General features: G+C 36.4%; 95 protein-coding genes, 2 pseudogenes and 1 other annotated feature (1 of these 98 running past the window's edge). Of the genes and pseudogenes, 11 read left to right on the forward strand and 86 right to left on the reverse strand.

Going from position 1 to position 115,343, the window contains the following annotated elements; translation table 11 throughout:
- Window positions 1–117: 117 nt before the first annotated feature.
- Window positions 118–1,398: a serine dehydratase subunit alpha family protein gene (locus ACPLVE_RS01405; RefSeq protein ID WP_424609175.1), complete on the reverse strand. Its 1,281-nt coding sequence runs from the start codon at window positions 1,396–1,398 to the stop codon at window positions 118–120.
- A gap of 243 nt (window positions 1,399–1,641) precedes the next feature.
- On the opposite strand from ACPLVE_RS01405, the gene ACPLVE_RS01410 reads away from it, so the two are divergent.
- Both ACPLVE_RS01410 and ltaE read left to right on the forward strand, forming a co-directional pair.
- Complete coding sequence (locus ACPLVE_RS01410) at window positions 1,642–3,375, forward strand: sigma-54-dependent Fis family transcriptional regulator (RefSeq protein ID WP_424609177.1); 1,734 nt, start codon at window positions 1,642–1,644, stop codon at window positions 3,373–3,375.
- A gap of 40 nt (window positions 3,376–3,415) precedes the next feature.
- On the forward strand, window positions 3,416–4,456 hold the full coding sequence (ltaE, locus tag ACPLVE_RS01415; RefSeq protein ID WP_424609435.1) for a low-specificity L-threonine aldolase: 1,041 nt from the start codon (window positions 3,416–3,418) through the stop codon (window positions 4,454–4,456).
- Between the two features lie 25 nt (window positions 4,457–4,481).
- Here the strand turns inward: ltaE and ACPLVE_RS01420 are convergent, their stop codons facing one another.
- Genes ACPLVE_RS01420 through addB form a run of 4 tightly spaced genes read right to left on the reverse strand, consistent with a single transcriptional unit; the run spans window position 4,482 to window position 16,266 of the window.
- The gene (locus ACPLVE_RS01420) at window positions 4,482–8,015 is read right to left on the reverse strand and encodes an AAA family ATPase (RefSeq protein WP_424609179.1); all 3,534 of its coding nucleotides are present in this window, start codon (window positions 8,013–8,015) and stop codon (window positions 4,482–4,484) included.
- A complete protein-coding gene (locus ACPLVE_RS01425; protein ID WP_424609181.1) occupies window positions 8,012–9,214 on the reverse strand; it encodes a metallophosphoesterase family protein in 1,203 nt (400 codons plus the stop codon). Before ACPLVE_RS01425 ends, ACPLVE_RS01420 begins: the two co-directional genes overlap by 4 nt.
- A 10-nt stretch (window positions 9,215–9,224) precedes the next feature.
- Window positions 9,225–12,833, reverse strand: coding sequence for a helicase-exonuclease AddAB subunit AddA (gene addA / locus ACPLVE_RS01430; RefSeq protein WP_424609183.1), 3,609 nt, complete (start codon window positions 12,831–12,833; stop codon window positions 9,225–9,227).
- Window positions 12,781–16,266, reverse strand: a complete 3,486-nt coding sequence (addB, locus tag ACPLVE_RS01435; protein ID WP_424609185.1) for a helicase-exonuclease AddAB subunit AddB — start codon at window positions 16,264–16,266, stop codon at window positions 12,781–12,783. The genes addA and addB overlap by 53 nt, the downstream gene beginning before the upstream one ends.
- A 159-nt stretch (window positions 16,267–16,425) precedes the next feature.
- Here addB and ACPLVE_RS01440 point away from each other — a divergent pair, with 159 nt between their 5' ends.
- A complete protein-coding gene (locus tag ACPLVE_RS01440) occupies window positions 16,426–17,421 on the forward strand; it encodes a sodium:calcium antiporter (protein ID WP_424609187.1) in 996 nt (331 codons plus the stop codon).
- A 68-nt stretch (window positions 17,422–17,489) separates the two neighbouring features.
- Window positions 17,490–17,544, forward strand: a sequence feature (sodium ion sensor (DUF1646 type); this cis-regulatory element may regulate processes involved in with the transportation of sodium ions).
- A gap of 73 nt (window positions 17,545–17,617) precedes the next feature.
- Window positions 17,618–18,667 (forward strand): DUF1646 family protein, encoded by a 1,050-nt coding sequence (locus ACPLVE_RS01445; RefSeq protein WP_424609189.1) that lies wholly within the window; start codon window positions 17,618–17,620, stop codon window positions 18,665–18,667.
- A 2-nt stretch (window positions 18,668–18,669) separates the two neighbouring features.
- Here the strand turns inward: ACPLVE_RS01445 and ACPLVE_RS01450 are convergent, their stop codons facing one another.
- The 9 genes from ACPLVE_RS01450 to ACPLVE_RS01490 all read right to left on the reverse strand — a co-directional run bounded on the left by ACPLVE_RS01450 (window position 18,670) and on the right by ACPLVE_RS01490 (window position 27,173).
- Window positions 18,670–19,398, reverse strand: coding sequence for a fumarylacetoacetate hydrolase family protein (locus tag ACPLVE_RS01450; RefSeq protein ID WP_424609191.1), 729 nt, complete (start codon window positions 19,396–19,398; stop codon window positions 18,670–18,672).
- A gap of 76 nt (window positions 19,399–19,474) precedes the next feature.
- Entirely contained in the window at window positions 19,475–19,873 is a 399-nt protein-coding gene (locus ACPLVE_RS01455) for a bacteriohemerythrin (RefSeq protein ID WP_031313979.1), read from the reverse strand.
- 71 nt (window positions 19,874–19,944) lie between these two features.
- A complete protein-coding gene (locus ACPLVE_RS01460) occupies window positions 19,945–21,120 on the reverse strand; it encodes an ABC transporter permease (protein ID WP_170271808.1) in 1,176 nt (391 codons plus the stop codon).
- Window positions 21,117–21,815: an ABC transporter ATP-binding protein gene (locus tag ACPLVE_RS01465; protein ID WP_009609996.1), complete on the reverse strand. Its 699-nt coding sequence runs from the start codon at window positions 21,813–21,815 to the stop codon at window positions 21,117–21,119. The genes ACPLVE_RS01460 and ACPLVE_RS01465 overlap by 4 nt, the downstream gene beginning before the upstream one ends.
- Window positions 21,812–23,371, reverse strand: a complete 1,560-nt coding sequence (locus ACPLVE_RS01470; RefSeq protein ID WP_424609194.1) for an HlyD family efflux transporter periplasmic adaptor subunit — start codon at window positions 23,369–23,371, stop codon at window positions 21,812–21,814. The genes ACPLVE_RS01465 and ACPLVE_RS01470 overlap by 4 nt, the downstream gene beginning before the upstream one ends.
- A gap of 119 nt (window positions 23,372–23,490) precedes the next feature.
- The gene (locus ACPLVE_RS01475; protein WP_424609196.1) at window positions 23,491–24,861 is read right to left on the reverse strand and encodes an MATE family efflux transporter; all 1,371 of its coding nucleotides are present in this window, start codon (window positions 24,859–24,861) and stop codon (window positions 23,491–23,493) included.
- 24 nt (window positions 24,862–24,885) lie between these two features.
- Complete coding sequence (locus tag ACPLVE_RS01480) at window positions 24,886–26,037, reverse strand: DNA polymerase IV (RefSeq protein ID WP_424609198.1); 1,152 nt, start codon at window positions 26,035–26,037, stop codon at window positions 24,886–24,888.
- Between the two features lie 14 nt (window positions 26,038–26,051).
- Window positions 26,052–26,522, reverse strand: coding sequence for a tRNA (uridine(34)/cytosine(34)/5-carboxymethylaminomethyluridine(34)-2'-O)-methyltransferase TrmL (gene trmL / locus ACPLVE_RS01485; protein WP_424609200.1), 471 nt, complete (start codon window positions 26,520–26,522; stop codon window positions 26,052–26,054).
- A gap of 93 nt (window positions 26,523–26,615) precedes the next feature.
- Window positions 26,616–27,173 carry a PepSY domain-containing protein gene (locus ACPLVE_RS01490; RefSeq protein WP_424609202.1) on the reverse strand — a complete coding sequence of 186 codons (558 nt, stop codon included), beginning with the start codon at window positions 27,171–27,173 and terminating at the stop codon, window positions 26,616–26,618.
- Window positions 27,174–27,356: 183 nt separating this feature from the next.
- Here ACPLVE_RS01490 and nikR point away from each other — a divergent pair, with 183 nt between their 5' ends.
- Genes nikR through ACPLVE_RS01515 form a run of 5 tightly spaced genes read left to right on the forward strand, consistent with a single transcriptional unit; the run spans window position 27,357 to window position 30,356 of the window.
- Window positions 27,357–27,773, forward strand: coding sequence for a nickel-responsive transcriptional regulator NikR (nikR, locus tag ACPLVE_RS01495; protein ID WP_424609438.1), 417 nt, complete (start codon window positions 27,357–27,359; stop codon window positions 27,771–27,773).
- 13 nt (window positions 27,774–27,786) lie between these two features.
- Window positions 27,787–28,479: a cobalt transporter CbiM gene (gene cbiM, locus ACPLVE_RS01500; protein ID WP_424609204.1), complete on the forward strand. Its 693-nt coding sequence runs from the start codon at window positions 27,787–27,789 to the stop codon at window positions 28,477–28,479.
- Window positions 28,476–28,793 carry a PDGLE domain-containing protein gene (locus ACPLVE_RS01505; RefSeq protein WP_424609206.1) on the forward strand — a complete coding sequence of 106 codons (318 nt, stop codon included), beginning with the start codon at window positions 28,476–28,478 and terminating at the stop codon, window positions 28,791–28,793. Before cbiM ends, ACPLVE_RS01505 begins: the two co-directional genes overlap by 4 nt.
- Window positions 28,786–29,601, forward strand: a complete 816-nt coding sequence (cbiQ, locus tag ACPLVE_RS01510; protein ID WP_424609208.1) for a cobalt ECF transporter T component CbiQ — start codon at window positions 28,786–28,788, stop codon at window positions 29,599–29,601. Before ACPLVE_RS01505 ends, cbiQ begins: the two co-directional genes overlap by 8 nt.
- Before the next feature lie 26 nt (window positions 29,602–29,627).
- Window positions 29,628–30,356: an energy-coupling factor ABC transporter ATP-binding protein gene (locus tag ACPLVE_RS01515; protein ID WP_424609210.1), complete on the forward strand. Its 729-nt coding sequence runs from the start codon at window positions 29,628–29,630 to the stop codon at window positions 30,354–30,356.
- A gap of 132 nt (window positions 30,357–30,488) precedes the next feature.
- Here ACPLVE_RS01515 and feoB read toward each other — a convergent pair whose 3' ends face one another.
- From feoB to ACPLVE_RS01685, 34 genes are all read right to left on the reverse strand, one after another.
- Window positions 30,489–32,459 carry a ferrous iron transport protein B gene (gene feoB / locus ACPLVE_RS01520; RefSeq protein ID WP_424609212.1) on the reverse strand — a complete coding sequence of 657 codons (1,971 nt, stop codon included), beginning with the start codon at window positions 32,457–32,459 and terminating at the stop codon, window positions 30,489–30,491.
- 21 nt (window positions 32,460–32,480) lie between these two features.
- Window positions 32,481–32,723, reverse strand: coding sequence for a FeoA family protein (locus ACPLVE_RS01525; protein ID WP_424609439.1), 243 nt, complete (start codon window positions 32,721–32,723; stop codon window positions 32,481–32,483).
- A gap of 88 nt (window positions 32,724–32,811) precedes the next feature.
- Window positions 32,812–34,557 (reverse strand): glycoside hydrolase family 3 N-terminal domain-containing protein, encoded by a 1,746-nt coding sequence (locus tag ACPLVE_RS01530; RefSeq protein WP_424609214.1) that lies wholly within the window; start codon window positions 34,555–34,557, stop codon window positions 32,812–32,814.
- A 14-nt stretch (window positions 34,558–34,571) separates the two neighbouring features.
- Window positions 34,572–35,633, reverse strand: coding sequence for a glycosyl hydrolase family 18 protein (locus ACPLVE_RS01535; RefSeq protein ID WP_424609216.1), 1,062 nt, complete (start codon window positions 35,631–35,633; stop codon window positions 34,572–34,574).
- 1 nt (window position 35,634) lies between these two features.
- Entirely contained in the window at window positions 35,635–36,873 is a 1,239-nt protein-coding gene (locus ACPLVE_RS01540; protein ID WP_424609218.1) for a serine hydrolase, read from the reverse strand.
- A 12-nt stretch (window positions 36,874–36,885) separates the two neighbouring features.
- Window positions 36,886–38,040, reverse strand: coding sequence for an N-acetylglucosamine-6-phosphate deacetylase (gene nagA, locus ACPLVE_RS01545; RefSeq protein ID WP_424609220.1), 1,155 nt, complete (start codon window positions 38,038–38,040; stop codon window positions 36,886–36,888).
- A 114-nt stretch (window positions 38,041–38,154) separates the two neighbouring features.
- Entirely contained in the window at window positions 38,155–40,011 is a 1,857-nt protein-coding gene (locus ACPLVE_RS01550) for an ABC transporter substrate-binding protein (RefSeq protein WP_424609222.1), read from the reverse strand.
- A gap of 85 nt (window positions 40,012–40,096) precedes the next feature.
- Window positions 40,097–40,297 carry a hypothetical protein gene (locus ACPLVE_RS01555; RefSeq protein ID WP_424609224.1) on the reverse strand — a complete coding sequence of 67 codons (201 nt, stop codon included), beginning with the start codon at window positions 40,295–40,297 and terminating at the stop codon, window positions 40,097–40,099.
- 3 nt (window positions 40,298–40,300) lie between these two features.
- Window positions 40,301–41,299 (reverse strand): ABC transporter ATP-binding protein, encoded by a 999-nt coding sequence (locus ACPLVE_RS01560; RefSeq protein WP_424609226.1) that lies wholly within the window; start codon window positions 41,297–41,299, stop codon window positions 40,301–40,303.
- Window positions 41,300–41,312: 13 nt separating this feature from the next.
- Window positions 41,313–42,347 (reverse strand): ABC transporter ATP-binding protein, encoded by a 1,035-nt coding sequence (locus tag ACPLVE_RS01565; RefSeq protein ID WP_424609228.1) that lies wholly within the window; start codon window positions 42,345–42,347, stop codon window positions 41,313–41,315.
- 1 nt (window position 42,348) lies between these two features.
- Window positions 42,349–43,215: an ABC transporter permease gene (locus ACPLVE_RS01570; RefSeq protein ID WP_424609229.1), complete on the reverse strand. Its 867-nt coding sequence runs from the start codon at window positions 43,213–43,215 to the stop codon at window positions 42,349–42,351.
- Between the two features lie 48 nt (window positions 43,216–43,263).
- Window positions 43,264–44,283: an ABC transporter permease gene (locus ACPLVE_RS01575; protein WP_424609230.1), complete on the reverse strand. Its 1,020-nt coding sequence runs from the start codon at window positions 44,281–44,283 to the stop codon at window positions 43,264–43,266.
- A 168-nt stretch (window positions 44,284–44,451) separates the two neighbouring features.
- On the reverse strand, window positions 44,452–45,861 hold the full coding sequence (locus ACPLVE_RS01580; RefSeq protein ID WP_424609232.1) for an FAD-binding oxidoreductase: 1,410 nt from the start codon (window positions 45,859–45,861) through the stop codon (window positions 44,452–44,454).
- Entirely contained in the window at window positions 45,862–46,863 is a 1,002-nt protein-coding gene (locus tag ACPLVE_RS01585; RefSeq protein WP_424609233.1) for an electron transfer flavoprotein subunit alpha/FixB family protein, read from the reverse strand. It lies immediately after the preceding gene.
- 12 nt (window positions 46,864–46,875) lie between these two features.
- Entirely contained in the window at window positions 46,876–47,673 is a 798-nt protein-coding gene (locus ACPLVE_RS01590; protein ID WP_424609235.1) for an electron transfer flavoprotein subunit beta/FixA family protein, read from the reverse strand.
- Between the two features lie 25 nt (window positions 47,674–47,698).
- Window positions 47,699–48,652: a GNAT family N-acetyltransferase gene (locus ACPLVE_RS01595; RefSeq protein ID WP_424609237.1), complete on the reverse strand. Its 954-nt coding sequence runs from the start codon at window positions 48,650–48,652 to the stop codon at window positions 47,699–47,701.
- Window positions 48,653–48,665: 13 nt separating this feature from the next.
- Window positions 48,666–49,382, reverse strand: a complete 717-nt coding sequence (locus ACPLVE_RS01600) for a PIG-L deacetylase family protein (protein WP_424609238.1) — start codon at window positions 49,380–49,382, stop codon at window positions 48,666–48,668.
- A 97-nt stretch (window positions 49,383–49,479) separates the two neighbouring features.
- Complete coding sequence (locus ACPLVE_RS01605) at window positions 49,480–50,439, reverse strand: GNAT family N-acetyltransferase (protein ID WP_424609441.1); 960 nt, start codon at window positions 50,437–50,439, stop codon at window positions 49,480–49,482.
- 14 nt (window positions 50,440–50,453) lie between these two features.
- The gene (locus ACPLVE_RS01610) at window positions 50,454–51,662 is read right to left on the reverse strand and encodes an anhydro-N-acetylmuramic acid kinase (RefSeq protein ID WP_424609240.1); all 1,209 of its coding nucleotides are present in this window, start codon (window positions 51,660–51,662) and stop codon (window positions 50,454–50,456) included.
- Window positions 51,659–52,582: a BadF/BadG/BcrA/BcrD ATPase family protein gene (locus ACPLVE_RS01615; protein ID WP_424609241.1), complete on the reverse strand. Its 924-nt coding sequence runs from the start codon at window positions 52,580–52,582 to the stop codon at window positions 51,659–51,661. The genes ACPLVE_RS01610 and ACPLVE_RS01615 overlap by 4 nt, the downstream gene beginning before the upstream one ends.
- Window positions 52,583–52,600: 18 nt before the next feature.
- Window positions 52,601–54,181: a beta-N-acetylhexosaminidase gene (gene nagZ / locus ACPLVE_RS01620; protein WP_424609243.1), complete on the reverse strand. Its 1,581-nt coding sequence runs from the start codon at window positions 54,179–54,181 to the stop codon at window positions 52,601–52,603.
- A 15-nt stretch (window positions 54,182–54,196) separates the two neighbouring features.
- Window positions 54,197–55,339, reverse strand: coding sequence for an exo-beta-N-acetylmuramidase NamZ family protein (locus ACPLVE_RS01625; RefSeq protein WP_424609442.1), 1,143 nt, complete (start codon window positions 55,337–55,339; stop codon window positions 54,197–54,199).
- A 2-nt stretch (window positions 55,340–55,341) separates the two neighbouring features.
- Window positions 55,342–56,409: a serine hydrolase domain-containing protein gene (locus ACPLVE_RS01630; protein WP_424609245.1), complete on the reverse strand. Its 1,068-nt coding sequence runs from the start codon at window positions 56,407–56,409 to the stop codon at window positions 55,342–55,344.
- Between the two features lie 3 nt (window positions 56,410–56,412).
- Entirely contained in the window at window positions 56,413–57,333 is a 921-nt protein-coding gene (gene murQ / locus ACPLVE_RS01635; protein ID WP_424609247.1) for an N-acetylmuramic acid 6-phosphate etherase, read from the reverse strand.
- Between the two features lie 22 nt (window positions 57,334–57,355).
- Window positions 57,356–58,204 carry a MurR/RpiR family transcriptional regulator gene (locus ACPLVE_RS01640; RefSeq protein WP_424609249.1) on the reverse strand — a complete coding sequence of 283 codons (849 nt, stop codon included), beginning with the start codon at window positions 58,202–58,204 and terminating at the stop codon, window positions 57,356–57,358.
- A gap of 112 nt (window positions 58,205–58,316) precedes the next feature.
- Entirely contained in the window at window positions 58,317–59,660 is a 1,344-nt protein-coding gene (lysA, locus tag ACPLVE_RS01645) for a diaminopimelate decarboxylase (RefSeq protein ID WP_424609250.1), read from the reverse strand.
- Window positions 59,661–59,681: 21 nt separating this feature from the next.
- The gene (murI, locus tag ACPLVE_RS01650) at window positions 59,682–60,482 is read right to left on the reverse strand and encodes a glutamate racemase (protein WP_424609444.1); all 801 of its coding nucleotides are present in this window, start codon (window positions 60,480–60,482) and stop codon (window positions 59,682–59,684) included.
- Window positions 60,483–60,674: 192 nt separating this feature from the next.
- A complete protein-coding gene (locus ACPLVE_RS01655; RefSeq protein ID WP_424609252.1) occupies window positions 60,675–62,321 on the reverse strand; it encodes a peptide ABC transporter substrate-binding protein in 1,647 nt (548 codons plus the stop codon).
- A 266-nt stretch (window positions 62,322–62,587) separates the two neighbouring features.
- On the reverse strand, window positions 62,588–63,529 hold the full coding sequence (gene rbsB, locus ACPLVE_RS01660) for a ribose ABC transporter substrate-binding protein RbsB (RefSeq protein ID WP_424609254.1): 942 nt from the start codon (window positions 63,527–63,529) through the stop codon (window positions 62,588–62,590).
- 88 nt (window positions 63,530–63,617) lie between these two features.
- A complete protein-coding gene (locus ACPLVE_RS01665) occupies window positions 63,618–64,574 on the reverse strand; it encodes an ABC transporter permease (RefSeq protein WP_424609256.1) in 957 nt (318 codons plus the stop codon).
- Between the two features lies 1 nt (window position 64,575).
- Window positions 64,576–66,066: a sugar ABC transporter ATP-binding protein gene (locus ACPLVE_RS01670; protein WP_424609258.1), complete on the reverse strand. Its 1,491-nt coding sequence runs from the start codon at window positions 66,064–66,066 to the stop codon at window positions 64,576–64,578.
- A gap of 18 nt (window positions 66,067–66,084) precedes the next feature.
- Window positions 66,085–66,477 carry a D-ribose pyranase gene (rbsD, locus tag ACPLVE_RS01675; protein WP_424609260.1) on the reverse strand — a complete coding sequence of 131 codons (393 nt, stop codon included), beginning with the start codon at window positions 66,475–66,477 and terminating at the stop codon, window positions 66,085–66,087.
- 4 nt (window positions 66,478–66,481) lie between these two features.
- Window positions 66,482–67,402, reverse strand: coding sequence for a ribokinase (rbsK, locus tag ACPLVE_RS01680; protein ID WP_424609262.1), 921 nt, complete (start codon window positions 67,400–67,402; stop codon window positions 66,482–66,484).
- A 3-nt stretch (window positions 67,403–67,405) separates the two neighbouring features.
- Window positions 67,406–68,422, reverse strand: a complete 1,017-nt coding sequence (locus ACPLVE_RS01685) for a LacI family DNA-binding transcriptional regulator (protein ID WP_424609264.1) — start codon at window positions 68,420–68,422, stop codon at window positions 67,406–67,408.
- 179 nt (window positions 68,423–68,601) lie between these two features.
- On the opposite strand from ACPLVE_RS01685, the gene ACPLVE_RS01690 reads away from it, so the two are divergent.
- On the forward strand, window positions 68,602–69,942 hold the full coding sequence (locus ACPLVE_RS01690; RefSeq protein ID WP_424609265.1) for a PhoH family protein: 1,341 nt from the start codon (window positions 68,602–68,604) through the stop codon (window positions 69,940–69,942).
- Between the two features lie 22 nt (window positions 69,943–69,964).
- Here ACPLVE_RS01690 and ACPLVE_RS01695 read toward each other — a convergent pair whose 3' ends face one another.
- The 14 genes and pseudogenes from ACPLVE_RS01695 to ACPLVE_RS01760 form a co-directional block, all read right to left on the reverse strand.
- The gene (locus tag ACPLVE_RS01695; RefSeq protein ID WP_424609266.1) at window positions 69,965–70,888 is read right to left on the reverse strand and encodes a Gfo/Idh/MocA family protein; all 924 of its coding nucleotides are present in this window, start codon (window positions 70,886–70,888) and stop codon (window positions 69,965–69,967) included.
- Window positions 70,889–70,970: 82 nt separating this feature from the next.
- Window positions 70,971–72,134 (reverse strand): SIS domain-containing protein, encoded by a 1,164-nt coding sequence (locus tag ACPLVE_RS01700; RefSeq protein ID WP_424609268.1) that lies wholly within the window; start codon window positions 72,132–72,134, stop codon window positions 70,971–70,973.
- 21 nt (window positions 72,135–72,155) lie between these two features.
- Window positions 72,156–73,085 (reverse strand): 1-phosphofructokinase, encoded by a 930-nt coding sequence (gene pfkB, locus ACPLVE_RS01705; RefSeq protein WP_424609270.1) that lies wholly within the window; start codon window positions 73,083–73,085, stop codon window positions 72,156–72,158.
- Complete coding sequence (gene fba / locus ACPLVE_RS01710) at window positions 73,082–73,936, reverse strand: class II fructose-1,6-bisphosphate aldolase (protein WP_424609272.1); 855 nt, start codon at window positions 73,934–73,936, stop codon at window positions 73,082–73,084. The genes pfkB and fba overlap by 4 nt, the downstream gene beginning before the upstream one ends.
- Window positions 73,937–74,009: 73 nt before the next feature.
- Window positions 74,010–74,441, reverse strand: a complete 432-nt coding sequence (locus tag ACPLVE_RS01715; RefSeq protein ID WP_170270853.1) for a PTS sugar transporter subunit IIA — start codon at window positions 74,439–74,441, stop codon at window positions 74,010–74,012.
- A gap of 1 nt (window position 74,442) precedes the next feature.
- On the reverse strand, window positions 74,443–75,273 hold the full coding sequence (gene agaD, locus ACPLVE_RS01720) for a PTS galactosamine transporter subunit IID (RefSeq protein WP_009609630.1): 831 nt from the start codon (window positions 75,271–75,273) through the stop codon (window positions 74,443–74,445).
- Entirely contained in the window at window positions 75,230–76,027 is a 798-nt protein-coding gene (gene agaC, locus ACPLVE_RS01725) for a PTS galactosamine transporter subunit IIC (protein WP_009609648.1), read from the reverse strand. Before agaC ends, agaD begins: the two co-directional genes overlap by 44 nt.
- A 14-nt stretch (window positions 76,028–76,041) precedes the next feature.
- Window positions 76,042–76,515 (reverse strand): PTS galactosamine transporter subunit IIB, encoded by a 474-nt coding sequence (gene agaB / locus ACPLVE_RS01730; RefSeq protein ID WP_424609275.1) that lies wholly within the window; start codon window positions 76,513–76,515, stop codon window positions 76,042–76,044.
- A gap of 188 nt (window positions 76,516–76,703) precedes the next feature.
- Window positions 76,704–79,452 (reverse strand): annotated as a pseudogene (locus tag ACPLVE_RS01735) (sigma 54-interacting transcriptional regulator).
- A gap of 127 nt (window positions 79,453–79,579) precedes the next feature.
- Window positions 79,580–81,583, reverse strand: coding sequence for a transketolase (gene tkt, locus ACPLVE_RS01740; protein WP_424609277.1), 2,004 nt, complete (start codon window positions 81,581–81,583; stop codon window positions 79,580–79,582).
- A gap of 87 nt (window positions 81,584–81,670) precedes the next feature.
- Complete coding sequence (locus ACPLVE_RS01745; RefSeq protein WP_424609278.1) at window positions 81,671–82,300, reverse strand: MFS transporter; 630 nt, start codon at window positions 82,298–82,300, stop codon at window positions 81,671–81,673.
- 74 nt (window positions 82,301–82,374) lie between these two features.
- Window positions 82,375–82,818, reverse strand: a complete 444-nt coding sequence (locus tag ACPLVE_RS01750) for an MFS transporter (RefSeq protein WP_424609280.1) — start codon at window positions 82,816–82,818, stop codon at window positions 82,375–82,377.
- 358 nt (window positions 82,819–83,176) lie between these two features.
- The gene (locus ACPLVE_RS01755) at window positions 83,177–84,505 is read right to left on the reverse strand and encodes a phosphomannomutase/phosphoglucomutase (protein WP_424609281.1); all 1,329 of its coding nucleotides are present in this window, start codon (window positions 84,503–84,505) and stop codon (window positions 83,177–83,179) included.
- A gap of 17 nt (window positions 84,506–84,522) precedes the next feature.
- Window positions 84,523–85,971, reverse strand: a complete 1,449-nt coding sequence (locus ACPLVE_RS01760; protein ID WP_424609282.1) for an FGGY-family carbohydrate kinase — start codon at window positions 85,969–85,971, stop codon at window positions 84,523–84,525.
- Between the two features lie 17 nt (window positions 85,972–85,988).
- Here ACPLVE_RS01760 and ACPLVE_RS01765 point away from each other — a divergent pair.
- Window positions 85,989–86,189, forward strand: a pseudogene (locus ACPLVE_RS01765) (hypothetical protein); the annotation flags it as partial.
- On the opposite strand, the gene ACPLVE_RS01770 reads toward ACPLVE_RS01765, so the two are convergent.
- The 24 genes from ACPLVE_RS01770 to ACPLVE_RS01885 all read right to left on the reverse strand — a co-directional run.
- The gene (locus ACPLVE_RS01770) at window positions 86,139–86,492 is read right to left on the reverse strand and encodes a hypothetical protein (protein WP_424609283.1); all 354 of its coding nucleotides are present in this window, start codon (window positions 86,490–86,492) and stop codon (window positions 86,139–86,141) included. The pseudogene ACPLVE_RS01765 and the gene ACPLVE_RS01770 overlap by 51 nt on opposite strands.
- 42 nt (window positions 86,493–86,534) lie before the next feature.
- Window positions 86,535–86,987, reverse strand: a complete 453-nt coding sequence (locus tag ACPLVE_RS01775; protein WP_424609285.1) for a PTS sugar transporter subunit IIA — start codon at window positions 86,985–86,987, stop codon at window positions 86,535–86,537.
- The gene (locus ACPLVE_RS01780) at window positions 86,980–87,294 is read right to left on the reverse strand and encodes a PTS galactitol transporter subunit IIB (protein WP_424609287.1); all 315 of its coding nucleotides are present in this window, start codon (window positions 87,292–87,294) and stop codon (window positions 86,980–86,982) included. The genes ACPLVE_RS01775 and ACPLVE_RS01780 overlap by 8 nt, the downstream gene beginning before the upstream one ends.
- A 5-nt stretch (window positions 87,295–87,299) precedes the next feature.
- Window positions 87,300–87,941 carry a class II aldolase/adducin family protein gene (locus ACPLVE_RS01785; protein ID WP_424609288.1) on the reverse strand — a complete coding sequence of 214 codons (642 nt, stop codon included), beginning with the start codon at window positions 87,939–87,941 and terminating at the stop codon, window positions 87,300–87,302.
- Window positions 87,942–88,032: 91 nt separating this feature from the next.
- Window positions 88,033–89,433 carry a PTS galactitol transporter subunit IIC gene (locus ACPLVE_RS01790; protein WP_424609290.1) on the reverse strand — a complete coding sequence of 467 codons (1,401 nt, stop codon included), beginning with the start codon at window positions 89,431–89,433 and terminating at the stop codon, window positions 88,033–88,035.
- A 158-nt stretch (window positions 89,434–89,591) separates the two neighbouring features.
- A complete protein-coding gene (locus tag ACPLVE_RS01795) occupies window positions 89,592–92,513 on the reverse strand; it encodes a sigma 54-interacting transcriptional regulator (RefSeq protein WP_424609291.1) in 2,922 nt (973 codons plus the stop codon).
- 113 nt (window positions 92,514–92,626) lie between these two features.
- The gene (pgeF, locus tag ACPLVE_RS01800) at window positions 92,627–93,439 is read right to left on the reverse strand and encodes a peptidoglycan editing factor PgeF (protein WP_424609293.1); all 813 of its coding nucleotides are present in this window, start codon (window positions 93,437–93,439) and stop codon (window positions 92,627–92,629) included.
- Between the two features lie 15 nt (window positions 93,440–93,454).
- The gene (locus ACPLVE_RS01805; protein WP_424609295.1) at window positions 93,455–93,613 is read right to left on the reverse strand and encodes a hypothetical protein; all 159 of its coding nucleotides are present in this window, start codon (window positions 93,611–93,613) and stop codon (window positions 93,455–93,457) included.
- Window positions 93,614–93,713: 100 nt separating this feature from the next.
- Window positions 93,714–94,832: a DUF362 domain-containing protein gene (locus ACPLVE_RS01810; protein WP_011024677.1), complete on the reverse strand. Its 1,119-nt coding sequence runs from the start codon at window positions 94,830–94,832 to the stop codon at window positions 93,714–93,716.
- 11 nt (window positions 94,833–94,843) lie between these two features.
- Window positions 94,844–96,406 carry a murein biosynthesis integral membrane protein MurJ gene (gene murJ, locus ACPLVE_RS01815; protein WP_424609297.1) on the reverse strand — a complete coding sequence of 521 codons (1,563 nt, stop codon included), beginning with the start codon at window positions 96,404–96,406 and terminating at the stop codon, window positions 94,844–94,846.
- A 10-nt stretch (window positions 96,407–96,416) separates the two neighbouring features.
- Window positions 96,417–96,842: a 3-hydroxyacyl-ACP dehydratase FabZ gene (gene fabZ / locus ACPLVE_RS01820; protein ID WP_424609299.1), complete on the reverse strand. Its 426-nt coding sequence runs from the start codon at window positions 96,840–96,842 to the stop codon at window positions 96,417–96,419.
- A 90-nt stretch (window positions 96,843–96,932) separates the two neighbouring features.
- Window positions 96,933–97,268 (reverse strand): rod-binding protein, encoded by a 336-nt coding sequence (locus ACPLVE_RS01825; protein WP_424609301.1) that lies wholly within the window; start codon window positions 97,266–97,268, stop codon window positions 96,933–96,935.
- A gap of 10 nt (window positions 97,269–97,278) precedes the next feature.
- On the reverse strand, window positions 97,279–98,079 hold the full coding sequence (gene flgG / locus ACPLVE_RS01830) for a flagellar basal-body rod protein FlgG (RefSeq protein ID WP_424609303.1): 801 nt from the start codon (window positions 98,077–98,079) through the stop codon (window positions 97,279–97,281).
- Window positions 98,080–98,094: 15 nt separating this feature from the next.
- A complete protein-coding gene (gene flgF / locus ACPLVE_RS01835; RefSeq protein ID WP_424609305.1) occupies window positions 98,095–98,850 on the reverse strand; it encodes a flagellar basal-body rod protein FlgF in 756 nt (251 codons plus the stop codon).
- Between the two features lie 12 nt (window positions 98,851–98,862).
- Window positions 98,863–99,891 (reverse strand): rod shape-determining protein, encoded by a 1,029-nt coding sequence (locus ACPLVE_RS01840; RefSeq protein WP_424609306.1) that lies wholly within the window; start codon window positions 99,889–99,891, stop codon window positions 98,863–98,865.
- A 128-nt stretch (window positions 99,892–100,019) separates the two neighbouring features.
- Window positions 100,020–100,283, reverse strand: coding sequence for a sporulation transcriptional regulator SpoIIID (spoIIID, locus tag ACPLVE_RS01845; protein WP_424609308.1), 264 nt, complete (start codon window positions 100,281–100,283; stop codon window positions 100,020–100,022).
- A gap of 115 nt (window positions 100,284–100,398) precedes the next feature.
- Complete coding sequence (locus ACPLVE_RS01850) at window positions 100,399–101,217, reverse strand: peptidoglycan DD-metalloendopeptidase family protein (protein WP_424609309.1); 819 nt, start codon at window positions 101,215–101,217, stop codon at window positions 100,399–100,401.
- Between the two features lie 65 nt (window positions 101,218–101,282).
- Window positions 101,283–102,320: a stage II sporulation protein D gene (spoIID, locus tag ACPLVE_RS01855; RefSeq protein WP_424609311.1), complete on the reverse strand. Its 1,038-nt coding sequence runs from the start codon at window positions 102,318–102,320 to the stop codon at window positions 101,283–101,285.
- Between the two features lie 108 nt (window positions 102,321–102,428).
- Window positions 102,429–103,910 (reverse strand): S-layer homology domain-containing protein, encoded by a 1,482-nt coding sequence (locus ACPLVE_RS01860; protein ID WP_424609313.1) that lies wholly within the window; start codon window positions 103,908–103,910, stop codon window positions 102,429–102,431.
- 18 nt (window positions 103,911–103,928) lie between these two features.
- The gene (locus tag ACPLVE_RS01865) at window positions 103,929–106,481 is read right to left on the reverse strand and encodes an S-layer homology domain-containing protein (protein WP_424609315.1); all 2,553 of its coding nucleotides are present in this window, start codon (window positions 106,479–106,481) and stop codon (window positions 103,929–103,931) included.
- 13 nt (window positions 106,482–106,494) lie between these two features.
- Complete coding sequence (locus ACPLVE_RS01870; RefSeq protein ID WP_424609317.1) at window positions 106,495–111,774, reverse strand: IPT/TIG domain-containing protein; 5,280 nt, start codon at window positions 111,772–111,774, stop codon at window positions 106,495–106,497.
- Window positions 111,775–112,010: 236 nt separating this feature from the next.
- Window positions 112,011–113,681 carry a PEP/pyruvate-binding domain-containing protein gene (locus tag ACPLVE_RS01875; protein WP_424609319.1) on the reverse strand — a complete coding sequence of 557 codons (1,671 nt, stop codon included), beginning with the start codon at window positions 113,679–113,681 and terminating at the stop codon, window positions 112,011–112,013.
- A 379-nt stretch (window positions 113,682–114,060) separates the two neighbouring features.
- Window positions 114,061–115,185, reverse strand: a complete 1,125-nt coding sequence (gene ald, locus ACPLVE_RS01880; RefSeq protein ID WP_424609320.1) for an alanine dehydrogenase — start codon at window positions 115,183–115,185, stop codon at window positions 114,061–114,063.
- A gap of 113 nt (window positions 115,186–115,298) precedes the next feature.
- Window positions 115,299–115,343, reverse strand: the end of a protein-coding gene (locus ACPLVE_RS01885; protein WP_424609322.1) for a PqqD family protein. 303 nt of this gene lie beyond the right edge of the window; 45 of the gene's 348 nt are visible here — the last part of the coding sequence; its start codon lies beyond the right edge, outside the window; its stop codon occupies window positions 115,299–115,301.

Consider the following 115,343-nt stretch of genomic DNA (forward strand, 5'->3'; position numbering starts at 1 on the left):
GCTTCGCTCGCCCCGCCTTCGCTCCTCAAGTTCGCCAAGTTTAGTTACCGCTTTGGCAACAAGTCGCATTTACACACAAAATGCCACTTCTTTATTTTGTCAACAGTCTGGAAGATTTCAAGCCCGTTTCGCTTTGTCCAACATTATTTCAAGAATTACATCATCTGTATCTTTCATACCCTCAACAGAAATTTTCCCCAAGTTCTTTATGCTCTCTTCTGCTGTATCACCTAAAATTCCATTGTCAGAAGGAATGAATATATCATTAATAGCGAATTTTGACGCCTCTAATGCCGCTGTTACCGAAATGGAGAGCTTATACGCACATCCTACTTTGGCCCCATCGCATATCATCCCCGAAAGCCCCGCCAGCATGTTGTTTACTGATCCTTTTATCTGTTTTCTGGTAGCCCCTAGCAAATAAGTTAGACCTGCGCTCATCCCCACACCTGCTGCAACTCCACAACCACATATAGGAGACAAAACACCTATATAGGCTTTAACATAGGCAGTTAAAAGATGGCTTAACGTTATAGCTCTTATAATTTTCTCCCTGTCATAACCCCTTTCTTCACCTATGATAGCGATTGGCAGTATCGCCACAAGCCCGTGATTCCCGGAACCAGCACTGCTCATAACTGGAAGGGGATATCCAGACATTCTCGCCTCTGAAGCGGCTGCTGTTAAAGCTTTTGCCAGAGATTCTTCATCTCTTATCTGCCTTTTTAATATCTTTCCAATACCTACTCCTACCTCTTCATTCAGCCCTGCGTAAGCTATCTTTTTGTTCATTTCTATTCCTTCGCCTATAAATTCAATCTCTTTAAAATCCACCGTATCGCAGTAGTCTATAAAATCCTCTATTGTGAATTCTTTAATTTTCAGTTTAAGCCAGGACTTGTCCTCCTTTAAATTCTCCTCCTCTGCTTTTAGCACAACTCCATCTCTTTCCTCATATACAATATTGTCATGAGCATTCTTTACTATGACAGTGGCTCTGTGTTTATCTCCTACGACAGAGGCTTTTATATAAAGTCCCTCTGCATCTTTGTCAAGAACAATCTTTACAGCTTTTTTATTTACTATTTCGTGAGCTTTCTTTATATCTTCTTCTGTCGCTTCTCTTAAAGCCTCCAGTTTATATTCAGATTTTCCACAGACAAGTGCCAGTGCAGCAGCAAAAACAAGGCCCTTTTCCTTTGTGCCAGGAATAGAAACAAACATTCCATTTTTTAAAATATCCCTATCTACTGCAACAAACACTTCCTGTGGCTTCTCCCCTAAAATCTCTTTAGCTTTTGAGACAGCATAAGCCACGGCTCCAGGCTCTGTACAGCCCAGAGCAGGTGCAACATTCGCCTTTAAAATTTCTGTTAATATTAAAAGGTCTTGTCTCATAGTAACCACTCCAAAATTATTATTTACCCATATCTTTATTACGCAATTTTTGTACCACAAATTTTCCCCCGAAAATAAGCCTTCAAAAAAGTATGTTTCTCATTTATGATAACGGTAAACGTTTTTTAGCCTTTTGTTCCCCATTACAAAATTTCTTTGGTTCTCAATTATAAAAAATATTTATCACTTTTGATAAAATTGTGGTATAGTATAATAAAAGCCTGTTTACGTGGGGGAATCATTATGGACAACATTTTAGAAGAAATAAAAAATGATTTGCAGAGCATAGCAGAAACCATAAAAGCCATAACAAACGTGGATGTCACGATTGTAGATGAAAAATTAAAGAGAATTGCGGGGACAGGCCCTTTTAAAGAAAAAATCGGAAGATACGCTCCAAAAAATTCTGCTTTTGAAAAGGCCTTAAAGACAGGTCACCAATACCTGATAGTAAATCCTGGAAAACACCCGATCTGTTCTTCTTGTGAGGAACAGAAAAATTGCAAAGAAGAATTGGAACTTTGCATACCCATAAGAAATGGTGAAAAAATAATAGGAATCTTGGGAATGTCAATCTTTAACGAAGATACAAAAATAGAATTTTTAAACAAACAGGAAGACTTTAAAAATTTCGAAAAAAGATTTAGCGAACTCATCACTACCAAGATAAATGAGAAAAAATTGGGCGTCATGATAGAGTACCGTTCCTCAGAGCTCATGACTCTCGTAAACTCCATAAACGAAGGAATAATAATACTTGATAGCCAAAACAGAATGGTGACAGTAAACAAATATTTAAAGGAAAAGTTAAACGTTTCAGAGAAGACTCCTGTAAAGTCTATTTTCCCTGTAAAAATATTACAAGAATTAGAAAAGAAAAACTTTGAGGGAGAAGTAGGCCCTTTAGAGATTAAAGGAAGCAAGTTTGTAATAAATTCTTCTCCTATTTTATTGAAAGGAAAGTCCGTAGGCACCGTCCTTGTATTTTCTGACTTTTCAAAAATGCAGGAATCAGTCTACAAAGCCTCTAAAATGTCTGAAATTGTGACTTTTGACGATATAGTAGGAGAAAGTGATGCAATAAAGTATGCAAAAAGTCAGGCAATTCAAATTGCGGATTCGGAGATCCCTGTGCTTCTTTTAGGAGAAAGTGGAACAGGAAAAGAATTGTTTGCCAGAGCAATACACTTTCAAAGCAGTCGCAAAAATGAAATATTCATGCCAATAAACTGTGGTGCCATCCCCGAAACCCTTATTGAAAGCGAACTTTTCGGATATGAAAAGGGGTCCTTTACAGGAGCAAATGTGACAGGGAAAATCGGGAAATTTGAGCTCGCAAAGGACGGTACAATTTTTCTCGATGAAATAGGAGACTTGCCCCTCTCTATGCAGGTAAAACTTCTCAGAGCCTTAGAAGAAAAAGAAATTGTAAGAATAGGTGGATATACTCCAATAAAGGTAAATCCTCGAATAATCTCCGCCACTCATAAAGACCTGTATCAGATGGTTTTAGAGGGAAAATTTAGAGAAGACTTATTTTACCGCTTAAATGTAGTGCCAATTGTAATTCCGCCTCTTAGAGAAAGAGGGTACGACATAATTATACTGGCAAACTATTTTCTGGAAAAGTTTAATAAAATCTATGGAAAAAATATAAAAGGCTTTTCAAAAGAAAGTGAGAAACTGCTTTTAAGTTATCCTTTCCCCGGAAATATAAGGGAACTTAGAAATTTGATAGAGTATGCAGTCAACTTCGAAAGTAAAGATTACATATCACCCGAAACAATAAATCAGAGGCTTTACAGAAAAACACTTGAAGAAGGCAAGACACTTGCTGAAATGGTAAAAAATTATGAAAAGAATGTGATAAAAGAGTATATGTTAAGGTACGGAAGTGACGTTGAAAGCAAAAAACTGATAGCAAAAAAATTAGGCATAAGCATTGCCACTTTATATAGAAAAATGGCAGAAGAGTGATACAATGAAGATAGAAAAACAAAAAGGGGGATATGGACAAATGAAATATATTGACCTAAGAAGCGACACAGTAACCCAGCCCACTCCTGAGATGAGAGAAGCCATGTACAAAGCTGAAGTGGGCGATGACGTATACGGAGAAGACCCTACTGTGAGAAAACTTGAAGAAATGGCAGCAGAAATGCTAGGAAAAGAAGCAGCAATGCTTGTGACCAGCGGAACTCAAGGGAACCAAGTCTCAATAATGACTCACACTCATCCAGGAGAAGAAATCATACTAGAGGAAAATTCCCATATAATAACCTATGAAGTTGGAGGGATAGGCTATCTCGCTGGAGTACAGGCAAAAACTTTGAAGGGCAATAAAGGAGTTTTAAATCCGGAAGACGTAGAAAAAGCTATAAGGCCTAAAAACATACACTTTCCTGAGACAAGCCTAATCTGCCTTGAAAACACACACAATAGAGCAGGTGGCACTGTGACTCCAATTGAAGTCATGAAAAAGATATATGAAATCGCACAAAAGCATGGAATACCTGTACATCTGGACGGCGCCAGAATATTTAACGCCGCGACATATCTTAAAGTAGATGTAAAAGAAATTGCAAAGTACGCCGACAGCGTTATGTTCTGCCTTTCAAAAGGGTTATGTGCCCCTATAGGGTCTATCGTCGTCGGAACAAAGGAATTTATTGGAAGAGCGAGGAAATACCGCAAGATGCTGGGAGGAGGAATGAGGCAGGCAGGTTTCATCGCTGCTGCTGGCATCGTAGCCCTTGAAAAAATGACAAAAAGGCTTCAAGAAGACCATGACAATGCAAGGCTTCTGGCCGAAGGTCTGAAAAACATCCCCGGGATAGACCTTGACATGGAAACAGTGCAAACTAACATAGTAATGACTGATATTTCTGGCACTGGAATGACAGGAAGGAAATTTTCTCTAAAGTTAAAAGAACACGGCGTTTTAGTAAATGGAGGAGATGACTTTTCAGTAAGATTTGTGACTCACTATTACATAACTAAAGAAGATGTAAAGAAGGCCTTGAGTGCAATTGAAAAGGTGATAAGAGAAAAGCATTAAAGAGAGGGTAACCCCCCCTCTCTTTTTAGGTATACTCTATCCTCACTTTGCTTCCCTCTCCTGAAACAGTTGGAGGCGTCACTATGAGCTTGACAGGAACCCTGTCTTTGAGTTCTTCTACATGGCTTATTATGCCAACTACCATTTTATCTTTTTTCAGCCTTTCCAGTGATGTCATAACTACGTCAAGAAGTTCTGAATCAAGGCTCCCAAATCCCTCATCAAGGAAGAAAAATTCTAAAGGTGCTTTTCCTTTTAACTGTATGTGGGAAGAAAGAGCTAAAGCAAGTGATAAAGAAGTCAAAAAGGTCTCTCCACCAGATAAAGTATCAACAGAACGCCTTACACCGCCATTGAAGTCATCCCTCATTACAAAATTATTTTCAGAATCAATCTCTAGTGCGTACCTGCCTCTGCTTATTTCTTTAAGCCTTTTTGAAGCGGAAAAAGTAATGTATTTGAGCTGTTTTGATGCGATGAAATCCACAAATTTATTGCCCTGGAATAATTTGTCTAGTTCTTCCAGCATGTCTATTACGTGTTCCAACTCTTTTTTCTTTTTGGTCAACTCTTCTACCTTCTTCAGGTTTTCCTTCATATCATGAATAGCCTTTTCTGCAGCGCCAATTTCTTTTCTTTTGCCCGTCAAAATCTCCTCCAACTCTCTAATCCTTTCCTCTAATCTGTTCCAATGCTCCTCTTCAATTTGCCTTCCCTTAAGAAACCCTTCCAATCTTTCTATATTCGCAACCAGAGAAGTGTATTCATTTTCAAATCTTTTTACTTCTATTTCAATTTCACTCATCTCTTCACTGCTAATCACAAAACTTAAAGCCTCTTCCTTTGTCTTAAAGCCCTCTTTCGACAGCGAAAGTTCCAATTTTTTTATTTGCTCCTTCAACATGTTGGTCAATAAAATTTGATTTTCCAAAGTGGATATCTTTTTGCTTTCTATTTCCTGCTTTTTTCTTCTCTCCTCTTCCAGCCTATTTTTTAAAAAGCTCTCCCTCTGCAGAATTTCCGCTCTTTCCTTCTGAACTTCTTCCAAATACTTTTTTACGTCTTTCCCTTCAGAATACGAATCGAGTTCTTTTTGCATCTTCTCTAAAACGCTTCTTTTTTCCTTCCCTACTTCTACTACCTGTGTCTTCCTCACTATCAACTGGTTGAGGTCTTCTAACACTTTTTCTCTTTTAATGTTTAATTCTTCTAAATTCTTTTTTAAGGACTCTACTTCTTCTCTTAGTTTTTCAATCAATTTTTCTTTCCGATTGATTTCCTCTACTTTTTCTGAAAAGTTCGCATACCCCAACTTTTCTTTCCAATTTTCTAATTCTTTCAATAGACTCTGGTATTCCCTTTCAATCCCTTCAAAAGAGAGTCTATACTCCTCAAGAAGCTTTAAATCCTTTTGCAACCTCTCTTTTATGCGAGCTTCTTCCAATGCAAGCTGTCCTTTTTCTTCTTTCAATCTCTTAAGGACTTTCTCCTTCTCCTCCTTTTCTTTCTCCCAGTCCTCCAATTTTTCCTTTTCTTCTTTAAATTTTACCTCCATCTCTTCTATTTCTTTTCTCAAAATTTCTAAATCAATGCCCCTTAAATTTTCCTTCGCTTTTTCAAGCTCAGTCTTTGAAATCTCTTCTTTTGCTGTAAATCCTGAAAGCTGACTTTTTAGCATAATGAGCTTTTCTTGTAAAATTTCCCTTTCAGTTCTTAAATCCCTTTCTAGCTTCTTTTTCTCCTCAATCAACTTCTCGTCCACTTTCTTTGCCAGATTTATGTGGTGAAAAGATCCGCATACGGGGCAAGGCATTCCCTCTTTCAAGCCTTCTGCCAATTCTCCCGCCATGTTCTTCCTGACAATCTCTTCAATCTCTTTCTGCAAAGCATCCAGCGCTTTACCTTTTTCTACATATTCTCTCTCAGTTTTTTCTAACTCACCTACAAGCTTTTCTTTCTCCTCTAAAACTTCTTTTAAAGTCTTTTTAAGCTTTTCTTCTAATTCTTTATTCCTTTGAGCTTCTATAAGCTTTAACCTCTTTAACTCCAGTTCTTTTTGGAAATTGAAGAGCTCTTCACTTGAAAGAGGTTTCCTAACTTCAAGAAAGTTGAAACTGCTTTCCTCTTTTTGTAATTCTTCGTCTTTTTCAGTAAGTTCCACCTTTATCCTCTCGTGCTCTCTCTTCTGCTTTTCTACAAGTTTTTCTAGCTCTTCAATCTTGTGAGCCTTTTCCTCTCTTTCTCTTTTGACCCTTTCAAACTCTTTCTCAAGCTCAAACGCTTTAAATACATTCTCCTTCTCTTCTGTACTAATCCTTATGCTTACAATCTTCTCTTCCTTTTCTGCTATATTCTTCTTCAAGTTTTCTATGGAAAGAAATAATTTTTCCTTTTCTTCTTCTAACCTTTTAATATTGCTTTCTAAGTTTTTATACTCTGTCAAAAGCTTTTCTCTTTCTTCAGATAGCCTTTGTACCTCATCTCTGATCTGAATAGCTCTTTTGAGCCTTTCCTCTTTCTCAATAAGAAGAGGAATTTTCTCTTCTTTTTCCCTAAAAGTTATTTCGTAATCTTTCTCTATCTTTTGAAGCTCTGCACTCACTTCCTCCAACTCTTTAGCGTGTTTTTCTAGTTCTTTCTTGTTCAATAAAAGCTTTTTTTCTGTTTCTTCTACAGAGTCTATATATGGCTTTACAGAAAGGGATTTTTTTGCCTTCTCAATTTTTCTTCTTTTTACCTCTATTTCAGAGGCTTTTTCATCTAACAATCTCTTTTTCTCTAAAAACTGGTTTAACTCCTTTTGCCTTTCCCATATCTCTTTCAATTTTTCTCTCTCTTTTAAAAGCTCTTCTCTTTCTGCGCTCAAATTTTTTTCTTCTTCTTTAATAAGTTCTAATTTGTCTAACGCTTCTTTTAAAGCATCTTTTGTAACACCCTCATAGCGAGAAAGCTCACCATTTAACATACCGAGAAGCAAAGCCTTCTCGTTTTTTGTCCTTCTAATCTTTTCCATTAAATCATTCCCGTACTTTTCCAAACCAAAAATTCTTTCCAGCATGTCTCTTCTTTCTCGCCCACTTAATTTCAAAAATTCGCTAAATTTCCCCTGAGGGAGTACTACAGATCTGGTAAAGTCCTCTGCTGTAAGCCCTATTATTTCTATTATTTTCTGATGAACCTCTCTTTCTTTCTCTGCCAGCACTTTTTCTCCTTCTGCGGTTATCTCTCTCAGCCTTGCCAAAGTAGTCTTGTATCCGCCATTTCTTAAATCTTTTTTTATGTTTCTCTCTACTATGTACCTCCTTTTTTCAGTCCCTACTCCTATTTCAAATTCATATACCACAGAAGTGGAAATGGACTCAGTATTTATAAAGTCCTTGCTGTTTCTTGGAATCTTTCCGTACATAGAAAGGGTAATAGCATCTATTATAGTAGATTTGCCACTTCCTGTAGGTCCAAATATACCAAAAAGGCCCTTTTCAGTCAGCCTTTCAAAATCTATTACCTGTTCTTCCACAAAACTGTTAAGACCCGAAATTTTAAGCCTAATAGGCTTCATACCTCTTCATCCTCTTTCCCAATTATGCTCATAAAAAGTTCCACGATCTCTTGTGAAGGAGGAACTTTCTTTTCCTTCAGATAAAACTCTTGAAAAAGCTCTCTTATATCTTTCTCTTCCACTTCAATTTCTTCAGGGAGCTCTTCTTCTTCCGGAAGAATTGGTCTTATCTCTACTATATCGGGCATGAGCCTTTTCATTTCCCTTATCTGTGAGGAAGGAAGAGGAGATTCTGTCTTTATTTCGAAATAAGCCCAAATATTCTTGTCTTTATACTCCTCACAAATTTTTAGAGCTTCCTCAATACCATCGCATCTTATAACCTCAATGGGTTTATAATTTTTAAAATAAATCTCTTTTACATGAGCCTTTCCCCCTGCTTTTAACTCCACAAGATACGCACATTTAGATTGATTTATTTCGCTTTTGCTGTACTGAAGAGGAGAACCGGAATAGTAAACTGGCAACTCTTTTGATATTCTCTGAGGCTTGTGAAGGTGACCCAAAGCAATGTACTGTGCTTTTTCAGGAAGATGCTTCAACTCCACAGTAAAACTCCCTCCCAGCTGAATAGGCCTTTCTGAGCCTGCTTCCTCTCCTCCTGCTACATAAATGTGTGAAACAGCTATGTTTATAGTATCTTCTCTGTAATTTTTTGAAAGCTCTTTAAAAAGTTCTCCAACTCTTTCAGAATAACTTTTCTGCCTCTCTTCCTCCTCAATGCTTTCGGAAAAAATCTCATTAAGCCTCTTCTCGCTGGGATAGGGAAGGGCTATTACAACAGCCCTTTCCCCTTTTATCTCTACCTCAAAAAAGCCTTCCCCAGAATTCAAAACCTTAAAACTCCCAAAATCTCCTGTTGGCACAACAATTTTAATAGAACCCAATAGTATTACCCCTTGTTCATAAGCAAGGGGACTTGCAGCAGAAAGTCTGTCTGGATTATCATGATTCCCTGCAATTGCGATAATCACTCTTTCCCCGTTAGCAAGCCTTTTTAAGGTGTTGTAAAAAAGCATTTCTGCTTTTGCAGGGGGATTTGAGGAATCGTATATGTCTCCTGCAATTATCACCATATCCACATCATATTCTTCTGCCATTCTCACAAAGTCATCTAAAAATTTCTCTTGTTCCTCAAACCTTGAAAAATTTTCAAGCGTTTTCCCTAAATGCCAATCTGAAGTGTGCAAGATGCGCATTTTATCACCCTTAATACTTTATAATTGTGTCATTGAAAAATAGATACACATACTTTTCTTTCACTGTTTTGCCTGTTATAGTCTCCAATGCCTTTGAATACAGTTCTATTTGAACCTTGTATTTATTCTTTATCTCCTCTAGCCCTTCTTTTTCAACATAATCCGTCTTATAGTCGATTAAAACCAAACCACCCTCTTCTTCAAAGAAACAATCGATAATACCCTGAACCTGTATATATTCATCCTCATACTCTTCGGGAAGCTCTTTATAAATCTCTCTGCTTTTCACTTTCAGGTGAAAAGGAACTTCTCTTTTTACCTCCTTAGCCCCAAGAAGTCTTTTGCCAAGAGGCGTCTTGAAAAATTTCTCTATCTTACGAGCATCTACTTCTCTTGCTTGTTCCTCTGTCAGAATCTCTTCCTTTACCATATTCTCTATCTGCTCTTTTATTCCCCGGTAGGATAAATCTTTTAAAAGGTCGAGTTTCTGCATTACAAGATGCAGGGCTATTCCCCTTTCAGCAGGGGTTAATCCCTTCTTTTTTTCTAAAAAGAGAGGAGTCTTTAAGACTTTTCTCTCAAAGATAGAAGTAGTCTCTTCATCTATGACTTCATCGTTTAGAATCCTTTTTATTTCTGTAACAGAGAGTTTTGCAGGAAGTCTGCTGGACTTTTCATAAGGATATACGTAATTAAGCCTTCTCTCAACTTCTTTCTTAAATTCTGACTCAGTCTCTTCCATATTAACTGCTTTTAATTTCTCTATGACCTTTATACCTTCCTCCTTTTTTTTCTCACCTATAATTCCTTTTTTATCCCAAATCTTCACCTCCCACTTAGAAGAGTCCGGCTCCTCCTCAAGCAGAATACCAGCAAAGTCTCTCAAAGGCTTCAAATCAGGATGCCTTATTATAGCAGTCCCTATCCAATCTATATAACTTTTACTATTTAATACATCATATTCAGAGATCTTTTTGCCAATAAATCGCGCCTTACTCCATCTGTTCACTCTTTCTCTTATGTCCTTTACGCTTCCTACTAAAACAAGTTTTTCTTTAGCCCGTGTCAAAGCCACATACAAAACTCTCATTTCTTCGGAAAGATTTTCTAACTTTATCTTGTATTTTATAGCTTCTTTTACTACGCTGGGATATGAAATCCTTCTCCTGTAATCTACAAACTCAGGACCGATTCCTAAAAAATGGTGATAAAGAATCTTTTCGTTTAAATCCCTTGTGTTGAAATGTTTCCCTAAACCAGCTACTACTACAACAGGAAACTCCAGGCCTTTACTTTTGTGTATACTCATTATTCTCACAACATTTTCATTCTCTCCCACCACTTTAGCACTTCCCATATCTGCACTCGTCTTTTTCAATCGATTTATGAAGTTGACAAAATTAAAAAGTCCTTTAAAGCTTGTCTCTTCATATTCTTTAGCCCTTTCAAAAAGCACCCTTAAATTAGCCTGCCTTTCTACTCCTTGGGGCATAGCCCCTACATAGGAGTAAAAGCCGGTCTCCTCATACAAGTACCATAAAAACTCATCTACAGGCGTGTAGATTGACTTTTCTTGCCACTTTTTCAGCAAATTCAAAAAATTTCTCACCTTTTCCCCCAGTTCATCTTCCCTTAACGAAACTTTTTTTAAGGCTTCATATATAGTTCCATCAACATCTTCCAATCTTATATCGACAAGCTCTTCTTCGGTAAAAGAAAATATAGGAGACCTCAATACTGCCAAAAGAGGTATGTCCTGCATTGGATTGTCTATGACCTGCAGAAGAGAAAGAATTGTCTTTATTTCTGCAGTATCAAAGTAGCCAACGTTAGTATCTGCGAAAACAGGGATTCCCATCTTTACAAATTCCTCTTCAAAGGTATAAGCCCATTTTTCAGTGGCTCTTAAAAGCACACAAATGTCTCTATATTCAACAGGCCTGTATCTACCAATTTCTTTATCATACACCTCAAAACCTTCTTTAAAAAGCGCCTTTATCCTCTCCCCAACAACACGGGCTTCCATTTGCATATCATCCAAGATTTCCTCATCTTCTTCAAATTCCTCTTCTCTTTCTCTCTCTATCAAGTGGACTTCTACAGGCCTTTCGCTATCCAAAGGATTATTCTCATAAATTGCCCCGTAATTTAATTTTTCCTCCTCTGAATAGTCTATTTCTCCTATGCTTTTTGACATTATCTTTTCAAATATAAAATTTACAGCATCTATGACCTCTCTTCTACTCCTAAAATTTTTATAAAGAAGTATCCTCTTGTTTTCTCCTTCTGAAGAATAATTCACGTATTTTTCAAAAAATATATACGGATTAGCCTGTCTAAACCTATATATGCTCTGTTTCACATCTCCCACCATAAACCTGTTTGGCGGATCATTTCTTGCAATCAAACTCAGTATAGCTTCCTGTATCAAGCTTGAATCTTGGTATTCATCTATGAATATCTCTTCAAACTTTTCCCTGTAGTAAGAAACTACTTCTTCATTATTCAAAATTCTTAGAGCAAAATGTTCTATATCCTCAAAATCTATCAGGCCTTTTTCTCTTTTCTTTTCCGCATATTTTTTATCAAACAGCAAAATCAATTTCACCAAAGCCTCCATGACAGGATATAATTTCCTTATTTCACTTTTAATTTCTTTTTCTTCATCTATAAAAAACTTATCTCTTATTCCCTTTATCCGTTTTTTTACGTCCTCTCTTAATTTCCTGACTTCTTCCTTTACTTCTACATCGGCTTCCTTGCCAGCCCTCGGGAGCCTTTCAAAAGAGATTGCTTCTATTTTTCCCTTGAATTCATTCCAGCTTTTTGAATCAATTAACTCTTCTAGATGATGTGCCTCTGATTGAAAAAGCGAAAGATAGCCCTCTAATCCTCTTTCCCCTTTTATTCTTTCAATCGCGGCACTCATTCCATTTAAAAGTCCTAAAATTTCTACTTTTATGCTGTCTAGTATCACTTCCGCCCATTTGGAATCTTCAAAAGAGAAGTCTTGTTTCACCTCGAAAGCCTCGAGCACATCATTCAGCCACTTCTCAGGCCATGGTAAAGACCTTATAAATCCATAAAGCTTCAGAAGTACATCCTGAAGGTATTGGTCTCCTTTTGTCCCGCCATAGCTTTCTACAAGAAGGAGGAATCCCTCATCATTTTTCTCATACAGCTCCTCAAAGAGCTCTTCCACCGCCTCTATTTTCAAAAGCAAAGTCTCTGTATCATCTCCTACCCTGAAATTGGGGTCCAAGTCCAGCAAAAAGAAATGTTTTCGCACCACATCTAAGCAAAAAGAGTGAATTGTCGTGACAGTAGCTTTATTAAGAAGTGTAAGTTGGTCAGCCAATCTTTTGTCTCCTGGGTTATCGTCAAGAAGAGAAATCAACCTTTCTGCAATTCTTTCTCTCATCTCAGAAGCAGCTGCATTGGTAAAGGTGACGACCAGTAATCTATCTATGTCTACAGGTTTTTCTGGATCCGTCACAATATTTATAATCCTCTCTACTAACACTGCTGTTTTCCCTGAACCAGCTGCTGCCGCCACTAAAATATTCTTACCCCTCGTCGTTATTGCTTCCTTCTGTTCTTCCGTCCACCTGACTTCCATCTTCTTTCACTTCCTCTTCAAAAATGCTCCAAAGGTCCTCTTCTCTCCTGTTCTCTATTCTTCGGTAATCATTACCGCTAAAATTAGTTTCGAATTTGCAAATAGAAGAATAAGGGCAATACTGACAGGCAGTTTCTCTTTCTTTTTTGTAAGGAGAAATGGAAATCTCTCCTTTTAACATCTCCTCTGCCAGCTTTTTGCTTTTCTTCTTTACAAATCTTCTTAAAATATCAAATTGTTCTCCTGTCAATCCCTTTGTGTTCTTTCCAATAGCACCATCCTTGTTTATAGAAGCCGGAACCACATATGAGGTCCCTTCCATGAATTTATCCATTTCCCTTATTATGTCTACCCTCTTTAGCACAAATCCTTCTAAACGCAACCTCTTCATGATTTCCCTGTAAAGCTCATCATCAGAAATGTCCCTATCAGCCCTCACAATAGGGTCATCTATCTTGAAGTAAAACACCCCTGCAGGGTATATTTTTTCTTTCCCATCAAAGGCACTTTCTAAAATTGCATCAAGATAAACGAGAAGCTGAAGTTCTAATCCATAAAGCACATCTGAAAGTTCTAAAGTTTTATCTCCTGATTTATAATCTATTATCCTCACGTAAGCTTCTTCCTCTTTTTCAAGAACATCTACTCTGTCGATTCTACCTATAAGCTTTATCTCCTCTCCATTTGAAAGCACAATCTTTATAGGAGGATATTTTTGATTTTCACCAAAAGCCACTTCATGCCCCAGAGGCGTAAAAGAACCTCTTTTTATGTGTTCGGAAATTATCCAAACGGCTTTAGAAAGCACTCTTTTGAGTCTATTCGCAAGATAAAGATATCTGGGACTGCTTTTTAGAATATAACCTGGAATTTTATTTATCATGTCTTCCACAATTATATCGACAGCTTCTTCGCACCACTTCTCATCGATCTCCTGCCAGCTTAATTCCTCCTTTTCTAAAGCCTTAGCAACTTCATCCAACACGCTGTGCATGAAAATCCCAAGGTCAGGAGGTTCAAAACCGTAAACTTTTCTTTCTTTCGCTTTAAGACCATATTGAACAAAATAGGAAAAAGGACACGCAGCGTACTTCTCAAGCCTTGACACACTAAACTCCATTTCTTCCCCATAAAGCTTTTTTATCTTCTCAGGAGAAATCCTTTTTGTTTGATTGTCATAGGTAAAACCTTTTAAAGCTTTTTCTAATTTTTTATTCCATTCTTCTTTTTTACTGTACCACCTATAGACTTCCAGCCAGACAGGGTGAATCTTTTCTGTTATATTCCATTTTTTGAAAGATTTAATCATTTCATTGAAAGTGGGAAGAGGAACCGTTATCCGATTGAGATTTTCTTCCTCTGTATCTAGCTCTACAATGTTTGTACTAATCTTTATTTTGGGAAATATCCTTTTTAAACGAGAAATTATTATAGAGGGTCTAAGACTCCTCCCTTCATGGTCTGCAATAGGATAGCTAATTTTTAAAAACTCACTAGCAGAAGTCAAAGCCGTATATACTAAAAACTGTTCTTCAAAAGCCTTAGCTCTTGTATCCCTGTCAAGTTCGAGGTTCAAAGAAGAAAGCATGTTTCTCTCTTCGTCCGAAAATATACCTTCTTCAAAGAAGGAAGTCGGAAATATTCCGTCATTTACACCAAGAAGGTAAAGGACTTTGCTGTTATGACTCTTCATCCTGTCCACACTTGTCACTAAAACTTCATCTAATGCAGGTGGAATGCTTGCAATCTGATACTCATCAAAACCTATGGAAAGTATGCGGGCAAACTGCTCCAGGGAAATTTTTTCTTCTCCTAAAACCTCCACCATTTGGTCAAGCACATCTACCACTATATCCCAAACCTGAGCGTACTGGTTTGCCGTGCTAAATTCTCCTCTTCTTTTAAAGTCTTCTATGAGCTTCTCTATCTTCTCAGGTAACTTATTATCCACCAAAAAATCATAGAGAACTTCACAAGCTTCTTTTACATCCCTTGATTGAGAAAATCTCTTGTAAAATTTCTCTAAGGGCAAATATACATTCTCTCTTACTTCATTTACTCTCTTTATAATCTGCTTCTCTCTCTCCTCCATCAAAAGGCTGTCAGTTTTATAGTCTATCCTGTATTCCCATTTTTCCTTCCATTTAGCACCTTTTATGCCATTTGCTAATACGTAATTCTCTAAAAGGCTTATGTCCTCTTTATCTATCTCAGTAAAACCTGTTTTTAAATATCGAAAAACAGAATCATAAGACCAATTTTTCAAGTATATTTCAAAAATGGACATTACATATACTATGATGGGATTATTCGTTATATTTATCTTTAAATCGATAAAATGGGGAATACCGTAATGGGAAAATACGGCTTTTGCAAGCTTGTAATATCTTTTTAGGTCCTTTGTAGCTACCACAATATCGGAATACCTTATATGCCTATCCCTCACCAATCTAATTATATCGCGAGCTATTTCCTCTACTTCACTATACATGTTTGTTGCCTTGAAAATAGTTACCCTTTCCGTCTCTTCACCATAAACCTCGTAAGGATGCGAAAATAGATTCTTTTCTAAAAAAGCCAGTTCTTTATTTTCTCTAAATCTCATTGGCACTCCCTTGTTAAGATTTACAGGGGGTTCCACTGGAATTCCGTTCTTTTCACATATTTTAATCAACTTTTCTTCTGTCTTTTTTGTAGTATAAAAAACGTGAGTAGGGTCTATTAAAGAATCCAGTGAAGGGTCTAGAGTAAGGGTTATAGTAACTCTTGAGGCTTTTTTTAAAAGCTTTTCTATTATTTTATACTGTTTTGGAGTAAATCCTGTAAAACCATCGATCCAAAACTCCGCTCCCTCATATTGCGAAGACTTATCCAGCTTTTTAGCCAGAAGGTCTAACTCATCTTCCTCATCTATGTAGCTTTTGTAAATCATATCTTCAAAAGAAGAATATATCAAAGCTAAATCCTCAACCTTCTCTCTTAACCCCAACCTGTCTACCTTCTTGCTGGCCTCAATTAGATCGAAAGGTTTGATGTCGAACCTTTTAAATTCAGTTATAGTCTCGGAGATTTTTTTTACAAAACCCTGCTGCCTGGATGCTTTGGAATACACTTTGAGTTTTTCCTTTTTCTCTTCTAAAATCTTATATATAACCATGGATTTCCCGCAAGCCTTGATGTGTTGACGAGCAAGTCCTCCAACTTCTACAAAAACCCTGTTTGCCAGCGTTTTGAAACTTAAAACTTGTGCCCTCATTTTCTCATCTTTTTCAACTGTATTAAGAAGAGATTTTTCCGCCTCAAAGGTAAATTGTTCGGGAACAAGCAGTATGAGAAGATGGTTAGAACCATCGTTTAATTTACATTTTATTTCTTCAAGACAGAAATGGGTCTTTCCACTTCCTGCCCTGCCATAAACAAGTCTTAGGCCCATATAATCAGCTCCTAAGTTTTACATGCTAAAAAGCAAGGAAATCCCTTGCTTATCTTCTGACTATAATTATACCATTCTTTTTACCTGTTGAATTATTTTATTTTTTTGTGATACAATATCTCATTGAGAAATCAAAAAGCTTAACAAAGGAGTGTAGAAATGGCAGCGGATATCACAATGCTGATTTTAAGCCTTGTCTTTATACTAATCTCCTGCATTTTTTTCACAAATTCAGTAGAATGGATGGGGAAAAAATTAAATTTAAACCAAGGAGTAGTGGGAAGTATTTTAGCAGCTGTGGGAACTGCCCTTCCTGAAACAATCATTCCTATTATTGCCATTGTTTTTTACAGCGGAAAAGAAGCAAGTCAAATCGCCACGGGAGCAATTTTGGGAGCACCTTTCATGCTTTCAACACTGGGGTTTTTGATGACAGGAGCTGCAGTAATAATTTATTCATCTGCAAGTAAAAGAAGTCTTAAAATGAATGCAGACCCCAATGTCTTCAGACGGGATTTACAGTATTTTATACTGATATATACACTGGCAATATTTACTTCTGTGTTTAATCAGTTCAACGAGGTACGAATCATCTCAGTTGTAGTTCTGCTTTTTATGTATCTCCTTTATGTAAGAGCCACCTTTAATGGAGGAAGCAAAGTCGAAGAAAACGTAGAGGAGCTTCTATTCTCGAGGATTTTTAGTGTACCTTCCTCTTTGCCCTTGATAGTAATTCAGCTAATCATCTCACTTTTTGGCATAATCTTTAGTTCTCATCTGTTTGTAGCTTACGTAAGGGACCTTTCCTATTTAATGGGGGTATCGCCTTTAATACTTTCTATTATAATAACACCTATTGCAACAGAATTGCCTGAAAAGTTCAATTCAATAGTATGGGTAGGACAAAAAAAAGATACTCTCGCACTTGGGAATATAACGGGTGCAATGGTTTTTCAATCATCTATTCCAGTTATTATAGGGATTTTGCTTACCCCATGGAATATAACAGGAACGGCTTTTTTAAGCGCAACTTTAGCATTAACTTCTGCTACTTTAAACCTATTATGGATAAATGTGAAAAAGTCGATAAGCCCTTTTATACTAATGAGTGGCGGTATACTTTACATGGTATTTTTATTAAGTATAATTCATTAACTCTACTTATATTGACACGAGCAAGGTTTGCATGATACAATCTAACCTGTAAACTAAAAGACCTTTGCGGTTGGCAAGTCTTATGACTTGTTCAAGAACTTCGGGCTTCTTGGGTGGGAAGCTCATCTTAAAGGTGAGTTTTCCACTTTTTATTTTACAAAATAATACAAATAATAATATAAAAGGAGGATGTATTGTGGTCATTGCTGCACTCTTAGTAATATTATTGATGATTCTAATTTTGCCTCTGGTAAACAAGTATATAGAGCACAACATCGAATATTTTCTTTTTTCAATGGGGGTTGCTGCAGCATTTGTATCAGGAGCATTTTCTTATGACCTGATAGCTCACATATTTAAAAATCATCTTTTGTATTTAATAACAGTAGCTGTATTTTTATCAGGGCTTTTATTTGAAATATTTAAAGATAAATTTAAAACGCTTATAGAAATAACAATAGCTCGTATTCCCCTCAAAATATTCGTATTTTTGGTAATTGTCATCCTCGGTTTAACAGCCAGTATAATCACAGCCATAATAGCCTCAATAATATTAGTGGAAATAATTCACCTGTTGCCATTAAAACACAAAGACAAAGTGGTGATTACCGTCATCGCTTCTCTTTCAATAGGGATGGGAGCTGCACTAACACCAATTGGAGAACCTTTAGCTACAATAGCCACTTCAAAATTAAATGAAAGCTTCCTTTACCTTTTTACTACCTTAGGCATTTACATCATACCAGCTATATTGGTTCTGGGCTTTTTGGGTCTATTCTACATTAATAAATTAGAGAAAAGTAGTCTCATTATAGAAGAAAATTATATGAAAGAAGCAGAAGAAATTAGAAAAATCGAGAAATTTCAATTTATCTTTATCCAAACCTTCAAAATTTTTATCTTTATCCTGGCATTGGAACTTTTAGGTGCAGGATTTAAACCTGTTATTGACAATTATATAATTCATCTTGATAGCCGACTTTTGTACTGGATAAACATGCTATCTGCGGTGCTTGACAACGCAACACTGGCAGCAGCCGAAATTTCTCCTCACATGACAACAGAACAAATCCGAGCAATATTGATGGGGCTTTTAATAAGTGGCGGCATGTTAATCCCCGGAAACATACCCAATATCATATCTGCAGGAAAGCTTAACATAAAAAGCCGCGAATGGGCTTTGGTAGGAATTCCTCTATCTTTAATCGGGTTGATTATATATTTTATTGTCCTTTTTGTAATTTGATTTTATTTTACTCTATTTGTCAGCTTCCCTATTCCCTCTATTTCAATTGTCACAACATCTCCTGCCTTTAAGGGCCCAACACCTGAAGGAGTGCCAGTCAATATGACATCTCCCGGGTTTAGAGTCATTATATGAGATATAAAACTCACAAGCTTAAATACATCAAATATCAAATACTTTGTATTGCTCTTTTGCTTTACTTCCCCGTTTACATATGTAGTTATATTTAAAGAAGTAGGGTCTAGGTCTGTCACAATCCAAGGCCCTATAGGCAGAAAGGTATCAAAAGACTTGGCTCTTGTCCACTGGCCATCTTTTGCCTGCAGATCTCTTGCTGTCACATCATTTGCTATAGTATAGCCAAGTATGTAATTTTTTGCTTCCTCTATAGAAACATTTTTAGCTTTTCTTCCTATGACAACAGCCAATTCTCCTTCATAATCCACCCTTCGAGACATTTCAGGAAGAATTATGTAATCATCAGGCCCAATTACTGCAGTGGAAGGTTTTATAAATAAGGTGGGTTCCTCTGGAATTTTATCCCCCATCTCTTCTATGTGGTCTTTATAATTTAAACCTACGCATATAGCCTTAGAAGGAATACAGGGAGGAAGAAGTTTTATTTCATTTAATCTATATAAAAAAGTTTCCCCTTCCTTCAATAAGATGACCTTGCCGTTTTCCAGGATACCATAACTGTCAGGTTCTTTATCCACTCTCACAATCTTCATACAACGTTCCCCCTTTAAATAGATTTGAATAGTATTTTACCATAAAAAAGATAATAAAAAAATAGCCTAAAAAGGCTTATTTTCGGTTTTTTATATATTCACCTACTTTTTTATCTTCTTTGTTTATATGATTGACAAACCAGTCTACAAGGGTTTTGTTAACGGTCATTACAACCGAAAGACTAACTCCTTCTCTTTTTATTCTTTCATCTAGATCTTCTACTTTTTTAACAAGGTCTTCATGAATTTTCTTATGCTCTTCATACATAGGATACTGATATTTTTTCATAAGATTTTCTTCATCTTTAAAATGTTTTACAGTATAATCTTTGAGAAATTGCATCACTTCTACTACCTTCTCTTTCCCCTGCTGCCTATTGCAGGCTTCCAAGACATCATTTATCTTCCGTATGAGCTCTTTGTGCTGACTATCTATAGTTTCGTTGCCTATTGACAGGGACTCGGTCCACTTTATCATCTAATTTCCTCCCCTATAAAAACTGTCGATTCAATTTTAAATCTTTTTCGACAAAAAATCAATAAAAATTATTCATACCGTAAAGCCTCAATTGGATTGAGATTAGCAGCCTTATTCGCAGGATACACGCCAAAGAAAAGTCCCACCAAAACTGAAAAAGAAAAAGATATCAAAATCGTGCTCAAAGTAGGGTTTGCATCTATATTCATAGCCTTCCCTAAAGTCACTGCTAAAATATATCCTGCTATAATTCCCAATATTCCACCCAACCCACTTAAAGTTAAAGATTCAATAATGAACTGTAGAAGAATATCTCTCTTTTTTGCCCCTAATGCTTTTCTTATCCCTATCTCTCTCGTTCTTTCTGTAACCGATACAAGCATTATATTCATTATTCCAATTCCACCGACTAAAAGTGAAATCCCAGCAATTCCTCCAAGAAGTAAACTCAGCGTAGTAGTAACACTATTTACCGTTGATAAAATCTGTGACTGGTCAATTATCCTAAAAGCACTGGTATCGCCTTTAAAAACCTCCAACAGGTGATTATTTATCATATTTTTGGCTATTTCTACAGTATCAGGATTTGACGCCCCAATATATATTTGCCTTATATTTTTATTTTTTGCGAAATAAAACATCGTCTTTATTGGAATAAATATTGCGTCATCGTCTGAACCTGCAATTGAAGATCCTTTTAATGCTAAAACTCCAACTACTGTAAAAGCCTGACCGTTTAATTTTATAGTTTTCCCAACTGGATCTGTAAACCCAAACAATTCTGTCGCAACATTGTGCCCTAAAACCGCAACTTTATTTCTTCCCTCATCATCCATTGGCGAAATAAATCTTCCTTCAGCTACCTGTATGCTGCGAATTGCCTGGTAATCACTATTTACTCCATTTACCATAACAGAATCTACTGAATTGTTGCCGTACTTAGCAGTGACATTTGAAGAGATGACAGGTGAAACCGCTTTTATATAATTCCCATCTTTTAATGTCATCGCTTGCTCATAAGTGAGAGACGCTTGAGATCCGCGTCCCATAACACTCACCATTATGAGGTTTGACCCCATGCTCTGAATTTGGGAAGTTACACTCTTTGTAGAACCCTGCCCTATGCTGACCAACGCTATCACAGCTGTAACACCTATTATGATTCCCAACATTGTCAAAAACGACCTTAACTTATTGCTAAGGATACTCCTTATAGCAATTTTCAATGCCTGTACATATCTCACTGCGCCTTCACCTCATCCCCTAGAATGCGCCCATCTTTTATTCTCACTATCCTCTTTGCCTGAGCTGCTATATTTGGGTCGTGAGTGACAACCACCACTGTATTACCTCTTTCATTCAATTCAGTTATTATTTTCATTATCTCATTTCCACTTTTTGAATCTAAATTCCCTGTAGGCTCATCTGCTAAAATTATACGAGGATTATTAGCCAGTGCTCTAGCTATAGCAACCCTCTGCTGCTGACCCCCTGAAAGTTCATTGGGCCTGTGCTTCATCCTGTCTTTAAGCCCTACAAGCTCTAAAAGCATCTCTGCTCTCTCTCTTCTCTCCTTTGCAGGAACACCTTTGTATATCATAGGCAGTTCTACATTTTCTAAAGCAGTCATCCTCTGCAGCAAATTGAAGTTTTGAAATACAAACCCTATTTCACTGCATCTCAAATCTGCCAGCTGATTATCAGTAAGCTTACTTGTATCAATACCATTAAGGAAATATTCACCAGATGTCTTCGTATCAAGACAACCTATTATGTTCATCAATGTCGTCTTACCTGAGCCCGACTGTCCTACAATTGAAACAAATTCACCTTCCCGGATATCCAAATCTATTCCATCTAATGCCCTTACTTCATTCTGCCCGATTCTATAAATTTTTGTTAAATTTCTCATTTTTATCAGTACTTTATCACTATTCATCTATTATTGCCCCCTGAGGAAGAGTTGTTCTGCCATGACCTGTTAAAGCTTCCTCCTTGAAAGCTTCCACTCGGCCTTTCAGTATTTCTATTGAATCCTCCCTGTGGCCTCATCATAAAATTAAAGCCTTGGGGATTTCTATTGTTACTATTAGCCAAAGAGGAGTTCAAAGGAATTAACACCCTGTCGCCTTCCTGCAGTCCACTTACTATTTCTACAAAATTGTTGTTGTGAATTCCTGTTTCTATAAACCTTATATTATTTCTAAACAAGTTCCTCATATTATTGGCATTGGCATCAGAAAGATTTTGATCTTTCATATCATCTGTATAGAGTATCACATACTGTCTATTTCCCAGCGTCTGTACTGCCTGTATAGGGAGGAGTAAAACATCGTTTTTTTCTGCAACTGTAATAGCTACATCCATTGACATACCAAGCATTAGATCCTCACTCGGGTCTACCTGTATAGTTACATTGTACGATGCAACGCCATTCTGTATAGTTGGCAACTGTGATACTTGAGATACCGTTCCACTAAATACCTTTCCTGGTAAGTCATCAGTTGTAAGCTGGACCTTTTGACCTATTTTTATATTCTTAATATCTGTCTCATCAACGGAAAGGTTCACAATATATCCCGAATTGCCTACGATTACTGCTGTATCTGGCTGGCTCTCATAAGATGAAAGCTGTGTAATGTCCAAAACAGGCACAAAACCTGTCTGCACGTAAGAAGCATTGAGATTATTATTGCCTGCGTTACTGCTAAAATTCCCCAGAACATCTCCTTCTTTTATGTTCTGACTTAATATTTTCCCATCAATTGGAGAATAAATCTTTAAACTCTCAATCTGCTTTAAAATTTGATTATAGTTATTTTGAGCCTGCATTACTTTTATTTTGTCGCTTTGTATTTGAGCATCACTTATATTGCTTGAAGAAAGCTTAATTAAAACCTCTCCCTTTCTGACATTCTGCCCTGATGAAACATATATTTTTTCCACAGTTCCTGAAACTTGCGCTGTGACATTAGTCCCGCTATTACCAGAAGGTTGTCCTTCTTCGCTTCCATTAGATTTATTAACATTAACTACTGCAACTGGCATACCTGGAGTGACATCTTGGCCTTCTTTTACCAAAATTTCTACTACTCCGTCAACAGGAGAAGTGATGCTAAGTTTTGCAACAGCGCTATTGTAATTTTTTGTGTCCTGATTTAATTGTTGAGTCGCCAAATCAAGATTTAATTTAGCCTGTTCCAGCTGATTATTTAAATTATCGTCCTCAAGTTCATATAAAAGGTCACCTTTTTTGACTGAATCGCCTACATTAAAATACACCTTTTTTACAACTCCGTTTTTTAAAGTAATCGCTCTCACATCTCCTGTTAAATTACCTGTACCGGTAATTGTCATGGAAATGTTTCCTCGAGTAACAGTTACGTATGGAATCTGTGAAGAAGTAGAAGTTTTGGTTTTGTTTAGAAAATAAAATGTAGCAATACCTGCAATTAGAAGGATAGCGACAATTACGTATGCATACTTCCTTTTCATATTGCCACCTCTTTAATCGAAAGGTTTGTGTAAATATACTAGCAGAAAATTATGATACAAAAATTATAAATATGTGAGAAATTTGTGTGCAAAAAGGTCCGCTGACTTTTAGCGGACCCTTATACTTTTATGTACTTCCACTTTCCTGCTCTAAACCTAAAAATGTACATTATAGAACGAACTATAAAATCTGTAAAAACTCCAATCCATATACCATAAATACCCATACCAAAATTTTTAGCTAAGAAAGACCCCATCACAATTCTGAAAAGCCAAAGACCCACTACAGTAGTGATTACAACATAGGATATATCGCCTGCAGCCCTTAATACTCCCGCCATCACCACCATAATTGCAAGAAAGGGTTCTACTACTGCAAATATTTTTAAAATGCTAGCAGACACTCTTATAACTTCCGGATCGGTAGTATAAAGCGCTGCAAGCTGCTTGGAAAAAACAAACATAAACACACCTATAGCAGAAATAACACCGATAGAAATGTTTCTTGAAACTTTAGCATAAGTCTCTGCCATATCAAATTCTTCTGCCCCAAGACTTCTCCCTACTAAAGCCGTAGCCGCAATAGAAAAACCAAATATTGGCATAAACGCAAGGCTGTTCGCATTCATTCCTATTTGATAGACAGCTATAGCTGTCGTGCCCATCGTGGACACTATTATCTGAACTACTAAAAATCCTCCCTGCATCACCAGCTGCTCTAAAGAGGCAGGAATTCCTATCCTTATAATTCTCTTCATCATATCAAAATCCAATTTAAAAGGACTCCTCACAATTATCTTGGCTTGATTTTTGCCAAAATAAATTAAATAAGCTAAAATTACCCCTCCTGCTACGCGGGCGATTGTCACAGCCCAAGCAGCTCCTTTAACACCAAAAGGTGGTATTATATAGCCGCCTCCGTAAGACACTCCAAAAACTAAAAGAAAGTTTAAAATGAGGTTTATAATGTTTACAACTGCACTAACATACATGGGGGTTTTTGTGTCTCCTGCCCCTCTCAATGCTCCTCCTAATATAAGAGCAACAACCATAAAAGGAAAACCTATAAGAGCAATTCTGTAATACAAAATAGCAAAATCAAAAACATCCCTCTCAATCTTCCCAAATAGAGTCTTTATGATAGAAATGTCAAAAGCATATCCTAAAAGTGTAAATAAAAGTGTCAAAAAAATCGCCATTATAAAAGACTGCAATGTAGCAGTCTTAACTCCTTCTGTATCTTGCTCACCAACAAGCCTTGCGACAACTACTGTAACACCCGTCGAAAGCCCTGCAAAGACTGCCTGTAAGAAAAAAATAACCATGTTTATAAGCCCTACAGCGGCAAGGGCGGCAGGGCTTATGCGCCCAACAAATATGGTAGAAATCATCCCTACTGCCATCACAAGCATCTGCTCAGCTATCGAAGGCCAGGCAATTTGCATTACTTCTCTTGCTACATTTCGCATTTCCTCTTCTTTTGCTTCCAATTCAATCCCCCCTATTTACTTACCTTATTCACCTTTTAGAAGTTCACTCCCTCTTTTTATGACTTTCTTTCCCATTTTTCTATTTATCTCCTCTACTACGTTTCCAGCTTTTATAATTTTAACTACTCCTTTATCTAAAAAAGACAATTGCTCGTACTTTATAGGACTTAAATTGGATACAGATAGTCCTATCAACCTTACATATTGCTCTAGTTTCCAGTTTCCCAATATCTCCTTTGCTATTTTATATATATCTTCACTAAACTTCATATATTTATCTACAGTCTTACTTCTTGTGTGAACAGCAAAATCCGCGGTTTTAATTTTCACAGTAACTGTTCTACAATAAAGCCTTTGCTTTATAAGCTCTTCAGAAACAATCTCAGAAAATTCTTTTAAATACTGCATTAGCAGTTCTTTACTCTTTGTATCTCTTTCCAAAGTCTTTTCTTTCCCTATGGACTTGACCTCTCTCATAGTTTCGACAGGCCTCTCATCAATACCCCTAATGCGATTGTATATCTCTACCCCTGTTTTCCCAAAAAGCTTTATAAGATCTTCTTGAGAAAGTTTTAATAAATCCTCTATCGTATCTATTCCTATACTTCTTAGTTTCTCCGCAGATTTTTCTCCTATTCCATGAACTTTTGTAACAGGAAGAGGTTTTAATATTTCCGGAATCATATCCTCTGTTATAACCATTAAACCATCTGGTTTATTCCAGTCAGAGGCAAGTTTTGCAAGAAATTTGTTGTAAGAAATGCCTACAGAAACAGTGAGACCTGTCACATCCTTTACTCTCTTCTTTATTTCCAGGGCAATATCTTCAGGATTTTTGTCAACATATGTAACATCTAAATAAGCCTCGTCTATAGATACAGGCTCTACAAGGGGAGTTATGTCGTATAAGATTTTAAAAATCTGTTCTGATACTTCTTCATATCGTTTTCTCCTGACAGGCAAAAAAATGCCCTGAGGGCACAGTTTTTTTGCCATGTACATTGGCATAGCAGAGTGAATCCCGTACTTTCGAGCTTCATAAGAGCATGTGGAAACAACACCTCTTCCTGATAATCCTCCAACAATGACGGGTTTCCCTCTGTATTCAGGATTATCCTGTTGTTCAATGGACGCAAAGAAAGCGTCCATATCAACATGGATAATCTTTCTTTTCATAAATTTCCCTCATTTCATCTCATATTGGGAAAACCCAACTGCCTTAAGGCTTCATACACTATTATAGCAACGGAATTAGATAAATTAAGGGATCTCCAGAGGATTTTCTCGTGCATCGGTATGCGTATACAGTCCTCGTAATATTCATCTATGAGCCACTGAGGCAAGCCTGTCGTTTCTTTTCCAAAAATCAAAAAAGCTTCATCTTCATATTTGACTTCATGGTAGTATTTGTTTGCTCTTGTAGTAGCAAGGTAAAACTTCTTCCCTTTATGCTTTTCCAGAAACTCCTTAAGGTTTTCATATACCGTGAGGTCCAGTAAAGGCCAATAGTCAAGCCCTGCCCTTCTTACATCTTTCTCATCTATACTAAAGCCCAAAGGTTTTACAAGGTGAAGTCTGCTCCCTGTAAGTACACAGGTTCTTGCAATATTACCCGTATTCTGGGGAATCTCTGGTTCAACAAGGACTACGTTAAGTGCCATTCATTAAACCCTCCAAAACACAAGTTCCTTTTTTATTATATCACAAACCTTTTACAAAACTAAAAAGCGGAGGAGGACCCTCCGCTTTTTCATTTAGTTTTCTCCCTGTTGCTCAAGCTGTACGGTATCATTGTCAGGTGCATTTGCTTTTTCAGTTTCTCCAGCTTTTTCTTTTTCATGCTTTTCATTGTCCTGTGCTAATACAGCGCCATTTCCTGCATCGACTTTCACATCAACTACGCCGCTATTTGTCTTAATCTCTACGCTGTACACAAGGTATCCATTTTCATTGTCAAGGCTTACCTTCTCGACTGTTCCTGGTACTACCTTTAATGCTGCCGCTTTTGCTTCATCAGCAGTTATTTTTGCAAGGGAAGAAAGCTGTGCGCTCTCTTGTGCTTCATTGTCTTTTACAGCCTCACTGTCTTTCCCATTATCCTGTGGATTGGCAACTTTGATTGTCCCCTGGTAAACTGGTTGCTGCTCTTCTACGTTCTGCTGGTCATTCGAAGTAGCTACCTTTGTTGCTGTTACTGCTGGAGGATTGGAGGGAGAAGTCTGTGCCTTTGCAATCCCTTGATAAGTAGCGCCTCCTATCAACCCTAATGCCATTGCACCTGCTACCATGTAGCTTATCAACTTTTTACTCATTTTTACCACCCTTTCATTATTTTTTGTTGATGTGTATCATCAACTTTCAATTTCATTTTATAATCCCAACATTAAAACAACATTAATGAAAAATTAAAGCAAAATTAATTTTAAAATTGACTCCTTCCAAAAATAGTGCTATTATTTTCTAAGAAAATAGCACAGCATAAAGGAGGGATTTGTCTGGAAGGCATCGTGCGCTTTGGCGTTTCCATGGAGTCAAAGCTTTTAAAGCAGTTTGACGAACTGATTGAAAAGAAAAATTATAATAACAGGTCTGAAGCCATAAGAGACCTCATTAGAGACTTCATAGTAGAAAATCAGTGGGAAGCAGAGGATGTTGAGACAATAGGTACAATAACCTATGTGTTCAACCATGAGGTTAGAGAAATTAACGATAAACTCACAGATATGCAGCACAAACACTATAAAAACATCATATCCACTATGCATGTGCATCTAGATGAGCACAACTGTATAGAAGTCATGATAGTAAAAGGCAAGGCAAAAGAAATTGTAAAGATCGCCGACGAAATAATAAGCACAAGAGGAGTAAAGCATGGAAAGCTTGTAATGACTACAACCGGTAAAAATTTGTGAGAGGTGGTAATTTATGCATATACCTGACGGGTACTTGAGCCCTCAGACATGCGCTGTAATGGGGGCCGTCATGGTTCCTGTTCTCTATAAAGCCGTAAAAGAAGTAAATAAAGAACTTGATAAAAAGGACATACCGGCAATGGCAATAGGTTCAGCCTTCTCTTTTACAGTGATGATGTTTAACGTCCCAATACCTGGAGGTACAACGGCTCATGCCATTGGCTCTACTCTTCTTGCGATAGTATTGGGACCCTGGGCTGCAGTCATCTCTGTGACGGTGGCTCTCATAATACAGGCTCTTCTCTTCGGTGACGGAGGAGTACTGGCTTTAGGAGCAAATACTTTCAATATGGCTTTTCTAGCCCCCTTCGTTGGATACGGAGTTTACAAGCTTATGATGCGCCTTAAATTAAACAAAGTTTTATCCTCCGCAATAGGAGCATATGCTGGAATAAATGCAGCAGCTTTTGCAACGGCAGTAGAGCTTGGCATACAGCCAATCCTTTTCCACACAGCTACAGGAAAAGCCCTTTATTTCCCTTATGGACTTAACATATCTATTCCTGCTATGATGTTTGCTCATCTCACTGTTGCAGGTTTCGTAGAAGCTATTGTCACAGCTTTAGTTATAAACTATCTGGAAAAAGTAGGAGAAGATAATATACTCTACCAGTACTCCTACAGGCTAAGGGGTGAAAAAAGATGAAAAAGCTTTATATCATAGCTTTAATGATTATTCTCCTTACTCCTTTAGGCCTTCTAGCTTCCGGTTCTGCGTGGGGTGAGTGGAGCCTCGATGAAGTCAAAGAAATGATAGGATATGTACCTGAAGGCATGAGTAAATTTGCAGAACTAGTGAAAGGCATACTGCCTGATTACAGTATTCCTGGCTTTGACGCCAATTTCTTTCAACAGGCGATAGGCTATGTATTTTCAGCCATCATAGGCATTGCTGCGATACTCCTCATCTTTGCCATATTAGGAAAATTGATGGGAAGGGCTCAGAAGAAAAATGAATAAATTTCTGGAGAAGACTATCTTGAGTATTCATGGAGCTTTCGAAGATTTCTTTTATTCTGATGAAATAGCATCAAAAACTGGCCTCATGCAGTCATTAGATCCAAGAATAAAACTTTTATCTATTTTACTTCTCATTGTAATAGCTAACTTTGGAAAAAGCATTCTTTTTCTTTCAGTATTTGCTATTTATACGGTAGTTCTAGCTTTTCTTTCAAAAATACCTTTGAAAGCCTATATAAAAAGAGTTGCTGTTATCTCAATAATCTTTACAGGAATAATACTTCTACCTTCAACTTTCAACTTTTTTGAAAAAGGAAGTCCTCTAATTTACTTTGGCAAAAACTTGTACATCACAAAAGAAGGCGTTTTAGCTTCTCTTACACTCATGATGAGGTCATTTGTCTCTCTATCTTTTGTGTACATTTTGTCCCTGTCGACAAAGTGGACAGATATATTAAAGGCCTTCAGATCTTTTCATCTGCCGCAAGTTTTTACCACAACTCTTGAGATGGCCTTCAGGTATATCTTTTTGTTTTTAGAAGTCTCTTTAAATACATTTTTAGCACTTAAAAGCAGAAACGTAGGAAAAATAACAGGAAAAGATGGCAGGAAATTTGTCGCTTCTGTCATCGGGAATATTTTAATACGATCTAATGAACTTACAGAAGAAGTATACAAAGCGATGGTCTCAAGAGGTTATAGAGGAGAATACAAAACCTTCTCTCCTTTTAAAATTACCCCATGGGATTACATTTGGATTTTGTTTAATTTGATTTTTGTAATATCCCTATTTAATACCAAATTATAAAGTCTTACAGGAGGAGATCTTGTAAATTGGATACAGTTTTTGAACTAATAAACGTATCTTACTTTTACACAAGAACAATTCCTGCTTTAATAGACATAAGTTTTGACGTGAAACTTAAAGAAAAATTGTTTATATTAGGTGCAAATGGAAGTGGTAAATCCACTCTTTTAAAGCTAATGGATGGACTAATTTATCCTCATGAAGGTCAAATACGATTTTTTGGAAAAGTGATTGGAGATAAAAGAACCTTTGACGAATATGAATTTAGAAGAAGAGTGGGGTTTGTCTTTCAAGATTCTGACATTCAGCTTTTTAACACAACTGTGTTTGATGAAATAGCTTTTGCACCCCTACAGATGGGAATGAAAAAAGAAGAAGTAGAAAAACTAGTAAATGAAATTCTCATTTCCTTTGGAATTGAAAAACTAAAAGATAGCCCCCCTCACAGGTTAAGTGGTGGAGAGAAAAAAAAGGTAGCACTAGCTTCTATTATAGTGATAAACCCTGACGTTTTGCTCTTAGACGAACCAACTAACGGCCTTGACCCTCGCTCAAAAAAGTGGCTTTTATCAAAATTAGAAGAATTAAACCGTGAGGGTACCACTCTTGTCATCGCTACCCACGACCTTGATATGGCAAAAAAATTTTCAGACAGAATAATAATACTAAATGAAGAACATAAAATAGAAGCTATAGGATATCCTGAAGAAATTCTCAATAATGAAAAGCTCCTTCTTAAAGCCAATTTAATCTGAATAAAAATAGAGTAGGCTCTTACGCCTACTCATTTTATTCTCTTCTTTTCCCTTCTTTTGCAAAAATAGCATCATTCATGTCCCTTTTAACTTGTATAAGCCATCTTTGGGATTCACTTTTGCTTTCCCTTATCATATAAAATTAAGAATTTGATTTACTATTCCACCTACTAAAATCGCAATAATTATATTCGCAAAAACTACCCACCACGTCTTCTTCCAGCCAATTGTCTTTTTTAAAGCGGCAATTGTCGCAATGCATGGAAAATACAGCATCGTCACAATCCCAAATACAATCATCTGCTTGGGAGTTAAAATCTGTGACACCTGCGTCGTACCGGCCAGTGTGAGAAGCATTATTAAAGTGAGTTCCTTTCTTAAAATCCCAAAAATCAATACTATGCCAACTATTGAAGGAAGTCCTAACCACTTAACCACTATGGGATCCATCACATATGAAACATACTTGAATATTCCCGAATATTTTAATATCTCTAAAGCCAAACTTCCTGCTACAATTATTGGCAAAGCTACATACAAAAAGTCTTTTATTCTAAACCATATCTGCTTCAATGTGGGCTTTAAAGCAGGCATTCTGTAGCCAGGAAGTTCCATTATGAGGTCATAGGGTTTCCCAGGCGCTATTTTATTCGCAAAATATGCTGCCACATATACTACAAGCACATCAAGAGCAAATACGGCTAAAGCATATTGGGGCCCCATAAAAACTCCTATTGTCCCTAATATTATAACAATGCGAGCAGAACATGGAACAAGTGTTGACATAAAAGAAGCTATGAATATTTCCCTATCTGTCTCCAAAATTTTTGTCCCTAACACAGCTGGTACATTGCATCCAAATCCCATCAGTACAGGAATTAAAGCTTTCCCATGCAGCCCTACTTTATGCATTACTTCGTCCATTAAAAATGCAATCCTAGCAAGATATCCCGTATTCTCTAGTATAGACAAAAATACATAAAATGGAAATATATAAGGGAGCACAATAGTAACTGCAGAAATAAACCCCTCTGCTAATCCATTCCATATAAAGTCTTTGTACATCTCCGAAATATGGAGGTTATAAACCAAGGGCTTAAACTGGTCAAAAAAGTCCTCCAATATACCTGAAAAATATTCTCCGAATTTAAATATGCCGTAAAATGACAGGAATACAATTATCGCCATAGAAATGTAGCCCCATATCTTGTGAAGAGCCACATTGTCTATAAGGTCTGTCCAGGTAATTCTATGGTGAATCTCTGAAACAGTTTCACTTGCGATGTACGAGGCTATGTCATACCTGTCAGCAGTAACTAAAGTCCCAATTGGACTTTCAAATTTTGACTTCAAATCTCTAAGTATTTCTTCCATCTCTTTATAAGCTTGTTCCCCTGAAGGAGTGCTTTTAAGTTTTTCAATTATATCTTCATCTTCTTCCATTATCTTCAAAGAAATCCACAAAGGATGAAAAGATTTTACAAGAGAAACATTATACTTCACCAGAATTTTATAAATCTTCATTACATACTCTTTTATTTCTGGTCTATACTTTAACACCTTTTCACTTTCTATATCATAAGCAAAAACATCTTCTTCTTTATAAGAATCAACTACTTCAAGCACCTTATCTATTAATTCTCGAAGCCCTTTCCCTTTTGTAGCAATAGTCTCTACAACAGGAATTCCTAAAAGCTTTTCCAGTTTCTTTACATCTATATCTATTCCTTTTTTTAAAGCGTAATCTATCTGATTTAAAGCCATTACCATTGGCACATGTAGTTCCAAAAGCTGAAGAGTGAGAAATAAATTTCTCTCGAGGTTAGAAGCATCCACTACATTTATAACTACATCCGGCTTTTCAAAGGCTATAAACTCGCGGGATATAATCTCTTCCTGAGAATAAGCCGAAAGAGAATAAATCCCTGGCAAGTCTATAATTTTTATGATTCTTCCCTTGTAACTTAATGTGCCCTCTGCTCTTTCTACAGTTTTTCCAGGCCAATTGCCTATTATCTGCGTCATACCCGTCAACTGATTGAAAATGACGCTTTTCCCCACATTTGCATTACCAGCTAGTGCCACAACTATTTCTCTTTTCATAGTACAACTTCTCCTTTTTACTTATGCAGTTTTCACGAATATCTTGGAAGCAAGGCCATAACCTATAACCAAATGGGAATTCCTAACCTCCAGTTCTACAGGCCCTCTTAAAGGCCCCCTCCTTACAAGTCTAACCCTAGTGCCCGGCACAAGCCCCATATCGCTCAACCTTTGAGCAGCCATTCGTCCCGCCTCTATAAACACAATCTCTCCCTCTTCATTTTCCCTTAATTCTAGAAGGTTTATAACTTCGTTTTCTACCATCATATGCATCCTCCAAAAGTGAAAATCATTATCAATATTCCACTATAATTGTAACACTTGTTTTGGAAGCAGTCAACAGAAGTCTTTATTAATAGGTTAAACCATATCCAATTGGATACAACCCCGGAATTTCTACAGGTAATTTCCCTGTAGGATTTACAGCACCAAATATTACATCTGCCATGGCTTTAATACTACATGGATTCCAACCGTATTGAACTAAATAAACTTTCACCTGTGGATAATACATGATATCATAGGGATTTCTTACTGCTATTCCAATTACCTTATCTCCTCCATAATTTACTATCTTCTCAGCTAGACTGTTTGGAGACATAATGTTATTTGTCATAAGGATAACTATGTCAGAGCCATCTATTGCTTTTTTTACATTTGAAGTTAAATCTCCAGCACTCCTTAAAGCATTATTCTCAATCACTAAAGATTCATTATTTTCCGGGTGATATTTTTTTAGCTCATTTACAAAACCATTGACAAGCTCATTAGTACCTCCAATTATCAAGATTTTCTTGTTTAATGTCTCTTTGCCTAAAGGTAATAAATTAGCACTATTTTTTAATAAAGTTATAGACCTCTCAGCCACCTCTTTTTCTACTAACAAGTTTTTTTCATTTCCAACTACAGCTCTTGCTTGCTGAATCATATTTCCCAAGTCTATATTTTTCCTTTCCATTAATCCTAACTTATATTTAAGTTTCAGAATTCTCCTTACCGAATCGTCAATCCTCTTCTCTGATATTATGCCCTTTTTCGTCTCTAAGACTAATTCATTGAAAGCACCATTTAAATCTATAGGCATGAGAATTATATCCGCTCCAGCTTTGACAGCTCTAACTACAGCATCTACTGGGCCAAAATTATCAGAAATTGCCTTCATATTCATTGCATCTGTTATAATCACGCCTTCATAACCCCATTCCTTTCTTACAAGATCAGTTAAAATCTTGTGAGAAAGAGTGGCAGGAATAGTGATTTCTCTTTGAACACCCTCTGAAGTTTTTACTATAACTTTAGTATCATCTAATGCCGGAAAGCTTAAATGGGCTGTCATTAAAGCATCTGCTCCTGCCTGGATCGCTTCTTTAAAGGGTTTTAACTCTATTTTTTCTAAAGTTTCTCTATTTTTATTGACAGTTCCCAATCCTAAATGAGAATCTACGGCAACATCTCCGTGCCCTGGAAAATGCTTTACACAGGACGCAATTTTATTCTCCTGAAGCCCTTTCATAAAAGCAATACCCAGTTTAGCCACCACCTCTGGATTACCACCAAACGACCTTATACCTATAACGGGATTATATGGATTTATGTTAACATCCATAACAGGTGCTAAATCCCAATTAATCCCCACAGCCTTTAATTCACTTCCAATAACTTTCCCAACCTTATAAGCTAAATCTTCAGAAAAGGTAGCACCTAAAGCCATATTGCCTGGAAATTTTGTCCCTTGTGAAAGGCGATAAACTAACCCACCTTCTTGATCAGTACTTATAAATAACGGAATTTTGGGTGACAAACTCTGTATGTCACTTGATAATTTTACAATTTGCTCAATACTTTTTATATTATCAGAAAATAGTATTACACCACCTAAATGGTAATCCTTAATCATTCTCTCTAGCCCTGGCGTCATATTTGTCCCAACTATTTCAGGCATAAGCATTTGGCCTATTTTTTCTTCTATAGTCATATTTTTTATTAATTCGTCTATTGGATCTTTTTCCGGAAGATTCCCTTTGTCTGTAGCATGTAAATATAAAAAAAGAACTAATAAAACTACCAACCCTAAAGAAATAATCAATTTTTTACTCATACTACTCCTCCTGCTCACATAATATCCCATATTCTTTCATATTCATATCCCAACCGCCAAAAAGCTACTCCTAATAATTGGTATTCCTCAATTAGGGAAATTTTTCTTCTAAGACTTTCAAAATCATCATAATAAACAATTACAATTCTTCCATCCTCTAACTTCCAAATACCCCAAGGAGAGCTATCCTCAGGATTAACTCCAGATTTTATAAAATATTTGGACTTTTCTTTTATCTCTTTATAACCATAAGCTTTGCCTGATTCAAAACCGGCTTCAAAAGCTGTCTTCATAGGTTCTCTGCTCATAGGTTTTCTTGGTTCCCAATCTTCTACTTTCATTTTATCTATTGAAGTCCAGCCTCTCCCATAAAAAGGTAGCCCTAAGACTACTTTATTCCTATTTACAATTTTTAAAGTATAATCAAGAACATCTCTAATCCACCATAACGGTCCAACTGGTCCCGGTTCTGACCCCATTGCGTGATAGTCATAACCCATTAATATAAATTGGTCCACCAATTTCCCTAAGCCTTCATAATCATATGAATCTGCCCATGACAGCATTTTCTTAATTTCCTCAAAATTTCCTGACATATTTTCTTTTAAATCATCAATAGATTTTGGAGGAGCTGTTTGGCATACCACATCCACTGAAACTTCTTTCCCTAAACGATGTAATTCTTCTGAAACTTTTCCTACAAACTCTGTATATTCATACCTCCACAATCCAAAAACTCCTTCAAAATCTAGATTTATCCCATCCACCTGATACTTCTCTGCAAATTTTACTAGTTGCTCTGCTGCCTTGTCTTGCATTTTTTTATTTCCAAGAATGGAACCAGCAACCCCTTCATCGAACCTTTCATTTACCACCAAAGGCACAACTTTTACTTTCTTCTCTTTCGCTATTTCTAAAAAACGGCGTATTTCCTCTTCTGTTACTGTTAAATGTAAGTCCGCATTAGAATCAAATCTAAGCCAAGTAGGACTTACATGAGTTAACTTCTGTCCATATTCGACAAAAGAATTTATACTCTCTTTAACTTCTGGGACTACCCATCCCAATTTAAACATACTAAGTCCCCCTTTTTAACGATTCATAGACTACGTTAGAAATCTCTTTAGAAAGGTTGAAAGTACTAAAATACTCTCCTTTCTCATTGAGTCCATTATTCTGTCTATTTGTAAGCACAATAATTTCTAAATTATATTCGGGATCAAAAATTACCTGTGTACCCGTAAAACCACTGTGCCCGTACGCTCTCGATGAGGTGAAATCTCCCATGTAATCTTTCCTAGCAATTTCCCATCCATAACCATATTTATACGCATTCCAGGAGGGAGGAGCTGATTTGGACGAAGTAAATTCTTCTATTACTTCTTTACTATACAATTTAATTCCCAAATATTCTCCTCCATTTAACATTAACTGCCCCAATACAGCCAAATCACGCGCATTAGAAAATAATCCCGCATGTCCCGCAATACCTTCATTCGCATAAAAACAGTTGCCGTCATTAGCTTCACCAATCAAAGTATAATTTCTCCATTTGTTCCAGTCATCTATATTTTCTTCCACTGGGTATACATTTTTTTCCTTAATCATATTATATTCAAAAGGATTGCCCCATGAAGTAGCTGCAACTTTATCCCTAGGGTTTTCTAGATATTTATAGGGATTAAAAAGTGTATTTTTCATCCCTAACGGCAAATAAATTTCTTCTCTAAGATAATCATCCAACCTCTTCCCGGTGATAGTCTCTACTATATACCCCAAGACCATAAATCCTATATCACTGTATTTCCTATCAGTACCCGGTTTGTATTCTAAGGGGAGTGAACATATATACTTTAAAGAATCTTTAGAATTCGAAGCGTGATAGTAAATTGGTTTCCAAGCAGGTAATCCAGAAGTATGGGTCAGTAAATCAGAAATCGTTATGTCTTCTTTCCTATTCTGCCCAAACTCAGGAATAAATTCTACTACCTTATCTGTCACTTTCAGCCTATTTTCATAAACCAGTTTCATTATAGCTTGAGTAGTACCCATAACTTTAGTAACAGAAGCTAAATCAAATATCGTATCAACTTTCATTGGAAGAGGATTTGACAATTCTTTACCCATATCATATTTTTGCCGCCATCCATATGCTTTTTCTTTGACTATAACTCCATCCTTGGCAACCAAAACAACTGCCCCAGGAGTAATACCATCTTCAATAGTTTTAAGAACAATTTTATCTATCTTACCTAATATCTCCTCTGACATTCCTACTTCATAGGGAGTTCTTTTTTTAAGATAGTAGTTCCCCATCTCTTCTCTCCTTCATTCTTTTGAATATACAATTTTCCCACCTACAATTGTCATATGTACACTAAGGTCACTACCTAATACTACTATATCCGCATCCTTTCCAACCGCAATACTCCCTTTTTTGTCATAAATCCCTATCGCTTTAGAAGCATTAGTAGACACCATTTTAACAGCATCAAAAAGGGAAATACCTAAGCTTGTAATATTTTGCAAAGCTTTATCTAATGTCAAGGTACTTCCCGCCAAAGTTCCATTTTCAAGTCTCGCTTCTCCATTCTTTACGTACACTTTTTGTCCCCCAAGGCTATACTCTCCATCCCCTAGCCCACAAGCAGCCATAGCATCGGAAATTAAAATAATTTTATCCACACCCTTTATTTTCAAAAGCAATTTAACTGCTGCAGGGTGGGAGTGTATGAAATCACATATAAGCTCTCCATATATTCTGTCATCTAAAAATACTTCTCCCAGCGCTCCTGGCTCTCTGTGGTGGAACCCCCTCATGCCATTATATGTATGTACGGCTATTGTTGCGCCGTAATCCACTCCTTTTTTCATCTCTTCATAAGAAGCACTGGTATGCCCTAAAGAAACTCTAACTCCTTTTTTTGTCACATGTTTTATAAAATCCCCTGATGGATCTTTTTCCGGAGCCAAAATAATAACTTTTATATTACCTCCTGCTGCTTTATAAAATTGATCAAATACTTCTTTATCTGGATCCACTATATATTTTTCATCTTGAGCTCCTTTATGCTCTTTACTTATAAAAGGACCTTCTACATATGCTCCTAGGACCTCTGCACCTTCTACCCCCTTTTTCATTGTTTCTTTTACATTCTCTAAAGCCCTTAAAATATCAGGAATATCCATTGTCATAGTAGTTGGGCAAAAACTTGTAACTCCATGTTTAGCTAAATGCACAGAAATATTGCTTAACGCTTCATAAGTTGCATCCATGGTGTCATAACCTACACCGCCATGTATATGTATATCAATGAATCCCGGTACTATTTTTTTACCTTTTAAATCAATTACTTCTGCATTTATTTCCGAAATGTTTCTGCCTAATTTGGAAATTTTGCCCTCTTCAATTAACAAATCACCGTTATAGAGTATCTCCTCTTCTTTATATATCTCTGCATTCTTTAAAATAAGCTTTTTCACTTTTAATATCCTCCCCATATAAATTTTAAATTTCTTACAAAAATTATATCATAAAAGAAAAAGAGAAAGTTAAAGGTAGACAATTTAAACTTGCCTACCTTTAACTTTTAAATTTTATTTATTATCCACACCTCTTAATATTCCGTTCATAATAAGTGGTACAAGGAAGGAGTCTGCAGAACCATTTTTGTAAATCGGATCTCCTTCTGGCGGCCATCCTGTCACATTTACTCCGTCGAGTACAGGAGCATTAGAATATCTTTCAAATAATGGGATTATTGGTAGTAATTCATTAAAAGCTACAGCTAATTTCTTTGCAACTTGTTTCTGGTGTTCCATGTCTCCCTTTCCTACTTCTGTAATCAATTCATCAAAATCAATTTTTTCACCTTTGTATTCCTGAACAAGAGGGAAGTTCTGTCCAGGCATCTCTTTATTACCTTTAGCTCCTCCGTTATAGTTTAAAAGAGCTGCCATGTATGCAAATTGTGGATGCGGAGTACTTGAACCCCAAGGCAAAAAGCCCATCTGGAAATTACCTTTGTTCATCTCTGTTGTATACTGGCTCCACACTACTCCTCTTATAGAGGTTTTAATTCCAAAACTGTTTAATTGTTGAGCCACATTATCAGCAGCTGCACTCCAATCCAAGAAATCTGAAGGTACCATTAACTCAAATTCTAGCTTCTTCCCTTTATCATCGTACCACTGTCCATCTTTCTTCTGGAACCCTATAGATTTTAAAATTTCTTCTGCTTTTGCAGGATTGTATTCATATTGATTTAACTTATTTATTGTATCTTTATCTAGCCATACATCTAAAAGATTATCTGACATACCAGACATATATTTAACTGCGACACCCGACTTTGCTAACGCAACAGTGCCTGCTTCTTGTCTGTTTATGGCATATGCTAAAGCCTGCCTAAATTCTACCCTGTTAAAAGGATAGATATTATTATTAAAGAATATCGCAGGTCCTGTATAATATGGGAATCTAATAATACGCAATCCCATTTGAACAAATTGTTGTTCTGTTGCTGGCGGAAATGCGTGAGTTACAAAATCAAGTTTTTTATCTAAAACCAAAGGCGTTGCTTGAGCTGTTTCCCCATTATAAATAACAATCTTATCTATCTTCACTTTATCGGCAACCCAAGAATCAGCTCTTTTTACTAAAGTCAATTGGGCTTCTGTAATATTCTGTGTATCCATCTTAAATGGTCCTGAAGCTACATAATCAGTAGGACGGAAAGTATCAAATTCATCTAACAAAGCTTTAAGTTTGTCATTAAATTCTTTATATTCTGCTGTTTCTTTAAATTTATTTAATTCCTCTCCTTTTAGTTCTTTCAATTTATTTGCTGTATCTTTATAGGTTGTATATAAATCTTCAAATTTCTTAGCCCAGTCTCCATAAACTGACCTTGGTTGAGGCATTATCCTTAAAATATAATACTCTACAACTGGACTTATGGAATTCAGTTTAAATTTGATAGTATAATCGTCTACTCTCTCAAATGAATCAATATATCTCCATACCATATATCCTTTTGCACGAGCTATCCACAAATAGGTAATCAAATCGTCTACATTAAACGTAGTACCGTCTGACCACTTTACCCCTTGACGAAGTTTAACTGTGAGGGTAGAATTATCTTTGTCTAAAGTCCAATCGGTAGCAAGATATTTATCCCAGGAACCATCACTCCAGTAATAGAAAGCAAGCGGGCTGGTCATTAAAGCAGTATATGGACTTCCTGGCATTGTAAGTGCGCCTGTAACAAAGACATTAAAGTGAGACTTTGGAGGTACATCATATGCCCATGCACCATGCAGCACAACTTCTTTCTTGGGCTCTTCCTTTTGAGACGTGCTTTGCGCAGGTTGGGTAGGCTTCCCAGAACACCCGGCAAATACAACTGAAAAAATCATTAGTAATGCAATCAATATAGCCCAGTATCTCCTCATACATTCTTACCCCCATTTTTTTGATTTTTAATTTCTGAAAACTTTAAAAAATACTTGCCTTTTGCCCCTCACCCCCTTTAAAAGTTTAATCACTGTCTTCATCTTTTCTTTTGTAAATCACATAGAGTATTAATGTAGTTAGGAAAAAAATTAATCCTATAATTAAGCTAAAAAGAGTAATATAATATTCAGGTGTATCTTTCTCCTCAAAAACAATCAAAATTGCACCGACCAGCACTATCCATATACTTATTTGGAACCATCTCTTTAAAAATTCGCCAATCATTCTTTACTCACCTAGCATCTTCTCTCTGGCATCCTTTATAAAACATGCCACATAATGATTAACTCCATCTGGTTCTAATCCAGGAAGTTCTTTATCACATTTGTCTTTCACAAACACAGGACAACGAGGATGAAAATGACACCCTTCTGGCAGATTATCTAATCTCGGAATATCGTCACTTCTCAATTTTATTCTTTTTTTGGAACGAGTAACTACAGGGTCTGGTTCCGGGACAGCTGAAAGCAAAGTAATCGTGTATGGATGCTTCGGATTTTCAATAATGTCATCTGTAAACCCATATTCCACAATTCTTCCCGTGTACATAACACCCAATTTACCGTCTCCACCAAAAAGTCTTGCCAAAGCTAAATCGTGAGTAATGAAAAGAAAGCCTACTTTAAATTCTTTTCTTATCCTTTTCAAGGTATTTATTATGCTTGCTTTAATCGAAGCATCCACCATTGAAACTGGTTCATCTGCTACTATAAATTTCGGATTAACAGTTAATGCCCTTGCTATAGCAACTCTTTGCCTCTGTCCTCCTGAAAGCTGGTGTGGATACTTATAAATGAAGTCTTCAGGAGGAGTTAAATCCACAACTTCTAATAATTCCAATACTTTCTTTTTTGCATCATTTTCATCTTTCGCAAGCTTATAATAAATCAATGGAGTGGATAAGGTCTGATATACACTCCTTACAGGATTTAAAGAAGCAAACGGGTCTTGATGAATCATTTGAATAGCTCTTCTTATTTCTTTTATTTCCCTTCCTTTTAATTGGCTCAAAAGCTTATCATTATACCTTATTTCTCCTTCTGTAGGCTCTATCAACCCAGCTATAATTTTCCCTAACGTAGTTTTCCCACTTCCAGATTCTCCTACTAGGCATAAGATTTCATCATCTTTAAATTTTAAACTTACATCGTTTATGACTTTCACTACTCTGTTTCTTTTACGATAGAATTTTTTTATATTTTTAAGTTCAATTATCAATTCTTCCACTTTTAATCCCTCACTATTTTTGAATGATTGAAAGCCAATCACTTTGCCTTATCTTAGATAAAGTATCCTTGCTCGCATGATGACATGCTACAAAATGCCCTTCCTGCCCGTCTACAAAAGTCAATGTGGGGGGTGTATTTAAACATACATTACTCCTTAAAGGGCACCTTTCATAAAACGGGCATCCTTGAAATATCTCCGATAAATTAGGAGGCGATCCTGGAATAGAAGTTATTTCTGTTCTTTTACCTCTCAATTGAGGAGTCGAAGTAATCAAACCTGCAGTATAGGGATGGTACGGAGTGCCAAATATATTATACACATCTCCAACTTCTACTATTTTACCTGCATACATTACTGCGACCCTATCTGCTAATTCAGCAGCCAAACTAAGGTCATGCGTTATAAATATAAGTGTGAAATTAAAATCTTTTTTGAGTTCTTTTAATAACTCTATTATGTTTCTTTGTGTTAATATATCCAGCGCAGTCGTAGGTTCATCAAGTATCACAACCTCTGGATTTAGAAACAACCCTAATGAAAGGAGTACTCTTTGTCTCATTCCGCCAGATAATTCATGGGGAAACGAGTTTAATACCCTTTCACTATCCAAGTGAACTCTTTCTAACAAATAACGTGCTTTCTTTAAAACTTCTGCTTTATTTTTCCATCCATGAGAGTAGGCTGTATCTATAAAATGGTCCTTTATGCGCATCACTGGGTTGAAAGCATTAAGTGCCCCTTGTGCCATCATAACTATCTTTGACCAGCGAATTTTTTGTAATTCATTCTGGGATAGTTCAAGAATATTTATTTCTTTTGAACTATTTATAAATCTTATTCGCCCACTAGTTATCCTGCTGTTTACAGGAAGTAGCTTTATAAAAGCTGCACCCAATGTCGATTTTCCACAACCACTTTCTCCAACCAGCGCAATAGATTCTCCTCTGTATATTTCAAGCGAAACATGCTGGAGTGCATAAATTTTTTTGGTAGGTCCTAAATATTCAACACTCAAATCCTCTACTATAATGTGTTTTGTTGCCATATTATCCTCCTCTTCTTAACCTTGGGTTAAATAGTTCTTCCATCGATCTAGTCATAGTGATAAGAGATAATTGTAATAACACTATGATGGTTATTGGAACTAATAAGTACCATTGGGCTTTTGGATTAAACAGTGCTCCCTGGTTCCATGCCAGTGTAATCATTACACCCCAGTTATGCTGCTCCATAGGAACTACTCCCAAGAAAATCAATCCTACTTGTGCGTATATAGCTCCTGTCATACTTAAAATAAACTGTACAGAGATATAACTTAACATATTAGGAAGAATTTCCTTGAAAATTATATGGCTAATAGGTAGACCCAAAACTCTTGCCGCCTCTACATAATCCCTTTCTTTTAAGGATAAAACCTGCGCTCTTATGGCTCTCATTAATCCTCCCCAGCCAATAGCAGCCAATATTACAGCTAATCCTGTGGCAGATTTAAATTTGATAAGCGAAGCTAAAACTAATAATAATGGAAAATGAGGAATAGTTATTATTATCTCTGCTAAACCATTTAACAATGTATCAACAATTCCACCTACCACCGCCGCCAAAGCACCAAAAGTCGCCGCAATTAATACAGTTAAAAGAGCTGCCATTAAAGCTACATATATTACCTCTCTACCTCCATGAAGAACCTGCATCAGTATGTCTCTCCCTTGGTAATCTGTACCTAGTGGATGAGCCAGGGTAGGACCCGTGTAAATACTATTAAGATCTGTTTTCATATTAAGAGGCATCAAATAAGGTCCTATAAAAGCAAGCAGTATAAAAAACAAAGTACCTATAAAACCTACAAAGCCAACCTTATTCCTCATCATAATTTTTAAGGATTCTTTCAAGCTAGTTAATATATTTTCCATTACTACCTTTCCTCTCCCAATAATTTAATTTATTAATCCAGCCTTTAGTCAACTTCTAGAAGTACGTATTCTGGGATCTAGCACTCCTAACAAAATATCCGCCAAGAAATTGGCAAACACAACTGAAGCAGTAATTATTAAAAATATTGCCTGCATCACAGGATAATCCCGTGTAACTATAGCATCACTAAGTTTTAGTCCTATACCCTGATATACAAAAATACTTTCAATTAAAGGCGAACCACCTACTACAAACCCGATAGAAATCGCTAAAGATACAAACAATGGCAAAATAGCATTTCGTCCTACATAGTTTATCATTATATTAGCTTGCTTTATTCCTCTCGCTTTTGCAACTTCTACATAATCCTCTCCTAAAGTCGAAATTGTACTTGATTTCATAACCAACATCCACGAACCTATTGTTGTAAGTACATACACTATTATCGGAAGCATAGCGTGGTAAAAAGCATCTTTTAGAAAATAGAGTGAAAATTCAGGTCTTACACCTGGTGATAAAGAACCTCGTATCTCAGCTATATTAAACCATTTCAATTTTACACCAAAGTAAACTACTATCAACATAGCTATAACGTAATTCGGTACAGCTGAAATAATAGAAGCAAAGAAAGAGAGAACTTGATCTAACCAACTATTCCTGTAAATTGCCATTAAAACCCCTAGAAGTACACCGCCAACAAAACTTATAAACAGCGACACAGTAACTACAAACAACGTCCAAGGTAAGAAGCGCAATATAATTTTACTTACCGGAGTATTTGTAGAAATAATTGACACTCCAAAATCTCCTCTTGCTAAATTTTTTAAATAATCCACGTATTGTACTAACAAAGGTTTACTTAAGTCTATGTGGAATAGCGACGCTGCTCTTTCTTGCGCCTCTTGTAAAGGAACACCCTGAGATAACTGAGTTGCTATAAAAATATCTAAAGGATTTCCCGGCATAAGGCGTATCAAGAAAAACGTAAAAGTAGCTACCACAAAAATTGTAACTAATGCTCTTAAAAATCTTATGAAAAAGTAATTTGTCAGGATTTTTTTCATCATTTATCATCACCTATTCCATTATTAAAAGTTTACATAGTTTATCTTTCTAAAACGGGGCTTTTTTCAACTTAAGAGTTTATGACACCTCCCTATTTTGTATTCTTGTTATTAAATTTTATACTCCCCCTCTTATTATACCATATTTATTTGGTCTTGTCAAGGTTGGTTTTATATTATTTTCCCAGGATTAAGTATGAGATTTGGATCTAAAGCCTTTTTTATAGCTCTCATCATCTCTATATGCGCTGGTTCCAATACTAATGGAAGATATTTTTTCCTCTTATGCCCTATACCGTGTTCACCACTTATTACACCGCCCAACTCCTTTACTACAACATACATTTCTTCAAGAAGTTTCTCAAGCTTTTCATGCCACTCTTTCATAGAAAGTTCTGGCGGCTTTATGGGAGTTGCGTGGATATTCCCATCTCCCGCATGTCCGTAACACGGAATAGGTATTCTGTATTTGTTTGAAATTTCTCTTATTTTTTTGAGAAAAGTAGGAATTTCAGATATAGGAACCACAACATCTTCTAGACTTTGATGAGGACTGAACTGTTTCCATGCCTCTGCAATATTCCGCCTTATTCTCCATATTCTTTCTGAAGTTGTGGCATTATCAGCAACATACACCTCTATTGCGCCATTTTCCATACACAAGTTTCCTATAATTTCATACTGCTCTTCTAATTCTGCCTTATTGTTTCCGTCAAGTTCTATTAAAAGCATTGCTCCTGCTTCCTCAAAGGGTATCTTTTCATTGAGATATCTGCATGACACTTTAAATGAAAGGTCATCCATAAATTCTATAGACGTAGGTATTATTCTTCCAAAAGTCATGATTTTGGGCACTATTTTAATAGCAGTATCTATATCTTCAAAAAGCACCAGCAAATCTACTTTTGCTTGAGGAAGTGGCATAAGTTTAAGGTATATCTTTGTAAATATCCCAAGTGTCCCTTCAGAACCTACCATAAGGTGTATAAGGTCATATCCTGTAACGTCCTTCATCACTTTACCACCAAGATGTACAATATCTCCTGTTGGAGTCACTACTTCTAAACCTATTACATATCTTCCGGTAACCCCATACTTTACTGCTCTTCCACCACCTGCATTTTCTGCAACATTGCCTCCTATATAGCAGGTTTCTACACTCATAGGGTATCCCGCATAAAATAGACCATATTCTTTTACGGCATTATTAATTTCATTTGTAACAACCCCAGGTTCAACAACTACTACCAGATTTTCTTTATCTATTTCAAGAATCTTATTCATCTTTTCAACGGATAACACAATTCCACCATATATAGGTACTGCTCCGCCAGAAAGGCCACTACCAGCACCTCTAGGCGTAACAGGGATTTTGTATTTGTTTGCTAGCCTCACTATTTGTGCTATTTCTTCTGCCGATGAGGGTTTTACAACAGCTTCCGGCATATGGGCATAATGCTTTTCTGCCACTTCATCATGGGAATAGGCTTCTAATGCATCAGGATTACCGTATATAACGTTATTAGCGCCAACTATTTTTTTAAGCTCTTCTACAATTTCATTTGTCAGCTTATTATACACTTACCTCGCCTCTTTCTTGTATTCCTTTATCTTTTCTATAAGCAAAGGAACTATCTGATGTAAGTCTCCCACTATGCCTAGATCAGCAATTTTAAATATTGGCGCATCTGGATCTTTATTTATAGCTATAATATTTTCTGAACTTTGCATACCTGCTATATGCTGTATAGCCCCTGAAATGCCTACAGCTATATACAGTTCTGGTGAAACAGTTTTTCCACTTAAACCCACTTGATGGGGATAAGGCTTCCACCCTCTATCTACAACATCTCTAGTAGCTCCAACCGCTCCTCCTAGAATTTTTGCCAGATCTTCTACTAGTTTGAAGTTCTCAGCTCTTCCTAAACCTCTTCCTCCTGAAACTATTACTTTTGCTTCTTGTAAATTTATCTGCTCTGATTCGTTTTTTACAAATCTCAAAAATCTAGTTGAAGCAGAAAAGACTTCGTCATTAAATTTTTTATATACAACCTCTCCTTTTCTCCCTTCATCATAGAATGCTGGCTTTATCGAATGGGGTCTTATTGTAGCCATTTGAGGCTTAGTAAAAGGGGTTTTTATAGTCGCGAGAATATTTCCTCCTATTGCGGGTCTTGTTTGTAAAAGTAGTCCAGTTTCTTCTTCTATATCTAGAAAAGTGCAATCTGCCGTAAGTCCCGTTTTTCTTTTAACTGCTACATAGGGCATTAACGTCTTTCCCATAGTAGTTGCAGCTGCTATAAATATATCTGGATTGTACTCATCAAGGAGATATAGAATAATTCGAGAGTACACTTCTACAATAAAGTTCTCAAGCCTTGGGTCTTCTACTACGTATACTTTGTCTGCACCTCTTTTTATAAGTTCGTCTATATCTTTTCCCTTAATCCCATATCCCAATAAGATTGAGACAAGTGAACTACCTAATTTATCAGCAAGGATTCTTCCTCTAGCCAAAAGTTCAAATGATACACTTTTTAATTTTCCATATCTAAACTCTGCTAGTGTCCAAACATCACCCACTTTTAAGCCTCCTTAAATGAACTCTTTTTCTATCAGGTAGTTTAAAATTTCTTCCAGTGCTTTGTGCAAGGTAGCCTCATCTTTTACAACTATCTTTTTGCCCTCTCTCATTACTTTTGGGTTGAATATTTTCACTACTCGAGTTGGAGAACCCTTAAGCCCTATCTTATCCTCTTCAGCATTTATTTTTTCTGCATTCCAAATAGGAATTTTTATACTTTTCGCTTTTATTTTACCTTTTAAAGTAGGTAACCTTGGTTCACTTATTTCCTTTACCACCGTCAATACAGCTGGCAACGGCATTTCAATTTCTTCATAACCTTCTTCTACAAGTCTTTTTACTAAAATTTTTTTGCCGTCTATTTTTATAATTTCACTCGTAAAAGTCGAAAGTGGTAAGTCAAGGAAAGAGGCTATTCCAGGCCCTACTTGCCCTGTATCTCCATCTGTTGCACGCTCTCCGCATATTATAAGGTCAAAAAGACCTATTTTTTCGATAGCTTTAGCTAATACATACGAAGTCGCAAAAGTATCTGCTCCAGCAAACCTTTTATCAGAGAGCAAAATCCCGTCATCACATCCCATAGCTATTGCCTCTTTTATTGCTTCTATTGCTTTTTCAGGCCCCATGGATATAACAATTATTTCTCCATCATATTTCTCTTTTAGCCTTATCGCTGTTTCTATGGCATATAAATCGAGGGGATTTACTATACTTTCTACTCCTTCTCTCACCATTGTTCCTGTCACAGGATCCATTCTTACATTGCTCGTCTCAGGTACTTGTTTTATTGGGACTATTATTCTCATAGGTCTTTCTCCTTTTCATCTACTTTTAAAAACTAAACCTCATCACATGAAACTTCCTCGTCACTTTAAAACCCGTCTTTTTATATAAATGCCCTGCCGCGCTTTCTTCTCCGGTCCATAAAAACCACACATTGTGTAGCCCTTTACACCGCATCTCAAAAAGGCAATAGTTTAAAAGTATCTTCCCCAGACCTAACCCTTGCATTGAAGGGTCAACTCCAAATGGACCGAACCTTTCGCGAATCCCTTCATATGCCCCGTATAGACAAAATCCCACTATTTTATCATCTTTCTCTGCAACAAGTATTTGCTCCAAAGGCAATCCCTGTAAAATTCCTTCTCTTATTGCTCTCCCCCAGTCGGGATTGAAAACTACATTTGCAAATTCAATTAACTCATATAGATGTCTGTCCTCAGCATATCCAAATTTAAACCCTTCTTTTTCTCTTTGTTCTTTCAGCTTTTTCACTTCTTCAGGTATCGTAAAATCTAGTAGCGACCTATCCATTGCTACAGGAGAGTATAATTTTGTAAAACCTTGTTTTAAGAGAAATCTGTAACCTTCGTGGTATGTCTTTTCATCAATGCCTGGTAAAAAATAGTTTGGAGCATAGGAAGAGAAGAATATATATTTTCGCCCCTTCTTCTTAACAAATTCTTTCGCTTTTTCAAACATCTTTGTCCCAATTCCCTGGCCTCTATAAGCTGGATGTACAAAGAAGACTGTAATCCAGCTATTCTCTGGCTCTAAATCATCTTTGTACATAGGCAATTTTCTTACCAAAGTAAGAGTAAAACCAATTATCTGACCTTTTTCATTTTCAGCTACAATCGCTCCCTCAGGGTCAAAATTGGGATCTAACAATACTTTTGTACGAAATAGGTGTTGGTTTATTGGGTCAAATGGAAGGCTTTGCTGCCATGCTTCTACTATCCCTTTTTCATCCCCACCTCGATAAGTTCTAACTATATACCTCATTCTTTTCAACTCCCTATTCTAAATTAAATCCAGGTAAAGATGCGCCTCTTCTTTTATTAGCTCCTTCTGGCATCATAAAAGCTTGAGCGTATTTTACTCCCATCAAGCAACCTCTTACTACGGCTAAGTGAGTGTAGTAATCTAAATATCTAAAAGTAGAAACTCCTCCTCTTACAAACTCATATTGTTTTATTGCTTCCACCCAGACATCGTACGTAGAAGTAATATCTACATACACATCCGGTTCAAATCCATAAGGATCTTCCCAATTTTCCCCGTAAAATAGACCTCTAACCCCGTGAGCAGGATACTTCAGTTCAAAGGCAGGTAAAGCCGCAATTAATAATGCTCCTTCCACTATGAGATAAGTATTTGCATGATCTGGATGCATACTATTTTTCCAATGGGTGATTATAACATCGGGCTTCTTTTCTCTTATTACCTCCGCCAACTTGAATTTTACTTCATCATTTACTGGAAGTTCAGCATCTCTGTAAGGTAGAAAGATAGGCTCTGCCCCTAAGATTTCTGCAGCTTTTTTTGCCTCTTCAATCTTTTGTTTAGCATATTCCTCAGGTTTTAAATGTGGATGCCCTTTTTCTCCGGGAGTAAGATGTACAATACTTGCTTCATGTCCTGCCCGCGTGTATTTTGCAATCACTCCCCCCGCAACTAATTCCATATCTCCACAGTGAGCACCTACTGCCATAATGTGTAATTTCTTACTCATTTTTATTAACACCTCTTTCAGCTATATCTCCTCTAATTTTCCATGTTTAATTATCTTTGCTTATTTCCCTATAATTACCCTTAATTTGTCTTTTCATTTAAAATTGCTTCTTACATTTAACATATTTCTTCCAAATCTTGAAACCCAATTTCCCGTAGAAGTCTACAAGATTTGTCCAATCAATTACTATATTTCTTATTCCCCTCTGATTCAGAAAATACATACCTGCTTGAACAATGGCTAAACCATATCCTTTTCCTCTTTCTTCTGGATCTATGCCTAATGGCCCTATTCCTCCTAGCTCTTCTTCAAACAAAGGAGCCCAGTAAACATTTTGAGCAATAAAAGGAGATTTACTGTCATTTATTCTGCAAAATCCAATTATCTTCCCCTTCTTCTCCGCTACTACAAATTCTCTTCCTTCTCCCCCTTTTTCAAAATACTTTATTGCTTCATACTCCCATCTGCCGGGAAAGCATCTTTCTAAAAATTCAAGAAAACTGTTTTTTTGCCACCTACCCAAAATCTTAAATTCAACTTCCGGGAAAACAGGCAATGTAACTTGGCCTTCACCATTTAGTCGACAGTATAAGTCATACTCTTCTCCAAACTCTACATAACCTTTCTTCTTAAACCATTCTACTGTGTCTATGTATTCAAAAGGAATACCAGGAAAATAATGCCACGGATCCTGCCCTAAAACTACTGTTTTTACTCCATTTGCCTTTAAAGCTTCTTCAGCTTTTCTTAATAACTCACTTCCTATGCCTTTATTTCTATAGTCCGAATCCACTAGTATTACCTGTATATATCCTGTATCTTTTTTGTTTTTTACACATTCCAAATCCTCTTTCCATATCTTTGAAATTATAAATCCTACCAACCTCTCCTTTTCTAAAGCTATCCAAGAACCTTCTAGAAGTACATTTTCATCCTCAAGGCTATTTTGATAAAACAACTCTTTTCTGAGTGGAAATTCTTTACCCAATTCTTTATTCCATAGCCTTACAATCTCTTCTCCCTTATCTCTTGCCAACGGCAGATAGTCAATAACCATTACCACACCACCTACTATAAAGAAATTTTTCCCATTACCACCGGATGTTTTGCTCCTGTTGCTTTTGGAATATTGTTAAAATTGCCATTTATAGTCTCACTTGCAAGGATTGCAAAAGCAACAGCTTCTTTGGCATCGCTATTAAATCCTATGTCTTCTTGCGTTATTACCCTAACCTGAGGCAGCAGTTTTTTTATCATTTGTACAAGGGTTTTGTTGAAACTTCCTCCACCTCCTATTACTACTTTGTCAACTTTGTAGTAGGGAAATATAAACTTTTCGTAGCTTCTCACCACTGAATAAGCAGTTAAAGCTGTAACAGTAGCAACCAAATCGTATTTATCTATTTCCAAGTAGGAAGCCCTTTTCATCAAATTATCCACATAATTTTTCCCAAAATGCTCCCTACCAGTGGTCTTTGGTGGCTTAATTTCAAAAAACTCATCTTTTAAAAGTTCTGCTAAAAATTCTTCATTTACTTTCCCATAAGATGCTAATTCACCATCTTTGTCGAATTTCATTTCCCCATGAGTAATCCTCTTCACAACTTCATCTATCACCATGTTTCCAGGACCTGTATCAAATGCAATTACGTCTTCTATACTACCTCCTTTAGGCAAAACAGTAACATTGCCAATTCCACCTATATTTTGTAAGGCAATTGTTTCATTTGGTGACCTATACAAGATATATTCAGTGTAGGGTACTAAAGGAGCTCCTTGCCCTCCTGCAGCTACATCTCTTACCCTAAAATCAGCCACTGTTACAATTCCAGTTCTTTCAGCTATTACTGCTGGTTCCCCTATTTGAAGAGTAGAACGGACTTTATATCCCATATCTTCAATAAAGTCAGGAATATGATATATGGTCTGCCCGTGAGACCCTATTAAATCTATATCTTTCGGGGCAAAACCTACTTTTTTAATGAGTTTTAAGGCGGCTTCCGCAAACAGCTCGCCAAGTAAAAAATTCATATGGCATATCTTCTCAACAGTTCCAGTATGAGGGTCAAAAAGCTCAAATATCTTCTTTTGCACTTCCTCTTCGTACGGAAACTTTTCAAATTCTAAAAGTTCAACCTTTGTATCTAAACCTCTCCCTTTGACCTTCACAAGAGCAGCATCAATCCCGTCAGCAGAAGTACCGGACATTAACCCAACCACTAATCTTTCTTCTTTATTGTAAATACGCAACAACCTATCCATCGCACTTTCCTCTCTCATCGTTCTTTTAAAAAACTCAACGCTAGAATAGCAGCTCCATAAGAAGCATCTTTATCTAGCTTTTTTATATTCGCTTTAGGATAATACCTTTTAATTAACCCAGAAAATTCTTTAAATACAAATTCGTTATTTACAAAAACACTCCCAGTTACTACAATTGGAATTTCAACATCTTCCCATTCAAATGCTTCTATGACTGCTTTTGCAAGCTTAAAAAGCTCTTTGGCTGATTTCTCTAAAATTTCCCTAGCTTCTTTATCTCCTTCTTTATACGCTTCATCTACTACTTTTGCCAATTCTGCTATGTCAGCTTTTGTAATTCCATCCTTATAAACAAATCCTATAAATTCCTCAGGTCTTTTAACGTTGAGCCTTTTCATCATCATATCTAATAATTTCGTGTAGTTCCCTCTCCCATCGTAATACCTCAAAGCTGCCTTTATACCCTCTACAGCAATGTAATAAGCACTCCCTTCATCCCCTAAAAGATGCCCCCATCCGCCGGCTCTTTTCTCTATACCGTCTTTTCTCCCATAAGCCAATGAACCTGTTCCTGCAATCACTACTATTCCTTCTCTTTTTTCTATAGTCTCTGATAAAATTATTTCTGCATCATGCGTAACAACTATATTACCTTTAACACCTATTTCCTTTAAACAATTTGTTACTATCTCTTTTTCTTCTTCCCTTCCTGCTCCAGCTGTTCCAACACAAATTGCTCTACAGTAACCCAATTTAAGATGCATTTTTTCTACAGATTTCACAATCAAGTTTTTTAGGTTCTCACATGCTTCTTCTCTTCCCTCAGACCTTATATTTGTAGGTCCCCCTCTTCCTGTAAAAAGGACATTTCCCTGCAAATCCAGGATAGAAATCGCGCTTTTTGTGCCTCCTCCATCAATTCCAATTACATATTCCATTTCTTCACTTCCCTAAATTCATATGGTCACAGGAAGTTTTCCTAAAGCAGGATATTTCCCCATCAAGACTCCTATCACGCTTTCTACTGACAATGGGGTGTACTCGTAAGCACATACATAAGTAGGCACATTTTCAAACTTTTGAAGGTCATAGGGATTTCTCAAAGCCACAACGATTACATTTTTGTTCACTTGCAAAAGTGCGTTTACTAACTTTACTTGACCTTCGTTTAAATTAGCATTGTAAGTGCCCACGACAACTACTTCTTTATCCCTTGCCTTTTCTAAAATTACTGAAATTTCTCTATCGTTTGGATTTACAGAAATAGTTTCCTCTACACCTCCAAATGTAGAAGTAAATTGTCTTGCAAAAGAAAGCCTATCCATCAAAGCATCGTCTACAAAAGAAACCGGAACTGTTTCAGGAGAAATTGCCAGTACATTCTTCGTCTTTAAAGGGATTAATTTTTTCTCATCTTTAACAACTGTTATGCTCTTTAAACTTATGTCTTTTGCAATTTTTCTATGCTCTTCAATCCCAACTGCTATATCAAATTTGTCTTTTTCAGGATATGGATTGTCAAAAAGTCCATATTTTTCTTTCATTTTCAGTATCCTTCTTACTGATTCATCTATTCTTTTTACAGGGATATCTCCTCTTTCTACAGCTTCTTTTATATTTTCAAAAGCTTTTATCTGTAAATCTTTAGTATGAGAAACAAGTACTATATCTGCTCCAGCTTTTATAGCCATTGACGCCGCCTTTTGAGTGCCAAAATATCTGGCTATCGCATTCATTTCCATACAGTCAGTTATAATTAACCCATCAAACTTGAATTCTTCCCTTAAGATGCGGGTAAGGATATTATAAGAAAGAGTTGCCGGAACTTTATTATCTTCCAAAGCTGGAAAAAGGATATGGGCTGTCATTATCGCATCTACGCCATTTTCTACAGCTTTCTTAAACGGGTATAATTCCACTTCATATAGCCTACCCTTGCCATGACTGACTTTCGGTAAATCAAGGTGAGAATCCACAGTTGTGTCTCCATGCCCTGGAAAATGTTTAGCTGTAGCTATCACACCTTCTTTTTGAAGCCCTTTTATGTAGTTTATTCCAAAATTAGCCACATCCTCTGGGTTTTCACCGTAAGACCTGACTCCTATCACTGGATTTAAAGGGTTGTTGTTCACATCCATAACCGGAGCGAAATTTATGTTTATGCCTATAGTTCTTAATTCTCTTCCAGCTATTTCTCCCACTTTATAAGCATTTTCTGGGTCTTTTGTAGCACCAATAGCCATATTGCCGGGAAGATAAGTAGCTCCTCTGTAAATCCTTGTGACCATTCCACCTTCCTGGTCAATAGAGATAAAAGCTGGTATTCCGGTATTTTCTATTGCTTCTTTCTGTATGTCAGTGCATAAATCCATTATTTGCCTTGCATCCTGCACATTTCTTGAAAAGAGTATTACATTCCCTATTTTATAACTTGTTACTAATTCTCTTATATGGTCGTCGTAAAAAGTTGACGGAAAGCCTATCATCAGCATTTGCCCTATTTTTTCTTCCAATGTCATTTCTTCTATTTTCTTCATTTTTTTCAATCCTCTCTATTCATAGAAATGATAATTCTCTTTCAATCTTTTAAACTCTTCACTTTCTTTTTTCCATTTATCCAATAACTGATCCTCGTCATACTTCATCAGCCTTAACTCATCTGTACCTGCCAGCAAATCAATAAAATATACATTACTTTCCCCATATGGTGGCAACCATTCAAAATTTTCACCACTTTGCCTTATTATCTCGTATAATAGCTTTATCCCCACTTCAACTGAGTCAACAGCTTTTCTATCTTTTACGTGTATTTGAACCCCTTTGCACAACTGCCCTTTGTGTTTAGAAAAATTGGGTACAAAGTAAACTGGCCTAAATACAACCCCTTTTAGTCCTTTTTTGTTCATAGAATCGGCTAATTTGTAAGGGTCAATCCAAGGAGCACCTATAATCTCAAAAGGTCTTGTAGTACCTCTCCCCTCCGAAATATTAGTTCCCTCAAATAAGCAAGTACCGCTATATAGCACTGCTGCATCTAGAGAAGAAATGTTAGGTGAGGGGTTGACCCATAAAAGGCCTGTTTCATCGTAGTACATATCTCTTTTCCAGCCTTCAAGCTTTACGACGTGAAAATCACAATTGATGCCAAATTCTTTGTTAAATAGATGTGCTATCTCCCCTATAGTAAGACCATACCGCTGCGGAATTGGATACCATCCTACAAAAGACCTAAACCTGGTATCTAATATGTTCCCTTCTACTTTCAAACCTCCTATAGGATTAGGTCTATCTAAAACTACAAATTCTTTACCATTTTCTCTACACGCTTCCATTGCATAAGCCATGGTATAAAGGTAAGTATAATACCTGGAACCCACATCCTGCACATCTATTACTAAAACGTCTATTTCTTCTAACATTTCTGGTGTAGGTTTTTTTGTATCTCCGTATAAGCTATAGACTTTCACTCCCGTCCTTTCATCTACGTATCCCTTTACTTTTTCACCTGCTTGAAATTCTCCTCTCACTCCGTGCTCTGGTGAAAACAAAGCAGTTAAGTTAAAATTCTCATGGAAGATTTCTATTGTAGATTTCATATCTTGATTAACACCAGAAGGTGAAGTAATTAGCCCAATTCTTTTGCCTTTAAAAAGCTTTTTATATTTTTCCAAAAGGTCTACTCCACACTTTACCAACTCTAATTCCTCCAATCCAAAGCTGAAAGCACAGCATTGTGGAAAAGCCGCCTAAACCTTATTATCTTCACATTTTCACGAGTAGGATGCACTCTGTTTGTCAGTAGTATCATGAACACTTTATACTCCGGATCTACCCAGATAGAAGTACCTGTAAAACCTGTGTGGCCAAAAGCTTTTTCCGAAAATAAATCTCCGCCAAAAGCAGTGTGCCCTTTTATAACCCACCCCCATCCCCTGTTTTCTTCTGAATTTGGAGTATAATTTGTTATCATTCTGATAAACAGAGGATAGGACAAAAATACTTCTTCTCTAACTCTGCCAAAGTTTATAAGCATTGTAGCAAATTTTACAAGGTCATCTATGGTTGAAAATAGCCCTGCGTGTCCCGACACTCCTCCAAAAAACCTCGCATTTTCATCATGGCATACCCCTTCTATAACCTTGCCAGTAGTTTTGTCTAATTCTGTAGGAACAACATCCTTCCCTATAGGATTAAACATTGTATCTTTCATTCCCAATGGCTCAAATACCTCTTTATGACATAACGTGTCAAGTCTATTGCCTCCTAAAATTTCTAATACCCTACCTAACAGAATGAAATTTAAGTCGCTGTATTCCACATTTTTATTTGGATTTAGCTTTACTTCTTCACATATGTAATTTATAGAATCAAGGTAATCTTTGCATTTTTCATAAAAAGGAAGGTAAGCCGGCAATCCAGAAGTATGAGTGAGAAGCTGAAATATAGTAATTTTATCTTTGCCATCGCCTTTAAAATTCGGGATATATTCTGAAACTCTATCGTATACAGATATAAGTCCGCTCTCTAACATTTTCATCAATAACATAGTTGTAGCTACAACTTTTGTAAGAGAAGCTAAATCAAACAGAGATTCCCTGTTAAGCTTTTCATCATACGGATATAATTTTTTATTCCCTTTTACTTCAACCCTCACAAAACCCTTGTTATCACCTACTGCTGCTGCAACTCCTGGAAATACTCCTTCTTCTATCCCTTTATCCAATAACATAAAAGCCTTTTCCAACTTTGAAAGATTAAAACTCATAATTTATTCCTCTCCCTGCAAGACTAAATCTTTTAGCTTAATCGCCTCTGCTATATATCCGTCCGCCATCTCCAAAAGCTTTTGAGCTTTTTCTTTCTCCATATCTCCTACTATCATTAAAATTGCTAATTTTACATTATAATTTGTTTCATTAAGAACTCTCTCTATCAAGTCCTCCTTTGCACCAGTAGCCAACTTTACCATTCGCCTTGCTCTTTCTCTCAATTTTTCGTTGCTGGCTTGAAGGTCTACCATTAAATTACTATAAACTTTCCCAAGCTTTATCATTACTCCTGTAGAAATCATGTTTAACACAAGTTTTTGGGCAGTACCGGCCTTCATTCGAGTAGAACCCATTATAACCTCTGGACCCACTATTGGAGTAATCATCACATCTACTATGTTTTCAACATTTTTATTTTCATTGCAGAATAATCCTATTGTAAGGGCTCCCACTTCTTTAGCATATTTTAAAGCTCCTATGACATAAGGCGTCCTGCCACTAGCAGATATACCTACTACACTATCTCGCTCTGTCAAACCTATATTTACAAGGTCCTGCCTCCCCCCTTCTACATCGTCTTCTGCGCTCTCTATTGCATTTCTTATTGCACTATCTCCACCTGCTATTATCCCTACCACCAGTCCAGGATCTACTCCAAAGGTAGGAGGGCATTCGGAAGCATCCAAAATACCAATACGACCGCTTGTACCGGCTCCAACGTATATAAGGCGTCCTCCTTTTTTCATCCTTGGTACGATTCTGTCAATCGCTTCAGCTATAGAAGGTATAACTTTCTCCACTGCAAGTGGCACTTTCTTGTCCTCTTCGTTGATCTTTTTAAGCATATCAACGGTGCTAAGTCTATCTATATCCATCGTGTTTGGATTTCTTCCTTCGGTTATTAATTCCTCTAGCGTCATTAAACCCAGTCCTTTCTTTGATTTAATTATTTATTTTGCGCATAGATAGCACTTCACTGGTGTTTTCAAGGTATCTGACTACGTCATTATACTTCTTTTGCGCTACTAAAATGAATAATATATCAATAACAGTAAGTTGGGCTATGCGGGAGGCCATAGCCCCCGCTCTAAACATAGCCTCCTCAGAAGAAACAAATAGATTTATATCAGCAGCTTTGGCAAGGGGTGACTGTCCGTATTTCGTCAAGCTTATAGTAGTCGCTCCCGCCTCCTTGGCAGTTTGAATAGCTTCAACTATTTCTTTAGTAGCTCCTGAATAAGAAATTCCAAATGCTACATCTCCCTTTTTTAAATTAACTGCAGACGTTAGCTGTAGGTGAGTGTCTTGATACGCAGTGCATGGTATATTTATTCTAGAAAATTTTAACATTGCGTCATAAGCCACTACTCCAGAAGCCGCAACCCCGTAAAAATCAATCTTATTTGCATTTGCAAGAACTTCTGCAGCTTTTGTCAATTCCTCTGCGTTTAAAACTGCGATAGTGCTATCGATCGCTTGTTTGTTAAAATTAGCTATCTTTTGTATAACAGCCATAACATCGTCTTCACTACTAATGCCTCCATCCAGCTTTCTTGTTTGCTTTGCAAGGGATACAGCAATTTTGATTTTTAACTCTTGAAACCCTTTCAAGCCTATAGTCCTACAAAATCTTATGATACTTGCTTCACTGGTATCACAAGCATTAGCCAATTCATTTACAGATAATTCTGTAACAACAGTCGGATTCTCTAAAATGTACTTTGCAATTTTGGCTTCTGAAGGTGTAAAACTAGAGCTCATTTCTCGGATTACTGCTAAAACATCCGTCATATTAACCGCCTTTCTCTTTCTTGTTAATATATATATTCGACGTAAGTTGTAAAATTCCTTCTTAAATTTTAAAAAAATGTGTAGTTTTACTTCATAAACATTACAATAGGATTCATATTGCTTGCATTTCCCTCCCTTGGGACTTCTCCTCTAGCCTTTCTGGTACTACATCATTTTTTATTACATCCTCATATGTTTCTCTTCTCACAATAATCTCTGCTTTTCCACTTGAGACCAATACAACGGCGGGTTTTGGCAATCTATTGTAATTACTTGCCATAGAATACCCATACGCCCCTGTATTAAGTACAGCAATTATATCGCCTTTTTTCACTTCAGGCAGCAAAATATCCCATATAATTACATCGCCTGATTCACAAAGTTTTCCGGCAACTGTTACTTTTTCCAAACGTCCATTATATACCCTATTTGCCACTAAAGCAGAATACCTTGCTCCATAAAGGGCAGTCCTAATATTATCTGACATACCCCCATCCACAAAAACATACTTTCTAACACCAGGTATTTCCTTTACTCCTCCTACTCTATACAGGGTAATACCAGCATTCCCTATAATTGCTCTGCCTGGTTCCACAATAATTTTTGGCAGTTTTACTTTAAGAAGACTTACTTGGGCCTCCAATTCCTCTAATATTTCCCTTAGCATTTCTTCAACTGGCTGGTAACTATCATCTTCCACATATGGGATTCCAAAGCCTCCACCTAAATCTAATTCCTCTACTTCTTTCCCTAAAGTATCTTTTATTTCTTTTAAAAGCTCTAACATGATTTTTACTGCAATTTTGTAAGGAGTGGATTCCAATATTTGAGAACCTATATGGCAGTGCAGTCCTTTAAATTTTAAATTCTCTGAGGCTAAAGCTCTTTTTACTGCCTTAAAAGCTTCTCCGTTAGAAATAGTAAAACCAAACTTTGAGTCCATCTGCCCTGTCATTATATATCTGTGTGTATGCGCTTCTATCCCAGGCGTAACTCTTATATAGATTGCAGGTTCTTTGTTTAACTTCTTTGCCAAAATTTCTAAAAGTTCTAATTCATCCCAATTATCAATAATTATCCTGCCGACTCCACTTTGTAGAGCCATAATTAGCTCTTCTTCAGATTTGTTATTACCGTGGAAATAAATCTTTTCTGTCGGAAAACCAGCTTTTAATGCAGTATACAGCTCTCCTCCTGATACTACATCAAGTCCTAATCCTTCTTGCTGTATTATTTTGCACATAGCTTTTGTCAAAAAAGCTTTTCCTGCATAAACCACTTCATTTTCAGGGTTGTGGCTTTTTAATGCATTGTAAAAGATTCTGGAATTGGCTCTTAATACATCCTCATCTATTACATAAAGAGGAGTTCCAAATCTCTCAGCAAGTTCTACTGCATCACAACCACCTATAACTAAATGACCCTTGGAATTTACTTTTATAGAGTTGTAAAACATTTTTTATTCCCCCTTAAATCCCTATTCCAGTTCCTCTATAGCGATTCTTAAAACATCTATATGTTTGTCGTTGAGAAATGTTCCAGCGACCTTTATAAAACTTTCCTTTTCACCTGTAACTAAAAATCGAATTTGTCCTCCTTTTTTGTCCTTAACCAAATTGTTTTCTACCAAATATTTTTTCACTTCATGAGCTAATTTTATTGCTGGATCTACTACAGTCACTTTATTATCTACTACTTTTTCAATAAAGGGAAGCAAAATAGGGAAATGAGTACAACCAAGCACTAGAGTATCTATATCTTTCTCTAAAAATTCTTCAGTACATTTTTTCAAAGCTTTATAAATCGAAGATGACTCATAAAACCCATTTTCTACAATTAAAACCAGCTCCGGACAAGCTTTTTGGAAAACCATCGCGTTTCTATTTAATCTCTTTATCCCCTTTAGATAAGCTTCACTTTCTACAGTCCTTTTAGTAGCCATTACCCCTATTCGGCCATTTGAAGTAGCTTCCACTGCACTCTTTATTCCTGCTTCTAATATTCCAAACATCAAAATTTCATAGTCATTCTTATTAATACTTGAACATATAGTATTACAAGCAATCACTACAGCTTTGACTTTTTGCTTCTTCAAGTAATTCACAATTTCTCGTGTAAACTTTTCTATTTCTTCTTTTGGTCTATTGCCGTAAGGAACCCTTAAAGTATCTCCGAAATATATGTAATCTTCCTCTGGCAAAATTTCCAAAAGCCTTTTTAAAACTGTAATTCCTCCGACTCCTGAATCAATAACTCCTATAGGTCCATTTTTATCCATCTTCCACCACCTTTTGCTTAAAATATTTTTTCTGCACTTTATTCTACTTTTCACCCCCCCATCTAAGTATTTAATCCAATTTTATATCATCAGACTTTAATAATCAATACAAAAATTTATCTAAAACTTGCAGGAATATCTGTAAACATCTTAAAAAGAGCCAAGCTTATAAGCTTGACCCTTTTTAAAGCACTATCTATTTTTACCTTCTATATACGTCCATTTCCACTCATCGTCTATCCCCACAGGAAATCTTATCCAGTCTTTTACATAGGGTCTTTCTAAATACGAGGTAATCCTAAAAAGTAAAGGAGCAATAGGCATATCCTCCATCAGTATCTTCTCTGCCTCATGCATAGCCTGCATTCTCACAGAATTATCAATTGTAGAATTAGCCTTTTTTATGAGTTGATCATATTGAGGGTTGCTATAAAAGGCTCTGTTATTACCTCCATCTGTAACCCAAAGGTCTAAAAATGTCATTGGATCGTTGTAGTCGGCTACCCAGTTAGTATACACTATGTCGTAATCTCCTTTATTCATCATATCAAGTCTTACTTTGAAAGCTACGTTGTAAATATCAACAGTTACACCTAAATTTTTACTCCAAAATTCCTGTAATACTTGTGAATGTTTCCTCGCTGCATCACTGTCCCCGGCTACAAATTTAATCTTGGGGAGCTTATCAATTCCTAGTTCTCTCATGCCTTGTGCAAGCAATTCTTTCGCTTTTGCTACGTCATTATCTTTAAAGTAATCCCCACCTTCTTTTCTAAATTCTTCTTTATCTCCAGGTATTCCTGGTGGCACAAAAGCGAGAGCAGGTATCCCTCCACCAGCGAAAACATAATCTACAAAAGACTGCCTGTCAATCGCATAACTGAAAGCCTTTCTTATATTTACATTTGAAAATATCCTGGATTTGTTGTTGAACATGACATAATAAGTTACACCTATCGGCATTTGGTGAAAATTCGGATCATTTTTATACTTTGCAATATATTGGGCAGGTACACTAATAGAATCATAACGCCCTGTCTCCCAATTTTGAATAATAGTATTTTCTTCCTTTACCATGTCCATATTTATCTGCTGAAGTTTTACACTATCTTTATCCCAATAGTAGGGATTTTTTACAAGTACTATATTCTGTTCGTGATTCCATTCTTTCATCATATACGGACCGGAATAAACCATCGTATCAGGAGAGGTCCCATATTTATCTCCAAATTTTTCAATAGCCGCTTTCTGAGCAGGTAAATAAGTACCCCATCCTGTCAACCCCAAAAACTGCGGAGCTGGCCTTTCGAGTATTACTTCTAGCGTTTTGTCATTAAGAGCCCTTACACCTACATCTTCTGCCTTAGCTTCCCCTTTATTAAAAGCTTCCCCATTTTTTAAATAATAGAGCATGTACGCATAGTTTGACCCTGTTTTCGGGTCAAGAGCCCTCTTCCAAGCATATTCAAAGTCATGAGCAGTTATAGGGGTTCCATCGCTCCACTTTGCATCTCTCAAGTGAAAAACATACCTCAACCCATCTGGAGAAACTTCCCAATCTAAAGCTAGTCCAGAACCTTTTTCTATTTTTCCGTACTTATTTAGCCTCACTAGCCCTTCTAATGTAGCATTTAACACTTCAAATGATACTAAATCAGTAGCCAACTGCGGATCCAGAGAAGGCGGTTCTTCCCCTAAATTAATATTTAAAACCTGCTCATCTGCTAGTACTTTTTGGGAAGATATAGGATTAGAAGATTTAGAACATCCTGAAAAACTTAAAGATAAGATAAATAACACTGCAACAAATAGTGAAATTGCTCTCTTTTTCCCCCTCACTAGTCACTTCACTCCCCCTTATAAATTGTAAAAACTCTAGCTCTACGTCACTTCTCAAATGTCATAAATTTTTATTCAAGGTTATAAATAATTATATCATTAAATGTTTTCATTTCAATAGTGTCTATTAAAAATTTACACTAAAATTTTGGATCGATTTTTAATCCATTAAAAATCTTGACAAACAACTTTTTAAATAACTACAATGAAGTTAAAAAGAAAAATAAAAAAAGCCTGCCACCAAAGTGACAGGCAAAAATTGTAAGTTACTGAACATTTTCTTTTGTTATAAGTTTAAGTTCTGCAGGAATGAAACTAGGTATTTTTTCTCCTTTCAAGTACTTATCAGCCATTTCAACTCCTAGTGAACCCATTAAAGCTGGCTGCTGCGCAATTGTGGCAGCCATTTTTCCTTCTTTTATAGCTTTTAAAGCATCCTCAGTTCCATCAAAACCAACCACAATGATTCCTTGCCTATTTGCTGCTTCAATTGCTTTTATAGCTCCCAAAGCCATCTCATCGTTTTGGGCAAACACTGCATCGATTTTAGGCTGAGCTTGCAAGATGTTTTCCATTACTGATAAACCTTTGGAACGATCAAAATCAGCAGCCTGCTTTGCCACTATTTTTATATCTGGATACTTAGCAATAGCTTCATCAAACCCTTTGCCTCTATCTCTTGCCGCAGAAGCCCCAGGTATACCTTCAAGTTCTACCACATTTCCCTTGCCATTTAGAGCTTTAGCTATAAATTCTGCAGCCATTTCCCCACCCTTCACGTTATCTGAAGCTATATGGCAAACTACTTTACCACCATTTGCTGACCTATCTATAGTTATAACTGGTATATTTTTGCTATTTGCCTCTTTTATAGCGGTAACAACTGCATCACTATCCACAGGATTTATAAGTAAAACATCTACTTTTTGCTGAATCAAATCTTCTACATTAGAAAGCTCTTTAGAGGAATCATTTTGGGAATCTTCAACTATTATTTTATACCCTAACTCTTTCGCTTTTTCTTCTGCACCATTTTTTAAAGTTACAAAGAATGGATTGTTAAGAGTAGATATCACTAGCCCTATAGTTTTCCCTTCTTTGGTACTAGTAGGAGCTGTATTTGGAGTGCTTGTTTTACAACCACTCAAAACCAGCGCTGCCGAAATTACAAAAACAGCTAAAAGTAACAATATTCGCGATCTTCTCATAGGTCTCTTCACCCCTTTAATTTTTAATATATTACATCTAAAACTTCAAGAAAATTTCTCAATTCCCAGACATCCCCCCTTTTCTCCTCTATTCACTTTCTTTCTTGTCCAAAGCTATAGCAAGTAGTATTACTAAACCTTTTACAATATATTGATAAAAAGGTGAAACGTTAAGCAAATTCAGGCCGTTGTTCAGCACACCTATTATTAGAGCACCTATCAAAGTCCCAATTATTCCACCTTCTCCTCCTGACAAACTTGTTCCTCCTAACACCACAGCAGCTATCGCGTCAAGCTCTGCACCTTGTCCTGCTGTTGGAGCAGCAGAGTTTAACCTTGAAGTAATTATTAAGCCGCTTACTGCTGCTAAAAAGCCACTTAAGGCATATACAAATAGAATTACTTTGTTAGTATCAATTCCCGCTAGCTTAGCAGCTTGTAAATTCCCACCTGTTGCATAGACATACCTTCCTAGTCTATTGTTTTTTAAAATATAGTATCCTATTACAAAAACGAGAATTGTGATAATTATTGGAACAGGAATGGAACCAACATACCCATTGCCAATATATCCAAAAGCTTTTCCTAACCCCGTTATTGGTTGGCCATTAGTATATACAAGCGTAAGCCCTCTTGCTATTGTCATCATAGCAAACGTAGCAATAAATGGAGGAATATTCCATTTGATTATCGCAAAACCATTAAACAATCCTAAACCAGTACCTATTATTAAACCCATTAATAAAGCTATAATTAGGGGCATGCCATCTTTCAACATCCCGGCTGTAACTGCACTTGAAAACGCCAAAATAGAGCCCACAGATAAGTCTATTCCACCAGTCAATATCACAAATGTCATTCCTACAGCCATTATTGCGTTTAGAGAGGTTTGCCTTAATACATTTGTAAGGTTATAGTAATCCAAAAAACGTGGAGATAATATTGAAAACGCGATAATTAATCCCAATAAACCTATTAAAGATTTGGCTTTTAAAAGCAACTCACCAATATTTATTTTCATTGCTTTTTCGTTCGGTAGCTTCAATTCATTCCCCTCCTACAGCTTTTAACATAACTTTTTCTTCTGTAGCTTCTTCGCGAGAAATTTCTCCTGTTATTTTCCCTTCATGCATTACTATAATCCTATCACTTATATTCAAAACTTCAGGTAATTCCGAAGATATTAAAATTATACCAATACCCTGTCTTTTTAACTCATTGATCAATTTATATATTTCATTTTTCGCTCCTACGTCAATACCTCGGGTTGGTTCATCGAGAATAATTAACTTTGGATCTGTCAATAAACATTTAGCGATCGCTACTTTTTGTTGATTCCCACCACTCAACCTAAATACTTTCTGGTTGGGAGAAAAGGACTTTATATTTAATTTCTGAATCATTTCATTTACTATAGATCTCTCTTTTGAAAAGCTAATAGTCCCTATATAGTCAGAAATTTTTTTCAAAGCCGAAAGAGTCATATTTTCTTTCAAAGTATGTTTTATAATTAATCCTTCATTTCTTCTGTCTTCTGATAAATACATTATCCCCTTTTCAATAGCATCTCTAGGGCTTTTTATTTCTACCTCTTTCCCTTCTAAATAAATTTTGCCCGACGTCTTTCTGTAGAATCCAAAAATTGTCTTTGCTACTTCCGTTCTACCTGCACCTATTAGCCCCGCAAATCCAACTACCTCTCCCTTTCTTACAACAAAAGAAACCCTTTCAAACATACCTTTTACACTCAAATTTTCCACGCGTAATATTTCTTCTCCTGGAGAAGAAGACTCGTAAGGAAAATGCTCTTTTAACTCTCTACCCACCATCATCTTTACTAAGTCATCACGTGTAACTTCACTAATTTTACCTTGAGAAATGAGGTGCCCATCTCTTAAAACAATATAGTCATCGCAAATCTCAAAAATTTCGTTCAACCTATGAGAAATATAAATGATAGACTTACCTTCCTTTCTAAGCCTTTTTATTACCTCAAATAACCTTCTCGTCTCTCCTTCTGTCAATGCAGCGGTAGGTTCATCCATCACTAATATCTCTGCGTTCATTAAAAGACTCCTAGCTATTTCTACCATTTGTTGTTCGCCAACGCTGAGGTGTTTAACCAACCTATCCACATTTAGATCCATCCCTAATTCATGAAGGATCTTAGTACTTTCTTGTTTTATTTTCTTCCAATCAATAGAATTAAAAGCTCTCACATACTCTCTCCCTAAGAAAATATTTTCAGCAATACTTAAAGAAGGAACTAAATTAAGTTCCTGATGAATCATCGCAATTCCATATTTTTCTGCATCTCTAACATTTCGTATATTCACTTTTTTCCCTTTTAAATAAATGCCTCCCTCATCTTTTTCATAAATTCCGCACAAAATTTTCATTAGTGTTGATTTTCCAGCACCATTCTCACCTAATAGTGCTAATACGCGACCTCTATATAAAGTTAAATCAACATTATCCAATACTTTGACATTGCCAAATTTCTTACTAATACCTTTCATCTGTAAAATAGGTTCCAAAAATTATTCCCCCCTACTTTAAAACTCTACACCTGATTCCAAAACAATATTTGCATAGGGAGTATATTCACCTGTTCTTATCACAGCTTTTGCATTCTTACACATTTCTTTCAGCTGTTCATGATCAATAATTACTAACTTATCGCCAAATTGCTCTGACAATTCTAAATACAGTTTTTTGTTTTTATCTATCATCTCTCTTGCTATATAAGCCTTCTCTACTCCTAATTCCGTAAGAACTGTATTCAATGTATCCCTAAAGCTTGGTATGCCTTTAGTTAAAGCAATGTCAATTCTTTTAACATTATCTGGTATAGGTAACCCGCTATCAGCAATTACTAATAAATCTTTGTGCCCTAATCTTGCAACTACTTCTGAAATTTCACTATTTAATAATGCCGTTTTCTTCATTGTTTCAACTCCTCTCCTTAATAAATTTTTCTACTTCTTCTTTATAAGGCAAAGAAGTCTGGGCACCTTCTTTAGTCACCGTAAGTGCAGCAACAAATGTAGCAAATCTTATTGCATCCTCTATTTTTTCCCCTTTGCTTAAAGCAAAAGCTAACGCTCCTGTAAATGAATCACCAGCTGCTGTTGTATCAACGGCAGTAACTTTAATTGCATCAAACAGTTTTTCTGTATTTTTATTAACGAAATAACATCCTTTTTCTCCGATAGTAGTTATGACATTTTGGACTCCTTTATCTAACAAACATTTAGAAGCTTTTCTTATATCTTCAATTGTTTCTATTTTGCTTTTGGACAAAAAAGACAATTCTGTTTCATTTGGAGTTAAAATGTAAATCTTTTCGAAAAGTGAGTCAGGTAATTCACAAGCTGGTGCAGGATTTAGTATAACTTTTACTCCTTTGCTATAACACAAATCTACTGCAAACTTCACTGTTTCAATTGGTATTTCTAATTGAAGAAGACATATTTCTGCTTCATCAAAAAAATGCTCATATTTTTTTATTTGTTTTATATCAAGCTTCTTGTTTGCACCCTGATAAACTACTATATTGTTTTCTCCTTTTTCACTCACGTTAATATATGCTGTACCTGTGGGAGTCTCTGAATCAAATTCTATTCCTTCTACACCTACCCCATTGCTTTTTAAATCCCTATATAATTTTTGGCCATACTCATCATTTCCTACTCGACCAATCATAGAAACATTTCCACCTAATCTAGCTATAGATACAGCTTGGTTTGCACCTTTACCACCACCATAATTTTTTAAATCGTAAGCAATAACTGTCTCTCCAACAACTGGAATGCGCGGTACTCTTATTACAATATCCATGTTAATACTTCCTACAACAACTATTTTTCTCATTTTTTACCCACCTTTGACTAATTTAGTACTTTGCCGGATTACCAACTGCGGTCTAAAATTAATAATTTTTTTCTTCAGTTTTTTACCCTCTATAAGCTTTATTAACATTCTAGCAGCAGTCAAACCCATATCATAAGCAGGTTGCTTTATAGTAGTCAATTGCGGCTCCAGTATTTGAGAAAGCTGTATATCATCAAATCCAACCACTGAAATATCATCAGGAATTTTATACCCAAAAGACCGAATCGTTTTATATGCACCATACGCCATCAAATCATTGCAAGCGAAAATAGCAGACATATCTTTATTATCCTTTAATAACCTCTCTGCTCCAATTATCCCACCGTTTATCTTATAATCCCCTTCAAATATAAGTTTCTCATCAATTTTTATTCCACTATCTAATAATGCTTTTTTGTACCCTTCTAATCTTTCTCTAGCACTTTTGGTATGCAAAGGGCCAGTTATACAACCAATTTTTTCATGCCCCAAATCTATGAGATGTTTCGTTGCAATATAACCACCTTCATAATTATCAAGAAAAACCCCATAAATATTTTCTGAATCAACACGCCTATCCATTATGACAACCGGAATCCCGCTCTCCACAAGTTCTATGATATGCTCGTGTTTCGGAATAGAGCTGCTTGTAAATATTATCCCATCCACATATTTCTCTTTTAATGCTTTTATATACTCACTTTCCTTCTCTAAATTATCATCTGTGTTACATAAGAAAACATTGTAGCCATAGATGTGAGCACTATCCTCTACTCCTCGGGCAATATCAGGGAAAAATGGGTTAGAAATATCAGGAATTATAAGACCAATGGTTTTAGTCTTTTTAGTAACTAGCCCCCTTGCAATGGCATTAGGCTGATACCCAAGCTCTCTTACTAATTTAAGAATTTTTTGCCTCGTTTCCTCGCTAACCCCTTCCGGTTTATTGTTTATAACTCTTGATACAGTGGTCACAGATACATTCGCTAATCTAGCAATATCTTTTATTGTAACTGCCATGTTTCTATCACCTTGTTAATATAGTTTAACGTTTTAGTAAAACGCTTAACTATATAATAGAACAAAATTTATTCTTTGTCAAGTATAAAAATAAAATTTTTTACACAAAGTTAACACATATTTTTCGAAATTGTGATACAATTTTTATGAGGGGATAAATTTAAGGAGGAGGTAATCTATTGAGGAAAAAATATATTCTTGATACAAATGTACTTTTACATGACCCCATGTCTTTATATAACTTTGATGATAATGAAGTTATCATACCTGCAGTTGTAATTGAAGAAATAGACCGAATGAAAAACTTTCAGAATGAGGTAGGAAGAAATGCAAGGTTAGTGGGAAGAATTTTTGACAAATTGAGAGAGAAAGGAAAGTTAAATGAGGGAGTTCCTTTGGAAAATGGAGGATTAATAAAAATTGAATTAAATCATATTGCAAACGAAACTGTAAAAGAACATTTTATTGAAATAACTAATGATAATCGCATTTTGGCAGTGACCTTAAATTTGTTCCATGAAGAACAAAAAAAGGAAAATCCCACGCCTGTAATTCTTGTCTCAAAAGATGTAATAATGCGCGTAAAAGCAGATGCCTTAGGAGTTCCTTCTCAAGATTACCTTTCCGACAAAATTAAAAACTACAACGACCTTTACACTGGTTTTATAACAACTTACGTTCATCCTTCTACAATAGATTTGTTCTACACTGAAAAGCGCTTAATCAGAAGCCTTATTCCAGAGTTAAGAGAAATTATTGATATCTATCCTAACCAATTTGTAATACTCAAGGATTCTTTTGGAAGTAGCAAATCTGCCGTAGCCAGATACAACAAAGAGACAGACTCTTTTGAACACCTTTATTCTCCAGAATCCATATGGGATGTATCTCCTAGAAATGTACAACAGAGAATGGCAGTAGATTTACTGTTAAATGACAATATACCTGTCGTTACCCTTACAGGAAAAGCAGGAACAGGCAAAACTCTTCTCGCCCTTGCCTGTGGTCTTTTCAAGGTTTTGGATGAAAAAATATATAATAAACTTCTAATAGCCCGCCCGATAGTTCCCATGGGAAACGACATAGGTTATCTACCTGGTGACAAAGAAGAAAAATTAAAACCATGGATGAAGCCCATATATGACAATTTCGAATATATTTTTAGAAATAGAAAAATAGATACAAATATTGAAGATGTAATTGCTGGCATAAAAAATATAGAAATCGAAGCATTGACTTATATAAGAGGAAGAAGCATACCAAAACAGTTTATAATAATAGACGAGGCTCAGAATCTCACCCGCCACGAAATAAAAACAATCATCTCCCGTGTTGGTGAAGGAAGTAAAATAGTATTATTGGGCGACCCTGAACAAATTGACAATCCCTATCTTGATGCAACCAGCAATGGCCTCACACAGACAGTAGAAAAATTCAAAGAATCAAAATTATCTGGACATGTAACTTTAATCAAAGGCGAACGCTCGGAAGTAGCTGAACTAGCAGCAAAACTATTATAAAATCAGGGCATCTGCCCTGATTTTATAACGCCTTTTTGTATATCTCTTCCACAATTTCATGAGCCTTTAAAGCATAATCCAATTCTTCATTAACCAAGTTTTTATTATCACTCAATACATTCCCTATAAAGCTTTTTACAACATTTATAAAACCTTTTTTGTAAGACGTACTATCCCAACTTCCAAAAGTATGAACCTCTACGCATCCTTTTTCCATTGTTTTTAACAGCTCCATATCTTCTACAACAGCACTTTTGTTATGGCCATGCATTTCCAGCCTTTCGTAATCTTTCCCTGTATTTCTGTGCATCAAACCTATCGCTGTAAAGTTTTTCCCTTTTAATGTAACCATTATAGATTTTAAAGCATCATTTTCTTTTAAGACATGTATATCTAACTCGCCTTCCTTTCTTACTATATAATACAAAGTATCTGCAATATGAATAAAATCATCATATAGCGTATATTTTATATCGTCTCTTATGTCATTATCCCTATGTTTCTCCATTAAGCAAAGCTCTGGTGTAGTTCCTTTAAAAAACCCAAAAGCTTTTTGATAAAGTGGTGCATGCCTTCTGTTAAATCCTATGGTAAATATTAGTGAATTCTTCTTAGCAAGGTTTATGAGTTCCTTTGTTTTCTCTAAATCATCTGTAATGGGTTTGTCCAAATAGACATTAATTTTATTCTCTAAAAGCATTTTTACTATTTCATAGTGGCTAATAGTTGCCGTATGAACAAAAGCACAATCGGGCTTTAGTTTTATTGCATCCTCCAAATTCACATAGACATTAACACCGTATTTTTCTTTATATTTTTTTATTTTTTCCTCGTTCCTTCCTACTATTCCTATTATATCTAACTCTTCTAATGTAAATATAAAAGGCAAATAGGCTTTATTAAAAATATTTCCCGGCCCTATGATAACAGCTTTTAATTTCTGCATCATCGAACACCTCAATTAAGATTATAACATTTATGATAAAATTACAAAAGTTTCTCTAAAATTTTTAAATTAATAAATTTCATTACAGGTATTCATAAATTATTACACCTTTAACAACTCTATTTACTCTTCCCTCAGGGTTTGGATTGTCAGGTGTTATTCCTAAATTCAAAGATTTATAAAAAGCTAGCATTTGTGCATAAATAATGTACAAAGGCGTTAAAAAAGCTTCTTCTACATTGGTAAAATCTTGTCCCAATTTGAATATATAATCTATTCCATCTATTTGTAAATCTTCCGGCATAAAAGCCATTAATTTTCTTTGGCCCGGCTCATTTGCTATTTCTTTTATGAGATCTAAATCATATTTTTGTGTATAAGGATTATTTGATACAAAAAATCCTAAGAGTGTTTTATCATTTATAACAGATTTGGGACCATGTCTAAATCCTAAAGGGGTATTAAAGTTAGTATTGACCTCTCCTCTTGATAATTCTAAAGATTTCAGTGCAGCTTCTGCAGCACATCCCTTTAAGTTACCACTGCCCAAATATACCAATCTGTCATAGTCATTTTTTGATATTTCTTCTATTTTCGCCGCATCTTTTTCTATTATTCTTTCTGCTTCTTTTGCTAATTTTTCAAAGAGGTCTTTTTTGCTCTCAATTTGTTCTATGTGTGGTAGCATTAAATCTGTTAAAAGCATACATGTGAAACTACTTGTCATTGCAAAACCTTCATCATTTGCTTCTTCAGGCATAAATATGTTTAAACAATTTTTCTTGTCAATTGTGCTTTTTGCCATTTTGCCATCTTTATTGCAGGTGATGTTTAGGAAGTAAACATCTTTTATAATCTTTTCTGCTAACTCTATTGTGGCTAAACTTTCTGGACTATCGCCAGACCTTGCATGGGAAATTAAAAGAGTTGGTCTTTCTTTAAAGAAAAAGTTCTCTGGTGATGCAACAATATCTGTAGTATCAATTGCTTCTACGTCTAGTCCAAGCATTCTCCTTAGATAGCCTTCACTGCTATAGCCAACATATGCAGATGTTCCCGCACCAGTTAGTATAATCTTCAAATCCTTTAGCTGAAATATTGGATTTAAAAATTCAATGATTTCTTTCTTCTGATTTGCCAAAATATCAAAAAGTTTTTTCCATACTTCTGGCTGCTGATTTATTTCTTTTGCAGTGAAATATCCACCTTTTTCTTTTAACCGCTCTTCACTGTAACCCAGTATCACTTCGAACTCCTCCTTTATTTTTTAAAGTTTTTCTACTTTTACTTCTTTTCTTAATTGCTCAACATCACTACGCACAACATACCCTGTCTTGTAATGCATAGCATTTGATGCACCACAAGCTGTGGCAAGTATTGCTGCTTCAACTATATTAAATCCTCTTTTTATTCCTACAGCCATCCCTGCAACATATGAATCACCAGAACCGACAGGGCTTGCTAATTTAATTTTGGGAGGGGTAATTTCGAAAACACCTTCATTTGTGGCAATAATAGAACCCTCCGATCCAAGAGTGATTGAAACAACTTCTATGCCCAAATTTCTAAGTTCTTCAGCTGCTTTTTTAAATTCTTCAATGGTTTTTAACTCTCTTCTAAGCAATTTTTCTGCCTCTTCTTTATTAGGTTTGATCATAAAGGGCTTGGCAGTTAAAGCCTTTGAAAGGTAATTGCCACTTGTGTCAAGAATCAATTTTGCCCCATTTCTTTTCGCAATGTTCACCAGTTCTACATATATGTCTTCATAAACACCTCTGGCAGCACTGCCTGAAGCCGTTATTATATTGTACTTTTTTGAGATAATGCTAAATTTTTCTAAAAATTCAACTATATTTTCCGGCTCTACATAAGGACCCTTTTCTAAAATTTCTGTATGAGTGCCCTGCACTGGATCTAAAATAGCAATACAAGTGCGTGTCTCCCCTTCTATTTTGATGAATTCACATCTTACACCCATTTTGTTAAGTTCTTCTTCTATAAATTCACCAGCTTTACCACCTAAAAATCCCGTTGCTGTTACCTCTTCTCCCAGTATTTTTATAACCTTTGTTACATTGATTCCCTTGCCGCCTGCTACGCTATTTTCTTCTTGTGGCCTAAAAATTTTCCCTATTTGAAAATTATCTATCCTGTAACTTTTATCAATTGAAGGATTTAAAGTGACTGTCAGTATCATACCCTTCCCTCGCAGCCAAAAAGTTTTATTTTTTCTTTTACAACCTCTTCTATCGCCCTTTCTGCAGGTGCAAGGAACTTTCTTGGATCGCTCTCGTCTGGATTATTTCTAAACACTTCTTTTATTGCATTTGCAAAAGGAATTTTTAATTCTGTAGCAATGTTTAATTTGCATATACCCAGTGCTATAGCTTTTTTTACTAACTCATCAGGAACTCCCGACGCACCATGAAGTACCAATGGAATGTCTACTAAGTTCGCTATTTCTTTTAGCCTTTCAAAGTCAAGTTTTACTTCCCCTTTATACATCCCATGGGCTGTGCCAATTGCTATAGCTAATGAGTCAACTCCTGTCTTCTCTACAAAATCCGCTGCCATTTTGGGATCTGTAAATGCACTTTTATCTTCTTTTATATACATATCGTCTTCAATGCCTACTATACTTCCAAGTTCTGCTTCCACGGTTACACCTGCTGCATGCGCCACTTCTACAACCTTTTTTGTAAGTTCTACATTTTCTTCATAGGAAAGCATTGACCCATCAATCATTACTGAAGTGTAACCTGCTCTTATGCATTTTACAACGAGTTCAAAGGAATTCCCGTGGTCTAAATGTAGCGCTATCGGTATATTATATTTTTCTGATGCGACTTTTGCCATTGCTGCTATATAGTCTTCTCCTGCATGCTTTATTGTCCCAGGCGTTGTCTGTAAAATTAAAGGTGATCTCATATCATATGCACCTTTTACAACCGCTTTTAAGGTTTCAAGGTTGTGCACGTTAAAGGCTCCTACAGCATATTTGTTTTTCTTAGCATCTTCAAGCATATTTTTCGTGTTTACTAATGGCATTTTGGTCACCTCACTAAAAAATTACTCTGCACCAGGCACCTATCTTTTAGAAAGCCCGGTGCAGAAACATGTATTAAATACCATCTTCTTCTGACATGTGGTCAGTAACACTACTGTTCTCTTCAAAAGCCATTACACTATTTTTCGTAGTATTTACCGCTATTTTAGCCAAGTCTTCAAGTGCTAAATGGTTTTTTTGTAGAGCAACCTCCAATATAGCACTTAAATTACAGCCTGCTACCAGTTTTTTTCGTGCATCACCTACTACAAATTCGGCAGCTACTTTGAAAGGAGTACCGCCTACAATATCGCAAATTATTAATACAGAAGATTCAACATGTTTCTTAAGAATTTTCCCTATTCTGTATCTTAAACTAATGTCAGAATCACTTTCTATAAAATCTATCGCATAAATTCCTTCTTGCTTACCAGCTATAAGCTCAATAGAACTTTTTAATCCTGTCGCATAATTACCATGTCCTATGATCAGAATAATATTCTCCATTTTACAAAACCCCTAGGTATGATAGTATTATAGCCATCAAAAATGTAATCAAAATCAATATTACAGGACTTACTTTTTTATACTTCAAAAGATAGAACATCAGTAAAGTATATCCCAGTGGTAAAATATTTGGAAATATTTTGTCAAAAAATTCTGTTTGCAATGAAATAACATGTTCTTTGTTGATTGGAATTTTGGTTAATACCTCAATGTGGACATAGGTAGCTATTAATCCACCTATTACTGTTACTCCAAGTATAGAAGCAGCTTTAGAAAATATTTTTGATTGCTCTTTTATAAGATCAATTGCATTTACTCCTAAATTGTATCCAAGGTGAGTTAAGGGAATACGCAACAGCCAAATTCCCAGATACACTGTGAAAAACAATATTGGTCCTATTAAACTGCCTTGCATGGCAAAAGAAGCTGTGATACCAACCATTATGGGAAGTAAAGTAAACCAAAATACCGCATCACCAATTCCTGCTAATGGTCCAAATAAAGCCACCTTTAATCCTCTGATTACTCCTCTATCTTCCCGATTCTCTTCTAAAGATAAAAGCAAACCCATAAGAAAACCTGCCAAATTAGGATGAGTATTTATAAATTCCAAATTATCTTTCATTGCATCTGAAAGGCCTTTTTTATCATCTTTATATATTTTTTTGAGAAAAGGCAACTGCGCTAATGTAAATCCCCCTGCTTGCATTCTTTCATAATTAAAGCTTGCTTGCAAAAGTGAGGAGCGAATTGCCAGTTTAGTTATATCGTTTTTTGTTAGTATTTTTTTAGATTCCTTCACTGTAATCCTCTCCTTTCGTTGCCACATCATTATTTAAAGCAACGGGCTGCTCTTTCATTCTGAAATATTCATAAAGTGCTAACGCTGCCCCTATAACTGCAACTGGTAAAAGATTTGAGAATGGTAAGAAAGATGCTATAAAAAATCCAATGATAAAATATGGGGTATACTCTGCTCTCATCATTACTCTAAGCAACATACCAAACCCTACTGCTGGTAACATTCCACCTGCTACTTCAAAACCATGAGCCAACCATGCTGGCATTGATTGTACGATTGTTTTCATTAAATCCTGTGCCACATATACACTTAAAAAGACAATTATTCCATAACTTAGAGCAACAATAGAAGTAGTTAAAATATTTATTTTTGCAAGTCCTTTTATGTTTGCTTCTTCTGCATATTTATCAGCTTTTGCCATGAAAAATGAAAAGGTAGAATAATAGAATAAAATTATATATTGCATTAGAAAACTAAAAGGCAATGCTAATCCTAGTGCTGTCTTAGGATCTACCCCAGTTGTAAAAGCAATAACCGTTGTCATTAATCCCGCCAAGATTGGATTGGGAGGTTGTGTTCCTCCTGCAGGTGTCAATCCTGCAAAAGCTAATTCAGTCAATCCACCAGCAATTAAGCCTGTGTGTACGTCACCAAGTATCAATCCTGTTAAAGTTCCCACAATTATCGGTCTAAAAAGGAAAAATGCTTCAAGCCAAAAATCCACACCTACTATTATCGCCATTAAAGTTAAAAGCAAAGCTTGCGTCAATGTGATGCTATGCATTCAATCAAACCTCCTCATTGTAAATATTCTTTTTTATCGTCAGGAGTATCTTGTATATACACTTCCACTCCTTTCGAACTAATATAATGCAAATCCTCTAAGTCTTTTTCATCTACATACACTTTTTTACTAAGTTGTCTTTTACCTGGTGAAAAATGCATGTTACCAACATTCACTTCTTTTATAGGTACTCCCCCATCTACTAATTTTCTAACAACTTGCGGAGTTTTGCACACTATAAAAATTTTTTGAGAAGGCGAAGCTTTATGAATTATATTGATAGTATGTTCTACCGTAAAAAAGCGAATGCCCACTCCTGCCATCTCTGCTGTCATTTTCATAAGTTGCTGCTGTAATGGGTCATTAGCCACTTCATCGTCTACGACTACAATTAAATTTGCCCCTAATGACTTCACCCATGTTACTCCTACCTGACCATGAACCAAACGGTTATCTATCCTTGTAAGTAAAATATTAGGAACTGACAAACACCTACCTCCTTCCTAATAAAACTAATAAAATTCTTTTTTCATTCTGTTTTCTACTAGCAAAAATCATGCCAACCAGTGTAAATACTCATGATTTAATATTATAAAAAGCATTCCCGCTTATCTGGGAATGCTAATAAAACATATTTCAGAAGATATTTTTTCTACTATAGCAATTTACATACATTCTAAAAGGGTAAATTTTTTATTTTAGTAGCTATCAAATCATATATAAACCCAATCTCCGCTGTCGGTATTTCCACTTTGTAAGTTTCCTCTATGACACTAAAAGCAGATTTAACAAAATCTATGAACTGTCTATGACACTGTTCGAATTCTTCTAAATTAGTGTAAGTAGTTATGGGTTCTTTCATTACTAATCTTTCAATCATTACACTCACATGTATATATAGGCTTATCTTTAGATCATTAGAAAATCTTACCCCTATAAATCTTTCCAAATCTGATATAGCCTTTTCTACCTGCACAATTATTTTATCTGGATTCAATATAGTCAAATGGTGTAGCACGTTTTGCAAAGAAAATAATCTTACTATTTTTTGGTTTATTTGTTGTACTGTTTCGTCATCTACAATTCCTCTCAATATCTTGCTAAGCAATACATCTCCTTTTCCAGCAATTAAATCTTCCAAGGAAAGATAAGGTACTTCTTTTATCCCGGGATCTGCTGTGCCTATTATAAGCTTCACGTTATAATTTTTGAATATTTCATCTTTTACACCATTTCCCTTTAATCTGCTGTAGTCATAGGGGATGATTTCAATATCCTCTTCTTTAAAACACTCTTTTAAAAGGTCTTTTATTTTTACTGCCGTTCCGATGCCAGTCACGCAGGTTGTCAAAATTGCATTTTCTCTGTTCTTCTGTGATTTTATAAACTTATATCTGCTGCTGTTTTTCTGTATCGCCTCTGTCACAATCTGCTCCAACGGTTGATTTTGAAGTATCCTGTTCCCAACATCTAAAGCCAGCTGTGTTGTAATATTGTTTATAATCGCTATGTCACCTTCAACAATATCAGTTAAAGATTTGTATATCTCTTCTAAAGAACCCATATCAACAAGAATTATGACTCCTCTTGAAGTATCAATATTTTTTAGATAATCCTGAACCCTTGCCATGACTTCCTGTGTTGACATCTCAATCGGCATATCAAAAGCTTCAAAAACAAACTGTCCCAAAAGCCTGTTAGCGACACTGGCAATGCTACTGGCAGTAGAATACCCATGGGCGATTATTATGGAGTTTATCAGGTTTGCTGTATCAGTTTTGTTTAAACTCCTAACATACAGAGTAAAATATGCCAAAGCGATCTTACTTAGCTTTATATCCAAATTGACTTCTATGAGGTCTGACATTTTATTTGCTATTATAAATTCTCTTGGAAAAACATTTTTCAATATTTCCAACATCGCATCTATATTTTCAGAATACTTTTCGTAAGTCATGTCACTTAAAAGATAATTAATAAAATGAGACAAAACCAAGACAGAATTGCCGTAATATTTAATTCCATACATATTCTGTATTATATTAAGCACGTTTTCCACTACATTCTTAATGGCATTAAAAACTATTGAGTCTATATAATTGTTGTCATTCTTGAAAATTATGGTATCTGTAAGCTCATTCAAATAAATTAGGATGTTCTTCTTAAAATCTTCAGAAGTTATCTCTTTGGCCTGGTATTTTTTAAAAAACTCAAACATTTTACCCAATGCTTCATAGATTTCCCTGTTATCATCTCTTTCCCACATCAAATCTTCATCTTTTTTATTGTAGGAAATTAGCATTCCATTGAAGTGAAAATTACTTTTTACTATGTCAAGGTCTGTTTGCATTTCTTTAGGCAAGTCGTACAAGTGAATTCTTAAAATGTTTGTTTTATTTTTTACAATATGGCTGTAAGCTTGAGCGCAGCTGTATTTTATGACATTTATGAGTTTACCAATATTGCCTGAAATCTTCGCCTTAAGAAGCACATTCAAGACTTGCTTACTTATCAGAATATCCATCCCTAAATTTTTAGCCTCATTTTTGTAAAAATTGTATATAAGTTGTAATCTTTCATGCAACGGCCTTTCATAAAAAGAGGGTATGTTAACGATTAAAGGTATTCGCCTCAAAAAAGTTTTGGTAAAAGTTTTTTCAGGGTCTTCTGTTGTAGCAAAAGATAAACCTTACTTTCGCTGTCCTCCAATTGTTTGTCTCACCAAGCCTTCTAAATATGCCTTTATCCATAAAGAGAAACAGTTTCTCCTGCCCCTCGGGAGGTAACCTGTGTACTTCATCTAAGAACAGATAACCTCCATCGGCTTCTTCTAAAAGACCTGGTTTATCTTTATCTGCTCCTGTAAATGCTCCTTTCACATAGCCGAAAAGGTTGGCTGACAAAAGTTCGGGATTATTGGCATATTCTGCACAGTTAAATATCACATATGGAGCATTTTCTTCTATCACGCCAATGTATTTGGCATATTCATAAATGAGCTGAGCAATATAGCTTTTACCAACACCTGTATTGCCTATAAGTAAAATAGGAAGCCCATTAGGTGGATAAGAAGCAGCAGATTTGCAAAGTTTTACCTGCTCTTTTAAACTGCCGTTGTAGCCTACAAGCTTTACGAAAGGATCTTCTGGTGAAGCTTTCAAGGAAGTGCTTACATCTTTTGTAGTATCCTTAAAGTCCTTTGCCCTTTTTTCGTAAATTTCTTTATCCACAAAATACACAGGCCTTGTGTTAATTTTTATTAACTTACCTTGCTTGTGAAGTTCATTTAAAAGGTGACTTGCCACATTCCTTCTCAGTTTCAACTCTCGAGCCACTTCCTGAGCAGTTATTCCTTTTTTCTCCTTTACATTCACATTCTGCGATAACTTTCTGACCAAATTAAAGACTTTCTCTTTATTTGTCAAGGAGGACCGCCCTTTTTTCGTATATGTTTATTAAAAAGTATACCACAGAAAACAAAAAATTTTTAGAAGAAAATAAAACTGCCCCTGCATATAGAGAGGAGCAGTTTGAAAAATCAAATCTATGAAACTACTTTTTGAGGAGTTCTTTTACCTCTTTCACTACCCTATCTACTGTAAATCCATACTCCTCCATTAATTTCTCTCCTGGCGCAGAAGCACCAAATGTATTCACCCCGAGCACTTTGCCCTCATCTCCTACATAGCGTTCCCACCCAAAAGGAGATGCCGCTTCAATTGCCAATCTCTTTTTAACACTGGAAGGTAGTATATGGTCTTTATAAGCCTGGTCTTGTTCTTCAAACCTATCCCATGAAGGCATGCTAATAACTCTTGCATCTATTCCTTCTTCTTTCAGCTTCTTCTGCGCATCAACTGCCAAAGAGACTTCTGAACCAGAAGCCAAAAGCAGGATATCCGGTGTTTCTTTTTCGCTATCTGAGACTATATAAGCACCTTTTGCCACGCCTTCTTCAGCTCTTTCTTTTGTTGTGGGAAGGATTGGAAGTTTTTGCCTTGTCAAAATCAAAACAGTAGGCTTATTCTTAGATTGCACTGCTAATTTCCATGCAGCTCTTGTTTCATTCCCGTCTGCTGGCCTTATAACTGACACATTTGGTATTGCGCGAAGAGAAGCAAGATGCTCTACTGGCTGATGGGTAGGTCCATCTTCTCCTACAGCAATTGAATCATGTGTAAATACATAAGTCACAGGTACTCCCATTAAAGCCGAAAGCCTTAGAGCGGGGCGGAGATAGTCGCTAAATACTAGGAATGTTCCGCCATAGACTTTAAGTCCTCCGTGGAGTGCCATCCCATTCAAAGCTGTAGCCATTCCAAACTCCCTTACGCCAAACCATATATTTCTTCCAGTGTAATTGCTGGTAGGCCCAAAGGCCTTTTCTCCTTTTATAGCTGTCTTGTTAGAACTTGCAAGGTCTGCGCTGCCACCTATGAAGTAGGGGATATTTTTTGCTAAAGCATTTATCATCTCTCCAGATACATCTCTCGTCGCATAAGCCCCTTTATCATAAGAAGGCATGTCTTTGTCCCAGCCTTCTGGAAGGTTTCCATTTATGGCATCTTCTAATTCTTTCGCTAACTCAGGATATTCTTTTTTATAGGCCTCAAACAGTTTATTCCACTCTTCTTCTGCCTTTTTACCTCTCTCAAGAACTTTAGCCCTGTAATGCTCGTATATTTCTTCTGGAATAAAGAAAGGTTTATACTCCCATTTATAATATTCTTTTGCCAAACGAGCCTCCTCTTCACCTAGTGGAGCCCCGTGTGCATCAGATTTGCCTGCTTTATTGGGAGCCCCGTAACCCAAGACGGTCTTTACTTCAACTAAGGTAGGCTGTTCTGTGTTTTTCTTAGCTTCACTTATAGCATTTCTTATAGCGTCAAGGTCATTGCCATCATCAACTCTTAAAACCTGCCATCCATAGGCTTTGAACCTATCTGCAACACTTTCTGTAAAGGATAAGTGCCTGTCTCCATCCAAGGTTACATCGTTAGAATCGTAAAGGACAATCAGTTTGCCAAGCTTTAAATGGCCTGCCAATGAACCTGCTTCATGAGATATCCCTTCCATTAGGTCTCCATCGCTTGCAATTACATATGTATAGTGGTCTATTATGTTGTAAGAACCGCGGTTATACTTATTGGCAAGGAAGCGCTCAGCCATTGCCATTCCTACTGCCATCCCAAGGCCCTGACCTAAAGGACCAGTTGTAGCCTCTACTCCGTCAGTAAGACCATGCTCTGGATGCCCCGGAGTTTTTGACCCCCACTGGCGGAAATTCTTTATGTCTTCCATGGAAACTTTGTAGCCTGAAAGGTGCAAAAGCGCGTACAAAAGCATTGAAGCATGTCCTGCTGACAGGACAAACCTGTCGCGGTTGAACCATTTAGAATTGAGAGGATTGTGATTCATAAACTCTGTCCAAAGCACATACGCCATAGGAGCTGCTCCCATCGGCATCCCAGGATGGCCTGATTTTGCCTTTTCAATGGCATCAATAGATAAAACTCTTATAGCATTTATAGCCAACTGCTCGATTCTTTCTGCCATGTTTTCTCCTCCTTACAAGTTTAATTGCTTTATTTCTTTAATATTATTATACACGAAAACTACTGAAAAACAATGTAAATAACATCTCTAAGGAACGACTCTTTTTTCTCTTTTATACACAATTAAAGATATTAGAAATACAATAAGCATAAAAACTAGTGTAGCAGAAAAACCTGCGAAAACTCCATAAATGTCATTCAATTTTCCAATCAAAAAATTGGCTATCATATTTATTGTAGAGGCAGTAGTAATTGTAATACCTATTATAGGGGTAGTGTATTTTCTAAAACTTTTCATTATTACTGCTATCACTGTGGGGAATATAATTGAGTAAAAGAAACCTGATAAAGAAATAAGCACGGCTAATTTTTTGAAACTTATCCCTAAAAATATTAGAGTAGAAGCAAGCATTGAAAAAAGTACAAGGCTTTTTCTGTATCCTATTTTTTCAACTAAAAACCCTCCAAACAACCTCCCAAAAGTAAAAGTTGCAAAAAATATTGACAAATACACTGAACTTTCAGTTCTGCCCATACCATACCATTTACTCAAAAAAGTTACAAACCAGTTCCCCACCCCAAGTTCTGAAGCAACATAAAAGCCCAGCATCACTGCAAAAAGCCATATTTGCCTGTTCTTTAGTATTTCCAGGTAATTTACTTTTTCCCTTGTAATGTGCCTTTTTTCTTCAATTTTTATCCATAAAGAAAACAGCATAATTACAAAAGATAAAAAAGCAACAGTTAAATATATTGATTGCCAAGTAAAGTTGAGGTGTAATAATTTAACTGTCAAATTGGGTGAAATAATTGCTCCAACTCCATAAAAAAGTGAAGCAAATTCATCATGAGAGCTTGATTAATGATAAAGACCACAACGGCAATTGCATTTACCCCTATCTCTATCGTACCCATACCCAAGTTCATAATAAAAGCAAAAATGAGAAATAGAAAAAAACTAGGTGATATCGAAATACCCACAAGACCAGATATTATAAGAAACAATCCGATTAGAAGTACAGCTTTTCTCCCTATTTTATCGGCTAAAAAACCACCAAAGAAGGTCGCTAAAATAAATCCGAAGCTACCTACAGATAAAAATAATCCCATCATTGTATAGTCAACGCCGTAAAAATCTTTAATCCCGAGTATTAAAGGACCCTTTACATTTTCTATTATTCCTATGAGGGTCATTAGAAGGTATATTATTGCTATTGTATAAACATTTGCACTCAAAAAACACACCCTCCTCTATTCCCTTACCTCATTTAATTATACGGGAATAAAGGAGGAAAGACAAATTTAAAATAAAAGTTCAGTCAGTAATTTCAAGCATCAAAGCTAAAGCTATACAATTCTACATATAGAAGGATTAGCTTTTTTGAAGTGATAATTTTAATATATCTCTTATCCTAAAATCTTTTACTTCCTTACCTACTTCTGTCTTTTTAATTTTTATACTAAAAAATTTATAAAATGAAATCGCTTTCAACTTAATTATTATCCTTAGAATTGGTACACTTTTTTGTAGAAAATAACAAGATAATAAGCACAAAAACTATGCCTTAACGTAATTCTTTTATTTTTACGTTACTTACAATAATTCCTTAAGAGTAGGAATTTTCTCTTTAAACAAGTCTTTTATTTTTATTAAATCCTCTGGAGTATTACCTTCAAATCTCATAGTAATTACTGGTTCAGTTACTGAAAGTCTTATTAATCCCCAGCCATTAGGAAAAATTACCCTTACCCCATCCAAAGTATCAATACTGTACTCTGAAAACTCCTTTTTTACCATTTCAAATAATTTTTCTTTATCGTAGGGATAAACTATTCTAATATCAGGAGTAATATAGTAATCCGGTATTTCATCAGCCAACTCGGATAATTTTTTCTCAAAAGTATTAATTATCTCACCCATTAATAATGCAGAAAAAATTCCGTCGTCCCCACCTAATTCTCTGAAAAAATAATGCCCGCTAATTTCACCAGCCATCACTGCATTTTGCTGTAAAAAACTTCGCTTTATAAAGGCATGTCCTGATTTCTCTCTGACTGCCTCTCCACCTAATTTTCTTATTTCCTTTTCTACAATAGTAGAACATTTATAATCATAAATAATCTTACCTGGACCATATTTTTTGAATAAGTATTTAGCAAAGATTATAATTATTTTCTCGCTTGGTATAACTTTGCCATTTTCATCTACAAATGCCACTCTGTCACCATCTCCATCAAAAGCAACACCAAAATTTGCATTAACCTCAACCACTTTCCGTTTTAAATGCTCTAAATTTTTCTCTACAGCAGGATTAGGCTCTCTATTTGGAAAAGTTCCATCAGGTTCACAAAAAAGCGTTTCTATTTTGTAATTTAATCTCCTGAAAAGATTTACTGCTGTAGGGCCTGCAATTCCATTTCCTCCGTCTATTACTACTTTTAAACTATTATTTACAGAAGTAAAAAAACTTTGTATATAATCTTCATATTTATCTAAAACAGGCTTATATATCAATTTGCCTTTTCCTTGCTTAAAATCCTTATTTTTTATTATTATTTCTATTCTTTTAATATCTTCTTCTGTGACTGGCAAATCTCCAAAAGCTATTTTGAATCCATTATACTCTGAAAGATTATGGGAAGCTGTAACCATTATTCCTCCATATACATTAAAATAATTTTTTGCAAAGTAAAAAGCAGGAGTAGGCACTGTTCCTATATCAATTACATCACACCCACTTAAAAGTAAACCCTCTATCACCTTTTCTTTAAGTAAAGGCGTACTTATCCTTGCATCCCCACCCACCACAGTGTTTTTCCCATCAATAAATGTCCCGAAAGCTCTACCAATTTCAAAAGCTTGTAATTCATCTAATTCCTTCCCGTAAATTCCTCTAATATCGCAGGCCTTAAAAATACTCACTTTATCTCACTCCTTAATTAGATATATCCGTTTTGTTTCATTAAAATAATGAACTTTTCGTATTTGTCTTCGTAAGCTTTTATCAAAGTATTTTCTGGTTCTACTATCTCCTTTAATTTCACCATATTATTTGCAGCTTCAAAAACATTATTATAAAAAGTTTTGGAAGCTGCCGTTATTGCACTCCCCATAGCTGATTCGCTAATTTCAGGAATTACTAGATTTTTATTCAAAATACTTGCTCTTATCTTTAACCATAATTTACTTTTTACCGCTCCACCAGTAACAAAAATTTTATCGCCCACCATCGCTCCTAATTGTTGAACAACTTCATAGCACAATTTCTCAGTCAATCCCACTCCTTCTAAAAACCCAAGATATAATTCATATTTATTCTCATAACTTCCCATAATAAACCCCTTTGCATCTGGATTAACAAATGGAAATCTTTCTCCTTTTCTCACTAAAGGGTAAATAATCAAATTACTAGGCAAAAATTTTTCTGCCTCTTTATTCCATTTGTTATAATCAACACCCAAAAAAATTTCTTCTATGCATTCTCCTCCAGTATTACTCGCACCGCCAGGCATCCACAAACCTTCTGGATGAAGATGAGAATAAATTCTTCCTAAAGGATCTATAAGTAGCCTATCTGTAATCCCTTTTAACACCAGGGTAGTACCTAAAATAGAATTCCACTCTCCTTCTTTTACGGTTCCAGAAGCTATTTGACCCGCGCACCCATCAGTCATGCCTGCTACTACAATAACATTGGGGGGTATTCCTGTTTCTTCAGAAATTTTTTTTGATATTGTACCAATTTTAGTACCAGGACTTACAACTTGTGGTAATTTATCTTTGTCAATTTGTAAACTTTTAAAAATAAATTCTGGCCATGTGTATTCTAGTAGATCAAAGCCTGTTTTCAAAGCATTAGAATGGTCCGTAATATCATAAATTCCTGTTAAAAGTCCTACAATGTAATCTGCTTGGTGAACAAATTTTTTAGTTCTAGCATATATTTCAGGTAAATTATTCTTTACCCATAAAATTTTCGGTAATGCAAAAGATGAATTAAAAACATATCCTAATTTTTTTTCAAAATCTGTTGCTAATTGGTTTATAAACTCCGCTTCCCTTATTGATCTAGAATCATTATACATTATGGCATTCAATAAAGGCCGATTATATTCATCAATAGCGATAATAGTACCAGAGGTACCATCTACAGAAATAGCAACTATTTCACTTAAGGAATAACCTTTATAAGATATATCTTTAATAGTTTTCTTTAAAACATCGATTAAACCTTTTTCCCATTCTAAAGGATTTTGCTCTTTCCATCCGTCTCGAGGACTATATACGTCTTTTAATTCTTCACTAGCAAATGCCACTTTGTCACCTTTTTCTGTTACAGCTATTGCTTTAATGCTTTGAGTCCCAATATCAATTCCAATGAAAATCATTATAGAACTCCTCCACTTCTAAAATTTTTCCATTATTTGGAGTTTTAAAGAAAATTTTATCCAGATATATACAGCCCCTGCTTTCGGTACTAAGAAAACAGGGGCTAAAATTTTGCTTTGTCAACAAACTGAGCAGATATTCAAATATTGAATATCTGCTATTATCTTTACCGCAACCTTTCTACTTCCATTTTCTCTACTTTAAAAACCTGTTGTAAATATCCAAGTTCTCCTCTTGCAGCAGATATCAAAACACCTACATTTGTAAACCACGAGAAATGATAAATAAACCTCACTTTATTTCTGTCAACTTCTTCTACAAAAACTTTCCTATATAGTAGATTCCAGTTGACTAGTCCAATAAAAGTTGCTATTTTATTCCCCTTCTCCCACCACGAACCATTATGCTCGTTTTTTACAAAGCGGTATTTCAAATCATCTCTTAAAACTCTCTCCACTCCTTCTCTCCCCATTTCTTCGAACCAAGGTGAATAGAAAACTACAGTAAAATAACGTACCAAAAATACCACTCTCCGGTCTTTTTTATAAAAATTTAATTACTTTCAATCAAAGAATTCGTTAATGTATTCTGAAATAGCTCTTATATCTCTATCTTTTACCAGCTTTATAAATTCTTCATTAGCTAAGTTTTCTGTCAATTTACTTAAAAATTTTAGATAATTATCAGGCTCTTTTATTACTAAAACAAAAATAATATCTACTTCTATTTCTGTAGTCGGATCATCCATTCTTTTAAAATATACTGGATTGAGAGGTTTAACTATAACTAAAACATTCCTATTAGCAAAACTTATTTCAGTATGAGGTATAGCCACTTTAAAAGTCTCATTAACATACAAACCTGTTGGAAATTTATCTTCTCTTTCTAATAAAGATTCTTTATATCCTTCTTTTACGAAACCTTTTTTTAATAAAACATCTGCAATATAAGAAAGAATCTCTTCTCTTGAACCCTCTATTTCTTCAGAGATTACTAAAATATCCAATTTAGTCACCCACCTTGTGTAGAGCTTGTTCAACCTCCTGCATGAATTTATCTACGCCTATCATCGTCATTAAAGGCAATCCACTCAAAACTGGTAAGTCTGCAGGCAAATCACCTTTTGAAAAACTGCCTGCCGTAATAATTACTAAATCAGGTCTTTTCGCTCTGACTGTATTTGGAACTTCAGATACCCTCATAGTCTTCAGTTCTGCATCAATTCCTCTCTTCTTAAGCAAATCTGACAATCTATCTTTTACCAAATTAGCAGAAGCAGCTGCAGAACCACACGCAACATATATAAGAAATTTCTTATTCATACATTTCACCCCTCCTTTTTTCTCACATATTTATCTATAATTTCTTTGATTTCTTCTTCACTAAATTCATGCATACCTCCAAATAGTTTACCTGCAAAAATCATTTTTGCTGCTTCTTCCAATACTTCAATCCTAGCAAAGGCTTCAAAAAGATTCTGTCCCACACTAAAAACTCCATGATTTTTTAAAAGAACAATATCGCTTTCTTTTAATCCATTAACCAATTTGTTAATCGATTCTTCCCCTGGTACTGCAAAATCTACTATTGATAATTTTTTAATCATAACCACATATTCAGGAGTTACAGGTTTAGGTACAAAACCAGCAGAAACCATTCCTACTGCAGTAGGAGGATGGGCATGAACTATAGCATTTATATCTTCTCTTGATTTATAAATAGCTAAATGATTGATAAGCTCACTAGAAGGAACCCCTCCATCTAATACTTTCCCATCTAAATTAACTTTTACAATACTTTCCGGCAATACATTCATCTTATCTAATCCAGAAGGGGTAATAAGAACATATGAATCTTCTCTGCAAATAATACTACTATTTCCACCTACACTAGAAGCTAATCCTTTTGTATAAACCCTGTTCATAATCTCAGATAATTCTTCCCTCAATCGTTTCTCTCTTACATCCATAAGGAGATCCCAACCTTTCTTTGTATAGGGAACTTGAGCAACGCTCAAGTTCCCATTATTTACTTTACTTATTATTTTTAAATTTTTTAAACTAATTTGCTTCTACGTTTGCTCCTTCCTCTAAATCCATTTTTTGTACGATTTTTACCGGTTGATCTTTAGCATAATACCATGCTAAGAAGTACAAAATACCGATAATAATAGGTACTATAGCCATTTCAGGCTTTCCAGACGCAAAAGCTACTATAGGCAAAATAACTATAAATGGTAGTATGTGCCCACCAGCATCCAAGGAAGATACGAGAACTACTCCAGCAGGAATTGCGTAATTTATTGCTTTAGCAGCATCCGTAAGAGGCACAGCGAAAGCATTTGTAATGTACATAACTAAAATTACACTTACCAAACCATTTAAGAATGTCTTTATTACGTTCCCACGAGATGCAGCAGCAGCCCACATTACAAAAATAGGTAAAATCGCCAAATCTGCTAATGGAAGTATTTTGTTTCCTGGAATAAAGGCAAACAAAATCACTAAAGGTAACATGAGATATCCTACGAAAATAGAAGTAGGATTAGCCAACCCTATGGGACCTGCATCTATTCCTATATAAATTTCTCGATTTTGGAACCTTGTAGAACGAGCAAAATATTCAGATATTCCATTTGCAATCGGCAAAAGTCCTTCCATTAAAATACCAATCATACGCCCCTGCAAAAGCATCAAAGCTGACAAATATATACCTGTTTTGAATATATCTACAACTGGTTGCCTTCCAAGTATACCGAGAAGTATTCCTACATAAAACCCCAACATGATAGGCTCTCCAAATACACCAAACTTTTTTACCAATCCTTCTGGATCCGCTTTCACTTTTTCTAGTGAAGGTACTCGTGAAAATATCAACTTTTCTAATGCCAAGTTTATAGGAGCCCAGTTAACAGTCTCTGTATGCGGAAGTGAAGTACCTGAAATGTTGAAATAGCGCTGAGCAAGAGGAGCAGTCCAATCTGCAAGCTTTAATATTATTATTTCTACAATAATAGCTACTAAATAAGCTAACCAAATATTTTTTGTCCACATATATACCATTACTGCAGAAAAAGCCCAATGCCAATAGTTCCACACATCAGCATCAAAAGTTTTAGTCCAATTTAGTAGTAGTAATATGATATTTACTATAAAAGCAATTGGAATGATTGCTGCAGAAATAGCAACTCCCCAAGTAATAGCAGCGGTCAAAGGCCATCCTACATCTAAGCTTTGTAAACTAAGTCCAAATTCCTTTGCAATAGCATCAACTGTTGGACCTATTGCTCCAAATACTGCTCCTAATACAGCACTTATTCCTATAAATGCTACGCCTACTACTAATGCTGCTCTAGCACTTTTCCCTACAGACTGCCTAAAAATAAGTGCTAAAACAAACAGAATTATTGGCATCATCATAGCAGGACCATAATTTAAAATTTGTTGTACTATACTTTTCAAATCTTACACGTTTTACCCTCCCCCTTAAATAACTTTTACTACTCCTAATTACATATATTTTTATTCTTGCATATATTTTTTATTCCCACCCCCTCTTCGTAAATTAATCAACTGAATATTCTAGAAAACATCCAACGCAAATCAAATATTGTGCCATATTAGTTGTCATGGTTTGTAAAACTAATAATAATTTTTTTTATTTCCGTAGAAGTTTTAGTTCTCTTCAACTTCTGTATAATTTTTTTATTTAAAACCAACTTATTTAACCAAGACAAATACTCTTTCGAGTCTTCTTTCAACGCTATCATAAATACTAAATCTGCCATGAGGTCCTTTTCCCAATATATAGGCTCTTTCAATTTTGCAATAGCTATGGCTGGTTTTATTACATGTTCTGGATAACCATGGGGTATCGCTATTCCATCGTTTAAAATAGTAGCTCCCATAGCTTCCCTTTTATATACGCTTAATAAAAACCTGTCATTTACATATCCTTTTTCATAGAGTTTTTCTGCCAGCAAATCTATCACGTCGCTTTTGACAAAAGCATCTACATCTAAAAAAATTAGCTCCTCGTCAATTACCTCTTTTAGCGGATTTTCCTTTTTAAGCCCTATTATCTTCTTTATCTTCTCTACCCCATCTCCTTTTAAAACTTCTTCTACAGATATGAAGGGTATACTTTCTATGCCGGGATTTATTGTACCTACAAATGCTGCCACGTCGTTTTCTTTTCTTATTTTTTCTATCTCATTTGCTATATCCTCTTGCCTTAGCATACCGACAGGAATTATTTTGTAATTTTCTTTAAGCTCTGGAATTAAGTCTTCAATGTACTTTTTTATTTTAAGAGCTGTACCCTCTCCAGTTATGCATACTGTCACAATAGCTTTGGAAGGTTTCTTGTCAAAAAGTGTCTCTACCTTCCCTACATAGGACTTTTCACTGTCTATAGCATCTGCTATCTCATCCAAAGTAGTCTCAGGTATAATAGCTCTTCTCACTGCCTCTAACACCATCACAGTATCCACTCTTGCTACAACTCTCGTAGGTATTCCAGTTCTTTTAGTTATAATCTCACCGAAAGTTACAAGAGAACCCATATCAACTAATATAATACAACCCTTACCTTCATCTATTCTTTTTACAACCTCAATTGTCCTCTCAAGAACTTTTTCGGGTTCTTCGTCTAAAGCCATGTCTATACCTATGGCATGATTAACTCCCAGAAGCTTATTAGCCACCTCTGCCATACTGCTTGCCACATGCCCGTGAGTTAGAACAATTACTCCCACTCTTCCCTCTTCCACTGGCTTTTCTCCTGAAAAAGTTTTTAAGTACATGGCTATAAACCCTATCTCTTCCTCGGGAAGTTCAATCCCAAGCTCTTTATTTATTTCTTTAGCCATGATCTTAGCTGTAGAATATTCCAAAGGATATTCTCTAATTATGTTCGCCAGTTGAGGATTAAAGATGGGCTTGCCGCTCAATATCCTTTCATACGTCGCGCTCAAGTGAATAGCAAGAGAGTAAAAGAGGTTGTCTTCTAAATTTTTAAAGCTTCTCCTTGCAATTTCATAGGCTTTTTCGACTGCATTCACAATCTTTTCTCCTACTACATTTACAAGCTCTTTCTTTGAAATTGAAATGGCGGTTTTAACGCTTGCAGCAAATTTTTTAAGCTCTATCTCCATTTCCTTGCTTAGAATTTTATCTATTTCTTCTTTTGTAAGCCCCTGTCTTTTTAAGTCAATAAACCTTTCTTCTATAAATTGGTATATTTCGTCAGGAAGCATATACCTGTTTTCTTTTTGAAATATTTTTACCTTCTTGTCAGGATAGACGACAAGGTCCTCTCCCAGATACCTTTCTATTTCAGGATCTCTTTTATTCAGTCTAAAGAGGCCTATTTTGACGTGATTTGGAAGGTCAGAAACATCCACAACTAAAGAAGAACTTTTACTACCAAGTGATGCTAAAAAGCTTTTTGCGCAGGCAACCTGAATATCACTCCTCAATTGCCCCAAATTTCCCGGGCATTCATATAGCATTAAAGCCCTTAAAGCCTCTTTTTTAATCACAATAGTCTTATTAAGGCGCACAGACTCTTTTGTAAAAAAGTTGTAAATTATTTCATATCTTTCATGAGGAGGTCTCTCAGAAAGGGATGGAAGTTCAATCAAAACAGGAATTCTTCTTCTAAAAGTCAGAAGAAGTGCCGATTCGGGATTTTCAGTGGTAGCAGCAATAAGCATAATCTGTGCTTCTCTCGTGTTCTCTGTTTCCCCTAATCTTCTAAATTTACCTTTATCTAAAAGATAAAAGAGTATTTCTTGCCCTTCACTAGGAAGCCTGTGAACTTCATCTAAAAAGAGTATTCCCCCGTTTGCCTTTTCTACCAACCCCTTTTTTTCTGTATCAGCTCCTGTAAAAGCTCCTTTTACATATCCAAAGAGCTGTGCCATTAGAAGCTGCGGATTATCTGCATAATCGGCGCAGTTAAAGACAACAAATGGAGCATTTTTATCAAATCGGCCTGATTCTACTGCAAAATTGTACATAGCTTCAGCAAGCTGGCTCTTTCCTGCTCCAGGAGGACCTACTATTAAAGTATGAAGACCATGGGGAGGATAAAGTACTGCTGCTTTTGCTAAGCTTATCTGTGCTTTAAGACTTCCTTCACTGCCAATTATATCTTTAAAAGACAATGTATCTTCCTTTTGACTTTCTACATCTTCTTCTGGTACAAAGTTTTTAAGATATACCTTTTTTTCTACTTTTATTTCTTTTAAAACTTCTTTCCTAAGCTGTGATACTACAAATCGAGATATGTTGTAGCCTAAAAGATTTAACTCTTTCGTAAGATTTCTATCTGAAATATCTGGATCTTCTTTGATTATTTTCTTTAAATCTTCTAGCAAATAGGGCTTTCTTCTTTCCCTTGAATCAGGAATATTGTTTTTAAGTCTAAATTGCGTAACGTCTTCTCTTTTGATATTAAGAAGTGCAGCAATCTGCTCATCAGTCAAGGGATTTTTCTTATCTTCTTTTTGTATAATTTCAAAAATTTTATCCAACATAGGCAGATGCCTCCCCTTTACATTTCACTTTGCAAAAAGTATACCACAAATGTGGTATGAATTGTATAAAATAAAAAAGACCCAAAATGAGGTCTTTTCAGTGTAAAAATGCCTTACTTAAGTTCTACAAAAGCTGCCATACTTCCTGTTATGCCTTTATCTCTCCTGTAAGAATAAAATTCCAGATTACAAGAAGTGCATATCTGGCTCACAGTGATGTTCTCATCCGGTATCCCACTACTCACAAGTTCGATATAATTGGCATGCTGCAGATCTAATAGCCATTTCCCATCGGGCTTTTTAACAAGAACCTCTTCCCAGTCCCCAATCGCTTCTTTTACTCTTTCTGCCACATCCTCCCCCACTTCATAGCAACATTTGTATATGGAGGGTCCTATTCCTACCAGTATATCTTTGGGATTGGAATTGTATTCTCTTTTCATAACCTCTACAGTATTTGGCCCAATATGAGCCACTGTTCCTCTCCATCCTGCATGAGAAAGAGCGACAACTTTTTTAACAGGGTCTAAGAAAAATAAAGGCACACAATCGGCATGAAATGTAACAAGAGGAATTTGCCTCTCGTTCGTCACAAGTCCATCTACTCCTACAATATCACTTCCTCCAAAGTTTTTCCCTCTATCCTCATATGTGACTTTTCTCACTACATTACCGTGGACCTGGTCAGAAAAAACCATGTTTTGGCAGGTAAATTCTCCTACAGCACATATTATCTTAAAGTTTTCGTAAACTTCTTCTTTGATGTCAAATCTTTTAAGGCTTAGATTTAAAGAGGCGTATTTCCCCTTGCTCACCCCACCTATTCTCGTAGTAAAAAGGTGCTTAACAACTCCTGTCTCTTCAAAAGAAGGTATAGTGTAGAAAACTACTCCATTTTTTTCATTTCTTTTAAAACCTATTTTCAAAGGCACCCGCTCCTTCTACTCTTCTTCTTTTTTATCTTCCACATCCTTTTTCTCTTTTTCTTGCTTTATCCCAAAGACTTTGTCCGTCCACTTTATAAAAAGCACCTGTATAAAGAAAAGCAATACCACTGTTATCATTGAAATTATAGGAATTATTATGAAATATTTTTCCATTAAATTCCTCTCCTTTGTGAATACTCCTCTTCTATTAATATAATACAACAAACGTTATCAAAAATCATTAAAAATTTAAAAAAATAGCAGGATAAACCTGCTATTTTAGCTCTATGAGTTCATAATCTCTAGTACCTAAACCAATCTCTTCACCGTATTTTAGCTGTAGCTCTCCTTTTGTCTCTGGGTGAAGCGCTTTAAACTTGTCTTCCCCCGGATTCATTCCATACCCTGCTTCTTCCAAGGCTGTACCTCTATGTCCAAATTGCTGGTTTACAAGGTCATAGCTTGCCTGGTCTATAGCAACAGGGTCAAAAGAAGCCAGTATCCCAACATCAGGAACAATTGGCGCATCGCTCCAGGGAGTACAGTCGCAAAGCGGTGTGACATTCATTACAAAGTTTATAAAAGCGATTTTACCTTTTTTAACAGAATATGCCCCATAGGCGTATTCTGTCATCCTCTCTATAAAAGCGTCCATATCTGTTCCCCATTGAGGCTTGATAACTCCATACTGGCACATTGAAACGCATTCTCCACACCCTATGCATATTGAATGGTCAATATAGGCAGAACCGTTAACCAAAGATATGGCACCTACAGGACAATTCCTTATACACATCTGACAGGCAGTACAGCCTTTACCTACCACAGGCTTTACTGTAGAATGCTGTTGCTGTTTCCCTGCCGCAGGGGCACATCCCATCGCTAAATTCTTTATAGCACCGCCAAATCCTGCAAGTTCATGCCCTTTGAAGTGGGACATGACAATCATGGCATTAGCATAGAATATGTCAGAAGCTATTTTTACTGTATCAAAGTGCTTCTTGTTAATTTTTACCTCAATGGAGTTTTTGCTCAGAAGCCCATCTGCTATTATTATAGGAGCATTTACAACAGCATAGGCAAAACCATTTTCAATAGCAGTTACCAAGTGATCTACTGCATTGGAACGACTGCCTTTGTAAAGAGTATTTGTATCTGTCAAGAAAGGCTTCCCACCGTAACTTTTAACCTTGTCCACTATTTTTCTCACATATATCGGATGTATGTAAGCATTATTCCCTTTCTCACCAAAGTGAATTTTTATCGCTACCAGGTCATTTTTATTTATTATGCTTTTAAAACCCGCCAGGTCAAAAATTCTAGCCACCTTTGAAGCCAAACTGCTGGATGCCTTATCTGCTCTCATGTTGTAGTAGTAAACTTTTGCTTTCATTAAAATCCCTCCTATAATCTAACAAATTTAGCATTTATAAACTTAATTCCTTTTTTGAAATAATTAAAGGCATTTTTATCACTTAATAGAACAATTGGAATATAGACCAAAGCCCCAATTATCATGGTCATAAAAAGTGTTAAAGCTTCATAAATCTTTTTATCTGGAACTCTAGCTGTTAGGTGGTTGTAAACAAAATATACAGTAATTCCCATTACTAGAGAAGCCGCCATCGCTTTTAAAAAGCTTATAAGCATTTGTTTTCCATTTATACTGCCAATCTTCTTTTTCAAAGAGTTAAAAAGAAGGAAAGTAGCAAATATTGCAGCAATAGAAGTAGAAAGGGCAAGTCCTCCTAGTTCAAGATATCTCACCAGTATTAAATTAAGGATTATATTTACTAAAACCGCCAAAGCTCCATTTATCATAGGAGTTTTTGTATCTTTCATGGAATAAAAGCTCCTACTTAAGACATCTCTTAAGCCATAGGCCGTCATGCCTATAGCAAAGTAAAAAAGTGCAATAGAAGTAAGATAGGTAGACCTCTCGTCAAAAGCTCCTCTTTCGAATAAAACCCTTATTATGGGGACTCTAAGCACCATCGCCCCTACAGACACCGGCAGAAGTATGTATAAAATTCCGCTTACCGCAAAATTAAGGCTTTTTACAAACCCTTCTCTATCTTCCTGAACAGAATGCCGCGACAGGACAGGGTATATTACAGTGGTAATTGCTGTAGAGAAAATCCCCAGTGCAAACATATTTAATCTGTTCGCATAATTTAAAGCGGCAATACTTCCATCCGGCAAAAAAGAGGCGATTACTCTATCTACATAAACATTTATAGTCTGTATCCCTGTGCCAATTAAAACAGGAATCGCTAATACAATAACCTTTTTTACGCCTTCATCTTTAAAGTTTATTTTCAACCTAAAGCGATAGCCCAATTTATATAAAACAGGCAATTGCATCAATGCCTGAATAAATGTCGCAAATATTATGGAGTAGGCTACTCCCATTATCCCAAACTTATGAGCGTATAAGATAGCCGCCCCAATTACTACAATGTTATAAGGAATGCCTATCATAGCAGGTACAGTAAAATGCTCCATTGCCTGAAGTGCGCCAGTAAAAATGTTGGAACTCGCTATTAAAACCATTGTAGGCAAAAGTATCTCTGTAAGCTTAACAGTAAGTTCAAACTTTTCCCCTGTAAAAGCAGGAGCTACAAACTTTACAAGATAAGGAGCGAATATAATTCCAATAAAAGTTAAAACAATAGTTGCAACACCTACTGTCCCCAGCAAATTGTTTATGAAATCAAAAGCTTTCTCCTTTCCCTCTTTTTGATAGTATTCGGTAAAAATAGGTATGACAGTTGTAGCAATAGCAGCTGTGACTGCTGCAAATAATATCATGGGAATTACAGTTGCCATGTTGTAAGCATCCATGAATACAGAGGTGCCAAATTTAGCAGCCAAAGTCACATCTCTAAAAAAACCAAATATTTTGCTTATAAGGGTCAAGACCATTATGACAGAGGCTGCCTTCACTGTCTTTTTCACAGTAGACATACCGCCACTCCTATTCCTCCGCCATCACAAACATGAGTTCAGCAGTAGCTGCGATTTCCTCTCCCACTTTTGCAACGCCTTTAGCTTTGACTAACCCCATCCTGATAGAATCTACTGAGACCTCTAAGATGAGCTGGTCGCCCGGCCGCACAACTTTTTTAAAGCGGCATTTATCAATGCCTGCAAAAAGCCCCAGCTTCCCTTTAAACTCTTCTACATTCATTACAGCAATCCCTGCCACCTGTGCCAGCGCTTCCACAATCAAAACTCCCGGCATTATGGGGTTATCTGGAAAATGCCCCTGAAAAAAGGGTTCGTTAGCTGTAACATTCTTTATCCCGACAGCTCTTTTCCCTTCTTCAAGCTCTATTATCCTATCTACTAGCAAAAAAGGATATCTATGGGGAAGAATTTTTCTTATGTCTTTATTTTCCACTTATCCTTCACCCCGTGTATAGATTGACACTTTCAGTTGATATTGATTATACCACAAGTTGCAGAAAAAACAAAAAGGGCTTTCCGCCCTTTAAACCTTTTTAGAAAGTTGGTTGTAAATCTCTTCTGCCAGTCCAAAACCTCCACTTTGTGCCATTAACTCAGCGTATTTGTCATAAAGCATTGAAGTAAATATGTCATTCGCTAAATTATTTCCTGTCAGGGGATCTTCTGGAATTGTTTTTTTCATTTCTTTCAACATGAGGCTTATGAAACTAGCTTCTAACTGTTTGCAGACCTCCATGAGTTTATTTTTATCCCTTTCTTCCATTGCTTTATTCAAGATGTTTTCAAAATCCTTTGTCTGCATGTTATCCCAGAGAGGAAGCATATTTTTTATAGCACCTTCAATAGGGTTTATCTCCATCTATTTTCCCCTACCTTCTCAAATTGTTGGCAATCCCCAACATTTCATCTGCTGCCTGTATAGCCTTTGAGTTTATCTCATAAGCCCTTTGGGCAGCAATCATATCCACCATTTCTTTCACTACCTGCACATTAGAGGTCTCTAAAAAGCCTTGCATCACTTTGCCCATTCTTCCTTCAAAGTCATCTCTGGTACCCGGCTGCCCTGAAGCTTCTGTCGCTTCATACAAGTTGTTACCAACGCTTAAAAGCCCTTGTGGATTAGTAAAGTTGTATATTCCTAGTGTCGCAACTTCATAAGTTGTGCCATCAGGATTTTTTACTTGTATAACTCCCAAAGGAGACACGGTTATATCATTCACATTTCCGTCAAACACAATCGGATTATTGCTGTCATCTAGAACAGGATATCCATCTGCGGTTACAAGCATAAGAGTATTCCCGTCCGGGCTTAATTTAAAACTTCCGTCTCTTGTATAGTACACCTTGTCATCAGGTCCCAAAACCGCAAAAAAGCCAGGCCCATCTAAAGCCAAATCCAGCGCATTGTTTGTCTGGTAGAGATTGCCTTCAGAAAAGTCCTTTACTATGGCAGAAGGTCTTACACCTACTCCTATCTGCATATTGACAGGACGCCCTTGACCGCCATACACATTTTCCCTCTGCAGCGTCTGGTATATTAAATCCTTGAACTCTGCTCTATCTCTTTTAAAAGCAGTTGTGTTCACATTTGCCAGGTTGTTAGCAATTACATCAACATTGAGTTGTTGAGCAGTCATTCCAGTCGCCGCAGACCATAAAGCCCTCATCATACATACATGCCCCCTTTACACTCTCCCAACTTCGTTTACCGCTTTCCCTAGAGTCTCGTCAAAAGCAGTTACCACTTTTTGATTTGACTCATAATTTCTCATCACGCTTATCACATTAACCATTTCTTTCACAGAGTTCACATTAGATTGTTCTAAAAAGCCCTGCTTTATTCTTCCCGAAGCAGGAGTAAGTTGTCCATTTGCAGTATTATCCAGATAAAATAAGTTATCGCCCTGCTTTCTCAAAGCATTATAGTCATTAAAATCCACAATTCTCAGCCTGTCCACCAACTGGCCATTGTTTATAATATTTCCCTTTTCGTCAACTGAGACATCTCCTTGGGACAGGCGTATGGGCCCATTTTCTCCTAAAACTACATACCCCTCTTTTGTAACCAGATATCCATCAGCGTTCATAGTAAAAGCACCATCTCTGGTATACCTTTCCCCTTGAGGGGTATTGACCACAAAAAAGCCATTCCCGTCTATAGCAAAGTCAAGTTTCCCTGTAGTCTCAATAAGAGGACCTTCTTCAAAAACCGTGTGAAGAGTATCTATTAAGACCCCGTATTCGATTCTGCCCACTTTTCTGTCAGGAGGAACATTATCTCCGCCTTCTCTTATCGCTTCAAGATTTGGAAAAGATGATAAGACTACTACGTCTTTTTTATATCCAACTGTATTCACATTTGCAAGATTGTTTGCCAAAACGTCCATCACTTTGGTCTGGGCAATCATACCAGAGGCGGCAGTGTACAAACCTCTTATCATCAAATCACCTTCTTACCTTATCTTGTGAATGTCTATCACGGTTTCTGATTTTTCAAGAAATTCTAAAGATTCCAATGCTTTTCCTGCTCCTAATGCCACACAACTTATAGGGTCATTTGCAATATATACAGGTATCTGCATTCTTTCTCTTAACAGCCTGTCCATTCCTTTTAACAAAGCCCCTCCTCCTGTCAGCACCATACCTTTATCGCTTATATCTGCTGCAAGCTCTGGAGGCGTCCTTTCCAAGACGCTGTGGACAGCTTCTACAATCTGCTCGAGGGGCTCTTGCAAAGCTTCGCAAATTTCGCTAGAAGTAACTTCTACATTTTGAGGAAGCCCTGATAACAAGCTTCTTCCCTTTACTATCATTTTTTCTTCTTTCCCGTCAAAATATGCTGTACCTATGTTTATCTTTATCTCTTCTGCCATTCTTTCCCCTATTATTATGTGGTACTTTTTCCTCATGTACCTCATAATAGCCTCGTCAAAGTTATCGCCTGCTACCTTGATGTTTTTGGACACCACTGCACTTCCCAGAGAAATTACAGCGATGTCAGTAGTACCCCCTCCAATGTCCACTATCATGTTCCCACTGGGTTGAGAAATATCAAGCCCTGCTCCAATTGCAGCCGCAATAGGTTCTTCTATAAGATAGGCTTTTCTGGCTCCTGCTTGCAGTGCAGCATCTATTACGGCTCTTTTTTCAACCTGTGTCACTCCACTAGGTATGCATATCATTATCCTGGGTCTTATCAAGAACCTACTTCCACAAGCTTTGTTTATAAAATACCTGAGCATTTTTTCGGTTATGTCATAATCGGAAATGACTCCTGCCCTTAAAGGCTTAATAGCAAGAATATTTCCTGGAGTCCGGCCTACCATTCTTTGGGCTTCTTCACCTACCGCAAGGATTTTGTTGGTGTTTCTGTCTATTGCAACGACGGAGGGCTCATTTAATACAATCCCCTCTCCCCGCACGTAGACCAGAACAGATGCCGTACCAAGGTCAATTCCTATGTCTCTTGAAATCGCAAACATCAAAACTCACCTTTCTTATGTATTTCGACACATACGGCATCTATTTTAATTATCGTCATAGATGCCGAAATGTTTAATTCTATCATAAATTATTTAATTCGATATAAAATCCCAAATTCCTCTTTCTTTTATGAAATTTTATTATTAAGCCTTTGATATTTGAGTTTAGTCGCTTTCCCTCCTCTTATATGTCTTTCAGCTTTATTTTTACTCAAAACCTCCCTGACCTCCCTGTAAAGCTCAAAATTTATCTCTGGAAGTCTCTCGGTAACATCCTTATGCACAGTGCTTTTGCTTACACCAAAAACTTTCGCTGCTTCTCTAACGGTAGCCTTATGTTCTACTATGTATTTTGATATTTCCAGAGTCCTTTCTTCTATATAGTCTTTCAAAACTACAACCCCCTTTGAACTTTTTCAAATCTCCATTAATATGTATATGCCTTAAGGAAAAATTAGAATACTATCTCAAAAACAAAAAAGCCCGGATACAAAGTATCCAAGCCTTTTATTTCTCAAAATAGGGGGTTGGATCTACGGGGGTGCCATTTTCTCTTAGTTCAAAATGAAGATGTGGTCCTTCAGCTACTTCGAATTTAGAAGTATTTCCTACCTCACCTATCTGCTCTCCTTTTTTAACTCTATCTCCCTCTTTCACCTTTATATTATCGCTCAAACTTGCGTACACCATTTCCCATATCCCGTTTTTTATGATGATGGTGTTGCCTAACTTAGGATCTTTATATACCTTTGTCACAATCCCATCCGAAGAAGCTACTACTGGAGTCCCTTCCTTACCTTCAATATCTATTCCTTTGTGAGTCGTCCATTCCCTCAATGTTTTGGAATACACCAATTTATCCACTGCAAATTCCATAAGAACTTTTCCTTCAAGAGGCATTATTAAAGTCAGTCTTCCTGAGGCAAGACTCTTCTTCTCTGTCTTGGGCGGTAAAGGAGTTACTGCAAGCTTTTTCACTTCAGTTGAAAACACCTCTTTAGTATCTGTCTTTTCATTTACTTCTTTCCCTTGTTTTCCTTCTAATTCACTCTCTTTTTTCCCTTCTGTTTTATTCATAATTGAATCATTTTTCACTGCTGCCCTTTCTTCTTTCGCCTCTTTAACTTCTTCTTCATACTGGGTATTACTTTCTATTGCAGAATTTATTTCTTCCTGTTGCGCTTTTCGAATTTCTTCTATTTTTTTCAGGTTACTATCCGTAACATAAACTGCTGTAGCAGCAATAACTACTACAGAAAGAAAAAGCACTATGTAAAACCCTTTTCTATCAAAAAACCGGAAAAAATTTTCTCTATTTATCCTCATAAATTCTCACCTCCAAATGGTATTTTAACCATTATGGAGGTTGTTTATACAAAAAATGAGGAATTCTACTTCCTGTTCTTTAAAATGTCCTCAATCCTTACTATTTCAATCCCCTGATAATAGTACTTCAGGATTTCATCAAACTTTTTCCCCTCTTTAGCCAAAGCATTAGCTCCATATTGACTCATACCTACACCATGGCCATATCCTATTACAGTGATGACAATGTTTCCTCCCTTTTTTTCAAAAGAAAAATTTGTTGAATTTAGTTCAAAAATTTCTTTTATCGCCTTCCCTTCAAAAGTCACATTGCCGATTTTTAAATTCTTAACATGGCCTCCCTGAGTCCTCTCTACATCCTTTATTTCTGACAAAATATTACTGCTTTCCAATTTCAAAGAAGGTTCTTTTTCTTTTAATTTCCTCACAAACACATCCTGAGGCACGACCACGGTGGTCCTATATTTTGAGGCAACCTCCTCCCCTGGAGATATAACGCTTCTTAGATAGGGTATATTTTTCTGCCATACATCTTCCGAGTTCTCGGTTCTTCCCCCACTTATCGCGTGGTAAACAGGTAAAATGAGAGCATCCTGATACACCATTACAAGTCCCTTCGTAGAATCTACTGCCTTTGATATCTTTTCATAATATTTTTCAAAGTTTTTCCCCCACTTATTTTTTAATTCCTGTACAGACTGCCATGCCTGGCAATGTTCGGGGTCTGTACACACATCTGCTCCCTCGTGCAATTCACACCCTTTTCCTCCTAAAGCAATTTCTTTTGCCAAGGCATATGTTCTTGCCGCAACAGCTTGGGCTTTTAGTGCTTCCATCTCAAATTCTGCAGGCATTTCTGCCGCCACAACACCTTTTACATATTCTTCTAATGGCATTTTTTCCAGTCTATTTTGCTCTGTGATAAAAACATTCACAACATCATAAGGGGGGAGACTCTCAAGTTTCATTGACCTTCCATCTTCTACCACTACAAAATTTTTCCTCATTGATATATCATTTTTTGAAAATCCAAAAATCACAATGGAAGGTAAAATTACAAGGCTTATAAATACAGAGAGGATCCCATAAATTAGATATTTCATTTCCTATCCCCCTTTTTAGGCTTACATAAAAATATATGTAGAAAAAATACTCTTATTACCCAAAAATATATACAAAAAAATTAAGAAGACCTCTCAAAAAAGAGGCCCTCATTTAAAATTCAATACCCTTTCTACATAATCGAAAGTCAAATCCCTCATCATAAAATCTATCATCCGCGAAATCATTGAGGCGGCTTCTTCCCTCGTCACATAACTATCAGGATTAAATCTCCCAAAGGTATCGCCGCCTACAAGTCCTATTTCGCGGGCCACATAAACGCTCCTTTTCGCCCATACAGGAATTAAAGAATCATCTAAAAACCCCGTGTTAAAATATCCCTGCGGTGCAAGATTCTCGAGTCCCAAAGCTCTTATAAATATAACTGCTGCTTGAGCGCGGGTAAGAGGAAGAGAAGGCCCAAATTGTGAAGGCCCAATCCCACTTATAAGGCCCTTTTCACTTGCAGCTTTTATATATCCGTAATTTTTGTCATTTACCGGCACGTCCTTAAAAGGCGAAACTTCAACTGAAACTTTCCTTGCAGCATAAAGAGTATTTTTAGGAGGTTCGTAAGGGGCAATACCAACAGCTTTTGCTACCGCTACAGTAAAATCTGAACGAAGTATATAAAGTTTGGGCCCAAAGTATAAAGAATCTTTTGGAAAAATTTCCAAACTCAAAAGCTTGTTTATGTCATCTTTTCCCCATGTGCCACTTATATCTCTAACCTCCGGGACAACAAGCCTATTCTCCGCATAAATTCCATCCAACCTTAAGCTATTACTACCCGTATTCCTCCCCGTTTCATTGCCATTCTTGTCAAACTTCGGGAGATCGTAAGTATAAGTCATCACATCTCCGCTATTTCTCCTTAAGAGATAACCTCCTCTGAAGCTTATGTACTGCGGGTCATTTTCCACATACTCTATAGAAGATTTATCGGTAAAAGAAACATTTACCTGCGCCTGTCCAAACCATTTTTTTAAATCATTCCCTGTTCCAATTGTAGCTTCAATTTGATAGTACATCTGATGGGTCTCTGCACTGCCATATTTGTGAGAAAATCCCACTGTCTTGTCCTCTATACTCACCTTTACCATACCTTTATTTCCGTTAACCCTGTAAACTTTTGAACCAGAATAATTGCCTGCGTAGTAGGTAACAGCCGGATTTATGCTTCTCACTTCAGAACCCTGATAAATGTATCCGTTATTTCTGTCAAGAGTGTAGGTATTCCCCCCTATTTTTATACTTTCGGTATAATTTTTAAGTGTGGTTTCTGCTATAATCTGATTGTATTCCAGTTTTTGCTTCTCTTCCGTGACAAAGGTCAGCGTCCTTGTAAGCTTGTCTCCAGAAGGAGTAGTAAGGGTATATCTGTAAGTAGTAGTGGTAGTATCTCCTCTCTTAGAGCTTGTTACTTTTAAAAATCCGCTAAATATAACGGGTTCCCCAGTAATGAAAACTACCTCTTTGTATTCCTGTTCATTCGAAATTCCCGCTTCAAATCCAGAATTATATGCAAAGATATGCATAGGAAGTACAGAAAAAAGAAATACAAACAAAATTGCAAAGACTAATTTTTTCATTTTTCATTCCCCCACTTCTTATTTGACAGTTACAATTATTCCCCTGGAGGCACTTCTTACCATGTATATAGAGTCTCCACTTTTGAGAGAAGAAATATCCACTCTGCGACCATCCTTCACAATAACCGCCTTTGAAAGGTCTACCACCTCTAAGCTAGGATTAAGGTTCCACTTATTCTCTGCTTCATTCCAATCCTTAACCTCAGAAACTATAATTTTAGTATTTTCTATACTTTCTATCTTCCCAGCAGTAATTCTCTCACCACTGCTAGAAGGCATTATATTGATAGCAATGGCATTGTCTCCATTGGTAACTACATAAGCAAAAGCATCTTTTAAAGGAGAACTGCCATATCTTATGTTGAGAAGCTCACTGTAAGGAATGACTTTTGAAGTTTCACCTCTATTGTCCACCACAAAGGTGCTATCTCCTACGTAAACTACTTTTGCGCCAGAGACAAATTGCCATTGATTATTCGAAACTTCATAATATCCTCTAACAGTGTAAGGATAATAATAGACATTCCCGACGTTTACAGAGTTAGCTGTAGCGTAGAAAAGATAGCCTTTCACATAGTAATAAGGGGCGTTCTCATAGGCATCTATTAGTGAAACAAAGTTGGCATAAAGGTTATCTTCCTTTGAGAAAGAAACATACACTTGATTGGAAGAAAGTAAACTAAAAGGTACCCTCTTGCCTTCTTTTATTATTATTGTGCCATCATTCACAGCAACCTTTCTTCCGTCTCCCAAGGTAAGAGTCATAGAATAAGGGTCAAAATCTGCTTTGCCTTGGTATGACATCGTAAATGGAGAAACTAAATTGCCAAAAGTTATATACTCTTTGCCAAAGTGATTCTCTGTAGTTATGTAAATTGTCCTGCCAATGTAATTTTTAAGACTTGACTCATCGATTTTCAAGCCATTGAGATAAAACTCTGCCTTCTCAAAAGGATACGAAACATAATCAGACACTTTCTGCCAGGTGCCCTGGTAATACTTTTCTACATTGCTTAAATTAATGACTTTACTAAGAGGCATCACACTATTCAAAGTACCCCTCAGTACACCTGCAATGTCATAATATCCGTTGCCTATTAAAACTTTTAAAGGTGTATTGCTATAAGGGTCATCAAAAATGAGATTCACATAATCCCCAACTTTTAACGAGGAAAGAGGAACAGAAACTCCTTCCTTTACTAAAGGAGTATTTGGCGATATATAATAAACATTTCCGTCATTCAGAGAAATATTAAGTCCACCTTTTCTCAAATCCCCTTCCGCCGGCTTTATAGAAAGAACGCTACCCGTAACCTGTCTTGAACCGGTCTCTATACCTGAAGAATTGTATTCTTCATAATTAACCTCTATTCTGTAAGCAGTACCTCCCTCAAGATAGGCAAGAACTGTTTGCCCAACTCTTAAATCTTTTATAGTAGCCGGGTAGTCATTTATGAAGACCTCAGTGAAAGGAGTGTAGTAAAAAGTATGAGTGTAATTGTAAGCTCCTTTCAAAGCTATTGTAGATGATGTTATATCGGATATTTCCCCATATACTACCGTCTCAGTAAGCTGGGCAAGTTTTTCCGCAAAAATTACATTATTATCTTTCACATAAAATCTTACCTTATCTCCTATACTAAAAACAGAAGAATAGGCAGGATTGTTATTATGAATAGTGAGAAAATCTAAAATGCGCTTGCCATTTATAGATATTGAAGGTCTTCCTTTGGTTACTATGAAATATTCGTCACCTTTTGGAGAAGTAACAGTAAAGGCCTTTTCCCAAACACCTTGCCCTATTAGGTCTTTATAAGAAATATCTCTTATAGTACCATTTAAAACTGAGTATCCCATGTTAGAGTAAGAATAATCAAAGGCTCTGTTAAGGATCGAAGCCATCTGCTCTCTTGTTATATTTGCCTTCGGTCTAAAACTCCCATCGCTGTAACCAGATATTATCCCTTTTTTTACTAGCGCTCCTACATAAGGAAGGTAAGAAAAAGTTATGTCTCTTACGTCTCTAAAATTGTAAACCTTCTGTAAATCAAGACCCGATACGGGACTCAATCCTAAGCCTTTAGCAAGCCAGTAAGCAACCTCTTCTCTGGTAGCATTAGAAGTAAAATCTGTATCAATCTCTTCTTTTGAAAGCAAATTAGTTTTTAAAGCCAGATTTATTACTCCTTTAGCCCAGTCATCTACTTTAAATTTTGATAGCGAAGTGGCAGGAAGACCTCCTGCCACTCCTGTAGAGGAGGATGTATTTGTTTGCATAAGTTGGTCTTCCAAGCCCATAAGCCTTATTATGTATGTCAAAGCTTCCTCTTTTTTAAGATAGGCCTTCGGGTAAAATTTCTGTAACCCACCGCCTCTTATAACTGACAAAGCAGCCATTTTCATTATGTCGTATCTGGCAAAGCTATTACTTATGTCTTTAAAACTCATATTATAATATATGCTCGGTGCATAATCTACACCGTAAAAAACTGGTTGAGCGTAAGCAGCAGAATTAAATTGTAGGCTAAAGACCAAAGTCATTAAAAGTGCTAAAATTCTCTTTTTAACCATCTATCTTCACTCCTTAGTATATTACAGCAATCTGCCCAGGCGAAGAAATTTTGCCTGATACAGTATTTTTATTGGAATCTACATTGTACATATTTACGGCAGGATTAGGAGCAGGGGATGGTAAATAGTGGGTAATATGGGAAATCTTTGTACGGTTTATATCTTTTTTACCTAGTCTATTGCTATCTAAGGCTATCAATACATAAATGTAATTTTTAAAATTATTGTAATTTACCGTCTTCCCATCGGTGACCTTTTCATACCTTATGTCGTATATATCCGACAAAAGCGTTATATTTTTAGACAAGTTTTTCACTATATCTTCATACTCTTTCCCCGTTATCTTAGTTATCGTTATTCTGTCATAATCTCCAGAAAGATAGAGGTCAGTTAAGTAAAATTCCATCTCAAATCCTCGAGTGTAAATCTTGACTTTTTTCACTGTATTTTTATATTTAGACGGCACATTTATTACCCATCTGTTTACATTTTTATAAATATTATCTTTAAAGTTTAGAATGTATTCGCTCTCAGTAATATCTCCCAAAGTTACAATCAATGCTCCATTAGATGCAGAAATGCTGGTCTTATTCTCCTTGGCTCCTTCAACATAAGTATCGTACTTGCTATTTGAAGACCTGTCAGTTGTACCGGAAGCTGTCACGAAATTGCTAGGTCCTAATTCATTGACAGCCCGTAGCGCAAAAGTGTAGGTTGTATTTGGGTTCAAATTCGCTACATAGTACTCCAGTTTGTCAGTAGAAGCTATGAATTTATAATTTGTTATACCGTAAATATTACTTAAAACTAAATATATTTCATAATATTTTGCCCCTTTTGTCTCTGACCAGCGAAGTCTTAAAGCATGGTCATTCCCCGGTATATTCTCCACCCAAAAACCCACAGGTTCATCAGGGACAGTCCTGATATAAGTAAACCCTTGTGATAAAACTGCATCAGCATAGTCAGGATTCCTTACAATCACATCCACCTTCCCTTCCGAATGAGGAGGCGTGACGGCAATTATGGTATTGTAACTTTTTACAATTACTTTCAAAGCTTCTTTTTCTCCAAAAAATACCCTTGCTCCTTGCCTAAAATCATCACCTGTAATTGTCACTGTCTCGTCACCTTTGGTAGACCCTGTATTTGGAGTGATGGATATGATTTTAGGCTTGGTTTCTGTTGCAATATATGTAAATCCATTTTTTAAGGTAAAACTTCCTCCATCCTCTTCATTAAAGACAGTTACATCAACCGACCTATCCACATCCTTTTTGGGGTCTCCAGAAGGTGTAATAACAACAATGGTATCGAAAGATGTAGATACCACCTTCGCTTCATAAGCATCAAAATACACTTTTACTTTTTCTCTAAACTCTTTTCCTTTTATCACTACATATGTCCCGCCATTTACACTACCTTTATCTGGTGTAACAGAATAAATCTCGGGATGTGTACTGGGAGACACATATTCTATGTTAAAAGTAGCCGTACCTCCATCCGGGTTGATCACTTTTAACTCCTTTATCCCTATCTTATCAACAGGAGGCGCAATAAATTTTATCGTCGTGCTATCGACAATCTGTACATCTTTCACCTTTATTCCATCCACATATACAGAAGAACCTGGAAGTATTAACTTATCCTTGTCATATATAGGCACTGAAAAATCGCTTCCCACTATTATTCCATATGTCCCGCCAGCTTTATCGAATTTTGGAGGTATTACTTGCTTAATCTGAGGCTTGGATTGGATGTAAGTATATCCTCCCTCGAGGTATCCTAGCCCTCCATCGTAATTCACTACAGTAACCCTTACTTTACCAGGTACATTAGGCGGAGTTATGACCTTAAGCGTTCCGTAGTCTATATATACAACTTTTTGTGCTTTTACACTTCCAAAATATACATCTGGACCTATCGGGTTTCCATTTTCATCTTTTAAAACGTTCCCTTGCTCATCTTTAGAGATCCTGAAATCCTGTCCATAGATTGTAATTTCCTGCCCTCCATAGGTAGAACCTTTATCAGGTTCCACTTTTGTTATCACAGGTTGACTATTTGGAATCACATAAGTAAATCCGGTTTCTCCCTCGTGAATTCCGTAGGTGTAATTGCCCCCGTCATAATTCACCACCGTAACGTACGCCTTCCCCGGCTTCCCTGGGGGTGTAACAGCCGTTATAGACTTGCCGTCAGAACTTACTACAACGTTTGAAGCTTTATTTCCACCTATAAAAACTTCTGCTCCTCTTCTAAAATCCTGTCCTTCAATCAAAATAGTAGTACCGCCATTCACCGTACCAAAATTAGGAGTCACAGAGGTTATTACAGGGCTACTCTCTGGTACTAAAAAATGGAACTTCTCAGGAGCTATCGCTGTAGCTGTATCCGGATTTACCACTTTTATTTCATAAAGGCCGGTGTATTTGAGGTCAGGTACAACTCCTATTATAGTATTTTCATCCAGTACATACACATTCTCAAGAACAGTATTCCCTATGTAAGCCTTTGCCCCTTCACTGTCTCCCACTTTTTTTGAAAAGTCACTTCCAAAGATGTAAATCAATGTACCTTTTCCACCATAATTTGGAACAACCTTTGTTATCTGGGGCTTTGTCTCGATAAGCACATACTCAAAACCGTCAATCAGTGAAGCTACTCCTCCATCGGAAGGATTTATAACCTGAACTATTTTTTTACCTAGGTTACCTGGAGGTGTAGTAGCCTCGATTTCGGTATTTCCACTCGAAATTTTGTTCACTTTAGCCTGAACCCCGTCGATTGTTACAATGCTCCCTTTTTCAAAATTACTGCCTACAATTTTAATAATAGTTCCACCTTTTGTAGGCCCTTTATTGGGATCTACAGAGATAATGCTTGGCTGTTTTTGAGTATCTTTTATTTCAAAGGCATTTGGCAAAGTAACACTGCCGCCTACTGTTCCATTCAATCCATCATAGTTTTTAATGGTTAGGTCATACCAACCAACAGCGTATGGTGTGGATGTCTCCGGCACTAGAGCTTTTATTTTTGTCCCTATTTTGAACTTCTTCCCATCTACTAAATTCCCATCTTTATCTTCAACACTTATAACTTTAAGCTGTATATTGCCTATTCTGACATCCGGGTATTTAGGAGAATAAACTCCATCCACCACTGTTTGCCCTACAAAAAAGTCTGAGCCGTAGATGGTAATGAGATTACCCCCATATTTTGAACCAAAATTTGTAAATATACTGCTTATAGAAGGAGAAGTATAGTAATAGTAGCCATTTTTGTACACATAAAATCCTCTTTGTAAATCAGCATCTTTATTTATAACTTTAACATCTACATATCCCAAAACAGTAGAAGCAGGTGAAATAACAGTTAATACCGATTTATTATCGCCGCCAGTCGTGAGGTCTTTTACCGTTGCCATCTTATCTCCAAAGTACACTTTAACTCCAGGTCTTATGTCAAAACCTTGTATTATTACCGTGTCTCCTCCCGCGCGGCTTCCCATGTTAGGAGAAATAGATAAAATCACCGGGTTTGAAGGCAAGGGTTTATACGTAAACTTAGAAGGAGGAGAACTCTGTTCCGAATACTGCATGACTACATTACCATTTGTATCTTTAATCGTTGTCTCAACTGTCACCACTACATCTACAGGCATATTCTGTCCCGGTGGGTTTAAAGTCACACTGGGAGACAACACGTTCAATGTCTGCTGCCCCGTGTCAGGTTTATATATATTCTCGATTTGCGCCTTGTTTCCGCCAAAAGTAACATAAAGCTTTCTTTCCCTTGTACCTGTCATATAATTCCCACTGACCGGGTCTTTATAGCTATAACTTGTATTTATATAAGTTATCTCCGTCTTGTCTTCATTATAAATATAATTAGCTGGGTCATCACTTTTTTGAAAATTGAACCCCCAGAGAGTAACTGGAGTGCTCCCATTTTCATATCCTTCGATAGGATTCATATCTATCACAACCATCGTATCTTCAACAGCCAAATAGAAGAAGGCATTCTGTTTAGTAACAGTATAGCCTGTAACGGGGTCGACTATTGCTACATCAACAGGTCCCGATTTCGAATAGGGGGGAGTTACTACTTGTATAGCCCTTTGATTACCTGTAAGGCCGGAAAGGTTTATGCTCTGAACACTTTTTGCAGCTACACCGCCAAACTTCACTATCAAATCCTCTCTTAAATTTTGCCCTACTATGATTACTTTCGTCCCTCCAGAGACGGAACCAGCATTTGGAGTTATATTATCTATCGTGAATACAGCAGGTGTAGGTATTATCTTCAAAGCACTCACTAAAGTAGCCGTGGAACCATTTGATGCAACTATATCCACATTTTGATATTCCAAAGTCGTATCCTTTGGAGCAGGAACCTTGACCGTCATCTCTGTATCGCTTTTTATATTTACATCATTAGAAGGGACAAGATTATTACCCATGTACACTTTAAAATCCGTCCCTAAGGAGCTAAAGCCTCTACCATATATTGTAATTTCATCGCCTACAATTGCCACATATTTAGAAAGACCAGTTATATCATGATTTACTGCAGAAATCGTTGTGTTTTTAATGTTGCTCCCCCTGTATATGTTTGTAACACTCACCTGATATGTAGAGGTAGGATCTATAAAAATGTTCTGAGGAATCGTAGTAATAATCACAGAACCGCTTTGAGAGACAATTGAGGCAGTCTCCCCGTTTATTTGGACAAGGCCTATGTCATTAAAATAGCTTCCCTCTATCCTTATGTAAGATTTGCTCGTTCTGCCAACCACATTGCCATTTGAATCTTTTACTAGGGTAATAAAATTATCAAGAGCTACCTTTGAAATCAAGGGATTATTAACATAAGTAAAACCGTTGAATATAGCAGCACTTTGTCCATCACTTCTTTTAACTATAATAGTGTAAGGGACATTAGCAGAAAGTCCTAGAGAATTAGCAGGAGGAACTTTGGCATAAATCGTACTTTCATTTACACTCAGGACAGTAAGTTTTTTTGAAGACTCGGGAGAATCTATGTAGACATCAGTAATAGAAGCAACCACATTGCCACTTGAATCATATGTTATAAATCCGCTACCCGTGATTTTTATGTCCGTGTAACCGTCTACCGGCCCTTTTGCCGGAGAAGCCATCGTTCCATCAAGTCTTAAAGAATAAACTCCAGTTATACTAGGAGGATACGCAGCATAAGCTTTCGACATATTTCCTGGGAAAAGTGAAAAAAACATCGTCACAGCTACAAATATCGCTAGAAATCTTTTCATAATCTTCCTGCTCCCTTCACAACAAGATACCTCTTTTTATTTATCGGTACGCGAATTCATAAACTTTAGCCTTAAGAACAAAAAAATAGCTGCTCTAGAGCAGCCTACATTGGGTTGGGGGTGCAGAATATTAAATTTTATGGGGAAAAGGGGAATCATTCTTACAATTTAGATTATATTACACTATTTTGGCATTTTAAATAGGACTTATGTCTCATTTTTTTACATAAATCGACTTATTTTTCATTAGATACAACATATCCTACCATTTTTTCTCCATCTAAATAAGCGTCAAACCTTCCTTCAAATATTTTAACCCCTGTGTCTATAAAATTCCCCCTTTTAAACCATTCCTCATTGAATATATTGTTTTCATAACCATCAAACACAGGCATATAAAGGATATTGTCCGCGTCTAAGTCGGCAAAAAAATGGGTACCATAGGAAAGTTCCGGCATAAAGTCTCCATTTCTTATCCCAAGTTCAACAATCATAGCAGCATTAGATATCTCATTGTATATAACGGGAACTCCAAGATATGGATTCGAAGATCCCCATCTTCCAGGCCCCACTAGTATATATCTATCACCTAAACTTTTGTTTATGCGTCCTATTATGCGCGCAATTTCATGTTTGTCTTTATAGTTAGTATAAACCTCGGGATCCACATACACGATATATTTTATATTTTTAAGCATTCCATTTGTCAGCATCCTATCTCCCTTAAGCAAAATACATTTTTTCTCGATGTCTTTCGGTATGTGAATTCTTCTAAAGGTTTCATAGGAACTTAAAGGCCGAGCCTGAACCAGATAGAATTCTCCCGTATCCAGGTCATAAGTAAACTCTATATCCACAGGAACCTTCATTTCACTTTCTAGGCATTTAAACAAAGTAGAAACCGTATTAAAAAAAGTTTTGTGCTTCCGTGGAAAATTTTCAAACGTAAATATATACTTTTCATATTCTCCTCTGAAATTTAACATATTTATATCAAGTATGGCATTTTCTTTTTTGGAATAAATTTGTGCTATATCTCTTATTCTAGAATGATAGTTTAAAAAATGGGGAACTTCATTTATGTTATAGGTTTCCAGTTCACCTGTTATCAAGTTCAACACATCAAAAGCTTCTTGAGAATTCCTTGCAATTTCATAGGGATTATTGCCTTCTGGCCTCAATCTTAAATTGGTAAGAGAAAATACCCTTGCATACCCTCTTCCAGTACACTTTGTGCCCAAACCAAATACCAGTCTCACCACTCCGTCTTCTATCTTAATCCTATCTGTCCACCTTCTATAATTCCTGGAAAAACCTACTCCAGACACATCCGGATAAAAGTATATTCCTTTCTGACTGCCGATCAACTTCTGCACTATAACACCCATAAGCTCTTTTTGCCCTGATGCGTGCTTCTTTCTGTAAGTAACAGCATCAGGCCCATATACACTCAAATATACCTCTTTTATAGCTTTTTCCAGCTGTTTTAGCCTTTCTCTTTCTGTCCCCCTGTTGGATATAAAAGTAGTGTAGTATTTACCTGCAAAAGAGTATTTTATGTTATCCTCCAACAAAGAAGAAGACCTCACTGCAAGAGGGTAATCCATCACTCGTAAAATTTCTCTCAATATATTTTTATATTCAGGAGGAAATTCCGCCTCTTTAAACCGTATTTCTGCCTCCTCATAAGGGGTATTCTCATCAATGTCTTCGAGGTTATTATATTTCAAAAACATTTCGTAATAATCTGTTGCGATAAAAAAACTTTCAGGAATCTTTACAGCGCCCTTGAAATCATCGCGGTATTTTTCCAAAACTTCCTCGGCAAAAGAAAGCCCCGAAGCTTTGCCTCCAATATGCCCGTTGCCAAAGACTTTATGTCTACTGCCTGAGAAAATTTCTAACATTTTCTCCACCGCCTAACACGTCATTTGATTTAAAAAAATTATACCATGAGATTTCTCAATAAACAATAAAAACCTCCCACATTTACTGTGGGAGGTCCAGTTTGTTGACAAAGTCCTTCTTATTTAAGTGGCATTTTGTGTTAATGCTCCGGAGTTGCAAAGCGACTAAACTAAGGCTCACTTTTCGAGCTCCGGCGGGGTGCCGGCCAATTCGCCAAAAGGCTAAGAATCCGCTCGCTTTGCTCGCCCCGCCTTCGCTCCTCAAGTTCGCCAAGTTTAGTTATCGCTTTGGCAACAAGTCGCATTTACACACAAAATGCCACTTCTCTATTTTATCAACAGTCTGAACCTCCCACATTTACTGTGGGAGGTCAGACATTTATACCTTATTCAAAGCCTCAACTGGATCTACATACTCTAATCCTTGCGCTTCTGCCACAGGTTTGTATGTGACCATTCCTTTGTAGACATTAAGCCCTTTTAGAAGCGCCTTATTTTCAAGCAATGCCCTCTTGTAGCCCTTGTTAGCAATTTCTAATGCATAAGGAAGTGTAACATTCGTGAGAGCAAAAGTTGAAGTTCTCGGTACAGCCCCTGGTATATTAGGAACTGAGTAGTGAACAACTCCATGCTTTATGAAATACGGATCTGTATGGGAAGTCGTTCTGTCACAGGTCTCCACGCATCCGCCTTGGTCTATTGCTACATCCACGATTACGGCACCTTTCTTCATCGTCTTGACCATTTCTTCTGTCACAAGCTTAGGCGCTCGAGCACCCGGTATAAGTACAGCACCTATCAATAAATCGGCCTTCTTTACGCTTTCTGCAATGTTGAAACTATTGGACATCAACGTCGTAACTCTTCCGCCAAATATATCATCAAGATAAGCAAGTCTTGCAGGATTTACATCCAGTATTGTAACTCTCGCTCCCATTCCAACCGCTACCTTAGCCGCATTAGTACCCACTGTTCCTCCACCTATTATGACAACCTCGGCTGGTTCAACACCTGGAACTCCGCCCATTACAATTCCTCTGCCCTGGTTTATACTAGTCAAAAGGTAGGCTCCTATGGTTACAGCCATTCTACCAGCAACTTCACTCATTGGAGTTAATAAAGGCAAAGAACCGTTGTCAAGCTGTACCGTTTCATAGGCAATACCTACCACTTTTTGCCTCAATAAAGCTTCTGTCTGCTGCTTGTCGGGTGCTAAATGTAGATAAGTAAACAGAACCTGTCCCTCTTTCAAGTAGTCGTATTCGCTTGGCTGTGGTTCTTTCACCTTCATTATCATCTCAGCTATATCGTACACTTCTTTGGCAGTAGGCAATATCTTTGCACCAGCTTTTTCATATTCTTCATTTGTAATACCACTTCCTAATCCTGCATCTTTTTCAATGTATACTTCATGGCCATTCTTAACAAAAGCTTCTACTCCTGCAGGAGTTATAGCAACACGGGATTCTGCAGTCTTTATCTCCTTGGGAACACCAATTCTCATAAACAATCTCCCCTCTATTAATTTTTTATCAAAAGCTTTTCATTATATAAATTCTACATTCGCTATCAAAAATCCTTCTACAAAAAATAGAAATAGTAAAAATTTTTAAGGAATTACTCTTTAGTATCTCCTTTTTTTGAAAAATATATCCATCCTCT

It is taken from the genome of Caldanaerobacter sp., from assembly GCF_049701115.1.
In the GTDB taxonomy this organism is placed as follows: Bacteria; Bacillota; Thermoanaerobacteria; order Thermoanaerobacterales; family Thermoanaerobacteraceae; genus Thermoanaerobacter.

What these genes read in the sequence shown, in the direction of transcription:
- ACPLVE_RS01405 (WP_424609175.1), bottom strand. Translation starts at nt 1,398, where the DNA reads ATGAGACAAGACCTTTTAATATTAACAGAAATTTTAAAGGCGAATGTT.
- ACPLVE_RS01410 (WP_424609177.1), top strand. Translation starts at nt 1,642, where the DNA reads ATGGACAACATTTTAGAAGAAATAAAAAATGATTTGCAGAGCATAGCA.
- ltaE (WP_424609435.1), top strand. Translation starts at nt 3,416, where the DNA reads ATGAAATATATTGACCTAAGAAGCGACACAGTAACCCAGCCCACTCCT.
- ACPLVE_RS01420 (WP_424609179.1), bottom strand. Translation starts at nt 8,015, where the DNA reads ATGAAGCCTATTAGGCTTAAAATTTCGGGTCTTAACAGTTTTGTGGAA.
- ACPLVE_RS01425 (WP_424609181.1), bottom strand. Translation starts at nt 9,214, where the DNA reads ATGCGCATCTTGCACACTTCAGATTGGCATTTAGGGAAAACGCTTGAA.
- addA (WP_424609183.1), bottom strand. Translation starts at nt 12,833, where the DNA reads ATGGAAGTCAGGTGGACGGAAGAACAGAAGGAAGCAATAACGACGAGG.
- addB (WP_424609185.1), bottom strand. Translation starts at nt 16,266, where the DNA reads ATGGGCCTAAGACTTGTTTATGGCAGGGCAGGAAGTGGAAAGACCCAT.
- ACPLVE_RS01440 (WP_424609187.1), top strand. Translation starts at nt 16,426, where the DNA reads ATGGCAGCGGATATCACAATGCTGATTTTAAGCCTTGTCTTTATACTA.
- ACPLVE_RS01450 (WP_424609191.1), bottom strand. Translation starts at nt 19,398, where the DNA reads ATGAAGATTGTGAGAGTGGATAAAGAACCTGACAGTTATGGTATCCTG.
- ACPLVE_RS01465 (WP_009609996.1), bottom strand. Translation starts at nt 21,815, where the DNA reads ATGAATAGTGATAAAGTACTGATAAAAATGAGAAATTTAACAAAAATT.
- ACPLVE_RS01470 (WP_424609194.1), bottom strand. Translation starts at nt 23,371, where the DNA reads ATGAAAAGGAAGTATGCATACGTAATTGTCGCTATCCTTCTAATTGCA.
- ACPLVE_RS01480 (WP_424609198.1), bottom strand. Translation starts at nt 26,037, where the DNA reads ATGAAAAGAAAGATTATCCATGTTGATATGGACGCTTTCTTTGCGTCC.
- trmL (WP_424609200.1), bottom strand. Translation starts at nt 26,522, where the DNA reads ATGGCACTTAACGTAGTCCTTGTTGAACCAGAGATTCCCCAGAATACG.
- ACPLVE_RS01490 (WP_424609202.1), bottom strand. Translation starts at nt 27,173, where the DNA reads ATGAGTAAAAAGTTGATAAGCTACATGGTAGCAGGTGCAATGGCATTA.
- cbiM (WP_424609204.1), top strand. Translation starts at nt 27,787, where the DNA reads ATGCATATACCTGACGGGTACTTGAGCCCTCAGACATGCGCTGTAATG.
- ACPLVE_RS01505 (WP_424609206.1), top strand. Translation starts at nt 28,476, where the DNA reads ATGAAAAAGCTTTATATCATAGCTTTAATGATTATTCTCCTTACTCCT.
- cbiQ (WP_424609208.1), top strand. Translation starts at nt 28,786, where the DNA reads ATGAATAAATTTCTGGAGAAGACTATCTTGAGTATTCATGGAGCTTTC.
- feoB (WP_424609212.1), bottom strand. Translation starts at nt 32,459, where the DNA reads ATGAAAAGAGAAATAGTTGTGGCACTAGCTGGTAATGCAAATGTGGGG.
- ACPLVE_RS01525 (WP_424609439.1), bottom strand. Translation starts at nt 32,723, where the DNA reads ATGGTAGAAAACGAAGTTATAAACCTTCTAGAATTAAGGGAAAATGAA.
- ACPLVE_RS01530 (WP_424609214.1), bottom strand. Translation starts at nt 34,557, where the DNA reads ATGAGTAAAAAATTGATTATTTCTTTAGGGTTGGTAGTTTTATTAGTT.
- ACPLVE_RS01535 (WP_424609216.1), bottom strand. Translation starts at nt 35,633, where the DNA reads ATGTTTAAATTGGGATGGGTAGTCCCAGAAGTTAAAGAGAGTATAAAT.
- ACPLVE_RS01540 (WP_424609218.1), bottom strand. Translation starts at nt 36,873, where the DNA reads ATGGGGAACTACTATCTTAAAAAAAGAACTCCCTATGAAGTAGGAATG.
- ACPLVE_RS01550 (WP_424609222.1), bottom strand. Translation starts at nt 40,011, where the DNA reads ATGAGGAGATACTGGGCTATATTGATTGCATTACTAATGATTTTTTCA.
- ACPLVE_RS01555 (WP_424609224.1), bottom strand. Translation starts at nt 40,297, where the DNA reads ATGATTGGCGAATTTTTAAAGAGATGGTTCCAAATAAGTATATGGATA.
- ACPLVE_RS01565 (WP_424609228.1), bottom strand. Translation starts at nt 42,347, where the DNA reads ATGGCAACAAAACACATTATAGTAGAGGATTTGAGTGTTGAATATTTA.
- ACPLVE_RS01570 (WP_424609229.1), bottom strand. Translation starts at nt 43,215, where the DNA reads ATGGAAAATATATTAACTAGCTTGAAAGAATCCTTAAAAATTATGATG.
- ACPLVE_RS01575 (WP_424609230.1), bottom strand. Translation starts at nt 44,283, where the DNA reads ATGATGAAAAAAATCCTGACAAATTACTTTTTCATAAGATTTTTAAGA.
- ACPLVE_RS01590 (WP_424609235.1), bottom strand. Translation starts at nt 47,673, where the DNA reads ATGAGAATAATAGTCCCAATAAAACAAGTACCTGAGACGAGCAATGTA.
- ACPLVE_RS01595 (WP_424609237.1), bottom strand. Translation starts at nt 48,652, where the DNA reads ATGAGGTATATAGTTAGAACTTATCGAGGTGGGGATGAAAAAGGGATA.
- ACPLVE_RS01600 (WP_424609238.1), bottom strand. Translation starts at nt 49,382, where the DNA reads ATGAGTAAGAAATTACACATTATGGCAGTAGGTGCTCACTGTGGAGAT.
- ACPLVE_RS01605 (WP_424609441.1), bottom strand. Translation starts at nt 50,439, where the DNA reads ATGGTTATTGACTATCTGCCGTTGGCAAGAGATAAGGGAGAAGAGATT.
- ACPLVE_RS01610 (WP_424609240.1), bottom strand. Translation starts at nt 51,662, where the DNA reads ATGAGAGAGGAAAGTGCGATGGATAGGTTGTTGCGTATTTACAATAAA.
- ACPLVE_RS01615 (WP_424609241.1), bottom strand. Translation starts at nt 52,582, where the DNA reads ATGGAATATGTAATTGGAATTGATGGAGGAGGCACAAAAAGCGCGATT.
- nagZ (WP_424609243.1), bottom strand. Translation starts at nt 54,181, where the DNA reads ATGAAGAAAATAGAAGAAATGACATTGGAAGAAAAAATAGGGCAAATG.
- ACPLVE_RS01630 (WP_424609245.1), bottom strand. Translation starts at nt 56,409, where the DNA reads ATGAGTTTTAATCTTTCAAAGTTGGAAAAGGCTTTTATGTTATTGGAT.
- murQ (WP_424609247.1), bottom strand. Translation starts at nt 57,333, where the DNA reads ATGACGCTAGAGGAATTAATAACCGAAGGAAGAAATCCAAACACGATG.
- ACPLVE_RS01640 (WP_424609249.1), bottom strand. Translation starts at nt 58,204, where the DNA reads ATGACGGATGTTTTAGCAGTAATCCGAGAAATGAGCTCTAGTTTTACA.
- lysA (WP_424609250.1), bottom strand. Translation starts at nt 59,660, where the DNA reads ATGTTTTACAACTCTATAAAAGTAAATTCCAAGGGTCATTTAGTTATA.
- murI (WP_424609444.1), bottom strand. Translation starts at nt 60,482, where the DNA reads ATGGATAAAAATGGACCTATAGGAGTTATTGATTCAGGAGTCGGAGGA.
- rbsB (WP_424609254.1), bottom strand. Translation starts at nt 63,529, where the DNA reads ATGAGAAGATCGCGAATATTGTTACTTTTAGCTGTTTTTGTAATTTCG.
- rbsD (WP_424609260.1), bottom strand. Translation starts at nt 66,477, where the DNA reads ATGAAGAAAACGGCATTATTAAATAGTGAAATTTCAGAAGTAGTTGCA.
- rbsK (WP_424609262.1), bottom strand. Translation starts at nt 67,402, where the DNA reads ATGAGAAAAATAGTTGTTGTAGGAAGTATTAACATGGATATTGTAATA.
- ACPLVE_RS01685 (WP_424609264.1), bottom strand. Translation starts at nt 68,422, where the DNA reads ATGGCAGTTACAATAAAAGATATTGCTAGATTAGCGAATGTATCTGTG.
- ACPLVE_RS01695 (WP_424609266.1), bottom strand. Translation starts at nt 70,888, where the DNA reads ATGCAGAAATTAAAAGCTGTTATCATAGGGCCGGGAAATATTTTTAAT.
- pfkB (WP_424609270.1), bottom strand. Translation starts at nt 73,085, where the DNA reads ATGATACTGACAGTCACTTTAAATCCTTCAATTGATAAAAGTTACAGG.
- fba (WP_424609272.1), bottom strand. Translation starts at nt 73,936, where the DNA reads ATGCCATTAGTAAACACGAAAAATATGCTTGAAGATGCTAAGAAAAAC.
- ACPLVE_RS01715 (WP_170270853.1), bottom strand. Translation starts at nt 74,441, where the DNA reads ATGGAGAATATTATTCTGATCATAGGACATGGTAATTATGCGACAGGA.
- agaD (WP_009609630.1), bottom strand. Translation starts at nt 75,273, where the DNA reads ATGATGTGGCAACGAAAGGAGAGGATTACAGTGAAGGAATCTAAAAAA.
- agaC (WP_009609648.1), bottom strand. Translation starts at nt 76,027, where the DNA reads ATGCATAGCATCACATTGACGCAAGCTTTGCTTTTAACTTTAATGGCG.
- tkt (WP_424609277.1), bottom strand. Translation starts at nt 81,583, where the DNA reads ATGGCAGAAAGAATCGAGCAGTTGGCTATAAATGCTATAAGAGTTTTA.
- ACPLVE_RS01745 (WP_424609278.1), bottom strand. Translation starts at nt 82,300, where the DNA reads ATGCTGTTTTCTTTATGGATAAAAATTGAAGAAAAAAGGCACATTACA.
- ACPLVE_RS01760 (WP_424609282.1), bottom strand. Translation starts at nt 85,971, where the DNA reads ATGATTTTCATTGGAATTGATATTGGGACTCAAAGCATTAAAGCAATA.
- ACPLVE_RS01780 (WP_424609287.1), bottom strand. Translation starts at nt 87,294, where the DNA reads ATGAATAAGAAATTTCTTATATATGTTGCGTGTGGTTCTGCAGCTGCT.
- ACPLVE_RS01785 (WP_424609288.1), bottom strand. Translation starts at nt 87,941, where the DNA reads ATGGATGTAAGAGAGAAACGATTGAGGGAAGAATTATCTGAGATTATG.
- ACPLVE_RS01795 (WP_424609291.1), bottom strand. Translation starts at nt 92,513, where the DNA reads ATGTTGGATAAAATTTTTGAAATTATACAAAAAGAAGATAAGAAAAAT.
- ACPLVE_RS01805 (WP_424609295.1), bottom strand. Translation starts at nt 93,613, where the DNA reads ATGGAAAAATATTTCATAATAATTCCTATAATTTCAATGATAACAGTG.
- ACPLVE_RS01810 (WP_011024677.1), bottom strand. Translation starts at nt 94,832, where the DNA reads ATGAAAGCAAAAGTTTACTACTACAACATGAGAGCAGATAAGGCATCC.
- murJ (WP_424609297.1), bottom strand. Translation starts at nt 96,406, where the DNA reads ATGTCTACTGTGAAAAAGACAGTGAAGGCAGCCTCTGTCATAATGGTC.
- ACPLVE_RS01825 (WP_424609301.1), bottom strand. Translation starts at nt 97,268, where the DNA reads ATGGAGATAAACCCTATTGAAGGTGCTATAAAAAATATGCTTCCTCTC.
- flgG (WP_424609303.1), bottom strand. Translation starts at nt 98,079, where the DNA reads ATGATGAGGGCTTTATGGTCTGCGGCGACTGGAATGACTGCTCAACAA.
- flgF (WP_424609305.1), bottom strand. Translation starts at nt 98,850, where the DNA reads ATGATAAGAGGTTTGTACACTGCCGCCTCTGGTATGATTGCCCAGACC.
- ACPLVE_RS01840 (WP_424609306.1), bottom strand. Translation starts at nt 99,891, where the DNA reads ATGTTTGCGATTTCAAGAGACATAGGAATTGACCTTGGTACGGCATCT.
- ACPLVE_RS01850 (WP_424609309.1), bottom strand. Translation starts at nt 101,217, where the DNA reads ATGAGGATAAATAGAGAAAATTTTTTCCGGTTTTTTGATAGAAAAGGG.
- spoIID (WP_424609311.1), bottom strand. Translation starts at nt 102,320, where the DNA reads ATGAAATATCTAATTTATGGGATCCTCTCTGTATTTATAAGCCTTGTA.
- ACPLVE_RS01860 (WP_424609313.1), bottom strand. Translation starts at nt 103,910, where the DNA reads ATGAAAAAATTAGTCTTTGCAATTTTGTTTGTATTTCTTTTTTCTGTA.
- ACPLVE_RS01865 (WP_424609315.1), bottom strand. Translation starts at nt 106,481, where the DNA reads ATGGTTAAAAAGAGAATTTTAGCACTTTTAATGACTTTGGTCTTTAGC.
- ACPLVE_RS01870 (WP_424609317.1), bottom strand. Translation starts at nt 111,774, where the DNA reads ATGAAAAGATTTCTAGCGATATTTGTAGCTGTGACGATGTTTTTTTCA.
- ACPLVE_RS01875 (WP_424609319.1), bottom strand. Translation starts at nt 113,681, where the DNA reads ATGTTAGAAATTTTCTCAGGCAGTAGACATAAAGTCTTTGGCAACGGG.
- ald (WP_424609320.1), bottom strand. Translation starts at nt 115,185, where the DNA reads ATGAGAATTGGTGTTCCCAAGGAGATAAAGACTGCAGAATCCCGTGTT.